Here is a 113,764-nt window from a genome sequence, read left to right on the forward strand (position 1 = left end):
GCACTCGCGCCTGAGCTGCCCACGCTCGCCGAGGCAGGCCTTCCTGGCGCCAATGTCGACTGGTGGCTGGGCGTGCTTGCGCCCACAGGCACACCTGCCGATATCGTGCAGAAACTCAACGCTGAAATCGTTGCACTGTGCAAGCAGCCCGAGTTCAGGGCGCGTCTTGCAGCGCAGGGCATAGATGCCATCGGGTCGACACCGGAAGCTTTTGCAGCGGTGCTGCGCGACGAAATCCCGCGCTGGACGCAGGTCGTCAAAACCGCAGGAATCAAACAGCAATGACATCACCCCATGTTGACCCGGCCATCGCGGCGCAGATCGCCGCGTATGGCAAACAGGTTTTAGGCCTGATTCCCGCCGAGCGCATACGCAAGATAGCCTTTGAGCGGCCGGATCCGGCGGTCATCGCAGGCTTTCGCGAACTGCGCGACCTGACTTCGACGGTGGCAGACATCCTGGACACGCTGGGCTATGACACCGCCATTCCTGCCAGCGAGCTGCCGCCATTGCAGCCGGGCCAGCGCATGGTGGGGCCAGCGGTCACCATACGCCACGTGCCTGCTCGGCTTTCAAGCGGCTTCAACATCGCCTCCGGAAAATCACCACCACAACTCGGCGGGCGCGACCAGGTCAGTTATTGCCAGCGTGGCGATGTGATGGTCATAGAAGCCAACGGCATACGCGACGCTTCCAACTTCGGCGGGCTCATGGCCACGTCTGTGAAAGAGGCCGGCATCGACGGCCTGGTGGTCGACGGTGCGGTGCGCGACGTTGCCAACATGCGCGCCATGAAACTCAACGTCTGGGCACGCGGCATCACGCCACGCACCGGCAAGCACCGCATAGAGCTGGTGGAGTTCAACGGGCCGGTGTCCATTGCGGGCATTCAGGTGCGCCCCGGCGATTTGATGCTGGGCGATTGCGATGGCGTGATCGTCGTCCCGCTGGAAGTTGCAGGCCTGGTTCTTGAAAAAGCACAGGCAGCGACGGCACGCGAGGAAAAACTCGTCAAGGCACTCGAAAGCGGCGCCACGCCCGAAGAAACCGCGCGCATCCTGCCGCCTGAAAAATGGTGACACGATCAACAGGCCCGCAGGAGCCCATTGCCATCATAGGTGCGGGCCAGCTCGGCACCTCGCTGGGCAAAAGCCTGCTGGCGCAGGGCGTGCCCAAAGTGCTGGCCTGCAACCTGCCCTCTGACACGAAGACGCGTGCACGCGCCGAAGCCGCCGGCATGAGCTGGCTGGAGTCACCCGAGGGACTGGGTGAAGCGCGCATCATCTTTTCAGCGGTGACTGCCGACAGCGCGGTTCATGCGGCAAAGGCCTGCGCACCATCCATTCACCCGGATGCGGTGTACATCGACCTCAACTCGATGGGCCCGAACGAAAAAAATGCAGCCGCAGAAGTTGTGACATCCGCCGGGCGAAAGTTTATTGACGGCGCGGTGCTGGGCGCGGCAGCTGACGGCATCAAAATGCCCATCATCGTGTCGGGCGAGAATGCGCAGGCGGTCGCAGAACGCCTGACGCTGCTGGGCATGAACGTGCGTGCGGTCGGCACAAAGTCGGGCGAAGCCGCGGCCATCAAGATCGTGCGCAGCGTGCTGGCCAAGGGTCTGGAGGTGCTGTATGTCGAAGCGCTTCTGTCGGCGCATCGGCTGGGCGTGGACACCGAAGTGCTCAAGACTTTTTGCGACTGGCTGGACATGCGGCCGGCGGCCGCGTCTGCGCAAATCCTGGTCACCACGCATTTGCTGCATGCCGAGCGGCGCATGCATGAACTGGACATGTCGATCGCCGCGGTTCGCGAGACCGGCGTCGAGCCGGTGCTGACACAGGCGATACGCGACCGGCTGGCCATGACCGCCGCCACCGGCATCTCGGCGCAACTGGCGGGTGTGCCGCCCAAAAGCACGGCAGAAGCGCTGGACCTGCTGGAAAAAATCTTCCCGAAGGCATGATGGCGATGACGGCCATGACCGACAGCAACTGGAGCACCAGCGACCTCTGCGATGCGTTTTACCGCGACCCCGGACGCGAAGTGCAGATCTTCGACAACGGCATGCAGAGCTACGGGGGCAAGGCCGCCTACTTTGGGCCCGTGGTCACCATTGGCGCCGACAGCGGAAGCGCGCTCTCCCTGACCGCGACGCTGGAGACGCCCGGCAATGGACAGGTGCTGTTCATCAACGGCAAGGCCGACCCTGCACACGCGCTGGTCGGCGACCGCATTGCGGGGCTCGCGGTCAAGCACGGTTGGGCCGGCATCGTCCTCCATGGTTATGTGCGCGACAGCGCCGAACTGCCGGCTTTTGATGTCGGCATTCATGCCTGGGGTACACGGCCAAACAAGCCTGCGCAGCTTGGCGAACTGGTCAGCGGGCAATCGTTTCAGATGGCGGGCGTGACGGTGCGGCCGGGCCTATGGCTGTATGCAGACCGCGACGGCATCATTTTGATGAACCGGCGCCACGACCAGGCATGAATACGACGGGAAAGGCCAGCCCTAAGGGGTGCGCTCTGCAATAAACGCCACGAACCGGCTTAACACCGGGCTGCAATGACTTCTGGACCAGACCAGGCTGGTTTCACAACCCGGCACCTTCGCATCGGACTTGCCGGCGCGGACGGTTTTGTAGACAACGCCGTGGCGCTGGAACTGGCGCACACTTTCAGGCACCCACGCCAGGCCCAGCCCCGCCGAGACGAGGTTCACGATGGTCTGCATCTGTATCGCCTCCTGCGCCACCTGCGGCGAACGGCCGGCGGCGTGGTACAGCGCAAAAATCGCGTCGTAGAGCGAAGGCACGATGCGGCGGGGAAATATCACCAGCGGCTCTGCCAGCACCTTGCTCCATGGCGGCGATGCCGCAGCCGCAAGCGGGTGCGACTCCGGCATGGCGAGCAGCAGGGGCTCGCTGGCGATCAGCGCGCGCTCCAGGCCCGCCGGTGCAAAGCCGGGCGAATGCAGCATGAAGCCCGCATCAATCTCCCCGCGCTCAAAGGCCTGCAACTGCACATCGCCGGTGGCTTCTATCAGTTCAAGGTCAACGCGCGGGTGCTGTTCACGAAAGACCCGGACCCAGCGCGGCAGCAAGTCAAAGCCCACGGTAGACACAAACGCCAGCCGCAAGCGCCCTGCCTCGCCGTCTGCACTGGCGCGGCCGTAGGCGGGCAGCGCCTGGGCCCTGGCCAGCAGGTCACGCGCCTCGGGCAGCAGCGCGGCACCTGCAGCCGTGAGTTGCACGCTGCGTTTGGTGCGGTCAAACAGCCGGTAGCCGAGTACCGCCTCCATCTGCGCGATGGCCTGTGTCAGCGGCGGCTGGGTCATGTGCAGGCGAATGGCGGCTCTGCCGAAGTGAAGCTCTTCAGCCACCGCGACAAACTGCCGCCACAGGCGAAGCTCTATCCACGGTGCAAGGTTTACAGGTGTGCCACTCATATGCCATGCATATTAATACACCTTTAAAAATGGATTGGAGCAAATGAGTCAAAGCCACCATAATCGCTGCACAAACCACAACTCCCCACAAGAGACACCCCATGGAAACGAAAACCATCACCCTCAACCCGCGCAGCAAAAACATTACCGAGGGCAAATCACGCGCGCCCAACCGTTCGATGTACTACGCCATGGGCTATGAGACCGCCGACTTCAAGAAACCCATGATCGGCGTGGCCAATGGGCACAGCACCATCACCCCCTGCAACAGCGGCCTGCAAAAGCTGGCCGACGCCGCCATTGCCGGCATTGAAGAAGCCGGCGGCAACGCACAGGTCTTTGGCACGCCCACCATTTCAGACGGCATGGCCATGGGCACCGAGGGCATGAAGTATTCGCTGGTCAGCCGCGAAGTCATCAGCGACTGCATAGAGACCTGCGTGCAGGGCCAGTGGATGGACGGCGTGGTGGTGGTCGGCGGCTGCGACAAGAACATGCCCGGCGGCCTGATGGGCATGCTGCGCGCCAACGTGCCGGCCATCTATGTGTATGGCGGCACGATTTTGCCCGGCCACTACAAGGGCAAGGACCTCAACATCGTCAGCGTGTTTGAAGCCGTCGGTGAAAACTCTGCCGGCCGCCTGAGCGACGAAGACCTGGAGCAGATAGAGCGCCGCGCCATCCCCGGCACCGGCAGTTGCGGCGGCATGTACACCGCCAACACCATGTCCAGCTCGTTCGAGGCACTCGGCATTTCGCTGCCCTACTCCAGCACCATGGCCAACCCGCACGACGAGAAGATGAACTCGGCCAAGGAGTCTGCCAAGGTGCTGATCGAAGCCGTCAAGAAAGACATCAAGCCGCGCGACATCGTCACCAAAAAATCAATAGAAAACGCAGTCGCCGTCATCATGGCGACCGGCGGTTCAACCAATGCCGTGCTGCACTTCCTGGCGATTGCACATGCTGCCGGTGTTGAATGGACGATTGACGACTTCGAGCGCGTGCGCGTCAAGACGCCCGTGCTGTGCGACCTGAAACCATCAGGCCAATACCTGGCCGTTGACCTGCACAAGGCTGGCGGCATTCCGCAGGTCATGAAGACGCTGCTGGTGGCCGGCCTGCTGCACGGCGACTGTTTGACCATTAGCGGCCAGACGATTGCTGAAGTACTGAAAGACGTGCCCGATGCACCGCGCGCCGACCAGGACGTGATTCGCCCCATCAACAACCCGATGTACAAGCAGGGCCACCTTGCCATCCTGAAGGGCAACCTGTCGCCGGAAGGCTGCGTCGCCAAGATCACCGGCCTGAAGAACCCCGTCATGACCGGCCCTGCCCGCGTGTTTGACGACGAGCAGTCGGGCCTGGCCGCCATCCTGGCCGGCAAGATCAAGGCTGGCGACGTGATGGTGCTGCGCTACCTCGGCCCCAAGGGCGGCCCCGGCATGCCCGAGATGCTGGCCCCCACGGGCGCACTCATTGGCGCAGGCCTCGGTGAAAGCGTGGGCCTGATCACCGACGGCCGCTTCTCGGGCGGCACCTGGGGCATGGTCGTCGGCCACGTCGCACCAGAAGCGGCAGCAGGCGGCAACATCGCCTTCATCAACGAAGGTGACTCCATCACCATAGACTCACGCCAGATGCTGCTGCAACTGAACATCAGCGACGAAGAACTCGCCAGACGCAAGGTAGGCTGGGTCGCGCCAAAACCGCGCTACACACGCGGCGTGCAGGCCAAGTTTGCGTTCAATGCATCGAGCGCCAGCAAGGGTGCTGTGCTGGATGATTATTCCTGAAGTGATTTGAGCGTTACCCGTTGAGAAACGGGAACAAAAAAGGCACCTCATTGAGGTGCCTTTTTTATGTGCCGGCCAGCACACTCAATGCATTTCCTTGGCGTGGTTGATTGAGTACTTGGGTATCTCGACCGTCACATCAGCCTGCGCAAGAATGGCCTGGCAACTCAGGCGTGAGTTGGGCTCCAGGCCCCAGGCGCGATCAAGCAGGTCTTCTTCTGTTTCGTCAGGCTCGTTGAGCGACTTGAAACCTTCACGCACCACGACATGACAGGTCGTGCAGGCTGCGCTCATGTCGCAGGCGTGCTCTATGTTGATCTTGTTGTCGAGCAGGGCTTCGCAAATGGAGGTACCTGCAGGCGCCTTGATCTCTGCGCCATTCGGGCAGTACTCAGGGTGGGGAAGTATTTTTATGACGGGCATCTTGAGTGCTTGGTTATGTTCAGCTTGCTTCTTAAACCGCTTCGATATTTCTGCCGGCCAGGGCTTTCTGTATGCCCTTGTTCATGCGCTCGGCGGCGAAGGCTTCGGTGCCTTCGGCCAGGGCCTTGGTGGCAGCTTCAATCGCGGCTGCGTCGCCGTTGGCGCGCGTGTCGGCCAGCGCGACCATGAGGCTGTCGATACGGGCGCGTTCATTCGGGCTGAGCAGGTCTGCATCGGCCGCAAGCGCGCTGCCCGTGGCGAGCAGCATGCGGTCGGCATCGACCTGGGCTTCGGCCAGCGCCCTCGCCTGCATGTCCTGCTGGGCTGTTGAAAAACTGTCCTGCAGCATGCGTGCAATTTCGTCGTCGGAGAGGCCATACGAGGGCTTGACGTCTATGGTGGCTTCCACACCGCTGACCTGCTCTTTGGCGTTCACACTGAGCAGGCCGTCTGCATCGACCGTGAAGGTCACGCGTATGCGCGCTGCGCCTGCGGCCATGGGCGGTATGCCGCGCAGCTCGAAGCGTGCGAGGCTGCGGCAGTCAACGACCAGGTCGCGCTCGCCCTGCACCACGTGCAGGGCCAGTGCGGTCTGGCCGTCCTTGTAGGTGGTGAAGTCCTGCGCCATTGCCGTGGGAATGGTCTGGTTGCGCGGCACGATGCGCTCGACCAGGCCGCCCATGGTTTCAATGCCCAGCGACAGCGGGATCACGTCAAGCAAAAGCAGGTCATCGCCGGTGTTGTTGCCGGCCAGCTGGTTGGCTGAAATGGCTGCGCCCAGTGCCACGACTTCATCAGGGTTGAGGTTGGTCAGCGGCTCGCTGCCAAAGAAGTTGGCGGCGGCCTTGCGCACCTGCGGCATGCGGGTTGAACCGCCCACCATCACCACACCCTTGATGTCGTCCTTCGTCAACTTTGCATCGCGCAGCGCCTTGCGCACAGCTGTGAGCGTGCGCTGCGTCAGATGGGCCGTTGCAGTTTCGAAGTCTTCGGCCTTGAGTTCAAAGTTAACCAGCGCCTTGGCCAGCTGGACATTGAACGGCACCGGGCTTGAGACGGACAGCGCCTCCTTGCCGGCGCGTGCAGCGCGCTGCAGGGCGGCCTTGTCGGTGGGTGTGAGTGTGTCGGCTGCGACGCCGGCCTTGGCAAGCACCCAGTCGACCAGCGCGCGGTCATAGTCGTCACCGCCCAGGGCTGAATCGCCGCCGGTGGCCACCACTTCAAATACGCCCTGCGTCAGGCGCAGGATGGAAATATCAAAGGTGCCGCCACCCAGGTCATAAACGGCGTACACGCCTTCGCTGCCGTTGTCGAGACCGTAGGCAATCGCAGCCGCTGTGGGTTCATTGATGAGGCGCAGCACATTGAGCCCGGCCAGCTGCGCGGCATCCTTGGTGGCCTGGCGCTGTGCATCGTCGAAATACGCAGGCACGGTGATGACGGCGCCGTGAATGTCATCATCAAAAGTGTCTTCGGCGCGAAAACGCAGCGTGGCAAGAATTTCTGCACTGATCTCGACCGGGCTTTTTTCACCCGCAACAGTTTGCAGCGTGACCATGCCGGGCTTGTCGTTGAGCTGGTAAGGCAGCTGCGCGCGGCTGGCAATGTCATTGATGCCGCGGCCCATGAGGCGCTTGACGGACGAGATGGTATTGGCCGGGTCATCAACCTGCGCAGCCAGTGCGTCAAAGCCGATCTGGCGGCGCTCTGCATCAAGGTAACGCACCACGCTGGGCAAGATCACGCGGCCCTGGTCATCGGGCAGGCATTCGGCAATGCCATTGCGCACGCTGGCCACCAGCGAGTGTGTGGTGCCAAGGTCTATGCCGACTGCAATGCGCCGCTGGTGCGGGTCTGGCGTCTGGCCGGGTTCGGATATCTGTAGGAGTGCCATGTCTTGTCTGCGTTAACCAGTTATTGTCCCAGTTGATCCATGCGTGCATCGACTTCGGATGAGAAACGCTGCATAAACATAAGGCTTCTCACCTGCTGTGCGGCCGCATTGAAGTCTTTGGCGCTGTCGATGGACTGGCCGATATTTAAAAGCTGTTCGCGCTCGTGTTTATTGACCTGCGCCAGCAGTGCTTCGAGTTGATCCAGCGTGCCGGCCTCATCAAGCTCTTCGCGCCATTCCATCTGCTGCATCAGGAAATCCGTCGGCATGGCGGTGTTGGTCTCGGCGTTGATGGGCGCGCCGTTGAGTTCGCACAGATAGCTGGCGCGCTTGAGTGGATCTTTGAGCCGCCGGTAGGCCTCATTGATACGCACAGACCACTGCATGGCCACACGCTGGGCGGCAGCGCCCTGCGCCGCAAACTTGTCAGGGTGCGCCTCGCGCTGCAGGTCTTTCCACCTGGCGTCGAGCGCGGCGCGGTCCTGCGCGAATTGCGCAGGTACGCCGAAGAGTTCGAAGTCGGTGGATTGGAGGTTCATGGCTTTTGCTCCCCTTTTCGGATTGGGAAGCGTAGCGAGCAGGTGTCAGCGAGGTGCGGCCAGCGCGGAGTAACCGGAGCGTACTGCAGTACGTGAGGATTGCGAGCACTGCCCGCGCCTCGATCACGCCTGCGCAGTAGCTTCACACCCGAAAAGATTCGCCACAGCCGCAGCGGTCGCGCTCATTGGGATTGATGAACTTGAAGCCTTCATTCAGACCTTCGCGCACAAAGTCGAGCTTGGTGCCGTCGATATAAGCCATGCTTTTCGGGTCGACCAGCACCTTGACGCCATTGTCTTCAAACACCACGTCTTCGGGCGCGATTTCGTCTGCGTACTCGAGCTTGTAGGCAAGGCCAGAGCAGCCAGTGGTCTTGACGCCGAGACGGACGCCCACGCCCTTGGCACGCTTGGCGAGGTAGCGGGTCACGTGGCGGGCAGCGGCGTCGGTCAGGGTTACGGACATTTGATTACTCGGAAACTGGAAAGATCAAGCTGCAACTCAGTGCGCGGTCTGCGTGTGCTTTTGTTTGTAGTCGTTCACGGCGGCCTTGATGGCGTCTTCTGCCAGGATGGAGCAGTGAATCTTGACCGGCGGCAAGGCCAGTTCTTCGGCAATCGCGCTGTTCTTGATGCTGGCCGCTTCGTCCAGCGTCTTGCCCTTGACCCATTCGGTCACCAGCGAGCTGGAGGCAATGGCGGAACCGCAACCGTAGGTCTTGAAGCGTGCGTCTTCAATCACGCCCGTCACCGGGTTGACCTTGATCTGCAGCTTCATGACGTCGCCGCAGGCCGGCGCGCCGACCATGCCGGTGCCTACGCTCTCGTCGCCTTTTTCAAAGGAGCCGACGTTGCGGGGATTCTCATAGTGGTCTACGACCTTTTCGCTGTATGCCATGGTGTTACCTCTTTAAGCTTTCACGCTGCGGTCAGTGCGCAGCCCACTGGATGGTGGACAGATCCACACCATCCTTGAACATTTCCCACAAGGGGGAAAGTTCGCGCAGCTTGGCCACATTCTCTTTAATGGTGCCGACTGCGTAGTCAATTTCTTCTTCGGTGCTCCAGCGGCCAATCGTCATGCGCAGGCTGCTGTGGGCAAGTTCATCGCTGCGGCCAAGGGCGCGCAGCACATAGCTGGGTTCCAGGCTGGCAGATGTGCAGGCAGAGCCACTGGACACCGCAAGGCCCTTGATGCCCATGATGAGCGATTCGCCCTCGACAAAATTGAAGCTCATGTTGAGGTTGTGCGGCACGCGTTTTTCAGCGTGTCCGTTCAGGAAAACCTCTTCGACGTCCTTCAGGCCGTTGAGCATGCGCTCATGCAGCGCGCGGATGCGTTTGTTTTCTTCATGCATCTCGGCCTTGGCGATGCGATAAGCCTCGCCCATGCCCACGCACTGGTGCGTGGGCAGTGTGCCGGAACGCATGCCGCGCTCATGCCCGCCACCGTGCATCTGCGCTTCAAGGCGCACACGCGGCTTGCGGCGAACGTACAGCGCACCAATGCCCTTGGGGCCGTAGGTCTTGTGTGAGGTCAGGCTCATCAGGTCAACCGGCAAAGTTGCCAGGTCGATGTCGACACGGCCGGTGGCCTGCGCTGCATCAACGTGGAAGATGATGCCTTTTTCACGGCAGAGGGCACCGATTGCAGGGATGTCCTGGATCACGCCGATTTCGTTGTTCACGAACATGACGCTGACAAGAATCGTGTCGGGGCGGATGGCCGCCTTGAGCACTTCAATATCGAGCAGGCCATCGGCCTGCACGTCGAGGTAGCTGACTTCAAAACCCTGGCGCTCCAGTTCACGCATGGTGTCGAGCACGGCCTTGTGCTCGGTCTTCACCGTGATGAGGTGCTTGCCCTTGGATTTGTAAAAATGAGCCGCGCCCTTGAGGGCGAGGTTGTTGGACTCTGTCGCACCGCTGGTCCAGACGATTTCGCGCGGGTCGGCGCCTATCAGGTCGGCGATCTGGCCGCGCGCTTTTTCAACGGCGGCTTCGGCTTCCCATCCCCAGGCATGGCTGCGCGATGCCGGGTTGCCGAAATGCTCGCGCAACCAGGGAATCATGGCATCAACAACACGTGGGTCACACGGGTTGGTGGCGCTGTAGTCCATGTAGATGGGGAAGTGTGGGGTTTCCATTTGGCTGGCTCTTTTTAATGACGGCTGGCTGGCGTCGGCCCGGAAACCCGGGCCTTCGCGCACATCAGGCTCTGGTCAGGATTTCGAAAACGCGTTGCCCAGTGCGAACACCGAATTGGGCGCGTTGACACGCATGGGTTTTGCAACCGGTGCAGTGAAGATGGCCTTCTTGACCATGGGCGTGTTCTCAACCACGACACCCTTGGCAATCTGGTCTTCAACCAGCTTTTGCAGGGTCACGGAATCCAGAAACTCGACCATGCGGCTGTTGAGCGATGCCCACAGCTCATGGGTCATGCAACGGCCGCCTTCACCGAGGCAGTTTTCCTTGCCGCCACACTGGGTAGCGTCAATCGGCTCATCGACCGAGACAATGATGTCGGCAACGGTGATGTCGGCAGCCTTGCGGCCCAGGGTGTAACCGCCGCCGGGGCCGCGGGTGGACTCGACCAGCTCATGGCGGCGCAGTTTGCCGAACAGCTGTTCAAGGTACGAGAGGGAAATTTGCTGGCGCTGGCTGATGGCTGCGAGCGTGACCGGGCCATTGTTCTGGCGCAATCCGAGGTCAATCATCGCGGTGACCGCAAAGCGGCCTTTGGTTGTGAGGCGCATAACAAGCTCCTTTGGAAATGGCTTGACTGTCAGCAACAAATGTTGCGACCCTGAAGGCATGTGGCCCGCAGGGAACTCTTCCTCCAGCCGCCCAGGCCAGTCAACCATTCATCGCGGGGGCTTTTTGTTATTTACTGTTCCTGACTGAATTCGTCAAGTATAGCACCAACACGGGCTTTTAGCTGGAGGACAGTGACAGAAATCAGGGCAAACCCGCATATTTCAAGGGGTTATTTAAAGCGCCATCGCACCAAAGAGGTGCACCCAAAGCGATGCCTACTTGTGGGTGCCACCCGCAGTTGATATGGGCACGATGTTGTCGGCGCCCGGCGCGCCAAAGGCCTGTTCCTTGAGGATGTGAAGCTGGTCACGCACCCGCGCGGCTTTTTCAAACTCCAGGTTTTTGGCGTGTTCGACCATCTGTTTCTCGAGCCGCTTGATTTCCCTGGCGATGTCTTTCTCGCTCATGTCCTCGACCATGGCCTTCTGCATGCTGAGTTTTTCGGCTTCCTTGCCTGATTTCTCGCTATAGACACCGTCGATCAGATCCTTGATGCGCTTGACCACGCTGCGCGGCGTGATGCCATGCTCCAGGTTGAAGGCAATCTGTTTGTTGCGCCGGCGTTCGGTCTCGCCCATTGCCTTTTTCATCGAATCGGTGATCTTGTCGGCGTACAAAATAGCGCGGCCATTGAGGTTTCGCGCTGCGCGGCCAATGGTCTGTATCAGGCTGCGCTCGGCGCGCAAAAAGCCTTCCTTGTCTGCATCCAGAATCGCGACCAGCGAGACCTCGGGAATGTCCAGCCCCTCGCGCAGCAAGTTGATGCCAACCAACACGTCGAAGGCGCCCAGGCGCAGGTCACGCAGTATTTCAACCCGCTCGACCGTGTCGACATCGCTGTGCAGGTAACGCACTTTCACGCCGTTGTCTGTCAGGTAGTCGGTCAACTGCTCGGCCATGCGTTTGGTCAGCGTGGTGATGAGCACACGTTCGTTCTTGTCGACGCGGATGCGAATCTCCTGCAGCACGTCATCGACCTGGTGCGTTGCGGGCCGCACTTCGACTTCAGGGTCAACCAGCCCCGTGGGCCGCACGACCTGCTCGACCACCTGGCCGGCGTGTTCTTTCTCGTATGCGGCCGGCGTGGCAGATACAAAAATCGCCTGGCGCATCTTGGTTTCAAACTCCTCGAACTTCAGCGGCCTGTTGTCCAGAGCACTCGGCAAGCGAAAGCCATACTCGACCAGCGTTGTCTTGCGCGAGCGGTCGCCGTTGTACATGGCGTTGAGCTGGCCAATCATGACGTGGCTCTCGTCGAGAAACATCACCGCGTCTTTCGGCAGGTAGTCGCACAGGGTTGAGGGCGGCGAGCCCGCAGGCGCGCCGCTCAGGTGGCGTGTGTAGTTCTCGATGCCCTTGCAGTGGCCGATTTCGCTCAGCATTTCAAGGTCAAAGCGGGTGCGCTGTTCGATGCGCTGGGCCTCGACCAGCTTGCCGTCGGCGACGAACTGGCCGACGCGTTCTGTCAGCTCCAGCTTGATGGTTTCCACCGCCATCATGACCTTGTCGCGCGGCGTCACGTAATGGCTTTTCGGGTAGACCACAAAACGTGGGATCTTCTGGCGGATGCGGCCTGTGAGTGGGTCGAACAGGGACAGCGTCTCGATCTCGTCATCAAACAGCTCGATGCGGATGGCGAGCTCCGAATGCTCTGCCGGGAAGACATCGATCACATCGCCGCGCACACGGAAGGTGCCGCGTGCAAAGTCCTGGTCGTTTCTGGAGTACTGCATGCGGATCAGCCGCGCAATCACGTCGCGCTGGCCCATCTTGTCGCCTGTGCGGGCGATAAAACGCATCTGGGTGTAATCCTCAGGAGCGCCAATGCCGTAAATGGCACTGACTGTCGCCACGATGATAGTGTCGCGCCGCTCCAGCACGCTCTTGGTGGCCGACAAACGCATCTGCTCGATGTGCTCGTTGATGGCCGAGTCCTTTTCAATGAAGAGGTCGCGCTGCGGCACGTAGGCCTCGGGCTGGTAGTAATCGTAGTAGCTGACGAAATACTCGACGGCGTTCTTCGGGAAGAACTCGCGGAACTCGCTGTACAGCTGCGCAGCCAGGGTCTTGTTGGGGGCAAAAATAATCGCCGGGCGGCCCAGGCGCGCAATCACGTTGGCCATGGTGAAGGTCTTGCCGGAGCCGGTCACGCCCAGCAGGGTCTGGAAGACTTCGCCGTCGTTCACGCCTTCGACAAGTTTGGCAATGGCCGTGGGCTGGTCGCCTGCCGGCTGGTAGGGCATGAAGAGCTCGAACGGGGAATCGGGAAAGCTGACGAACTCTCCCTTCGGGGGGCTTTCACCAGCCTCTGTTTGAGTAATGACTTCCAACGCTTCTGGCATAGACCTTCCTTCTGGCTCTCGCTCATGCCCGTTAAAATCAGGGCAACCGATCAGCATACGACATTCGGGCAAAAAGCGGAATTGCAAGCGGCAAGCACCCTTTTTTACCTTTGTTGACGCGGCTGCAGGCCGTCCAAAAAACCTTTCTGATTCAACGTTCTTTTTACTTTTTGAGGATTTTTCATGTCTTTGTTCACTGCTGTCGAAATGGCCCCACGCGACCCCATCCTGGGTCTCAACGAGCAGTTCGCCGCCGACACCAACCCCAACAAGGTCAACCTCGGCGTAGGCGTGTACTACGACGACAACGGCAAGCTGCCGCTCCTCAAATGCGTGCAGGCCGCTGAAAAACTCATGGCCGAAACACCCAAGCCACGCGGCTACCTGCCGATTGACGGCATTGCGGCGTACGACGCGGCCGTCAAATCACTCGTCTTTGGCGCTGACAGCGAACCCGTGAAAAGCGGCCGCATCGCCACGGCACAAGGGATTGGCGGCACGGGCGGCCTGAAGATTGGCGCCGACTTTTTGAAGAAGCTGCTGCCCAACGCCAAGGTGCTGATCTCCGACCCCAGCTGGGAAAACCACCGCGCCCTGTTCACCCAGGCCGGTTTTGTCGTTGAAAGCCACCCCTACTACGACGCCGCCAAAAAAGGCATCAACTTTGACGGCATGCTGGCTGCGCTGAACGCCGCCCCCGAAGGCACCATCGTCGTGCTGCACGCCTGCTGCCACAACCCGACCGGCTATGACGTCACCCCGGCCCAGTGGGACCAGGTGATTGCAGCCGTCAAGGCGAAAAAGCTCACGCCCTTCCTCGACATGGCTTACCAGGGCTTTGGCCACGGCATCAAGGAAGACGGCGCCGTTGTCGGCAAGTTCGTCGCTGCCGGCCTGAGCTTTTTTGTCTCGACCTCATTCTCGAAGAGCTTCAGCCTGTACGGCGAGCGCGTCGGCGCGCTGTCGGTGCTGTGCGAGTCAAAAGAGGAAGCCGACCGTGTGCTGTCGCAGCTGAAACTGGTCATCCGCACCAACTACAGCAACCCGCAGATTCACGGCGGCACCGTGGTAGCCACCGTGCTCAACACTCCTGCCCTGCGCGCCCAGTGGGAAGAAGAGCTGACCGAGATGCGCGTTCGCATCAAGGCCATGCGCCAGAAGCTGGTCGACGGCCTGAAAGCCGCCGGCGTGAAGCAGGACATGAGCTTCATCACCACCCAGATCGGCATGTTCAGCTACTCGGGCCTGACCAAGGACCAGATGGTGCGCCTTCGCAGCGAGTTCGGCATCTACGGCACCGACACCGGCCGCATGTGCGTGGCCGCGCTGAACAGCAAGAACATCGACTACGTCTGCGCGGCGATTGCCAAGGTGATCTGAGCGGGCTCTGAAGCGGCTTTGATGCCTTCAACGGAGAGTTGCTCACTATAAATTTAGTAGCAGCTCACGTACGTGTCTATTGGCCTTCAGCCGATTTGATGCCTAAAAATGGCCCTTTTCGGGCCATTTTTCTCGTCAGATTGCGCTCATGGCACCCGCAAAACCCGAAATGTTAATCTGCAAGTTAACATTTGGATTTTTTTAACGCATACGTTAAATTTTTGCCGTGTACATTAAAAATTAGCCCCAGATCGCCGAGCGCATTGAGATCGAGCCCATCTGGTAGCTGGTGTTGAAGAACCTGATGGGCTCACCCGCATCGACCGCGCCGGCAGCGTAGAGCAGCGGCAGGTAGTGCTCATGTGTGGGCTGGGCCATTTTGGCGACCTGGCCGAGCTTTAAAAAGTTCTGCAGCGCATCGAGGTTGCCCTGCTGCATGTAGCCGCCAATCGTCTGGTCAAACTCCAGCGCCCAGTCAAAGGCCTGGTTGCCGGTGGCGCCGCGCTGCATATGGCGCAGGTTGTGCACGATGTTGCCACTGCCGACGATGAGCACGCCGCGGTCGCGCAGGGCCTTGAGCTGTTTGGCCAGCGCGTAATGCTCCTCAGGCGCGCGGCTGTAGTCCATGCTGAGCTGGATCACCGGGATGTCGGCTTCGGGGAACATGGGTTTGAGCACCGCCCAGGTGCCGTGGTCCAGGCCCCACTCGCTCACATCCAGCCCCAGCGGCTGGGAGCCGCGCTGACGCACCAGTTGGCTGATGGCGCGGGCTGCAGCCGGGTCGCCGGGCGCGGGGTATTGCTGGTCGAACAGCTCCTGCGGAAAGCCGCCGAAGTCGTGAATCGTCTTGGGTTTGTCCATCGCGGTCACCCACCAGCCTTCGGTCAGCCAGTGGGCCGAGATGCACAGAATGAGCTGGGGGCGCGGCATTTTGGTGCCGAAATCCTTGCCCAGCGCCTGCCAGCTGCGCAGGTATTCGTTGTCGCCGATGGCGTTCATGGGGCTGCCGTGGCCCAGAAAGAGCACCGGCATGCGCTCTGATTTTTTGAGGGAGGCGACGCTGTCCAGCAGGGCGCTGTCGTTGGAGGAGAGCATGTTGTTCTTGTCCTGAAATGACGGTTGGGTAGGCCGCGCAAAGGGCTCCATATGCCCGGCCGGGTTCAAGCCGTCATGTTAAGCCCGTGCCCGGCGGCCTGCCAGCCGTGAAGAATTGTCCTTTTCAGGCACCGAATTGGTAGTTATCCTCAAAACGGTGCGGCACCAAACTGTTATATTGCACTGCAGCATAACCAGTTGAACACTTGTTTCAACAGACAACACCCAGAGGTTTTACCCATGCTTTACCAGGTCTATGAAACCCAGCGCACGCTGATGGAACCGTTTGTCGACTTCGCGGAAGCCGCCGCCAAGCTCTACAGCAACCCGCTGTCGCCGATGGCGCAAAACCCCTTTGCGCAGCGCGTCGCCGCAGGGTACAGCCTGATCTACCGCCTGGGCAAGGACTACGAAAAGCCGGAATTCAACATCCGGACGATTGACGTCGACGGTACCAACATTGCCATTCATGAGCGGGTCGAGATCGACAAGCCGTTTTGCGAGCTGCGCCGCTTCAAGCGCTTTTCTGACGACACGGCGACGCTGGCCAAGCTCAAGGGCCAACCCGCCGTGCTGATCGTGGCGCCGCTGTCAGGGCACTACGCCACGCTGTTGCGCGACACCGTCAGGACCATGCTGAAAGACCACAAGGTCTACATCACCGACTGGAAGAACGCACGCACCGTGCCGCTGTCCGACGGCTCCTTTCATCTGGACGACTACGTCAACTATGTTGAGGAATTCATAGCCCACCTGCAGGGCATCTATGGCAACTGCCACGTCATCAGCGTCTGCCAGCCCACCGTGCCGGTGTTTGCCGCCATATCGCTGATGGCTTCGCGCGGCCAGAAGACGCCGCTGTCCATGACCATGATGGGCGGCCCTATCGACGCACGCAAATCGCCGACCGCTGTCAACAACCTGGCCATGAACAAGAGCTTCGAGTGGTTTGAAAACAATGTGATTTTCCGCGTGCCGAGCAACTTCCCGGGCGCCGGCCGCCGCGTCTACCCCGGCTTTTTGCAGCACAGCGGTTTTGTGGCCATGAACCCCGACCGCCACGCCAGCAGCCACTTCGACTACTTCAAGGACCTGCTCAAGGGTGACGACGCCAGCGCCGAAGCGCACCGCAAGTTCTACGACGAGTACAACGCCGTGCTCGACATGGACGCCGACTACTACCTCGAGACCATCAGGACGGTGTTCCAGGAATTCAAGCTGGTCAACGGCACCTGGGACGTGACATCGGCCGATGGCAAGATTGAACGCGTCAAGCCGGCGGACATCAAGACCACCGCCGTCATGACGGTGGAAGGCGAGCTGGACGATATCTCCGGTTCGGGCCAGACCAAAGCAGCGCTTGAGATGTGCAGCGGCGTCTCAAGCAGCCAGAAAACGCACTTCGAGGTCAAGGGCGCAGGCCACTACGGCATCTTCAGCGGTCGCCGCTGGCGCGACCAGGTGTATCCGGCCGTCAGGGCGTTCATCCTGGCGCACAACGACGATACGGCACCGAAGCGCCTGGCCAAACCTGCCGCAAAGAAGGTTGTGGCCGCAAAGCCTGCAGGCAAAGCCGCTGCGACACCCGCAGCAAGGCGCGCTCCGGCAAAGACCGCCCGCAGCAAATGATGTGAGGGTCGGGCAGGCGACTGCCCGACAATATGCCGGTGACGCTCACCGCCAACAACCAGCTCGCCCAGCGCATACACGCGGCACTTCCGCAGACGCAGTGCACGCGCTGCGGCTACCCCGATTGCGCCGCTTACGCCGAGGCTATTGCATCAGGGGAAGCAGACATCAACCAGTGCCCGCCCGGCGGTGATGAGGGCATTCAGCGCCTTGCCGCCATCACAGGCCGGCCTGCCCTGCCCCTGAACCCGGTCAATGGTGTTGAAGGCCCGCGCGCACTCGCTGTCATTGACGAAGACTGGTGCATAGGCTGCACACTGTGCCTCAAGGCCTGCCCGACTGACGCCATACTCGGCGCGAACAAGATGATGCACACCGTCATTGAGGCGCATTGCACGGGCTGCGAGCTGTGCGTGCCGGTTTGCCCTGTCGACTGCATCAGCCTTGAGAACGTGACAGGCGATCGCACAGGCTGGGCCGCCTGGTCACGGCCGGAGGCCAATCACGCGCTGCAGCGTTATGAGTTTCACGGCGTGCTGCAAACCCGGCCCGGGCCGCGCAATGCAAGAATGCCAACCACCATTGATGAGACGGCATTTACGGCGCTTGAAGAAGGGTTGGCGCCTGCAGGTGACATGCAAAGTGCGGCAGACAAAAAACGCGCGGTGATTGAAGCGGCCATGGCCCGTGCACGCGCAGCACGCCAGCCAAAACCCTGAGCCTGTTCAGGCGGACAGCTCGGTCAGGCCGGCAGTTCAGTCAGGCCCAGCACTTCAGATTCATACGCATGCAGCGACGGCGCGCCGCCTGTGTGTATGAAAAGCACGTTCTCATTTTTTGCAAAGTAGCCCTTACGCGCCAGCCCGATCAGTCCGGCCATGATCTTGCCGGTGTAAACGGGGTCGAGCAGGATGGCCTCGGTGCGCGCCAGCATCTGCACTGCTTCGACCATCGCCGGGTTGGGCACAGAATATTTGGGCCGCCACCAGTCGCCGTGGCTCACCACCGCTTCGCGCGGCACCGTCATGTTCAGGCCCAGCAAATCGCTCACTGCCTGCGCCTCTTTATGCACCAGCGGGTCCTGGTCCACCGGGTCGCGGCTGACGCCAATACCGATGATGGGAATGTTGATGCGGTTGCCCATAAAGCCCGCCAGCAGGCCGCCATGCGTGCCCGAACTGCCTGAGCCCACCACCACCTTGTCGATCTGCACACCCTGCTCGAAGAACTGCTGCTGCAGCTCCTGTGCACAGGCCACATAACCCAGCCCGCCAATCGCATTCGACCCACCGCCCGGCACGATGTAGCCCTTGCGGCCAACGCCGGCCAGGTCGGCAGCCACCTTCTGCATGGCCTCCAGCATGTTGGTACCCGCAGGCACCACCGTGATGGCTTCAACACCCAGAAGGCGGAACAGAAAGTTGTTGCCGCTGGCGTCTTCACGGTAGCTGTGGGGCACGCGCTCTTCGATCACAAAGCGGCACTTGATGCCTTCCTTGATGGAAGCAGACAGCGTCGCACGGCAATGGTTGGATTGCGGTGCGCCGCAGGTGATCAGGGTGTCAGCGCCCTGCGCCAATGCATCGGCGGCCAGGAACTCCAGCTTGCGCGTCTTGTTGCCGCCGGGCGTGAGGCCCAGCATGTCGTCACGCTTGATCCAGACGTTCGGACCTTCGCCGTCAGGGCAGCTTGCTGCCAGCGCTTTGGTGAAGTGGGGCAAAAACTCAAGCGGGGTCGGGTCTTTGGTGTAGCGGCGGCGGGGGAAACGGCTCAGGTCCATGCAGGCATCCAGTCAGTTGAAATCAGTTCAATTCAGATTCAAGCTGCATTTTGCCGCTACATCAATGACCTCAGCCCGTGGACGCCATTGCTGCAAACGCCTTGATGACTTCGGGAGGTGCCTGCACCATCTCAATCAGCACGCCCTCACCTGCAATCGGGAACTCATCGTTCGCCTTGGGATGCATGAAGCAGATGTCAAAGCCCGCCGCGCCCTTGCGAATGCCGCCGGGCGCAAAACGCACGCCCTGCGCGGTCAGCCACTCAACGGCTTTGGGCAGGTCGTCTATCCACAGGCCCACATGGTTGAGCGGCGTGGTGTGCACCGCCGGTTTTTTATCGATGTCGAGTGGCTGCATCAGGTCAACCTCGACCTTGAAGGGGCCCACGCCCATGGCGCAGATGTCTTCGTCCACATTCTCGCGCTCGCTGACAAAGTTCCCTGTAACCTCGAGGCCCAGCATGTCTACCCACAGCTTGCGCAGGCGGTCTTTGCTGGGTGCGCCTATGGCGATTTGCTGTATGCCCAGCACCTTGAAGGGACGGGTCATGATGCGGCCTTTTCCCTGCGGCCGGAGATATAGCTGGCGCCCGTTGGCCCGGCGCTCTCGAGGTGCGGCGTACCTGCAGGCAGGCGAAATATCTGCCTGGCTGCGTAAGTCGTTGCAACGCCATCAACGGTCAGGGTGAAGTCGCCCCGTGTAATCAGCGCGCAGGCGTCGAAGGTATGGTGATGCTCGCCAAGCGCATAGCCGACCGGCCTTTCCACAACCGCAATCGTGGTGAAGCCTTCAGCCTTGAGTTGTGCTTCAAATTCCTGCTGGTTCATGATGGTCTCCAGACAAGTGAACATCAGGCGAATTCAACAATCGGCTGGTCTACGCTGAGCGATTCACCTTTGGCCGCGAGCACCTTGCCCACCACACCGTCTGCAATCGCAAACAGCACGTTTTCCATTTTCATCGCTTCAATCACCGCCACCCGTTCACCTGCCTGCACCTTCTGGCCGGGCTGTACAGACACCTCGACCAGCAGGCCGGGCATGGGCGACAGCACAAAGCGGCTCATGTCTGGCGGTGCCTTGTAGGGCATGAGCTGGTGCAACTCGGCCGCGCGCGGCGAGAGCACAAGAGCATCCAGCCGCGTGCCGTTGTGGGCGATGCGGAAAGCCAGCGGATTGCGGCCCACACCCCGCTCGACCTGCGCAGCGAAAGGTTTGCCGTTGACAGTGCCGCGTATGCGCGCGCCGCCCAGATGCCAGTTGCTGCAGATTTCATAGCTACCCGCGGCCGTATCAATCGCACTGGAACCGGTGGTAGCCACATAGTCACGAACCGTCACCGCATTCGGTTTGTTCCGGCCATCTGCACCGAGGCCGATAACCACAAACTGTTCACCTACCGTGACGCCATGCCCGGGCATCTGGCCGCTGATGCCCGCTGCACGGCCCAGCTGCCTGCGGTTGACATAAGCTGCCAGCGCCACCAGGAAGTTCGGGTCGTCGTGCGGTACATCTTCGGCATGAAAGCCCTGTCCGTAATTCTCGGCGATGAACCCGGTATTGAAGTCACCCTTGACGAATTTCGGATGCGCCAGCAAGGCCGACTGGAAGGGGATGTTGCTCGATATGCCACGAATCACAAAAGCATTGAGTGCCTCGCGCATTTTGGCAATCGCCTCCAGCCTGTCCTTGCCGTGGACGATGAGCTTGGCAATCATCGAGTCGTAGAACATCGGTATCTCGCCGCCGTCCTGCACGCCGGTATCAACGCGCACGCCATAAAGGTGCGAGGTATCCGACGCGAACATGCTTTCCTTGGGCGGCTGGAAGCGCACCAGGCGGCCGGTGGATGGCAGGAAGTTGCGGAAAGGGTCTTCTGCATTGATGCGGCACTCGATCGCCCAGCCATTGCGCTGCACGTCTTTCTGCTCAAGCGGCAGTTTTTCACCGGCGGCCACACGAATCATCAGCTCGACCAGGTCCAGCCCGGTGATGCATTCAGTCACCGGATGTTCGACCTGAAGGCGGGTGTTCATCTCAAGAAAGTAAAAGCTCTGGTCCTTGCCGACCACAAACTCCACCGTGCCGGCGCTCTGGTACTTCACGGCCTTGGCCAATGCCACGGCCTGCTCGCCCATGGCCTTGCGCGTGGCGTCGCTGATGAAAGGTGATGGTGCTTCTTCAATCACCTTCTGGTGGCGGCGCTGGATGGAGCACTCGCGCTCGTTCAGGTAAATCACATTGCCGTGGCTGTCACCGACAAGCTGGATTTCGATGTGGCGCGGTTCCTCGACAAACTTTTCAATAAAAACACGGTCATCGCCAAAACTGTTGCGTGCCTCGTTGCGGCAGGAGGTAAAACCTTCCAGCGCTTCCTTGTCATTGAACGCCACACGAAGGCCTTTGCCACCGCCGCCTGCGCTGGCCTTGATCATCACCGGGTAGCCAATGCCTTTGGCAATCTCGACAGCTTTCTCTGCAGTTTCAATCGCATCATTGACACCGGGAATGCAGTTCACGCCTGCGGCGCCCGCCAGCTTTTTCGATTCAATCTTGTCGCCCATGGCGGCAATCGAATAATGCTTGGGGCCGATGAAGATGATGCCTTCTTCCTCAACGCGCTTGGAGAAACCCGCGTTCTCGCTAAGAAAGCCATAGCCGGGATGCACTGCCTCCGCCCCAGTCTGCTTGCAGGCCGCGATGATTTTTTCAGCCTGCAGGTAGCTGTCGCGGCTGGGCGCGGGCCCTATGTTTACCGCCTCATCGGCCAGTTCGACATGGCGCGCGTCCTTGTCTGCATCTGAATAAACCGCGACGGTCTTGATGCCCATCTTGCGGGCGGTGAGGATGACGCGGCAGGCGATCTCGCCACGATTTGCTATGAGTATTTTTTTAAACAATTTTCGCTCCTTTGTATTTGATGAGGCGCTGGCCTTACTTGAGGCCCAACTCCGTGCGCATTGCCATGTTTTTCGCCTCGGCCCGCTGATACGCGGGCCTCTCGTCAAGGCACCCGACATAGGCCTTGAAATCAGGCCTGCTCTCGATCTGATTGAAGGCCATCATGAACCGCAAGGTGCCGCCGAAAACGACATCCGCCATCGAGAACTCATCGCCAAGGACAAACCTTTTGCCGGCGATTGCGCTTTCGGCGGCAGCGAGCATTGATGCGTAGTTGCCCCAACCGGCTGAAACTTCCTTGACCTTCCAGTCCTCGCCTTTAGCCATGACTGCAGGCTCAATCACGCTGGGCGCGAAGAATGACCAGCGAAGGTAAGTACCTCGCTTCGGATCGTCAAGAGCGGGAGCCAGCCGGCCTGATGCATAGCGATCAGCCAGATAGAGCGCGATCGCCGAAGCTTCAGTGACGACAACATCACCATCAACCAGGGTGGGGAGCTTGCCCATCGGGTTCTTCGAGATGAGCTCGGCGCTCTTCTGGTCGCCCTTCATGATGTCGATCACCTTGAGGTCATAGGGGACACCCGCCTCCTCCAGCGCCCAAACAGTGCCAGCGGCCCGGGAGTACGGATGGTAATAAAGACTGATGGACATAAAGATGATCCTTCCTCAATGGCAGCGTCGGATGGTTTAAAGCGGGATATTCCCGTGCTTGCGCCACGGGTTTTCAAGCTTCTTGTCGCGCAACATGATGAGCGAGCGGCAGATGCGCTTGCGGGTTTCATGCGGCAGGATGACGTCATCAATGAAACCGCGTGCGCCGGCCACAAAGGGATTGGCAAAACGCGCCTTGTACTCGGCCTCTTTGGCGGCCAGCTTGGCAGGGTCGCCCTTGTCTTCGCGGAAGATGATTTCGACTGCGCCCTTGGCGCCCATCACGGCAATCTCTGCGTTCGGCCAGGCGAAGTTGACGTCACCGCGCAGGTGTTTTGAACTCATCACGTCGTAAGCACCGCCATAGGCCTTGCGTGTGATGACGGTGATCTTTGGCACCGTGCATTCGGCGTAGGCGTAGAGCAGCTTAGCCCCGTGCTTGATGATGCCGCCGTATTCCTGGCTGGAGCCGGGCATGAAGCCGGGCACGTCGACAAAAGTGATGACCGGAATATTGAAGGCGTCGCAAAAACGCACAAAACGTGCGGCCTTGATGGAGCTCTTGATGTCCAGGCAGCCTGCCAGCACCAGCGGCTGGTTGGCGACGATGCCAACCGTCTGGCCTTCCATGCGCGCAAAACCGATGATGATGTTTTTGGCGTACTCGGGCTGGATCTCGAAAAAGTCACCGTCATCAACCGTCTTGACGATGAGCTCTTTCATGTCGTAAGGCTTGTTGGCGTTCTCGGGCACCAGCGTATCAAGGCTCATGTCCATGCGCGCGGCCGGGTCGGCACTGGGGCGAACAGGCGCTTTCTCACGGTTGTTGAGCGGCAGGTAGTTGTAGAGGCGGCGCAACATGAGCAGCGCTTCAACATCGTTTTCAAATGCCAGGTCGGCCACGCCGCTCTTGGTGGTGTGGGTGATGGCGCCGCCCAGTTCTTCGGCGCTGACCTCTTCATGCGTCACGGTCTTGACGACCTCGGGGCCGGTGACAAACATGTAGCTGCTGTCTTTGACCATGAAGATAAAGTCGGTCATGGCAGGTGAGTACACCGCGCCGCCGGCACTCGGGCCCATGATCATGCTGATCTGCGGGATCACGCCGCTGGCCATGACGTTGCGCTGGAACACATCGGCATAACCGCCGAGCGAAGCCACGCCTTCCTGTATGCGTGCACCACCGGAATCGTTGAGGCCGATGACCGGGGCGCCCACCTTCATGGCCTGGTCCATCACCTTGCAAATCTTCTCCGCATGCGCCTCGGACAGCGCACCACCGAAGACGGTGAAGTCCTGGCTGAACACAAACACCAGTCGGCCGTTGATCATGCCGTAGCCGGTGACCACACCGTCACCCGGAATTTTTGTGCTCTCCATGCCGAAATCGGTGCAGCGATGCTCGACAAACATGTCCCACTCTTCAAAAGTACCTTCGTCAAGCAGCACCTCCAGACGCTCGCGCGCCGTGAGCTTGCCCTTGCCGTGCTGTGCATCGATGCGCTTTTGTCCGCCACCCAAACGCGCCGCAGCGCGCTTCTGTTCAAGTTTTTCGAGGATTTCCTGCATGGTCTTGTCTTTCTCTTTACGTCTTTACTTCATTTTTTGATAAGTGACTGGTCTGCGCTGATTGGGCAGCCAGCAAACTTCTGGCTGCTCTGGATGCAGGTATCTCACCCCTGGCAACCTTGGCCGTCATGTCAGGCAACAAGGCGCTCACGGCGGCGTTGTGTTTGAAAGCCTGCTTGAGTCCTGCATCTATGCGTTCCCACATCCATGACAGCGACTGCTGCTGGCGGCGCAAGGCCAGCTTGCCATTGGCACCCTGCAGCGACTGGAACTCCTTCACCGCAGCCCAGAAGGCGTCTACGCCCTTGTTGTGCAATGCACTGAGCTGGATGACTTTGGGGTGCCACTGCCTGTCGTAGTTTGCGGCCTGGTCGTTGCCCATGGCGTTGTTGACCAGCCCGAACAGGCGCATCGCCGAGGTGATCTGCGCTTCTGCGCGCATCGCCGCATCAGCATCAATATCGGACTTGTTGATGATGACCAGGTCCGCCAGCTCCATCACGCCCTTCTTGATCGCCTGGAGGTCGTCACCCGCATTGGGCAACTGCAGGAGCACAAACATGTCGGTCATGTTGGCCACGGCGGTCTCGCTCTGGCCCACACCCACGGTCTCGACAATCACCACGTCGTAGCCCGCAGCTTCGCAGACCAGCATGGACTCGCGGGTTTTCTCGGCGACTCCGCCCAGTGTGCCGCTCGAAGGGCTGGGACGGATGTAGGCCCGCTCATGCACGGACAGGTGCTCCATGCGCGTCTTGTCGCCAAGAATGGAGCCCCCGGACACTGTGGACGAGGGATCAATCGTCAGCACTGCGACACGATGACCCTGACCAATCAGGTACAGGCCCAGCACTTCAATGAATGTGGATTTGCCCACACCCGGTACGCCGCTGATGCCCAGACGAAAGGCTTTGGACGTGTGTGGCAGCAGAGCCGTCAGCAGTTCATCAGCCTGCTCGCGATGGTCGGCGCGTGTGGACTCCAGCAGCGTGATGGCTTTGGCGATGGCACGGCGCTGCGCGGTGGCTTCACCATGCAGCACTGCCTGCTCCAGCTCCTGCGCGCTTGCAGTCACTTCAGCGCAGCCCTGATCTGCTCCAGCACGTCCTTGGCACTGGCAGGTATCGGTGTGCCAGGTCCATACACGCCCTTGACGCCCGCCTCGTACAACATGTCGTAGTCCTGGCGCGGAATCACGCCACCGACAAACACGATGATGTCGTCGGCGCCCTGCTTCTTCAACTCGGCAATGATGGCTGGCACCAGCGTCTTGTGGCCGGCCGCAAGTGTCGAGACACCCACCGCATGCACGTCATTTTCAATCGCCTGGCGGGCGCATTCTTCGGGCGTCTGAAACAGCGGCCCCATATCGACGTCGAAGCCGAGGTCGGCAAATGCAGTGGCGACCACCTTGGCTCCCCGGTCGTGACCGTCCTGGCCCAGCTTGGCGATCATGACGCGCGGGCGGCGGCCCTGCTCTTCGGCGAACTTGTTGATTTCGGTCTTGAGGGTTTCCCAGCCCTCGGCCGAGTCATAGGCAGCAGCGTACACACCGGTCACCTTTTGTGTATCGGCGCGGTGGCGCCCGTAAATTTTCTCAAGTGCATCACTGACCTCACCCACCGTGGCGCGCAGGCGCACGGCCTTGATGCAGAGGTCGAGCAGGTTGCCGTTGTTATTTTCTGCGGCTGCGGTCAGCGCGTCCAGCGCGGCCTGCACGGCGGCGTTGTCGCGTTTGGCCTTGATGGCCTTGAGCCGGGTGATCTGCCCGTCGCGCACGGCGACGTTGTCGATATCGCGTGACTCGATAGCGTCTTCAGTCTTCAGTTTGTACTTGTTGACGCCAACAATCACGTCCTTGCCGCTGTCGATACGGGCCTGCTTGTCTGCCGCCGCAGCTTCAATCTTGAGTTTGGCCCAGCCGCTGTCCACGGCCTTGGTCATGCCGCCCATGGCCTCGACTTCTTCAATGATGGCCCAGGCGGCATCGGCCATGTCCTGGGTCAGCTTTTCCATCATGTAGCTCCCGGCCCAAGGGTCAATCACATTGGTGATGTGGGTCTCTTCCTGGATGATGAGCTGGGTGTTGCGCGCAATGCGGGCCGAGAATTCTGTAGGCAACGCAATCGCTTCATCAAATGAATTGGTGTGCAGGCTTTGGGTGCCGCCGAATACCGCAGCCATCGCCTCGATGGTGGTGCGCACCACGTTGTTGTACGGGTCCTGCTCTGTCAGGCTCCAGCCGCTGGTCTGGCAGTGGGTTCGCAGCATGAGGCTTTTGGGACTTTTGGCGTCAAAGCCTTTCATGATGCGGCACCACAGCAGGCGCGCGGCGCGCATCTTGGCGACTTCGAGGTAGAAGTTCATGCCTATGGCCCAGAAGAAGCTCAGGCGGCCGGCAAACCCGTCGACGTCCAGCCCCTTGGCAATGGCGGTTTTCACATACTCCTTGCCGTCGGCCAGCGTGAAAGCGAGTTCAAGCGCCTGGTTGGCGCCGGCTTCCTGCATGTGGTAGCCCGAGATCGATATCGAGTTGAACTTGGGCATGTTCTGCGCCGTGTACTCGATGATGTCGCCGATGATGCGAATGCTGGGCGCAGGCGGGTAAATATAGGTGTTGCGCACCATGAACTCTTTGAGAATGTCGTTCTGTATGGTGCCGCTGAGCTGGTCCTGAGCCACGCCCTGCTCTTCTGCCGCCACCACATAGCCTGCCAGCACAGGCAGCACGGCGCCATTCATGGTCATGGAGACGCTGACCTTGTCGAGCGGGATCTGGTCGAACAGTATCTTCATGTCCTCGACCGAATCTATCGCCACACCGGCCTTGCCGACGTCGCCTGTCACGCGCGGATGGTCGCTGTCATAGCCACGGTGCGTGGCCAGATCGAATGCTACCGACACGCCCTGCCCGCCAGCGGCCAGCGCCTTGCGGTAAAAAGCGTTGGACTCTTCTGCAGTAGAAAAGCCTGCGTACTGGCGAATCGTCCAGGGGCGAACGGCATACATGGTGGCTTGCGGACCGCGGATAAAAGGCTCAAAGCCCGGCAGGGTGTTGGTATAGGGCAGGTCCTTGATGTCTTCAGCCGTATAAAGCGGCTTCACGCTGATGCCGTCGGGCGTCTGCCAGTTCAGTGCACTGACATCGCCACCCGGGGCGGATTTGGCGGCAGATTTCGCCCAGGCATCAAGGCTGGAGGTGGCGAAACCGTGGTCGATGGCGGTTTTTTTGTCGGTCATGAGAGGCTCAGGTCAAGGCGGGCAACTCGCGGATCACGGGCGTGAAGACCGTTGATACCGCAAACCGCCGTGCAGGTGTTTCAAAAAAATCTCAGGCAAGTTTACATCATTTATAATTATTGATGCAAAATTCAATTTAAGTTATAGTTCGAAACACTGAGCCCAATAACAGCTGTTTCAGTACCGCTTTCACCTGCCCGCATCGCAAACAAAAACATGGCCGTCGTTTCACTCACCCCGCGAGCACTCTATGAAGAAGTGGCTGAACTGCTGCGTCAGCGCATTTTCAGCCGCGAACTCACGCCCGGCAGCTGGATAGACGAGTTGAAGCTGGCAGAGGAATACGGCATCAGCCGCACGCCGCTGCGCGAAGCGCTCAAGGTGCTGGCAACCGAAGGCCTGGTCACCATGAAGGTACGGCGCGGCGCCTATGTGACCGAGGTCAATGAGAAAGACCTGACGGATGTGTATCACCTGCTCAGCCTGCTGGAGAGTGATGCCGCCGGTGTTGTCGCAGCTCATGCCACTGCCCCGCAACTCAAGCAGTTGCAGGACCTGCACAACCAGCTTGAAAAAGCCGCCGGCAACCGGGAAAAATTCTTCCAGATCAATGAAGAGTTCCACATGCGCCTGCTGGAGATCGCCAATAACCGCTGGCGCGACCAGATGGTGGCTGACCTGCGCAAGGTGATGAAGCTCAACCGCCACAACTCGCTTCTCAAGTCGGGCCGCATTGAAGAATCACTGGCCGAACACCGTGCCATCATGCAGGCCCTCACGGCCCATGATGCAGTTGCAGCCATGCAGCGCATGCGTGAGCATTTTTCTAACGGGCTCGAAGCGGCAGCCTGATCAAGCCGGCCATGCCGACGCGCGGGTTTGTGGTGCCCGCCTTGAGGAAGCCCTGCACAGCTTGATCTTCCTCAAGCACCTCGCAGATGCCCGGCCCTTGCGAAAAAACGGGGACTATGATGAAAAGCGGCGCCGTCTGCATGGTCTGCATGAGAACACCATCGAAAATGCAGCGGCCAGATCCGCCAGCCCGGGCAGCCTACTTTTTTGACATTGTTGAACCATGAACTCCCCCATCGACAACATCGGCAACGCCCAGACACTGCCTGAGCTGCTGCTCATGCGCGCCGCATTGACGCCGCAAGCCGAGGCCTATCGCGCATTTGACGGCGCCACCATGCGATGGTCCAGCCTGACCTGGACAGACACCCTGGAGCGCGTCACGCGCTGGCGGCACGCACTGGCTGCCAGCGGCCTGCCCTCAGGTGCCAGGGTGGCCATACTGCTGCCCAATGGCCTTGACGCCATGAGCATGGACCAGGCGACGCTTGCCAACGGCTGCGTGCCTGTGCCCATGCATGCCATCGACACCCCGGGCAGCATTGCCTATATCCTGTCAAATTGCGAAGCCTCGCTGCTCATCGTGGAGCAGGCTGCGCAGTGGGAAAAAATACGCGACACGGGAACCCTTTTCCCGTGCCTGAAAGCGGTGGTGGTTGCCAATCCGGGCGCAGCGCTTCCTGCCGCCTATGGCGAGACAAGGGTACTGCATCTTGCGGACTGGCTGGCCGCAGCGCATGACCAGACGCTTCCCGCGCCGCCAGCAGCACAAGACCTCGCGGCCATCGTCTACACCTCCGGAACGACTGGCAAGCCCAAGGGCGTGATGCTGACTCACCGCAATGTCGTCTCCAATGTGCAGGCCGTAATGGCCCACGTCACCCCCGAGGTGGATGACGTGTTCCTGTCCTTCCTGCCGCTGTCGCACACTTTTGAACGCACGGCCGGGTACTATCTGGCCATCGCCTCCGGGAGCTGCGTGGTTTACGCGCGGTCGGTCAACCAGCTCGCGGAAGACCTGAAAACAGTGAGGCCGACAGTACTCATTTCCGTGCCTCGCATCTACGAGCGCGTCCATGCAAAGCTGCTTGAAAAGCTGGCGCCGTCACCCTGGAAAATGCGTCTGTTCGAGGCTGCCCAACTGGCCGGATGGCGGCGTTTTTGTGCCGCCCAGCGCCTGCCAACACCCGCCTCAACGGCTACAGAAGAAAAAGCTGCAGGGCTGTGGCGCTACCTTCCGTGGCCGCTGCTGCAGCACCTGATAGCAAAACCGCTCCTCGCCCAGTTTGGCGGGCGGGTCCGTATCGCCGTCAGTGGTGGCGCACCCCTGTCGCCTGCGATTGCCCACTGCTTTCTCGGTCTGGGGCTTCCCCTGCTGCAGGGTTACGGAATGACAGAGACATCCCCGGTGGTCGCGGCCAACGGCCCGGACGACAACGACCCGCTCACGGTCGGCCGCGCGTTGAAGGGCATAGAAGTACGCATTGGCGAAAACCGTGAACTGCAGGTGCACGGCCCCTGCGTCATGAAGGGCTACTGGAAACGGCCGGAAGACACGGCGCGCGTCCTGTCCACAGACGGATGGCTGGCATCGGGCGACCAGGCGGAAATCGTGCAGGGCCGCATCCGCATCCTGGGGCGCATCAAGGAAATCATCGTCACCTCCACGGGCGAGAAAGTGCCACCCGGCGACCTGGAGCTCGCGATCATGTCCGACCCGCTTTTTGAACAGGCATTTGTCGTGGGTGAAAACCGGCCTTTCATCGCCTGCGTGGCAGTCGTGCAGCCCGATGAATGGAAGCGCCTGGCGCTGGAACTCGGGCTGGACCCGAACAATGACGCAAGCCTGCGGAACCCGGCCGCAGAAAAAGCTGCGCTGCAACGCATTGAACACCAGGCCTCCAGCTTTGCGCGTTATGCCTTGCCACGCGCCATCCATCTCACACGCGAGCCGTGGACTGTGGAAAACACCTTCATGACGCCCACCCTCAAACTCAAGCGGAACAACCTCATGACCCACTTCGCTGCGGATATTGAGGCGCTGTACAGGAAGCCTGCACCCCGCTGACGGGAGTGAGCTAGATCATGGGTGTGAGCGCCCCATCCATCGCCAGAATCGCACCCGTGATGTAGCTCGCACGTTCAGAGGCGAGAAACAGCACTGCATCGGCAATCTCGCGCGGCTCCGCCAGCCTGCGCAGTGGCTGGCGCTGGTTGACAATGCCCAGTGCTTCATCCATGCTGACGCTCTGAACTTTGGCATCGGCCTTCAGCCCCTCCTGGAGGCGCTCGGTCAAGGTGAGGCCGGGGTTGATTGCGTTCACGCGCACACCCTTGGGGCCGAATGCATTGGCAAGACCCGCACTCACCAGCATCAGCGCTGCATTGGCTGCGCCGCCCGCAAGGTGTGTCGGGCTGGCAACCTTGCCGCCGTTGCCGACCACATTGATGATGACGCCGGCACGGCGCCTGGCCATGCGCTGCACCACGGGATCGATCATGTAGATGTAGCTGAAGTACTTGGCCTGCATGGCGTCATGCCAGGCTTGCGGCGTGAGTTCATCGGGCGGTGTGCGCTTTGCCGCGCCGGCAGAGTTGACGAGGATGTCGACCACTCCGCTGTCAGCCTCCGCCTGATCCAGCGCCTTCACTGCGGCGACCGGGTCAGTCAGGTCTGCAGCAATGGTGGCGATTCGCCCGCCCGCATCCGGGTATGCCGCAAGCAGGGCCTGCCTTGCGGCCGCGAGGTTGTCTGCACCGCGCGACACCAGCGTGACACGGGCACCCTCGTCAAGAAAGCCCTGCGCGCAGGCCAGGCCTATGCCCTTGCTGCCGCCGGTGATGAGGACGTGTTTGTTGTCGAGGTCAAGTTTCATGAATGATGCCGGGGTATGAAGGTATACAAAGCTGGTTATGAGGGTTCAGGAGGCTGCCAAAAATTATTAGAACACTTATAAAAGTATCTTGTTCAAAGACCAGAAATAACGGAGATAAAAACCATGCGTCACCTTTCCCGCAGGCACATGCTGCAGCAAACCCTGATGGCCAGCGTGCTGGCGGCATTTGCAGCCGTCCTGCCCCAATACGCCCTCGCACAGGCGGCCTACCCCAGCAAGCCGATACGACTTGTCGTGCCCTTTGTGCCCGGTGGCGTGACCGACACCAGCGGCAGGCTGATTGCGGAGCAACTCTCCAAACGGCTGGGGCAGCAGGTCATCGTCGACAACCGCCCCGGGGCTTCCGGCAATATTGGTACGCAGCTTGTGGCCGCGTCGCCACCTGACGGCTACACGCTGGTACTGGCTTTTGACGGCACCATGGTCATCAATCCGCATGTGTTCGAAAAGATGTCGTTCGACACCCTCCGCGATTTCGCACCTGTCGGCAAAATAGGCGATGCGGTGCTCATCCTGGTGGCCAACCCTTCACTGCCCGCTAAAACATTGCAGGAAGTCATAGCACTGTCAAAAACGCAGGCCGGGGGTCTCTCTTACGGCACCTCGGGTACTGGCGGAACACCCCACATCGCAGGCGAACAGCTCAAGCTGCGCACAGGCGCCAACCTGACGCATGTGCCCTACAAGGGTGGCGGCCAGGCCATGACAGATGTGCTTGGCGGTCAGATCCCGCTTGTGTATACCGCAGTAGCTGGCGCGCAGGGCCAGGTGAAGGCAGGCAGGCTCAAACCCATCGCCGTGTCCAGCGCCCAGCGTTCCCGATCGCTGCCTGATGTACCCACATTCATGGAAAGCGGTGTACCTGACTTTGAAGTGAATTCATGGGTAGGATTGCTGGCGCCAGCCAAAACGCCCAGGGCCATCATCGACAAACTCAACACCGAGCTGAACGCGGTATTGAATGACCCCGAGACAAGGGACAAACTCAATGTGATGGGTATAGCCGCCACGCCGGGCGCGCCTGAAAAGTTTGGCGACGAGATGAAGCGCGACCTGCAGCGCTACGGCCCGGTGGTGAAAGCTGCGGGAATCAAGGTCGAGTAAGCAGGAAAGGCAGGCGGCGTCACATGAGCGCGGGCTTCAAACCGCCGCGCCTACTTTTTTTTCCTTTTGGCCGACAGCATGCCCATCTGTTCGCGCTGCCTTTCTATACGGTCTGTCCGGCGCTTGTCCATTTTTTCCACTTCAAGGCGCTTGGTGCGACCTGATTTGTCAGACCACCACCACCAGATCACGGCCATGGGAAACGGTGCCATCACGATGTACCAGCTCATGCCTGCAATCGGACCAACCTCAAGGTATTTGAGGGCCAACAGGGCAATTCCGGCAATCAAAAACAACATTTTCAAACTCCTGCTTAAGGGAAAATGCCTGAAAACCAGGCTTGCAACGGAACCAATACCCCGCAAATCGGGTCAACCAGCGTGACTACAATAACGTTAAAAGACTGTAACCCAACAATTACTCCCCACGAGGACTACCCCATGAAGCGCATTTTTCTGGTTATCGCATCCCTCGCAGCAGGCGCTGCTGTGTCCACGCCGGCAATGGCTGACCTGGCCCTGGCAACCGCCAAAAACTGCATGGCCTGCCACGCAGTAGACAAAAAGCTCGTGGGCCCTTCCTACAAGGAAGTCGCCGCCAAGTACGCGGGTCAAAAAGATGCAGCCGACAAACTGGCGGCCAAAGTGATCAAGGGCGGCTCCGGCGCCTGGGGCCCTGTGCCCATGCCTGCCAACCCGCAAGTCACGCCTGATGAAGCCAAGAAGCTGGTCGCCTGGGTTCTGTCTACCAAATAAGCCCGCTCCCAAGCATTAAAAAAGCCCGTCAATGACGGGCTTTTTTTGTTTCGGCTGGTTACTGCTTTTCAGACAGCTGATCGAGGATGGCGGGGTTTTCAAGCGTAGAGGTGTCCTGCGTGATGGCTTCGCCCTTGGCGATGCCGCGCAACAGGCGGCGCATGATCTTGCCGCTGCGGGTCTTGGGCAGGTTGTCGCCAAAGCGGATGTCCTTGGGTTTTGCAATGGGTCCGATCTCTTTACCGACCCAGTCACGCAGTTCCTTCGCAATGGCCTTGGCCTCCTCACCTGTGGGGCGAGAACGCTTGAGCACAACAAAGGCCACGATGGCTTCGCCGGTCAGGTCATCGGGGCGCCCGACGACTGCGGCTTCAGCGACCAGCGTTGAATGCGCCACCAATGCGGATTCAATTTCCATGGTGCCCATGCGGTGGCCAGACACATTGAGCACGTCATCGATACGGCCCGTGATGCGGAAGTAGCCGTTGTCAATGTTACGCACCGCGCCATCACCAGCAAGATAAATCGTGCCGCCCATTTCTTCGGGGAAGTAGCTCTTCTTGAAGCGCTCGGGGTCGTTCCAGATGGTGCGGATCATCGACGGCCATGGGCGCTTGACGACAAGCATGCCGCCTGCGCCGTTGGGCAGGTCCTTGCCGGTTTCGTCAACGATAGCAGCCATGATGCCGGGCAGCGGCAGCGTGCAGCTGCCCGGCACCAGCGGTGTGGCGCCTGGCAACGGGGTGATCATGTGACCACCGGTTTCGGTCTGCCAGAAGGTATCCACGATGGGGCAGCGCTCGCCACCGACGTTTTTGTAGTACCACATCCAGGCTTCGGGGTTGATGGGTTCACCCACCGAGCCGAGGATGCGCAGGCTGCTCAGGTTAGAGCGTGCAGGGTGTACTTTTTCATCACCTTCTGCAGCCTTGATGAGCGAACGAATCGCGGTTGGCGCGGTGTAAAAAATCGTCACCTTGTGCTTTTCGATCATCTGCCAGAAGCGGCCGGCATTCGGGAAGGTGGGAATACCTTCAAAAATGACCTGTGTGCCGCCTGCCGCCAGCGGGCCGTAGGCCACGTAGGTGTGACCGGTGATCCAGCCAATGTCTGCCGTGCACCAGAACACATCAGAAGGCTGTAGGTCAAACGTCCAGTCCATCGTGAGCTTGGCCCACAGCAGGTAACCGCCCGTGCTGTGCTGCACGCCCTTGGGTTTGCCAGTCGAGCCGGAGGTGTAAAGGATGAACAGCGGATGCTCTGCGCCCACGAATTCAGGCTCGCATACGGGTGCGGCTTTGGCGGTGACTTCATGCATCAGGCTGTCGCGGCCGGCGACCATGTTGCAGGCGGTTTGCGTACGCTGGTAGACGATGACGTTCTTGATGGACTCGCAGCCGCCCATGGCGATGCCTTCGTCGACGATGGCTTTCAGCGGCAGTTCCTTGCCACCGCGCAACTGGAAATTGGCCGTGATGACGGCGACGGCACCGGCGTCCTGGATGCGCTCCTGCAGGCTCTTGGCTGAGAATCCCCCGAACACCACCGAGTGCGTGGCGCCTATGCGCGCACAGGCCTGCATGGCGACTACACCTTCCACCGTCATGGGCATGTAAATGATGACGCGGTCACCCTTTTTGATGCCCATGGCCTTGAGTGCGCTGGCGAACTGGCTGACCTTGGCGTGAAGTTCTTTATAGGTAACGTTGGTCACCTTGCCGTCGTCGGCTTCAAAAATGATGGCTTTTTTGTTTTCAACCGGCGTACCGAGATGGCGATCCAGGCAGTTATACGAGGCGTTCAGGTCGCCATCGGCAAACCACTGGTAAAAAGGCGCATTCGACTCGTCGAGTACCCTGGTGAACGGCTTCTTCCAGCTCAGGTTGTCTTTGGCCAGCTTGCCCCAGAAACCTTCAAAATCCTTTTCAGCCGAGGCGCACATGGCGTTGTACGCCTCCATGCCTGAAATACGGGCAGTCTTCACGGCTGCAGCAAGTGGAGGGAACACACGGTTCTCGACCAGCATGGATTCGATATTCGAATTGGGGGTGCTCATTTGTCCTGTCTCCTGTATGTCATGAAACGTCGATAGCTCGCGTGGTAATGTCATGCCCCGCACTTACAAGCCACTGACTGGCTTGAACCTTACAATTTCGCCATTTTCCATATCTTCTCCCATATGTCAGACCACTCCGTCAAACCCCCTCCTCCACCGCTTCGCCCGCTTCCCAACCTGATTTTTGCCAGCCGCTGGCTTCAGTTGCCCCTGTACCTGGGCCTGATCGCTGCGCAAGCGGTCTATGTGCTTCACTTTCTGGTCGAACTCTGGCACCTGATTGAAGCAGCCTTTGGCAGCCAGACCGCGCTGCAGGCGCTGATCACCAGCATTGGCTACAAAACTGCAACGCCCATCGTCACACTGAATGAGACGGTCATCATGCTGGTGGTACTGGCACTGATTGATGTGGTCATGATCTCCAACCTGCTCATCATGGTCATCGTGGGTGGTTATGAAACCTTTGTGAGCCGCATGTACCTCGAAGGCCACCGCGACCAGCCCGAGTGGCTGAGCCATGTGAATGCGTCGGTGCTCAAGGTCAAGCTGGCCACTGCCATCATCGGTATCAGCTCCATCCACCTGCTCAAGACATTCATCAACGCCGACAACTACACAGACCGCGTGCTGATTGCGCAGACGGTGATACACATCACCTTCCTGCTGTCGGCGATTGCGATTGCGTATACCGACAAGATCATGTCGGGCATCGCCTCCTCATCCGGCAAACACTAGACCTTGCGGCTGTTCATTCTGAGCAGCAGAGTACCCAGCACGGCTGAAATGATGGAGCCGCAGAGCACGCCGATTTTCAGTTCGGTTTCATAGTCTGCTGACTGGCCCCTGAAGGCCAGCGCACCTATGAACAGGCTCATGGTGAAGCCCACACCACACAGCACGCATACACCAAAAAACTGCTTAAAGCTGGCGGCAGCGGGCAGCCGTGCACCGGCAAAACGGATCAGCAGCCAGGACGCACCGAAGACACCGCAGGCCTTGCCCACGATCAGGCCAAAGGCGATGCCGAGCGGCACGGTATGCAGCAAACTGGCAGGCGTAAGGCCCTGCAGCGACACCCCGGCATTGGCGAACGCGAACACGGGCAATATGACGAAGGCGACCCATGGGTGCAACGCATGCTCTGCACGCTTCAGGGGTGAGCCCCCCTTGCAGTCAGACAGCGGTACGGCCAGCGCCGTCAGCACACCGGCCACGGTTGCATGGATGCCCGACTTGTAGACAAACAGCCAGACCACCAGCCCCACCGCCACATACGGGCCTATGGCCACGACTTTCGCGCGGTTCATGGCAGCCAGAACGAGCAGTCCCGCTGCAGCCCCCAACGCCGCCTGCAGAGACAGCGAGTCCGTGTAGAAAAAGGCAATGATCACAATGGCGCCGAGGTCGTCGATGATGGCTACAGCCGTCAAAAAGACCTTGAGCGATGCGGGTACACGGTCACCCAGCAGCACAAGGATTCCGAGTGCAAACGCAATGTCTGTAGCAGCCGGAATGGCCCAGCCGCGCAGGGTGACAGGGTTGCCCCAGTTGAAAGCGACATAGATCAATGCGGGCACCATCATGCCGCCCAGCGCAGCACCTGCCGGCAGCATGGCCTGGCTGCGTGATGCGAGCTCGCCCTGCAACAGCTCGCGCTTGATCTCCAGCCCGACCAGGAAGAAGAACACCGCCATCCACAGGTCATTGACCCAGTGCAGCAGCGTTTTCGAAAGCACCAGCCAGTCACCGCCAACGCGCAGTTCACCCGGCCAGTCAATCAGCCGCTGGTATGACGCACCCCATGGCGAGTTGCTGATGACCAACGCAAGCACGGCAGCCACGGCAAGCACGATCCCGCCGAAAGACTGTGAATGGATGAACTCGTTGAGCTTGCGCGGAAGTGACTTGAGCATGGCCTATTGTCCCAGACGCGAAGAACGAAGCGCTTAAATCGGGGACATGGATCCCGGATCAAGTCCGGGATGATAAGTCAAAAGAACGACGCGGCTCCCAGGCAAGCATGGGCCGCGGAACCGGCTTGGCCGGGCCGCAGGCGCAGCCCCCTAGCAGGGGGGAACAGGCTACACGCAGTGAGCCTGGACGGGGGTGAACCTACTTTCCGACCATATTGCCCGGAACGACCCACTGATCAAACTGCTCCGCCGTCACGTGACCCGAAGCAATGGCCGCATCACGCAGGCTGCTGCCTTCCTTGTGCGCTTTCTTGGCGATGTATGCGGCCTTGTCGTAGCCGATGTGGGTGTTGAGCGCGGTTACCAGCATCAGTGAGCGGTCCACAAGTTCGGTGATGCGCTCGCGGTTGGGTTCGATGCCCACCGCGCAGTGGTCGTTAAAACTCACCATGCCATCTGCCAGCAGGCGCACGCTCTGCAAGAAGTTGTGCGCAATCATGGGCCTGAAGACATTGAGCTCGAAATTGCCGGACGAACCACCGATGTTGATGGCGACGTCGTTGCCGAAGACCTGCGCGGCCAGCATGGTGATGGCTTCGCTTTGTGTGGGATTGACCTTGCCCGGCATGATGGACGAGCCTGGTTCGTTCTCGGGAATGCTGAGTTCGCCAATACCGCTGCGTGGCCCACTGGCGAGCCAGCGAACGTCGTTGGCGATTTTCATCATGCTGGCGGCGAGCGTCTTCAGCGCGCCGTGTGCATGGACCAGGCCGTCTGCGGATGCCAGCGCTTCAAACTTGTTGGGCGCCGTCACAAAAGGCATGCCAGTGAGCGTGGCCAGTTCAGCCGCCACCTGCTCCGCATAACCCTTGGGCGCATTCAGGCCCGTACCGACAGCTGTACCGCCCAGCGCCAGTTCACACAGGTGCGGCAAGGCGGCCTTCACATGCGTCGCGCCATGGTCAAGCTGCGCCACGTAGCCCGAAAATTCCTGGCCCAGTGTGAGCGGTGTCGCATCCTGCAAATGGGTACGGCCTATCTTCACGATGCCGTCGAAGTCTTTTGATTTCTGCGCCAGCGTGGCGCGCAGTTTTTCAATCGCCGGCAGCAGCTTTTCAGTGATGGCGACCACGGCAGACACATGCATCGCCGTCGGGAATACATCGTTGGATGACTGGCTGCGGTTCACGTCGTCATTGGGATGGACAAGCCGGCTTTCACCGCGTTCGCCACCCAAAATTTCGCTGGCGCGGTTCGCCAGCACCTCATTGACGTTCATATTGGTCTGTGTGCCCGATCCGGTCTGCCACACCACCAGCGGAAATTCGCCCGGATGTTTGCCCGCAATTACTTCGTCGGCCGCAGCCATGATGGCTTGGGTCTTTTTCTCGTCCTGCAGGCCCAACGCATGGTTGACCTTTGCAGACGCACGCTTGACCTGCGCAAGTGCCTTGATGATTTCACGCGGCTGCTGTTCTCCGGAGATGTCGAAGTTCTGCAGCGAACGCTGGGTCTGCGCACCCCACAGTTTGTCTGCAGGCACCCCAATCGGGCCGAAGGTGTCTTTTTCAATGCGTGTGGCCTGGCTGGCTGTGCTCATGTCGTGGTGCCCCTGTGCAAATAGATGATTCAGTTCACAGTATGAACCCGGGCAGGAAGGTCTCCCATTGACATGGTTTTGCTGCCTTCACATCCTGAAAAGCGTGGTCGGTTCATGAGGGGATAATTGCAGGGTTTGCCCGAAATCATCCCCACAAAACACCCACCATGACCATCATCAAGCAAGCCGACCTGATCGAATCCGTTTCCGCCGCGCTGCAGTACATCAGCTACTACCACCCTGCGGACTACATAGCGCACCTGGCGCGCGCCTATGAGCGCGAGCAGAGCCCGGCGGCGAAAGACGCGATCGCCCAGATCCTGACCAACAGCAAGATGAGCGCCACCGGCCACCGGCCTATCTGCCAGGACACCGGTATCGTCAACGTGTTCCTGAAAGTTGGCATGGACGTGCGCTGGGAAGGCTTCACCGGCAGCATTGACGACGCCGTCAACGAAGGCGTGCGCCAAGGTTACAACCACCCCGATAACACGCTGCGCGCTTCCGTCGTGGCCGACCCGCACTTCGATCGCAAGAACACCAGGGACAACACGCCCGCCGTGATCTTTACAGAACTGGTGCCGGGCAACACGCTGGAAGTGACCGTCGCGGCCAAGGGCGGCGGCAGCGAGAACAAAAGCAAGATGGCGATGCTCAACCCCGGCGACTCCATCGTCGACTGGGTGCTGAAGACTGTGCCGACCATGGGTGCCGGCTGGTGCCCGCCCGGCATGCTGGGCATAGGCATAGGCGGCACCGCTGAAAAAGCCGTGCTGATGGCCAAGGAAAGCCTGATGGACGACCTCGACATGTACGAGCTGCAGGCCAAGTCATCGAGCGGCGCGGCGTTGACGAAAGTCGAGGCCCTGCGCCTTGAGCTGTTTGAAAAGGTCAACGCACTGGGCATTGGTGCACAGGGCCTGGGCGGCCTGACGACCGTGCTCGACGTGAAGATCAAGATGTACCCGACGCACGCGGCCAGCAAACCGGTAGCAATGATTCCGAACTGCGCGGCGACGCGTCATGCCCACTTTGTGATGGACGGCAGCGGCGCGGTTTACCTCGACCCGCCATCGCTGGACCTGTGGCCCAACGTCAACTGGACGCCTGACTACAAAAAGAGCAAGAAGGTCGACCTCAACACCCTTACACCAGCCGAAGTTGCCAGCTGGAAGCCAGGCGACACCCTGCTGCTCAACGGCAAGATGCTGACCGGCCGCGATGCGGCGCACAAACGCATCTCCGACATGCTGCTCAAAGGCGAGAAGCTGCCGGTGGACTTCACCAACCGCGTGATCTATTACGTCGGCCCGGTGGACCCTGTGAAGGGCGAAGCCGTAGGCCCTGCAGGCCCGACCACCGCCACCCGCATGGACGGCTTCACCGAGATGATGCTGGCCCAAACCGGCCTGATCGCCATGATTGGCAAGGCCGAGCGCGGCCCGGTCGCCATCGAGGCCATCAAGAAACACCAGAGCGCCTACCTCATGGCAGTGGGCGGCGCAGCCTACCTGGTCAGCAAGGCCATCAAGCACGCCGAAGTCGTCGGTTTTGCAGACATGGGGATGGAGGCGATTTACGAATTCGACGTGGTCGACATGCCTGTGACCGTGGCCGTGGATGCGGGCGGCACCAGCGCGCACATCACCGGCCCTGCCGAATGGCAAAAGAAGATTGCCAGCGGCGAGTACAAAAAGATTCCTCTCACCGTCGCTTGAAGAAGCCGGTCGGAATCTTTGACAGCGGCATCGGAGGCCTCAGCGTTCTGAAAGCGCTAAGAGCCGAGCTGCCGGGCGAAGACTTCATCTACATCGCCGACAGCGGCCACGCACCCTACGGCGAGCGTGATGATGCACACGTCATTTCCCGCTCGCAAGGCATCACCCGCTGGCTATTGGCGCAGGACATCCAGGCCCTCGTCATCGCCTGCAACACTGCGACTGCGGCGGCTATTCACCTCCTGCGGGCAAAACACCCGGTGCTCCCCATCATCGGCGTTGAGCCGGCGCTGAAACCTGCAGTGCCGCTAAGCAGCACCAGGCGCATAGGGGTGATGGCGACGCGCGGCACGCTGGCAAGCAGCAAGTTCCGGGCGTTGCTGGCATCACAGGCCGGCCAGGCTGACTTTGTCCTGCAGGGCTGTGACGGCCTGGCCGATGCGATTGAACGCAGTGCAGCCAGCGGTGACGACGCACAGGTGCTGGCCGCCTGCAAGCGCCATATCGAAGCCATGGGCCGCTTCGGCGACCAGCCTGACGAGATCGACACGCTGGTGCTGGGCTGCACCCACTACCCGTTTGCCGAAGCGCAGTTGCGGCAACTGCTTGGACCACAAGTGCAGATCATCAGCAACGGCGAGGCGATTGCCCGGCAAACCCGGCGCCAGCTCACGACGCTGGCCGAGGCAGAACACGTCTCCGGATCAATCCGGCTGCTGACGACAGGTGATGCAAGCGCCCTGGGTGCAGCGGCACACCGGTGGCTTGGGCTGCCCGCTTATGACGCTGCTCTGGTAAATCTGTAGCGCCAGAAAGCCTTCAAACACCAAAAGTTAATATACAAGTTAACTTTTGAGTGAAAAGTTAATATGGAGGTTAACTTTTTGACCTTTCACCGGTTTCAGGCAAGAAAAAAGCCCCAAAAACAGCTCTAAACGCTGTTTTTGGGGCCTTTTTTAGGCATAAAAATGGCTGCAGCCCTTTACATACGTACGTGAGCAGCTACCAAATTAATAGCAATTTGCAGCCTAGCGTGACGCGGGTTGTGCTGGCGGGGTGACGGCTTCGTCCTTCCAGCCGCCACCCAGCGTCTTGTACAGCGTGACCTGGCTTTGCAGTTGCGCCAGCCGGGTCTGCACCACGGTTTGCTGCACGGCAAACAGCGAGCGTTGGGCGTCGAGTGCATCGAGCGAGCTCGCCACGCCGTTTTCATAACGCAGGCCTGCCAGCTTATAGCGAACCGTCTCCGCGTTGGCCTGTGCCTGCGCAGCGCGCAGTTGCTCGCCCAGCGTGGCGCGGCCAGCCAGGGCGTCAGCCACTTCGCGGAAGGCGGTCTGGATGGACTTTTCGTACTGCGCCACCGCAATGTCGCGGCCGACGTTGGCCGAATCCAGGTTGGCACTGTTACGGCCAAAGTCAAAAATCGGCAGTATGAGCTGCGGCGCAAAGGTCCAGCCGTAAGAGCCGCTTTTGAAGAGGCCAGACAGGCGGTTGCTGGCGCTGCCAGCCGTGCCGGTCAGCGTGATGCGCGGGAAGAAGTTGGCGCGTGCAGCACCGATGTTGGCATTGGATGCCAGCAGCGTCTGCTCAGCCTGGCGCACATCGGGTCGGCGCGCCAGCAAGTCAGACGGCAGGCCTGCCGGCACATCGGCCATCATGGGCGTATCGGCCAAGCCCTTGCCTGCTGGCAGAGCCACTGCCAGATCGCCAGTCAGCGGCTGGCCCAGCAACAAGGTCAGCAGGTTCTGGTCGAGTGCGCGCTGGCGCACGGTCTGTGCGTAGGCGACGCGCGCTGACTCCAGCAGCGATTCAAACTGGCGGTAGTCCAGCTCTGACGTCACGCCGTTGTCAAAGCGCATCTTGCCCAGGCGCAGGGACTCGACCCGCGTGTCCAGCGTCTGCTGCGTGATGGCCAGCAGTTCTTCATCGGCCAGCAGGCTGAGGTAGGTGTTGGCGACCTGTGCAATCAGCGCGATCTGCGCACTCTTGCGGCCTTCTTCAGTGGCAAGGTACTGGTTGAGCGCCTGTTCTTTCAGACTGGCGACCCGGCCGAAGAAGTCGAGTTCATAGGCCGTCACGGCCAGGCCTGCGCTGTAGACATTGGTGATGCCACCGCCGCCACCAGCAGTGGGCGTGCGCGAGCCGGTGAAAGCCGCATTGAGCGTCGGCAACTGGTCAGCACGGCGAATCTGGTATTGCGCCCTCGCCTGCTCGATGTTGAGCACCGCCACACGCAGGTCGCGGTTGTTGCGCAGCGCCGCGTCGATCTGCAGCCTGAGCTTGGGGTCGCTGAAAAATGTCTGCCACTCGATGTCTGCAGCGGCCACCCCCGTTGCAGCGACGGGCACCGCGAACGAGGTGCCGCCCGCAGCGGCGTTGAGCGCCGGCCAGTCGGATGCGACGGGTGCGGCAGGCCGCTCGTATTTCGGGATCATCGAGCAGCCAGCCAGCACCATGGCAGCGCAGGCTGCAGACAATGCCGTCAGTGACGGATGTTTGAAAGATGCGGTTTTAGCCATGCGTCTTTTCCTCATTTTCATGTCCTTCATCACCAGAACTGATGCCGGCCGCTTTCGCATGCTCGACATACTTCTGGCGTTGCCGTTCGCTGCCCTTGAAGAAGCCGCGAATCACAACAAAAAAGACGGGTACAAAAAATACCGCCAGTGCCGTGCCGGTGATCATGCCGCTGATCACGGCCGTACCGATGGCGCGCTGGCTGGCCGAGCTGGCGCCAGATGCAATCACCAGCGGCAGCACACCCAGCATGAAAGCCAGCGAGGTCATCACGATGGGGCGAAAACGCAGGTGGGCGGCGGCCAGCGCGGATTCGATCACGCTCTTGCCCTGCGCCTGCAGGTCCTTGGCGAACTCGATGATCAGAATCGCGTTCTTCGCCGACAGGCCGATGATGGTGATCAGCCCCACCTGGAAGTACACGTCATTTGAATACCCGCGGAACAGCGTCCCCAGCAACACGCCCATCACGCCCAGCGGCACCACCAGAATGACGGCCAGCGGGATCGACCAGCTTTCATACAGCGCTGCAAGGCACAGGAAGACCGCCAGAATCGCAAAGCCATAAAGAATGGTGGCTTGCGAGCCAGCGAGTTTTTCTTCACGCGACTGGCCCGTCCACTCGTAACCAAAACCTGCAGGCAACTGCTTGGCGAGGTTTTCCATCTCGGTCATGGCGGCACCCGTGCTGTAGCCCGGTGCAGCCGCGCCGCCAATCCGCATCGCGGGGTAGCCGTTGTAACGCACGGTCTGCATGGCGCCGGTGATCCACTTCGTGGTGGCGAATGCAGACATAGGCACGGGCTGGCCCTGCGCGTTGCTGGCGTTGATCTTCAGAAGATCGTCAGGCTGCATGCGGGCTGGCGCATCGGCCTGCACCACCACACGCTGCAGACGACCCTGGTTGGGGAAGTCATTGACGTAGCTGGAACCCAGCGCGGTCGACAGTGCGCTGTTGATGGAGTCGAAGGTCACGCCCAGCGCATTGGCTTTTTCACGGTCAATCACGATCTGCAATTGCGGCGCGTCTTCAAGACCGTCAGGCCGGACCTGCGTCAGTATCTTGCTTTGCCCTGCCATGCCCAGCAACTGGTTACGGGCAGCAAGCAGTGCATCGTGGCCCGCGCCAGAACGGTCCTGCAGGCGGAAGGTAAAGCCGCTGGCATTGCCCAGTTCAGGAATTGGCGGCGGGCTGAGCGGGAAGATGAAGGCATCACGTATGCCAGACAGTGCGCCAAAAGCGCGTCCTGCCAGCGCTTCGGCTGAATGCTCCTTGCCGCTGCGCTCGGACCAGTCTTTCAGCGTCACAAATGCCAGCGCCGCATTCTGGCCCTGGCCAGAGAAGCTGAAGCCCAGCACGCCGACCATACTCTCCACTTCAGGCTGCTTGAGCATGAAGCCTTCAACCTGTTCGATCACCGCACGCGTCCGCTCCTGCGTGGCGCCCGGCGGCAGCTGGATGTTGACCAGCACGCTGCCCTGGTCTTCACCCGGCAGGAAAGACGTTGGCAGGCGCAGATACACAAGAGCAACCACGCCGACAATCACAGCCCAGATCACCATGTAGCGCGTGGCGCGTTTGAGGATTCGCGCCACCAGGCTTTCGTAGCCTTTGGCCGTGCTTGAAAACTTGCGGTTGAACCAGCCGAAGAAACCGGTCTTCGCATGTGCATGGCCTGCCTCAACCGGCTTGAGCAAGGTGGCACACAGCGCAGGCGTGAGCGACAGCGCCAGAAAGGCCGAGAAACCTATGGAGGCCACCATCACGGCAGAAAACTGCCGGTAGATATTGCCGACAGAGCCCGCGAAGAAGGCCAGCGGCACGAACACCGAGATCAGCACCACGGTCACGCCGATGATGGCGCCCGAGATCTGGCCCATGGCCTTGCGGGTGGCTTCAAGTGGCGGAAGGCCCTCTTCACTCATGATGCGTTCGACGTTCTCGACCACCACAATCGCATCATCGACAACGATACCAATCACCAGCACCATGCCGAACATGGTCAGCACATTGATGGAAAAGCCCAGCGCAAGCAGCGTGGCAAACGTGCCCAGCAGCGCCACCGGCACCACAATGGTCGGGATGATGGTGTAGCGGAAGTTCTGCAAAAACAGAAACATCACCAGGAACACCAGCACCACAGCTTCAATCAGGGTCTCGGCCACCTGGCGGATGGACAGGCTGACGAAACGCGAGCTGTCGTACGGAATTTCATACTTGATGCCGGCCGGGAAGTAGGGCTTGAGCTCTTCCATCTTGGCCTTGACGGCCTTGGCCGCAGCCAGCGCATTGCCGCTGGGTGCCAGCTGCACGCCGATACCGACAGCCGCCTTGCCATTAAGGCGCGCCGATGTGGCATAGGCCTGGCCGCCCAGCTCTATGCGGGCAACGTCTTTCAGGCGTACAGCCGAGCCATCGGTATTGGCGCGCAGCACCACATTGCCGAACTGCTCGACGCTGGAAAGCTGGCCGTTGACGATGACAGTAGCCGCAATGCCCTGGCCCGCCACATTGGGCAGGTCGCCGATGGAGCCAGCCGACACCTGCGCGTTCTGCGCGCGTATGGCATTGGTGACGTCAGCAGCAGACAAACGGAAACCCGCCAGCTTGGCCGGGTCTATCCAGATGCGCATGGCACGCTCGCTGCCGAACAGCTGGGCCTGGCCGATACCGCTCAAACGCTGGATTTCAGGCACCACGTTGCGCGAGGCATAGTCGCCCAGCGCCACCGGGTCAATCGCCGGGTTGTCCGAAGACAGCATGGTGAACAGCAGGAAGTTCGAGCGCGACTTGTCGACACGCACACCCTGCTGCGTCACCGCCTGCGGCAGGCGCGGTGAGGCGCGAGACAAGCGGTTCTGCACATCCACCTGCGCCAGCTCGGCATTGGTGCCGGGCTGGAAGCTCAGGGTCAGGTTGCCGGTGCCGTCGGCCTGTGCCACGGCTTCCATGTAGATCAGGCCGGGGGAGCCGTTCATTTCGCGTTCGATCACGCTGATGACGCTGTCCTCAAGCACCTGTGCCGACGCGCCCGGATAGGCCACCGACACCACGATGGCGGGCGGCGCCACCGGCGGGTACTGGGCAATCGGCAACTGCGTGATCGCCACGCCGCCAATGACCAGAATAAAGAGGGCGATCACCCACGCAAAGATGGGGCGATCAATAAAAAACTTTGCCATGTGTCTGGCTCCTTACTTCGAAGCAGCAGAAGCTGGCGCGGCTGGCGCTGAGGCAGCAGATGGGGCGCTCGCGGCAGCACCCGGAGCACCTGCAGGTTTGGCACCAGCTGGCTGCCATGGCACGGGCTTGACGGTCGCACCCGGGCGCAACTTCTGGAAGCCGTCAACCATGACTTTTTCACCCGTCTTCAGACCGCTGGTCACCACCCAGCTCGTGCCCTTGGCAGAGCCAATCTTCACGGGGCGCGGGCTGACCTTGCCGTCTTCACCGACCACCATGACGGTGTCGCCCTGCGAACTGCGCGTGACTGCCTGCTGCGGCAACGTGACGGCATTGCCGGCCTGCGCCTGCTCCAGCCTGACGCGGACATAAAGGCCGGGAAGCAGTTCACCGGTCGGATTGGGCACTTCGGCACGCAGGGTGATCTGGCCGGTGGTGGCATCCACAGTCAGGTCAGAGAACAGCAGGCGGCCTGGTTTTGCGTATTCGGTGCCGTCTTCCATCACGATGCGCACACTGGCGGCAGATGCGCCATCGGCACGCTTGAACTGGCCGCTTTCCATGGCGCTGCGCAGCTTCATCACTTCGCCGGCAGACTGCGTGAAGTTGACGTACATGGGGTTGATCTGCTGCACCACGGCCAGCTGGGTAGCCTCACCCTGCCCGACCAGCGCACCTTCAGTCACCAGTGCACGGCCGATGCGGCCCGCAATCGGTGAGGTCACAGCGGCATAACCCAGATTGATGCCTGCGGTCTGTACATTCGCCTTGGCGACGGCGACATCGGCCTCGGCCTGCTTTTGTGCAGCCACGGCATTGGCGTATTCCTGTTTGCTCACCGCGTTGGCCTCAACCAGGTTTTTGTAGCGTTCAGCAAGTGCCGTGGTTTGCGCGGCATTGGCTTCGGCACGTGCCTGGCCAGCTTTGGCGCTGGCCGCTGCTGCTGCATAAGGTGCCGGGTCAATTGAAAACAGCGGCTGGCCGGCCTTGACGTCACTGCCTTCGCGGAACAAACGCTTTTGCAGGATGCCGGCAGCACGAGCCCTGACCTGCGCAACCCGCGAGGCCTCAAGACGACCCGGCAACTCGGTCACCAGACCCACATCACCCAGGTTGACCGTGACGACACCAACCTCGGCAGGCGGCATGCCACCACCACCGGCACCAGGACCGCCTTCAGCGCCCTTGCCGCAGCTGGCCAGCAATATGGAAGAAGCCAGAGCAACGGCCAGAACCCGCTGGCGGGGCGTGGTTTTGGGCAGGGCTGCGAAATAACGGGAGATCTGCGTTGTAGTGGGCGTAGGCATACTGCGTCCTTGATATGGATTAAAGCGGCGGGCAGAAAAAAGAGGGAAAAAGGAGACTGGAGAAATTCGTATCGGCGGGAAGTGAGAACCTGGCGACAGGCTGGGGCCAAAAACTTCCAAGCCTAGGGTTTTTACCGGCTTTTTATTTTACATACATTAATGAATGTATAGTTAAAAGCCCGAGAAATTAACATCATAGGATAGAAAAAAGTGGTTCGCCGCACCAAAGAAGACGCCCTCGCCACCCGCAGCAGCCTGCTGGATGCGGCGGAATTGCTGTTCCAGGCACAGGGCGTTTCACGCACCTCGCTGGCAGACATTGCGCGCGAAGCCGGCACCACACGCGGCGCCATTTACTGGCATTTCAAGGACAAGGCCGACCTGTTCAACGCCATGATGGAGCGGGTCACCCTGCCGCTGGAACAATCCTTTGAAACAGCAGACCGCGAAAAGCCGGGCCAGGACCCACTCGGACGCATACGCGATGTGCTCAAGTCAGGCTTTGAGCTGATCTCCACCGATGACAGGACACGGCGCGTCTTCGAAGTGGTCACGCACAAAGTGGAATATATCGATGAACTGCAGGCCGTACGGGTACGCCACCTGACCTGCCGCGATGAGTTTTTGGGGCGTATCGAAGACGGCCTGAAGCAGGCCATCAAAAGCCAGGGCCTGGTAGCGCCCGTATCACCCGCCACCGCAGCGCACGGCCTTCATGCCCTGCTCGACGGCTTGCTGCAAAACTGGCTGCTGGACCCTTCAGGCTTCGAGCTTGCCTCGACGGGCGAGCAGGTGATGGACGTGTACCTGCGGGGCCTGGGCCTGAAGCTCGACCTGCACACAAAGGCCCCTGTCAGGAGCATGGCCCCCAAGGACGCTGGCTGACCTAGTGCAGGTGCCTTGGCTTGCGGCCACCGCCGCCATGGCCGGAAGACCCGCCGGGTGATCCGCCCATACCACGCGGCGGCCGGCCAAGTTGCATGGAACTGACCAGTGCATCAAAACGCTGCGCAAAGAGCTTGTCGATGGCGGCGACAACTTCGCCCAGTTCGGAGCCATCAAAGTGGCGCTCCATCAGGCCGATAGTGTCCTGCACCAGCAGGTCGCGCTGGACCTGCATGATGGACGCAGGCGTGGGGCCCACAAAATACATCGCGAAGTCATCGCGTGCCTCTTCATCAGCGCCCTCTTCTTCATCGTCATAGTCAGCATCGTAAAACGTGACTTCAATCGGCGCACCCTCCTGCGCCAAATCATTCAGGCCCATGCACATCTCGTCCAGCGCCTGCCGGAAATCTTCATCGCCCGGCACTGTCCAGCACATCTGCAGAAGGTGCTTCTGAACATCAAAGCGGATGCCCGGCTCTTCCTCGTAGGCGCTCTCGGCAGCAGCTGCCAGCGACCTGGCGCCCGCGTACTTCCACAGGGGTTTGAGCGCCTCCTGCAACTGCTCAAACGTCACTTCTTCGCGCAAAGGCACTTCGCCGTGCACATGAATTTCAAAAGGTGTGTTGTAGCTAGCCATAAAAACATCTTAACCAGTTGTAGAACGCCATGCGCGACTGATAAAAACCACATATTGGTGCCCGAGACCGGAATCGAACCGGTACGCCCGTTATTCACGAAGCGGCGGATTTTAAGTCCGCTGTGTCTACCTGTTTCACCACTCGGGCCCACACATCATCTACGCCATTGTCAAACAAAAAAGCCTCCGTCAACGCGGAGGCTTCGGCCAGGGCCAGCATGGTTAATGGAGGCGCGGGGCGGAGTCGAACCGCCCTAGGCGGATTTGCAATCCGCTACATAACCGCTTTGTTACCGCGCCGTATCCTTCTGCTTCTTCAGGGACTCGCACCCATATCGAAAGGTGCAACGAACCCCAATGAAAAAGGACAGCATTTTGAAGTGCTGCCCTTTAAATTGGAGCGGGAGAAGAGTCTCGAACTCTCGACCTCAACCTTGGCAAGGTTGCGCTCTACCAACTGAGCTACTCCCGCGTTTACAGCCTCGAATTATAGCGTACTTTTTACGCCCCACGCAAGACCGTACAAAAACTTCAATGTTTGACGGTGCCCGAAACATCCGCAGGTGCGGCCACCACAGGTGTGGCCGCTGCAGCTGCAAGCGCGACCTCCTCATCGGTGAGCGGAACCGGCTGGCGCTCCAGCGCAACCTTCAGCACCTGGTCAATCCACTTCACAGGAATGATCTCAAGGCCGTTCTTCACGTTGTCTGGAATCTCCTGCAGGTCCTTGGCATTTTCTTCAGGAATCAGCACCGTCTTGATGCCACCGCGCAAAGCCGCAAGCAGTTTTTCCTTCAGACCGCCTATGGCCGTGACTTCACCACGCAGGGTGATCTCGCCGGTCATCGCCACGTCGCCGCGCACAGGAATGCCCGTCATCGCAGACACAAATGCGGTCGTCATGGCTGCACCGGCACTCGGGCCATCTTTCGGTGTCGCACCATCAGGCACGTGAATGTGGATGTCGCGCTTTTCGAACATCTCGTCCTTGATGCCCAGCATTTTCGAGCGGCTGCGCACCACCGTGCGTGCAGCTTCAACAGACTCCTTCATCACGTCGCCGAGAGAGCCAGTACGGGTGATAACACCCTTGCCGGGCATCATGGCAGCTTCGATGGTGAGCAGGTCACCGCCGACTTCGGTCCACGCCAGGCCAACGACCTGTCCAACCTGGTTTTGCTGCTCAGCGCGGCCGTAGTTGAATTTTCGGACACCCAAAAATTCATTGAGGTTGTCAGGCGTGACTACCACTTGCGGTGTCATCTTCTTGAGCTGTATGCCCTTGATGACCTTGCGGCAGATCTTGGACAGTTCGCGCTCAAGCGAACGCACACCTGCCTCGCGTGTGTAGTAGCGCACGATATCGCGCACAGCCTGCTCCTGCACTTCAAGCTCTTCCGGCTTGACGCCGTTGTTCTTGACCTGCTTGGGCAGCAGGTAGCGCATGGCAATGCTGGTCTTCTCGTCTTCGGTGTAACCCGACAGGCGAATGACTTCCATGCGGTCCAGCAATGCTGGCGGAATGTTCATCGAATTGGAGGTCGCCACAAACATGACGTCGCTCAAATCGAAATCAACTTCGACGTAATGGTCGCCGAAGGTGTGATTCTGCTCGGGGTCAAGAACCTCAAGCAAGGCACTTGAAGGATCGCCGCGGAAGTCAGTACCCAGCTTGTCGATCTCATCAAGCAGGAACAGCGGATTGCGTGTTCCGGCCTTGGCAAGGCTCTGCAGCACCTTGCCGGGCAAGGCGCCGATATAGGTACGGCGATGGCCGCGAATCTCGGCCTCGTCACGCATGCCACCCAGGGCCATGCGCACATATTTGCGACCTGTGGCCTTGGCAATAGACTGCCCCAGCGACGTTTTGCCGACACCGGGAGGGCCGACCAGACACAGGATGGGCGCCTTCAGCTTGTCGACACGCTGCTGCACTGCAAGATATTCAACAATGCGGTCCTTGACCTTCTCCAGGCCGTAGTGGTCTTCATTGAGCACGTTCTCGGCATTAATCAGGTCGTGCTTGATCTTGGTCTTTTTCGCCCATGGCAGTCCGGTCAGCACGTCGATGTAGGTACGCACCACCGTCGCCTCTGCCGACATGGGTGACATGAGCTTGAGTTTTTTCAGCTCGCTCTCTGCCTTCTTGCGGGCTTCCTTGGGCATCTTTGCGGACTTGATCTTCTTCTCGATCTCTTCGATGTCCGCGCCTTCTTCGCCTTCTCCGAGCTCTTTCTGGATGGCCTTGACCTGCTCATTCAAATAGAAGTCGCGCTGGTTCTTTTCCATCTGCCGTTTCACGCGGCCGCGAATCTTCTTGTCAACGTTCAGGATGTCGACTTCACGCTCAAGCTGCTCGTAGAGGTTTTCAAGGCGTTCCTTGACACCAGACAAATCCAGGATGACCTGCTTGGCATCAAGCTTGAGCGGCAGGTGCGCGGCAATGGTGTCGGCCAGCCGGCCTGCATCGTCAATGCTTGAAATGGACGTGAGAATTTCAGGCGGGATTTTTTTGTTCAGTTTGACGTAGTGGTCGAACTGCTGCATCACCGCACGGCGCAAGGCTTCGATTTCGCTGGTCTTGTCTACAGCCACCACGACCGCCTCAATCGGCGTGACATTGGCTGTGAAATGGTTTTCACCATCTTCGATCTTGTTGACGGTCGCGCGCTGCTGGCCTTCGACCAGAACCTTCACGGTACCGTCAGGCAGCTTGAGCAGCTGGAGGATGGTTGCCACGCAACCGACCTCGAACATGTCTTCAACTGAAGGCTCATCCTTTGCGGCGGCTTTTTGCGCGACCAGCATGATGCGGCGCTCGGCTTCCATGGCCGATTCCAGCGCCTTGATGCTCTTGGGGCGTCCCACAAACAGCGGGATCACCATGTGAGGGAACACCACCACATCGCGCAGGGGCAACAGGGGCAAATCGATGGGAGTGGAAGGCAGTGAAGTTTGTCCGGACATATAACCCTTAATAACAAGCCCCAAATCGGGTTTTCAGGGCCAGGCTAAACACAGTAACTTCGAAAATGGGGAGGAATTGCAGCTTTTCAACGGCTGAAATCACCCCTCCCCTACCTTTGCTCAGGCTTTTTTCGCTGCCTCGTGGTACACCAGCAGCGGCGCCTTGTTCTCTTCAATTGTGGACTCGTCCACAACAACCTTGTTCACATTGCTGGCATTGGGCAAATCGAACATGGTGTCTATCAGTGACTGCTCAAGAATGGAGCGCAAGCCGCGGGCCCCGGTCTTGCGGGCCAGGGCCTTGCGGGCAATGGCTTTCAGCGCGGAAGGGCGAATCTCCAGGTCAACACCCTCCATGGCCAGCAGCTTGCTGAATTGTTTGACGACGGCATTTTTGGGTTCGGTCAAGATCTGCACCAAAGCGTCTTCCGTCAGCTCGGCCAGGGTAGCGACCACAGGCATGCGGCCCACCAGCTCGGGGATCAGGCCGAACTTGATCAGGTCTTCCGGCTCCACGTCCTTGAACGACTCGGTCAGGCTGCGCGCTTTCTTGCTCTTTACAGCAGCGCCAAAACCGATACCCGATGCTTCGGTGCGGTTCTCTATGACTTTCTCAAGCCCCGAGAATGCGCCACCGCAGATAAACAGGATGTTGGTGGTATCGACCTGCAAAAAGTCCTGGTTCGGGTGCTTGCGTCCGCCCTGCGGCGGCACAGACGCCATCGTGCCTTCGATCAGCTTGAGCAGCGCCTGCTGCACGCCTTCACCCGACACGTCACGCGTGATCGAAGGGTTGTCTGACTTGCGTGAAATCTTGTCGATCTCGTCAATATAAACAATGCCCTGCTGCGCACGCTCGACTTCATAGTTGCAGCTCTGCAGCAGCTTCTGGATGATGTTTTCAACGTCCTCGCCCACATAACCGGCTTCGGTCAGTGTGGTGGCATCAGCCATCACAAACGGTACATTCAGGGTGCGCGCCAGCGTCTGGGCCAGCAGCGTCTTGCCAGAACCGGTTGGGCCTATCAGCAGGATGTTGCTCTTGGTGAGCTCGACATCATCCTTCTTGGCTTTTTCCTTGTGGCGAAGACGCTTGTAGTGGTTGTAAACAGCCACGGCCAGGGTACGTTTGGCCGGTTCCTGCCCAATGACATAACCGTCAAGTGTGGCCTTGATCTCAAGGGGAGTCGGGAGGTCGGTACGGGTTTCGCGGACGTCTTCGCCGGCGGGCAACTCATCACGGATGATTTCGTTGCAAAGGTCTATACATTCGTCGCAGATAAAGACCGATGGTCCGGCGATCAGCTTTTTGACTTCGTGCTGGCTTTTGCCGCAGAAAGAACAGTACAGTGTCTTTTCACTGGAGGAGCCTTTTTTCTCGGCCATTGCTTGGGTGCCTTTAAAAAGAAAACTGTTCGCTAATGATAACCAAATAAAAAAGGCGCTTTCTGTAACAGAAAACGCCCTTTTCAGGTCAGGGAGCAGCGTTTATGGGCATTTACGGGCGTTTGGAAATCACTTCGTCGACCACACCGTAAGTCTTGGCTTCGTCGGCAAACATGAAGTAGTCACGCTCGGTGTCGCGTTCGATCTTTTCGATCGTCTGGCCGGTGTTGGCCGCCAGGATGCGGTTGAGCTGGTCACGTGTCTTCAGGATGTCTTTGGCATGAATCTCGATATCGCTGGCCTGGCCCTGTGCACCGCCCGATGGCTGGTGAATCATGACCCGCGAATTGGGCAGCGAAAAACGTTTGCCCTTGGTACCTGCTGCAAGCAGGAAGGCACCCATGCTGGCCGCCATGCCGACGCAGAGCGTGGACACGTCGGGCTTGATGAACTTCATGGTGTCGTAAATCGCCATGCCCGCCGTGACGGAGCCGCCGGGGGAGTTGATGTAGAAGGAGATGTCCTTGTCAGGGTTTTCGCTTTCCAGGAATAGCAACTGCGCCACCACGAGGTTGGCAGTCTGGTCATTGACCGGGCCGACCAGGAAAATCACGCGCTCCTTCAGCAGGCGTGAATAAATGTCATACGAACGCTCGCCGCGCCCGGACTGCTCGATCACCATGGGCACCATGCCCAGACCCTGGGTGTCGAGGGCTCCGGCCTGTGCGCCGCCGTAAATACTGTTTCTGACCATTGTTTTCTCCAGAGAAGCTTGGGAATGACTTGGGATTTAAGGGCTACTGTAACCAAAAAGAAATGGGGCTTGTGCGCCGGACTTCAAGCCGTGCACAAACCCCAATTTTTCCGGCGACGGAACTGATCAGTTCTGGGCCATCAGTTCGTCGAAAGACACCGACTTCTCGGTAACCTTCGCTTTGGACAGCACAAAGTCGGTCACGTTGTTCTCAATCACGACGGCCTCGACTTCGGCCATGCGGCGGTTGTCGCTCAGGTACCAGCGCACCACATCCTGCGGTTTTTCGTAGCTGGCGGCCAGCTCTTCGATGTGTGCCTTGAGCTGGTCAGGTTTGGCCTGCAGTTCATTGGAGCGAACCAGTTCTGCCACCACCAGACCCAGGCGCACGCGCTTTTCAGCCTGCGGGCGGAAGATGTCGTCGGGAATCGGCGCCTTGTCGGCATCCTTGACGCCGCGCTGCTTCAGGTCGGCACGGGCGGCTTCGATCATGCGGTCGAGTTCAGCCTGGATGCTGGACTTCGGCAGGTCGAGCTCGGCCTTGGCGACCAGCGCATCCATGACGGCATTCTTGTTGCGGGCCAGCACGCGGAACTTGACTTCACGCTCAAGGTTCTTCTTGATGTCGCTGCGCAGGCCTTCGACGGTCGCGTCGGCGATGCCCAGGGACTTGGCGAGTGCTTCGTTGACTTCAGGCAGGTGCGCTGCTTCGAGCTTCTTGACGGTCACGAGGAAATCAGCCTGCTTGCCGGCCACTTCCTTGCCGTGGTAATCAGCGGGGAAGCTCAGCGGGAAAGTCTTGCTTTCGCCGTTCTTCATGCCGCGCACGGCTTCTTCAAACTCTTTGAGCATCTGGCCATCGCCGATGATGAACTGGAAGTCTTCAGCCTTGCCGCCGGCGAAAGGTTCACCGTCGATCTTGCCTTCGAAGTCGATGGTGGCGCGGTCACCGTCCTGGGCCGGTGCATCGGCGGCACGCTGTGCAAAAGTGCGGCGCTGCTTGCGCAGGATGTCCAGGGTCTTGTCGATGGCGGCATCGCTCACATCGGCAGTCACTTTCTCGACTTCAGCGGTAGCCAAATCGCCGATCTTGACTTCAGGATAAACCTCGAACACGGCGTCGAACTGCAGGTCGCCTTCAGGCGCGCCTTCTTTTTCGCTGATGCGGGGCTGGCCGGCAACGCGAAGCTTGGCTTCATTGGCGGCCGTGGCAAAGGCCTCGCCAACCTTGTCATTCATGACTTCGTAGTGGACCGAATAGCCATAACGCTGGGCCACAACATTCATGGGCACCTTGCCCGGGCGGAAGCCGTCCATCTTGACGGTGCGGGCCAGCTTCTTCAGGCGGGTGTCAACTTCAGACTGGATGGTGCCCACAGGCAGCGTCAGGGTGATCTTGCGTTCCAGCTTTTCGAGGGTTTCAACATTCACGGCCATGGTGGGCTCCTAAAAATCTAATAGTCAATCTAGTCAAACAGAGGCTGCCGAAGATCGGGTTGACATCAACAAGCCTGCAATTTTCAAGGGTGGTGCGCGGGGGGGGACTCGAACCCCCACATCCTTGCGGACGTCAGGACCTAAACCTGGTGCGTCTACCAATTTCGCCACCCGCGCGCCGGAAAACAAAAAACGGGAATGCGGCCTGCCGGAGATTTCTCTCAAAGGCCTGGCCGAACTCCCGCCTGAAATCGGTCAACCGCGTATTTTAGCCTGTAAAGACCGCCCACCCGACGGCTTCTTCCCGCAGGCCCTGGCTTCAGGCTGCGGCAGGTGTTTCACGTTTCACCCGAAACCACGCAGCGTACATCGCCGGCAAAGCCAGCAGGGTCAGGGCTGTCGCCACAATCAGCCCGCCCATGATGGCCACGGCCATGGGGCCCCAGAACACGCTGCGCGACAACGGGATCATGGCCAGCACGGCAGCGGCGGCGGTCAGTACGATGGGCCGCAAGCGGCGCACGGCGGACTCGACGATGGCATCCCAGGCCGGAACCCCACGAGCACGATCCTGCTCGATCTGATCAATCAGGATGACGGAGTTGCGCTGGATCATGCCCATCAGGGCAATCACGCCCAGCAAAGCCACAAACCCGAAAGGCCTGCCCAGCACCAGCAATGCGCCGGCCACACCGGCAATGCCCAGCGGGCCTGTCAGGAACACCAGCATCGCACGGCTGAAACTGTGCAACTGCAGCATGAGCAGCGTGAAGGTGATAAACAGCATGATGGGCACCCCCGCCACAATGGACGCCGAGCCCTTGCTGCTTTCTTCCACCGCACCAGCCACCTGGATGCGGTAGCCGTGAAGGCCGGCGTTATGCCACTTTTTCTCCAGCGCATCGAGTTTGGGCTGGAGTTCACCGGTCACCGTGGCGCCCTGCACGCCTTCAACGATATCGCTTTGTACCGTGATCGCATAGTCACGGTTCTCACGCCACATCACGCCTGGCTCCCAGGTGAAGACAGGTTTGGCAATTTGCGTCAGCGGTATCGACCTGCCCGAGGCCGTTGGCAGGTAAGCGTTGCCGATGTCGGTGATGGCATTGCGCTCGTCCTGCGGCTGGCGCAACACGATGTCTATGAGCTTGTCGCCCTCACGGTACTGCCCGACTGTCGTACCCGACAAAATCGTGCGCGATGCCTGCGCAATCGACTGGCTGGTCACGCCCAAAGCGCGTGCCTTGGACTGGTCCACTTCCAGCCGCAGCACCTTGACCGATTCATTCCAGTTGTCGTTCACGCCACGCGTGTTGGTGTTCTCGCGCATCACCGCCTTGACTTCATCGGCCCGCTCACGCAGTACCACCGGGTCTATGCCCACCACACGGAACTGCACCGGGTAGGGTACAGGTGGGCCATTGGGCAGCAGCTTGATGCGCGCCCGGACTTCAGGGAATTCTGTTGCCATCAGCGCTGGCAGCTTGATGCGCAGCGATTCGCGCAGCTTCAAATCCTTTGGCAGCACGATCATCTGCGAGACATTGGTCTGCGGAAAAACCTGGTCCAGCGGCAAATAAAAGCGCGGCACACCGGAACCTACCCAGGTGCTGACCGAAGTAACGCCATCTTCCTTCATCAGCCGTGCTTCCACACGTTTGGCCACGGCCTCGTTCGCTGCAAAAGAGGTGCCCTCAGGGAACCAGATGTCGAGCATGATCTCGGGCCGGCTTGAATCCGGGAAGAACTGTTGTTGCACCTTGCCCATGCCGACAATGCCCAGCGCGAACATCAACACCGTCGCGCCAATGGTGATCCAGCGGTATTGCACACACCAGTTCACTGCCTTGCGGAAGGTGTTGTAGAAGGGTGAGTCGAACATTTCATGCTCGTCTTCGTGTCCCGGCGTGTGGCCGTCATGCGCTTTTTCGACGACATGGTCGGGCTTTTTCAGCAGCAATGTGCCCAGGTAAGGCACAAAATACACCGACACGATCCAGCTCAGCACCAGCGCGATCACCGTCACCGCAAAAATGGCGTAGGTGTATTCGCCGGTCACCGACTTCGCCAGGCCAATCGGCAAAAAGCCGGCAGCGGTGATCAGCGTTCCGGTCAGCATGGGCATGGCGGTGATTTCATAGGCGAAAGTCGCGGCGCGCACCTTGTCGTAGCCCTCTTCCATCTTGCGCACCATCATCTCGACCGCAATGATGGCGTCATCGACCAGCAGGCCCAGCGCAATGATGAGCGAACCCAGCGATATCTTGTGCAGGCCGATGCCGAAATACATCATCGCCAGGAAGGTCACACTCAGCACCAGCGGAATGGTGATGCCGACCACCAGACCGGGGCGAATGTCGATGTAATAACGCTTCCACCAGGGCAACGGGCCATTCGCGCCTTCTGGCCGTTTGTGGAAACCCAGGCTGATGAAACTGACGGCCAGCACAATCACCACGGCCTCAATGAGCACGCGCACAAACTCGTTGACCGATGAAGACACCGCCGTCGGCTGGTCCTGAATCTGCACCAGTGTCATCCCCGCGGGCAGCGTTTTGCTGATGGTGGCCGATAGCGCCTTCAGCGATTTGCCCAGTGCAATGATGTCGCCGCCCTTGGCCATGGACACACCCAGCGCAATGACTTCCCTGCCCTGGTGGTGCACCTTGATGCCGGGCGGATCGACGTAGCCGCGCTTGATCTCGGCGATGTCACCGAGCTGCAACTGGCTACCCGATGTGCCGCGTATCGGCATGGCGCGCAATTGTTCAACCGCCGTGAACTGCCCGGCCACCCGTACCTGCACGACATCCAGCGGCGTCTGCACCGCACCAGCTGACTCGACCGCGTTCTGCTGGCCGAGTTGCGCCAGCACCTGATTGAAGTCCAGGCCCAGCTGCGCCAGGCGTTTCTGAGAAATCTCTATGAACAGCTTTTCATCCTGCGCACCGAAAAGCTCAACCTTGGCCACGTCCGGCACACGCAGCAATTGCTGCCGTACGTCGTCGGCAAACACCCTGGTTTCCGCGTAGCTGAAACCGTCGGATTCCAGCGCGTAAATCACGCCATACACATCGCCGAATTCATCATTGAAGAACGGGCCCTGAATACCGCCAGGCAGGGTGCCACGCATGTCGCCGATCTTCTTGCGCACGCTGTACCAGACGTTGGGCACATCTGCAGCTTTTGACGAGTCCTTGATCTGGAAAATGATCTGTGACTCGCCGGGCTTGGAGTAGCTGCGGATCTTGTCCGCGTAAGGCACCTCCTGCAGGGTGCGTTCGAGCTTGTCTGTGACCTGTTCTGCCACCTGCTGCGCTGTGGCGCCCGGCCAGTAGGTGCGGACCACCATGGCGCGGAAGGTGAACGGCGGGTCTTCGTCCTGGCCAAGCTGGAAGTAGGACGCAAAACCCAGCAGCATCAGCACCACCATGAGGTAGCGCGTCAGGGCGGGATGATCAAGCGCCCACCGGGAAAGGTTAAAACCTTTTGAAGGCTCTGAAGAACCTGAAGGAGGAGTCTGTGACATGCCAGCCCCTTACTTCGAAGCGGGAGCCTGAGCCGGCGCGGCAAGCCTGACAGCGGCGGCATCGCTGGCTGCGGGGTTCACAGCCGTCTGGGGAGTCGCAGCTGGCGCAGCAGCTTTCTCCTGGTAGAGGGTGACCTTCTGGCCCGGCGACAGCACATGCACGCCGGCACTCACCACCAGTGCGCCGGGTTGCAGGCCTGCGGCGATCACAACATCATTGCCATCAGCCGTGGCGATCTGCACAGTCTGCGACTTGACTGTCATCGTGGCCTTGTCAACTACCCACACTGCGCTGGCCTTGCCGTCCTGCCGCAACGCGCTGGTCGGCAGCTTGATGACCTGCAGGCCTTCCGGCGTTCCGGCCAGACCTTGCGGGATCACATAAACGGTCGCACCCAAAGGCGGCGTGGTGTCTTTCGACTCAAGCGACACCTTGACCGGGTAGGTGCGTGTCAAAGGGTCTGCGCTGGCGCCGACTTCCCTGACCTTCGCTGCAAGCTGGGCGTCCTGCGTCCATCCGCGCACCTTCACCGGCTGGCCGGGCTTGAAAGACACCACCTTGTCTTCAGGCACAGAAAAGACCACGTCGCGCGGGCCATCTGCGGCAATGCGCACCACGGGCGTGCCGGCCGTCACCACCTGGCCAACCTCGGCTTCAACGGCTGTGACCACGCCGGCCACATCAGCCACCAGTGATGCATAACTCGCCTGGTTGCCCTGCACCGCCAGTTGCGACTGGGCCTGCTCGTACTGCGCCTGAGCGGCCTTGAGTGCGGTTTCGCGGCGCTCCAGTTCGGCGCCGCTGATGAAGTTCTGCTCTTTCAACTCTTTATAGCGTTTGAAATCTGCGGCGGCCAGGTCACGGTTGGTGGCGGCGGCCTGCAGTTGCGCACGAGCAGCATCGGCAGCCAGTTTGTAATCCTGCGGGTCAAGCTGCGCCAGCACCTGGCCGGCCTTCACGCGCTGGCCCAACTCGGCCTGGCGCTTGATGATCTTGCCCCCCACGCGAAAGCCCAGCCTGGATTCGACCTGCGCCCGGACTTCACCTGCATACTCGTGGGTGGACGAGAAGGTATTGACCCCTACCGTCAGCACCTTGACAGCACGAATCGGCTCTTCGGGTGGCGCGGCTGGAGAACAGGCTGCCAGCAGGAATGCCGCGCCAGCAAGAAGACCAATAAGGGGAGCGCTCCCAGGCGCAGGTATTGTTTTTTTCATGATTCAGGTAAGGTGAATGGCTACTACTGACTGACTGGTTAGTAATCTATGAGAAAGCTGCGGGCTTGTCAAGCGACAATCTCAGGCATGAATCAAGGCAGTCATTCCGGCAATCCAGAGCGCCCTGTGCACGGCGCGGCCGGGCTTGCGCAGGGAGTCAGCCACTATGAAAACTTCCCGGTAGCGTCTTTTCTTTGCCCACCCAGACTGCGCCCTGCGATTGCGGCCATTTACTGGTTCGCGCGCACGGCAGACGACATTGCAGACGAAGGCGATGCCGACGCCCACACCCGGCTGGCCGATCTTGCCGCCTATCACGACGACCTGCTGGCCTGCGCCGCAAGCCGGCCCGTATCCATGCGCTGGGCCGCGGTTTTTGTCCCCCTGAAGACCGTCATCGCACAGTTCAACCTGCCGGTACACCTGCTTGCCGACCTTCTCAGCGCCTTCGAACAGGACGTGGTCAAGAAGCGTTATTCCAGCCAGTGGGACGTGCTCGACTACTGTCGCCGCTCTGCCAACCCCGTGGGGCGCCTGCTGCTGCATCTTTACGGTGTGAAAGACGAAGCATCACTCAAACGCAGCGACTGTATCTGCACCTCACTGCAACTCATCAATTTCTGGCAAGACCTCAACGTGGATATCCCGAACGGACGCATCTACCTGCCCGCAGACAGCTGGGCCGCACATGGCGTTGACGAAGCGATGCTGCTTTCGCGCGAGATCAACCCGGCCACGACGGCGCTGGTGAAAGCCAATGTCTTATGGGCGAAATCGCTGATGCGTGAGGGCGCACCGCTGGTCAAGGCCGTGCCTGGCCGCGCGGGCTGGGAATTGCGGCTCGTCGTTCAGGGCGGATTGCGCATTGCCGAAAAAATTGAGCGCCTTGACTTCGCAACGCTGCAGACGCGACCCAAACTCAATAAGTGGGACGCAGCAGTTATGGGCTGGCGCGCCCTATGGATGTGAACTCAGAAAGCGAAGCGATGTCTTCGCAAGCAGGGGCCGCAGAACTGGCTTTGCCAGGCTGCAGGCGCAGCGGCCCCCTCGGGGGGGCAGAGAGTTACGCGAAGCGAACAAACGTGGGGGCCACACATGCAACAATTGAAGCGATGACGCCAGAACAATACGTACAGGAAAAAGCCGCCGCTTCAGGCAGCAGTTTTTATTACGCATTCCTGTTCCTTCCCAAAGAACGCCGCGCCGCCATCACCGCCTTTTATGCTTTCTGCCGCGAGATCGACGATGTGGTCGATGAAGTGGTGGACCCTGGCGTGGCCCGCACCAAGCTGGCCTGGTGGCAGACAGAAGTCGCCAAATCATTTGCCGGCCAGCCGACGCACCCGGTGATGAAGGCGTTGATGCCACTCACGGCCGCCTACAGGATCGAAGAGCGGCACCTGCAGGCTGTGATTGAAGGCTGCCAGATGGACCTGGAGCAAAACCGCTACCTCGACTTCATTGCCCTGCAGCGCTACTGCCACCTGGTGGCCGGCATCGTGGGTGAAGTCGCGGCCCGCATCTTCGGCCAGACGCAGGAAGAAACAACGACCTACGCCCACAAGATGGGCCTGGCCTTCCAGCTGACCAACATCATTCGCGACGTGGGTGAAGACGCGATGCGCGGCCGCATTTACCTGCCTGTCAACGAGCTGCAGCAGTTTGACGTGAAGGCGCATGAAATCCTCAAGCGCCAGTATTCAGACCGCTTCACGGCGCTGATGAAGTTCCAGACCGACCGCGCGCTGGCGCTTTACGACGAAGCGATTGCGATGCTGCCCGACGCAGACCGCCGCTCGCAAAAACCCGGCCTGATGATGGCCAGCATTTACCGCACCCTGCTGCGAGAGATTGCTCTTGATAACTACCAGGTGCTGCACCAGCGCGTCAGCCTGACGCCTTTGCGCAAGTTCTGGCTGGCGTGGAAGACCCAGGCATTCGGAAAAATCCAGTGATGCCCCGCCGTTTTTTGGCCGCATGAAAGTCGCAGTCATAGGCGCCGGCTGGGCGGGCTGCGCCGCAGCGGTTGAAGCCACATGGCTTGGCCATCAGGTCACCCTGTTTGAAGCCGCACGCACCGTCGGTGGCCGTGCGCGCAAGGTCGAGCTTGAATATCAGGGCCAAGCGCTGGCACTCGACAACGGCCAGCACATCCTGATCGGTGCCTACACGGACACCCTGCAACTCATGAAGGATGTTGGTGTCGATTCCGGCGCCGGGCTGCTGCGCATGCCGCTCACGCTGCAGTTTCCTGATGGCGATGGACTGAAACTGCCAAACCGGCCCGCCCCGCTGGATGCGGTATGGGGAATCCTCACCGCGCGCGGCTGGTCATGGGGCGAAAAATTCGCGCTGATCAGGGTCGCCACCGGCTGGCGGCTAAAGAACTTCGAATGTGCGCCTGCGTTGTCGGTCGCCGACATCTGCAAGGGACTGCCGCCACGCATCATGGCGACTTTTATCGAGCCGCTCTGTGTGTCTGCGCTCAACACGCCGCCCGAGCGCTCCAGCGGCCAGGTCTTCCTGCGCGTGCTGCACGACTCGCTGTTTTCAGTGAGCGGCGGCTCCAACCTGCTGCTGCCGCGCCTGGACCTAGGCGCGCTGCTGCCCGATGCCGCGTGTCACTGTTTGAAGGCGAACGGTGGACTTGTCAATATCGGCGCGCGCGTGCAGGCCCTCAAGAGAACAAACGCAGGCTGGCAACTGCAGCTTGATGCTGCGGACGCAGACACCGCCCAGGTGTTTGACAAGGTGGTCCTCGCCTGCCAGCCACAGGAAGCCGCGCGGCTGGTGGAGACGACTGCCCTGCCCTGCGACGGCTGGATCGCGAGCGCCCGCGCACTTGAGCATGAAGCGATTGCCACCGTCTATGCCATGGCCCCAGGCGCGCGTTTGGCCTTGCCCATGCTGGCTCTGCGCTCTGGCGAAGAGTTTCCAGCCCAGTTCGTTTTTGACCGCGGCCAGCTGGGCGGCCCGGCCGGGCTGCTGGCTTTTGTCATCAGCGCCAGCCACGGCAGCGCTGCAACGCTGGGTGAGCAGGTACAGAAGCAGGCAGCGGCGCAACTGGGCATTGCCGGCCTCCTGGTGTTGCAGACGATTGTCGAAAAACGCGCCACCTTCGCCTGCACACCCGGCCTGCACCGCCCGGCCATGCATGTTGCGCAGCACCTGCTGGCGTGTGGCGACTATGTGGATGGCCCCTACCCGGCCACGCTGGAAGGTGCGGTGCGCTCGGGGTTGGTGGCTGCACGTGGGTTGTGACGCTTCTTGCTATTAAATCAATAGCTGCTCACGTGCGTATTTATTGGCCTGCAGCCGTTTTAATGCCTTAAAACAGGCCTTTTTTGGCTGTTTTCGCGACTTTGGAAGCCTGCCTGCACTGCCCCGGCATCAAATTTTAACGTACATGTTAATTTTTTAACTTATACGTTAAAAATCTCTTGCGAACCGCCTCAGGCAGCCCTGATCAGGTCACACAACTCGGTCAGGCTTGTGACGGACAAGTGCGGCGTCTCTTCGTGCTTCCAGACATAAGCCGCGCGGTTGACCCAGACCGTCTGCATGCCCACGTTCAGCGCGCCCATCACGTCGAGCATGGTGTCGTCGCCAATATGCAGCACGTTGGCCGGCGATGTGTCCACCGCGCCCGCAGCCGCCACAAAAATCCGCGGGTCGGGTTTGGCCGCACCAAAGGACTGCGCACTGATGCTGGCCTTGAAGAATTTGCCAAGGCCCACACGCTCTATATCGGCATTGCCATTGGACAGCGCCACCAGCGGAAAGCGCTCTGCCAGAAAAGCCAGCGCGTGCGGTGCGTCCTCAAACAGCGTTACCCGGTTGCGTTCGGCAAAAAAGACTTCAAAGCCTTCTTCGGCCAGCAGCGGGTTTTCTTTTGACCGGTACAGCGCCAGGCGTATGGCCTCGCGGCGTATGGCGCTCATGTTGTGCTTGAGCTCGGGCCGGGTGCGCACAATGTGCTCGCGGATCTCGCTGCGCACCTGTGGGTTGGAGAACAATGCCGCCGTCATGGGGGCGCGTTCACTGAGCCAGTTCTCAAGCGCCTTCTCGGCCCTTTCAATCACCGGCCACACGGGCCAGAGGGTGTCGTCAAGGTCCAGCGTAATGGCCTTGACCAGTTTCAGGTCGAGCAGATTAGACATGTTGTAGGCGAGAATAACCCATGTCTTTTGCGACCGAACCCACCTTCAAGCACGGCCAGCCACCCAGGGCCGCATCAGGCACTGCGATCCTGTACTGCAACCTCGGCACACCCGACGAGCCGACCGCGCCGGCGCTGCGGCGCTACCTCGGCGAATTTTTAAGCGACCACCGAGTGGTCGAGATTCCCAAAGCCATCTGGTGGCTGATTCTGCACGGCATCATCCTGCGCGTGCGGCCGAAAAAATCTGCCGCCAAGTACGCCAGCATCTGGATGGAGCAAGGCTCGCCGCTCAAGGTCTGGACACAAAAGCAGGCTGCCCTGCTGGGCGAAAAGCTGGCTGCCCGGGGCCATGCCGTCGAGGTGCGTTACGCCATGCGCTACGGCAACCCGTCCATCGCCTCGCAGCTTGACGCCCTCAAGGCAGACGGCGTGACCCGTATCCTCATTCTTCCCGCCTATCCGCAGTACAGCGGCACCACCACGGCCAGCGTGTGTGATGCGGTCTACAGCTGGGCTGCTAACATCCGACACCTGCCCGAGTTCCGTTTCGTCAACCGCTATCACGACGACCCCGGCTACATCAGCGCGCTGGCCGGCAAAATCCGCGAGCACTGGGCCGCAAACGGCCAGGCCGATCAACTCGTGATGAGCTTTCACGGCGTGCCCGAGCGCACCCTCAAACTCGGCGACCCCTACCACTGCGAGTGCTACAAAACCGCGCGCCTGCTGGCTGAAAATCTGGGCCTCAACAAGCAACAGTACAGACTCACCTTCCAGTCGCGCTTTGGCAAGGCGAAATGGCTGGAGCCGTACACAGAGCCCACGCTGGTACAGATGGCACAGGGCGGCGTGAAAAGCGTCGATGTGGTCTGCCCGGGTTTTACAGGCGACTGCCTGGAGACGCTGGAAGAAATCAACATGGAAGCGCGCCACGCTTTTATCGAAGCCGGCGGCCAGGCCTTCAACTACATCGAATGCCTGAACGACAGCCCGGCGTGGATAAGTGCGCTGGCGGACTTCAGCACAGCTCAGCTGGGCGGCTGGACTACGCAACCCGGTCAGCCAGGGGAGCTGGCTGCATCCCGCGCAGCCGCACTGGCACTGGGCGCAGCGGACTAAGACCTGCTAATAACAGGCCGAACGCTCGGCGCGTTCACTGGCCTCGATAAACGACGATATCTTTTCAAGCTGGCCCAACACATTCAGGGCCGGCGCATGGCCGCAGCCTTCAATCTCTATCACCCGCGCCAGGCCCAGGCTGCCGGGGCCGCGCCGCAGCATCTCGCAGGTCGTCTCGCGCAGCACAAGGTCTGACTCAGCACCGCGCAGGCACAGCACAGGGATGTTGATCGCGTCGTAATGGTCCCAGATCAGGTAGTCGTTCGGGTGGCTGGTGAACTGCTGCACCATGGCCGGGTCGTAATGCGGTGTCACACGGCCGTCGGGCAGGCGGCGGGTGGATGTCTCGGTGAGACGCTGCCACTGCGCATCACTGAGCCAGCCATAGGGTTTGTAGACCACACGAAAGAAGGCTTCAAGCTCGGCCACCGTCGCAAAGGTGGGCGGATTGCCCGCGTAAGCCTTGATGCGGGCGATGGCTTCGTCGGCCAGCTGCGGGGCGTTGTCGTTGAGCGTGAGGCTTTTGATGCGGCCCTTCATGCCCGGCTGGTAAAGGCCGGATGCGCAGACCATGCCAATCGCCCCACCCATCGAGGTACCCACCCAATGCGCTTTTTCGATGTTGAGCTGCTCGAACAGCGAGGCCGCGATGCGTGCATAAAACCTCAGGCAGTACTCATGCGTGGGCCGCGGGCTCCACTGGCTCAGGCCGCGGCCTATGGTGTCGGGGCAGATCACGCGGTAACGCGCACTCAGGTAGTCGGCCAGCTCGTCCATGTCACGGCCGGTACGGGCCAGCCCGTGCCAGGCGATCACCACGTCCTTGTGCTGCGCGCCCCACTCGGTGTAGTGGATTTCGCGTCCTGCGCAGGTCAGGTAATGCGAGGTAAATGACATGGGCGCTGGCTTCCTGTACTTCTGCTTTGGGTTGCGGTTTACTTGAGCAGCTTGCCGGTGCTGCCGATGACGGTCACCTCGACATAGCGCGAGCCGACCCGGTTGCTGGGTGAAAAGCCGACAGTGATGCCACCAGTGTCAAAGCTGCCCATTGATTCGAGCGCCTTGACGACCTTTGCACGTGTCGGGTTGGGGCCAGCGCGGCGCAATGCCTCAACCAGCACCTTGGCGCCGACAAACTCTTCAAAGCTGGTGTAGTTGACCTGCTCTTTTGGCGCGTATTTTTTAAGCAGTGCCTGGTACTCACGCACCACGGGCAGGTTGGCCATGAAAGGGTAAGGCACGACCTGGCTGATGCCCAGGCCGTGGGCGTTCTTCAGGCCCGCCAGCTTGACGAGTTCGGCCGGGTCCACCACCGAGATGTTGTAGAGCTGCGCACCGCCCCCGTTCTCGCGGTACTGCTTCATGAAAGCTGCGGTTGACTTGTTGACCGACACCATGATGATGGCCTGCGCATCCGATGCCTTGATCTTTTTGACGGCGTCATCGACCTTGTCGGTGTTGCGCTCGTAACCCGCAGCCACAGCGAGTTTCAGGTTTCGTTTCGCAAGTGCATTGGTCACGCCCAGCAAACCCGCCTTGCCAAACCCATCGTCCTGGTACATCACTGCAATGCGGTTCATGCCCAGCGTGGTGAGCTGCTGCACCATGTGTTCGGCTTCATCGGCATAACCTGCACGCACGTGAAAGATCCACGGATTGAACGGCGTGCGCAAGGCCTCGCCGCCGGTGTAGGGTGCGACCAGCGCCGCGCCGCCCACATCCAGAATGCCATCATCCAGCAGCTTGGTGACATTGGCCGTACCGGCAAAACCGAAGAGCGCAACGACCTCGGGCCGCGCCAGCATTTCGCGCGTCAGGCGTGAGGTTTCATCAACCTTGTAGGCGTCGTCGACCACCACCTGCCTGATCATGGCGCCGTGAATGCCGCCCTGGTCATTGATGTGGTCGAAATAGATCTTCCCACCCACAACCATCTGCGCCCCGGTGCTGGCCAGCACGCCCGACAGCGGCGCCACCTGGCCAATCACCAGATCAGCCGCGGACGTCAGCCCCGCCCAGCAGCAAATGGCCAGCGCTGCGCCGGCCTGCAAACCCCATTGTTTAAACGTTCTCATTTTTGTCTCCTGTGTTGCCTTTTCAGGCCTTGCCGGTTGTTCCCTGAACCCCTGCGGCCCTGAGCCGCCCCACAACGCCGGTGGGAAAGTAATACACCGAAAGCACAAAAAGAACACCCAGCCAGAGCAGCCAGCGGTCGGGCGACAGCAAGGCGGCAAGCCAGGGAATGGAAGAAGAAGCTTCGCTGCCCAGGCGCAGCAAATCCTGCAGGTAGCTTTGCGCCACCAGGAATGCCGCAGAGCCCAGGGCCGCGCCGTAAATCGTGCCCATGCCGCCGATGACAACGATGAGCAGAACGTCCATCATGATTTCAAACGACAGCGAAGTGTCAGGCCCGTTGTAGCGCAGCCAGATCGCCAGCATGGCGCCTGCGAGGCAGGCAAACAGCGCAGACAGAATGCTGGACAGCGTGCGGTAAACCACCACGCGGTAGCCAATCGCCTCGGCGCGGAATTCGTTTTCACGAATCGCCTGCAGCACGCGGCCGAACGGCGAGTTGACGATACGCAGCATGGCCAGCAGCAGCACAAGCGCCACGACAAACAGCATGTAATAACAAAGGAGCCGGCCGTCAAGCGAGACACCCAGGAAAGGCGTTTCTGAAAACTCAAAACTGGGTGACAGCAATTCAGGCAGCTTGAAGGTCAGGCCATCCTCACCGCCCGTGATGTCCGAGAGTTGCGAAGCCAGCGTCAGAAATGCCGAGGCAACAGCCAGCGTGATCATGGCAAAAAAGATGGCCCGCACGCGCAACGAAAAAAGGCCCACCAGCAGGGCCAGCACAAAAGACAGCAGCAGCGCGCAGGCAATGCCAATACCCAGCGCCGTCCAGGTCGGTCCCATGCGTGTGGTGGCAATTGCTACGCCATAAGCACCGATGCCAAAAAACATGGTGTGCGCAAAACTGACGATGCCGGTGTAACCGAGCAGCAAATCAAAACTGGCGACCAGCACCACAAAGATCAGCACCTTGGCAGCAACATTGAGCGCCTTGATGCCGGGAAAGATAAAGGGGGCAGCGGCAAGTGCTACGAGCAGCAGCACCAGCATCACGGCCAGCACACGGCTGCGCGGGAAGTCGTCGGAGAGGAGTCTTTTGAGCATTTTGTGTCCGTGAGTCAACGACGGCCGCCGCGCCGGGCCGCCCCAAGCAAGGCCAGCCCCCTCGGGGGGCAGCGCATTACACGAAGTGAAAAGCGTGGGGGCATCATCTGTTCGCCACCGGATAAACACCCTGGGGACGCCAAAGAAGAATTGCCATCATCAAAGCAATGTTCGAAAACAGCGCCACCTTGGGCAACAAAAAGCCGGTGTAGTTGGCCATCAGGCCGACCAGCAAAGCACCTATCAGCGCACCGCCCGTAGATCCCAGCCCACCGATGATGATGACAATGAAGATCAGCACATTGACCTGAGCGCCCATCTGCGGCGTCACGTTCTGCTGGTACAGGCCCCACATCACGCCACCCAGGCCGGCCAGTGCGCTGCCGACCACGAACACGCCAACAAACAGTCGCCGGATGCGGTAGCCGAGCGACTCGACCATCTCGCGGTCCTGCACTCCGGCGCGAATCAGGAGACCTATCTTGGTTCGTCCTAAAGTCCAGGCCAGCAGTGCAAATACCAGCAGCCCGACGAGCACCGCGAGCAGCCGGTATTTTTCAATCGCCGCATCGCCCAGCAAGAGCGAGCCGCGCAGGGCTTCGGGCAAAGGCAAGGGAATCTGCTGAGGGCCCCAGATGACCTTGATGAGCTCTTCACCAATGATCATGCCGCCCATGGTGATGAGAATCTGCTTCAGGTGCTGGCCGTACACAGGCCGCACGATAAAACGCTCAAACGCGAGGCCCAGCGCACCCGAGACAGCCATCGCCACCAGCATGGCGGGGAACACCGCGACCAGGTTGCGCCACAACTCTTGCGAGCCGGTCCAGTCGCTCATCAGGCCGAGCACAGTCGTTGCCACAAAGGCGCCCAGTGCGATGAACACACCGTGGCCGAAGTTGAGAACGTCCATCAGCCCAAACACCAGCGTCAGACCGGAGGCGATGATGAAGATGATCATGCCCATGGCAAGACCCGCGACGGTCAGGGTGATCCAGGTCGAGGTTGAACCGATAAATGGCAAAACCAATACGGCCAGCAAAGGTACAAGAAGTAAAGGCTTCCAGTCAAAGTCGAGCTTCATAGGGCCCCCACGCTTGTCATTTCATGTACTGCGCTGCCCCCCGAGGGGGCGCGAACTTGCTTGGGAGCGGCCCGGCGCTGCGTTCGTTTCATATCGCCAACCCCAGCAACGATTTCTGCAGTTCTTCATCTTCAGCCAGCGCCTGCATCGTTCCGGCATGCACCACGCGGCCGTTGTCCATCACCGCAACCTGATCGCCCAGGCGCTTCGCGAAATTGATGTTCTGCTCGACCAGCAGGATCGTGGTGCCCGTCGCCTTGAGCTGCGCGAAGGCGTCGATCATGTTGTTGATGATGGCGGGCGCCAGGCCCTTGCTCGGCTCGTCGACGATGAGCAGTTCGCGTGGCTCGACAATGGCACGGGCCACGGCCAGCATCTGCTTCTGCCCACCCGACAACTTCCCGGCGGGATGGTTCCAGAATTTCTCGACCGCAGGGAAGAGTGAAAAAATCCATTTCAAACGGGCGTCATCCATCTGCTTTGCATTGCCTGCCTTGCGTGCGGCCAGCAACATGTTTTCTTTGACTGTCAGGTCGGCGAAGATGCCCATGTTCTCGGGCACGTAGGCGATATTCAGGCCCGCGATGCGCGGCGTTTCCATCGCGGTGATGTCTTTGCCGTCAAAGTTGACCTTGCCCTGCGAGGCCTGCCACAAACCCATGATGGTTCGCAGCGTGGTGGTCTTGCCCGCGCCGTTGCGGCCCAACAGCATGGTGAGCTGGCCGCGTGCGACAGAAAGGTCTACACCGTGGAGGATGTGGTACGCCCCGATGTGGGTATGAACGCCCGCTAGAGTTAGAAGATTCGCATTCATGGTGTCTCACTCCTTCCACCTTGAGGGGGAAGGCCGGGATGGGGGGGAGCGTCAGCTTGCGCCAAAGCGTCCTTGGGGTTCACCCCAAGGTAAGCTTCCTGCACCACCGGCGAAGCAATGACTTCTGAAGGCTCGCCATCAGCCACCAGCGAGCCGTTGTGCAGCACGATGATGCGGTCTGCAAGTTCGCGTACCACGTCCATTTTGTGCTCGACCAGCAAAATGGTTTTGCGTTTGTCGTTCTTGAGCTTGCGGATCAGGTTGAGGATCACGGGCGCTTCGTCGGCGCTCATGCCGGCCGTGGGCTCATCAAACATGAACACATCCGGCTCAAGCGCCATCAGCAAGGCGACTTCGAGCTTGCGCTGGTCGCCATGCGGCAGGCTGGCCACTGTGGTGTGGCGCTTGCCCGCCATGCTCACGGCCTCCAGCACTTCCTCAGCCAGCTGCGTCAGAGCCTTGTGGTCGCTCCAGATGCTCCAGAGATTCAACCCGCGCAAATGTTTGCCCGCACGTGCGGCCTGCACGGCGAGGCGCACATTCTCAAGCACCGACAGGTTGGGGAAAAGATTCGTAAGCTGAAATGCACGACCCAGGCCGGCACGCGTCCTGGCCGAAGGGCTCAGGCCAGCCAGGCTGTTGCCATTGAGGAAAGCATCACCGCTGCTCGCCCGGATCTGCCCCGAGATCAGGTTGAAGTAGGTGGTTTTTCCCGCACCGTTGGGGCCAACGATGGCGGTCAAGGTGCCCGGCTGGAAAGTACAGCTGACAGCATTCACCGCCACGTGCCCGCCGAAGCGAACCGTGAGATCTTTTGTTTGAAGCATTTTTTGGTTTGGCTAGCTGCCGACCCCGGCTGTCATCCCGGACCTGATCCGGGATCCATGCCCAAAGAACGCGGGGATGGATTGCGGGTCAAGCCCGCAATGACAGTTGAAGCAGACCGCGCTTAACGTTTGTTCCTGATAGGAACTGTCATCTCTTCAGCTTTTATCTCACGCACCAGCTCAGGCACGCCCCATGCAAACGCCGGGTCGACCTTGATCTTGAAGTGGTACATGCTCTGCATGGCCTGGTGATCTTCCTTGCGGAAGGTCATCTTGCCTTTTGGCGTGTCGAAGCTCATGCCTTCCATGGTCTTGATCAGCGTATTGGCCGACGTATCGCCCTTGCTGTTTTTCAGCGCAGTGACCACGGCCATCGCGGCAGAGAAACCACCGGCGGTGAAGAAGTCAGGCGGCGTCTTGAACTGTTTGTAGTGCTGGGCCACCATGGCTTCATTGACCGGGTTCTTCGGGATGCCGAAGTAATAGTAGGTCGCGCCTTCCATGCCGGGCAGGTTTTTATAGCTGGCCATGGCCGGCAAAATGTTGCCGCCGGTGGCGATCTCGATGCCGTAGCGCTTCAGGTCAATGTCGGCAATCTTGAAGGGGTTGCCGGCGCCGGCCCAGACGATCCAGATGATCTTGCGGCCTGGCTGGTCTTTCAGCTTGTCGATCAGGCGCTGCGCACCAGCGGTGAAATCGGTGGTGGCTGCAGGCAGGTATTCGTCATGCGCAAACTTCGCCTTCTTGATGGACTCCTTGAAAGCCTTCACGCCATCGCGGCCAAAAGCGTTGTCCTGAGCCAGCGTGGCGACAGTAACACCGGCCTTGTCGATGGCGACGGCGTTCGAGATCGCGTCCTGGCTGCTGTTGCGGCCGGTGCGGAAGATGTACTTGTTCCATTTGTCGCCGGTGATCGAATCAGCCACTGCAGGTTCGACCAGCAAAATCTTTTTGTACTCTTCGGCAACCGGCAGCATGGCCAGTGCAACACCTGAAGACGTAGGGCCGACAGCCATGTCGGCCTTGTCGTCAGAGTAGGCAGCTGAGAGCAGCGACTTGCCCAGGTCAGGCTTGCCCTGGTCGTCTTTCTCAATCACGACCAGCTTTTTGCCGGCCACCATCATGGTGCCGCCGGTGGCGTAGTCGAGACCCATCATGAAGCCGACGGCGGTCTGTTTGCCATAGGCTTCCAGCGGGCCGGTCTTGCTGTAGATGTGGGCGATCTTGATTTCACCGGACTGGCTCATGGCCAGGGGCGAGACGAGGGAGGCGGCGATCGCGGCAAGCGCGATGAGGGTACGACGGTACATGGATGTCTCCTGTTATGACTGCAAGTAGCTATGCACCACGGTTGCACATGGCGTGCCAGCTTCAAACCCTTGATTTATATAGGCATTTTTTAAGTCACTGGATTATTGACTGAAATAAATACAATTAATTTGTTCGATTATCAGACAAATGTATTATTTTCGATCAGGGTTATCCAGACGTTCATAGAGCTTGGCGCGTGAAATTCCCAGCATGCGCGAGGCCGCCAGCTTGTTGCCGCCGGTGGCCTCCATCGCGGCGGCAATGGCGCGGCGTTCAAGCTCTGCGACCTGCTCCGCAAGTGGTCGCAGGGGGTCTGAGGGAAGGGCTGCCGCATCAGTCACAGCCAGTGCAGGCGCAATGCGTTCAATACCAGACTCCTTCAGCACCTCTTCAACCTGCGCACGGCCAATGCTGGCCGAATCGCTGCGCATGGCCGATTGCTCGAGCACGTTGCGCAACTCTCGGATGTTGCCGCGCCAGGTCTGCGCGGACAGCAATGCCAGGGCATCGGGTGAAAGTTCAGGTTGCCGGTCACCGCTGCGCGACGCCATCTCTTCGCCCAGCACTTCAAGCAGCGCGGGGATGTCGGACCGGCGCTCACGCAGCGGAGGCACGCGCACCGGCAAGACATTCAGCCGATAAAAAAGATCCTCACGAAATTTGCCTTCGCGCACCAGCAGCGCCAGGTCGCGTGAGGTTGCAGCAATCACGCGTGCATCGAATGGAATCAGCTTGTTCGAGCCCAGCGGTTCAATCTCGCCTTCCTGCAAGGCCCGTAAAAGCTTGGCCTGCAGCGCCTGCGGCATGTCGCCGATCTCATCCAGAAAAAGCGTGCCGCCATCGGCCAGGCTGAACTTGCCTTCGCGCCCCTTGCGGTCTGCGCCGGTATACGCGCCCGGAGCCACACCGAAAAACTCGGCTTCCAGCAAGGTGTCGGGCACCGCCGCGATGTTGACGCTGATAAAGGGCCCGCGCGCCCTCGCGGAGGCCGCATGAATCGCGTGGGCCAGCAACTCCTTGCCGGTACCGGTTTCACCAAGCAGCAACACAGGGCTGGATGTCTGTGCCGCGCGGCGTGCCTGGCGTTTGACTTCCACCGCCGCCGGGCTTGTGCCAATAAAACTCGCAAACGTATGCTTTGATTGCCGCTGTCCGCCGGTGTGCCGCAAGCGCTGGCTGGCGAGTTCGCGGCGTGCGTCGTCCAGGTCGCGGTGCAGCAATGCAAACTTGCTGATCAGCGGCTGCAGCGTGGTTTCAGGGTGATCAAACAGCACAATGCCAATAGCGCCAATCACGTCTCCACCGCTCTCATCACGCAGCGGTATGCGGCTGACCACAAAGGTGCCGGCGCGATTGGTCAGCAGGTCGATCAGGAAGGCTTCCCCCGTCTCCAGCACACGGCGCATCTGCGTGTTCGGTATGACATCTTCGACCATGTGGCCGACAAACTCATCAACAGACGAGAAACCAAGCGCCGGCAGAAAGCGTTTGTAGCCGTCGTTCAGCCAGACGATACGGCCGGTGATATCGACCAGGAACATGCCCTGGCTGATGTTGGAGAACAAATGGAACATGGACCGCGCCGCCAGCTCCAGAATGCTCTGGGCATCGCGCGGCAGGCCTTGCGGCGTGGTGACGGAGGGTTGCATGGAGGGATGGTAACGCCGCCTTCACTTCGGACACCGGCGCTTTTGAAATACCGCCCCTCCCACCCTGTGATGTATTTTGGGCTTGAATCAATCGGCAAAAGGCAGGATCTCAGGGTCGCCAGAAGGTCTGTCCACCAAAGCTTTCCTCGAAAACCTCCTGACCGGGAACCGTTGACGGCTCCAGGTCCCTGCGGGTGTAGTAATCAGCATAGAGCTGGTATCTGTCGTATACCCTTCTCAATTCATCGATCGCCTTGTCGTGCAAATCTACGCGAAGGTTGATCTTTGGGTAGTCCTGATTGCTCATCACGATCAACGCAGCCGACCTTTCAGGCATGCGGCGCGTACCGTTGCTCTGGCCACCCGCGTCCCGCCCCAGTTCAAGCGCATTCAGCAACCTGTCTTCAAGATGGTCTGAAGGCCGGGCCTCAAAGCCATCGACCATTGCATCCACGACCTGAGGACCTAAAAGCACATTCCCCATGGCGACCAGTCCAGGGCGGACACGATGGCCTTTCCAGTCGCGGGCATCGGTACCGGTATGGCAGGCCGCCTGCCCATGACGGTCGATGACGGCTATTTGCCGGAATGAGGGGAAACGGTCATTGACCACAAGGGTTTGCAGCACATGGTCGGCACTCAATCCCTGGGCGATCAACCGCAATCCAATTCCGTTGTTGACCTGCCGCACAGATGCCTGGCTCATGGTCGCGCCAACCTGTGACAGCAAGCCATCACAGTACTGACCGACGGCCAGTGTGTAGGTTGCAATGGCGATGCCGACGTTACCCGTACGCGGGCACCTGGCGATGATGCTGTATGTCATAAATCCTCGATAAAAGAGATCGACACCCGCCCGCCAGCCTCGGTCCAGCCTGCAAGGTGCCGGAAAGCCGTCAAAACTACTTCTCAACACCCATGACGAGATCCGGAAGGATGGTCACGATGGCAGGAAAGATGGTGATCAACGCGATGCACACCACCAGGCAAACAAAGAATGGAATGGCCGCTTTTGCAATGACATTGCCATCTTTGCCCGTCATGTTCTGCAGCACAAACAGATTGAATCCGACCGGAGGGGTAACCTCCGCGATCTCAACGAGCAAAATGATGAAAATCCCGAACCAGATCAGGTCAAAACCTGCCTTCTGGATCATGGGGAGCACGACGGCACTGGTAAGCACGATCATGGAAATGCCGTCCAGAGCGGTTCCAAGAATCAGATAGACAAATACCAGCGCCCCAATCAACGCATACGGCGACAAATGCATGTTGTTGACCCATTCCGCCAGTTCACGCGGTACGCCCGTGAACGCCATGGTTTTCGTCAGAAATGCCGCGCCCGCGAGGATGAACATGATCATGCAACTGGTGCGAGTGGCGCCCATGAGGCCATCGACAAAGTTTGACCAGGTCAGCGAACGCCCCCAGGCGGCGATTGCAAGCGAGCCCGCAACACCATAGGCAGCACATTCAGTGGCGGTGGCGTAGCCCGCGACCAGCACCCAGACGATAAAAACAATCAGCGCAGCACACGGAATCAAGTTTCCGCTTTTCTTCAATTTCTCCAGGAACGACGTCGAAGGATCGGCCGCCGGTACCTTGTCGGGATTGCGGTATGACCACCAGCCGATATAGCCCATGAACAGGCCCATGAGAAGGAAGCCAGGCAGAAAGCCGGCCAGAAAAATACGGATGATGGATGCATCTGCCGCAACCGCATAAACCACCATCGTGATGGAGGGAGGAATGAGAATACCCAAAGTACCGCCCGTGGCCAAAGCTCCCAGCGCCAGGTTTTCATCGTAGCCGCGCTTCTTTAATTCCGGCAAAGCCACCTTCGAGATCGTTGCACATGTCGCTGCAGACGAACCACTGACAGACCCAAAAATTCCGCAACCGAGGATGGTGGTATGCATGAGCCGCCCCGGAATCCGGTTGAGCCACGGCCCCAAGCCCTCGAACATTTCTTCACTGAGTTTGGTCCTGAAGAGGATTTCGCCCATCCAGATAAACAGGGGAAGTGCGGCCAGCTCCCAGGAAGCATTGCTGTCCCAAAAGGCCGAGAAGAGATTTTTTCCGGGCTGGGTAGTTGTAAAAAAAGCCTGCCCCACCCAACCGCAAATCGCCAGGGTCATAGCAATCCATAGCCCACTGGACAGCAACGCCAGCATGATGGCCAGAAGCAAAAGGCCGATATAAAGAATTTCCATATGAATCTTTTTACAGGTTAGACGTCAGATGAAAAATCGCCCTTGGCGTGACGCTCACGCACGGCAACCACGTACGTTGGTTCGCTACCGCCCATGACCAGAAACATCTCATCCACCACGGCAAGCAGAAGCATCCACGCGCCCACTACAAAAGACAGTTGCGGAATCCAGAGTGGAATGACCACCATGCCATTGGCGATCTCATTGAACTGCCAACTCTCATATGTAAATTTGCTAGCCCACCATGTGAGGTAACCAACCGCCACGCTGGCGAGCGACAGGGACAGCAGTTCAAGGCGGCGGCGGGTCCTGTCAGAAACTTTCTCAGACAACAACGTCACCCGGACAAAATCACCGTGCTTGAAGGCATGGGCCATGGACAGGAAAGCTGCCGCAGCGCACAACCATGCCACCAGGTCGTTCGTGCCTGCTGTTTTAAAACCAAACTCACGCGCCAGACTCTGGAAAATCATCAGGGCACAAATCAGGAACACGCTGACAGCCGCAAGTACGCCACCAAGCATGTACACACGATCAAGAACCCGCCTCACTTGAGACCTGCCTTGTCCGACGCGGGTCGCTTGCCCGCATCCGCGCTCACGGATGCAACAAAGGGGATGGGTGCCGCCGTTTGACGTTTGAGATAGTCGGCAATGATGATTTCTCCCTCCGGGCCGGCCTTCTTTTTCCATTCCTGAATCATGGTTGCCCCCAGCTGTTTGGTATCCGCATAGAGTTTGGGGGTTGCAGTGGTGACCGTCATCCCCTTCTGAACCAATGTTTTCTTCGATGTCTCGTCCCAGTACTGACTAAGCTTCCACCCGCGCTCTTCTGCGGATGCCGCGGCCTTCATGACAGCAGCCTGCTGGGTTGCATCCAGCGCGTTAAACGCCTTGACGCCCACGATCACGGCATTTTTTGAAAGTGACGCACGAAGGTCATAAAAATACTTGACCTGTTCATAAACGCGGCTGTCGACCCCCGTCTGGCTGGATGTCATGAAAGCCTCGACAACACCCGTTGCCAGGGCCTGGCTCAGTTCCGCCGCCTGGACAGACACCGGTTGAGCCGCCATCAACTCACCCATCTTTGTGGTTGCAGGCGAATACGCACGCCATTTGACGCCCCGCATATCTGCAAGCGATTCAATGGGCCGCTTTGTATAAATACCTGCAGCAGGCCATGGAACGCAATACAGGAGCACGAGCCCCTGCTTTTGCAGGTACTTCTGCAGTACTGGTTTTTGCGCCGCATACAAATTTCGGGCGCTGGCGTAGTTTGTGGCAAGGAAAGGCACGCCATCGACCCCAAGGAGGGGGCTTTCGTTTTCATTGGCTGTCATCAATATCTCGCCAGCCTGAACCTGCCCGCCCTGAACGGAGCGCTTGATCTCATTGGCCTTGAACAGCGTTGAGTTCGAGTGCACGGTGATCTTGAGCTGCCCCGCCGTGGCCTTATCAACCTCGCCCGCAAACTGGACCAGGTTTTCAACATGGAAGTTGGAAGGAACAAACGCAGATGCAAGGTCCCATTTGGTCTGCGCGAAGGAAGATGTGCTCAAGGCCAGACTTGCAATAAGCGTCAATATTCGGGTTTTCATGGTGAATCCTTTAGGGGCGGGGTTAAGCGGTGTACCTGTCGACGGAAAGGGCCTGTCCAAGGATGGGCATTTCTTTCGGCGAGAGGCCGTACGTGAGAATCCGGAAACCGTCTTCAGTAACAAGCACAAGGTCTTCGGTGTGGTACAGGTTGCCGTCCGGGTCTTTTGTCATCGGTTCAATGTTGATGACCATGCCAGGCCGGAGCGGCGTTTTTTCGCCGGGGCGAATCATGGGGCTCTCGTGCGCCTCGATGCCAAAAGAGTGCCCAATATGCGGCAGGGTGCAGGGGAGACCGCTCCGGGAGAATGCCTCCCTGCAAAGAAAGTACAGATCTTCTGCCAGCACACCGGGACGCATCGCACCGATCGTGGTTTCCTGAACGTCGCAGAGCGTCCGATATACCTCACGATGCACTGCTGAAGGACTGCCGGTTGAATATGTCCGGGCCAGGTCACTGGCAAAAGGCCCGTATGTCCCGCCAACATCCAGCCTCAGAATCTCGCCATCACACGTTGGATCATCTGATGGATGGTTGTGGACAAAGGGCGTACGCTTTCCGGATGCGAGGTGCAAATGCTGCACACCATTGGCGCCCAGGTCGAACATCTGCTTGATGATCCGGTTGGCAATCAACCTGTCTGTGTCGCCAATCCTGCTTTGCGCCAATCCATCGACCACTGCCCTGTGCGTCTGTCTGGTGGTCTTTTCAAGAACGGAAATTTCGTCGCTGCTCTTGATGGCCCTTATGGCGGCTACCAGTTCAGTGGTGTCAATGAGTTGTAGTTGCGGCAACAACGCGGTCAGCTGAGCGAGGGAGGCCGCGGGTACGTACCCCATGTCGAAACCGACAACCCCTGCCGACAGACCCATCCGCTTGAGCGCATCGGCCAGAATGACAACCGGGTCGTCACGAAATTCGATATAGGCGTGCAGGTCTTCAATCCAGCCCTCACTGCGCACCAGGGACTCTTCAATAGCGCAAACAATGACATGTGCATCGCCGCCTTTTGTCAACACCGTGTAGGCGTGACGGGGACGGATGGTCTTGATGGTTGTGATGTAGGCACCCGCAACATAGGTGAAGTTCTCGGGACTCATGCAAATCAGGGCATCCAGTTTTTTGTCGTTAATCAGCGACTGGAGAGCTGGCAGGTTGGGGCGAAATTTCATGCTTTGGTTAGTTGATTTTCTGGATCGGAATTGATCGAAGCCTGCGCATTATTTGGGTTATGTAGCGCTTCCACAATTCGATTTTTCAGGCTGCTGCTTTCGGAAAAACCATATTGGTGTAAGCATGGTCGCGCCAGTCGACGGTCATGGCGTTTAACCCCACACAGGCCCGAAATTTGCGTGGTACGGTCAAGGGTGGGACGCAGGCAGTACGGGATTCTTCGTTCAATTTCCATACAGGTGGGCATATGGTCCGATTTGATATTTCAGATCTCAGGGTTTTTGTGAATGTTGTCCAGGCAGGGAGCATCACGCGCGGAGCCGAGCGCTCACACCGCGCTGTTGCATCCATAAGTGCACGCATCAAGGAAATGGAAACGGAGATGGGAGCCCGCCTGCTTGAACGCGGACGCGGGGGCGTTGTCCCCACGGATGCTGGCCGCAAGTTGCTGGGCCACAGTTACCGGCTGCTGAATGAAGTTCAGCGCATGAACGATGATCTTTCGGAATACGGGAGTCGTGGCAAAAGTTTCGTCAAGCTTTGCAGCAACACAACAGCCCTTTACGAATACCTTCAGCAGCCGTTGTCGGATTTTTTGAAGGAAACTCCGGGAACGACCCTGACCATAGAGGAAATGGTCAACGACCAGATTCCCCAGGCCGTGCTGGATGGACGGGCGGACATTGGCGTTGTAGCCGAGCCGGTTGATACAAGAGGGCTTGAGACGATTCCGCTTGTGACCGACCGGTACGTGATCGTCGCGCGCCCTTCATGGACGTCGGTCACCGGGAAACGGGCTTGCTTTTCAGATTTTCTGGACTACGAATTTGTTGGTCCGGGACGCGGGACATGGATGCACACCATGCTGCAACAGCATGCCACCGAACATGGCAAGCCCCTGAAAAATTGCGTGCAACTGCGGAGCTTTTCCATGGCCTGTGAGCTGGTAGCCAACGGCGTGGGCATCGGAATTGTTCCTGGCTCCTCTGCGCGTCGCATGCAAAAACTGGTCGGAATCAAAATCATTGAGCTGGAGGATGCATGGGCCGCACTGCCGCTCAAGCTTTGTGTACGCAGGGAAGCGGAACTGGCCCAGCATCCAGCAGCTTTACTGAAATATCTGATGGCAGGATCCGCGCAGGAACAACACAATCCGGCAGATGATATGACCCCAAAAGACTGAGCCGGCCGCAAAATATTGCGGCCGGCTCGTGTCTTTAAGGGATTACAAACGGATCACTGGGGCGGGGCCAGCTTTATCTGCTTTGCGATCTTGGCCCACTCAAGGGTTTCCGTGCGAAAGGCAAGATCTGTTTGCTCGGGTGTGGCCGTGGTTACATTCAAACCAAGATCCGTGAGTTGTTTCCTGATGGCCGGTTCATTCAGCACCTGGGTCGTGTCCTCCTGTATTTTCCGGAGAATGCCAGGTGGGGTGCCCTTTGGTGCGATAAAGGCGAAGTAAGGCGTGATTTCCACCCCGGGAAAGAGCTCGTTCACCGCAGGCGTCTGATCAAACCCCGGGATTCGTTTGGGTCCGAAAGACGCAATCATTTTCATCCGATGGCCCTTCACAAACTGGACGCTGGAGTCGTGCGGATTGATCACCAGGTCCAACCGTCCGCCCATGAGTTCAGACAATGCCTGGGACCACCCCGGGAAATTCACGTGAACCATGTCAATATCGGCTGCAAACATGAATTGCCTGAAGCCTGCGTAAGTCGCCCCCAGCCCACCCGTCCCCCAGTTCAGCTTGCCAGGATTCTTCCTGGCGTAAGCCACCAGTTCCGCGAGCGTATTGAAGGGCGCATCATTTCGTGCAACGAGTGCCATTTCCAGATTGACCAGGCGCGTAATGCCGCTGAAATCATCATAGGTATAGGGGATCGACTTGTAAAAAAGCGGATTGTTTGCGACCGTGGCGCCAGTAACGCCAATCGTATAACCATCAGGCTTTGACTTGACGATGAACTCCGTGGCAACAATGTTGCTGGCACCCGGTTTGTAGTCAATCACCACCGGCTGCTTCCATTTTTCGGAAAGCCGGGGAGCGATGATGCGAAAAACCTGGTCACCTCCACCTGGCGTGAACGGCAGGACGATCTTCACCGGTGACTTGGGCCAGTCCTGCGCTGCCGCCGGTGAAGGGAACAATATCGCAGTGCACAGAATAAGACTGCCGCACAGCGCCAGCAGATTTTTTAATTTGATCATTTCAAAAATTCCTCAAGTTGTTGGTCTGTCAGATTCTTTTTTTCCCACGCTACCTGGGACAGGCAAATGCTCGGATCGTCGTCACGGTCGTTGTAGTACGGCTGGTAGTTGGCGAAGACCTCGTAAATGCGCCGTAACTCTTCAACTGCCGTCCTGTGCAGGTCTACCCGCAGATCCCAATCGGCGTAATTCTTTTTGTCCATGACCACGAGGCAGGCGGATCTTTCAGGAAGTTTCGGAATGTTGTACCCCTGGCCTCCCGCATCCCTGCCATGCTCAAGCGAACGGAGAAGGCGCTCCACGAGAGGCAGACTCACATCCTCGCCAAAACCGCGCGCCATGGCATCAATAACGTGTTCTCCAGCAAGTACATTTCCGAATACCAGATAGTCAGGTCCGGTCTTCTCCCCTGCCCACCCCTGCACAAGTGCACCTGTATGAACAGCCGAGTCACCACTTCGCGTCATGACGCCGATCTGCCGCAAGGCCTCATGATCATCATCCTCTATGAGCGCGCCCAGGACACTTTTTCCGGACAGGCCCTGGCTTAGAAGGTTTGCAGCGAGGGGCGCATTTCCTTTGCGGACGTTAGCCTGTGTCATCACCACACCAAACGCATTCTGCGCACCCTGAGTAAACGATCCGCAGGCCAATGAATATGTGGCGACCCCAATTCCGATTTGATTAGTCCTTTGGCAGCGGCCAATTACCGTGTAAGTCATGATCTGTGTAATGCTTTTCTGTTTTATCTAAAAATCGCGCATTCAAAACCAAACGCGCAAACCGAGTTTGCTAAAACAGGGCCTTTCACGCAATTTGATTATTTGCCGCCAGCTTTCGAGTTTTCCGAAGGTCAGGTCTGCATGCTGGCTTGCCCTGCGGGCGAAGCGATATACAGCGCCCACTTTTGCGCCATCCCCGGAGGCGTGATGAAATTCATTCACGGCATCATTTGCCATCAAAGATATAGTCGCAGGATTCTCCAGCTAAGCCCCATGAAGAACCTCCGCTCAATCGACCTCAACCTCCTGGTGGTGTTTGACGCGCTTGTTGAAGAGCGCGGGGTGCGACGCGCGGGTGAGCGCATCGGCCTGAGCCAGTCGGCGACCAGTCATGCGCTGGACCGCCTGCGCAAATTGCTCGACGACGAGATCCTGATCCGCACCAACAGCGGCATGGAGCCCACACCGCGCGCCATCAGCCTGGCAGGCCCGGTGCGGCTCGCGCTGCAGGACATACAGACCGCGCTGACGCCAGACCGTTTTGTACCGCTGGAAGCGGAGGGTGACTTCAATATTGCGGTTGAATCGCACGAAACCATCGCCGCCCTGCCCCAACTGGTTGATGACGTCAGCCTAGAAGCGCCATCACTGGTGCTGACGGTCCGGTCGGGTTCGGTCAAGGAAATTCTTGACGATATCGACAACGGCCGAACCGATCTCGGACTTGGCTTTTTCAGGGGCCTGCCCGACCGTTTCATGACCTGCAGGTTGATGGCAGACCGCCATGTCTGCGTGATGCGGCGCGACCACCCGCTGGCTGCAAAAACACTGACGATGGAAGAATACCTGAAAGCTCCACATCTGCTGGTCAGCATGAGCGGCGCGCCTGAGGACCTGATTGACTCGGTACTTGCCGACATGGATTTGCGGCGGCGTATTGCCATGCGCCTTCCGCAGGGCCTGGCCGCGGTGATTGCGCTGGAACGCTCTGACATGATCACGACAACCACGCGCGGTGCGGCGCGTGTTTTCACGCGCTCGTCGTCACTTGTGGCGGTGGAGCTTCCATTCGAATCACCGCGTGTCGAGTTCCGCATCATCTGGAACAAGCGCATGCAGAACAGCCCGGCCAACCGATGGATACGGCAGAAGTTTGTGGCCATAGGCGCGCGGGCCGAGGCACTGAGCAAACTTGAGCAGGACTCGCTCATCTCGAAGCAATAAAGAATCCCCCCAGAGGGGAAATCCATAGCCTGCATATCGCAAGTGCAGACTTTGCATTGGTAATTCTGGCGCTTGCCGCGTACATTTTTTACCCAGAAGCCAGTCAGTGTTGCTGACCGGACAAGGAGACAAAAATGAACACGGTAACCATCAATCCGCAAGAGGTCGACCTTGCTTACCGCGCTGCCATGCGCCGTTTTGCATCAACGGTCACCATCATCACTGCCGCCGACCACGAACGTCACCACGGCATGACCGCCACGGCTGTCACCTCGCTGTCAATGAACCCGCCTTCGCTGCTGATCTGCCTGAACCAGAAAACGCTGCTTCACGACATCATGTACCGCGCCCGTCGTTTTTGCGTGAACGTGCTGCACCGCGACCAGGTGGCCCTGTCGGCGGCCTTCAGCGGCGGCGCGGGTTCTGCAGAACGGTTTGAAATGGGCGAATGGTCTTTTACGGAAGAAGGCGGGCCTTATCTGGCAGACGCGCAGGCCAACCTGTTCTGCAAAAAGGGCGCCGCCATTCCCTATGGCACACACACCATTTTTGTTGGCGAGGTCGAACAGGTCGGCCTTCGCGATGCCATCTCGCCGCTGGTTTACCAGGACGGCGCCTATTGCGTTGCCAGTCCTGCGGCATAGATTGCCCCAGGTTTCAATCATCCACACCCAAGGCCCCCATGTCCCATACCGCTACTCTTGAAAATCCGCAGACAGCCATCCAGCACACCGAGGTGCGGCCCACGCCGGCCGAACTGCTGGCCACCATGCGCGCCCTGCTCCCCCAAATAAAAGCCAGGGCCGCAGAGGCCGAAAAGCTGGGCCGCATACCCGCCGAGAACCTGCGTGCATTGCGCGATGCAGGTCTGTATCGCATCGTCAAGCCGGCAAAGTTCGGCGGCTATGAATATGACTTCGACATGCTGGTCGAGCTTGTGATGGAGCTTGCCCAGGCCTGCGCTTCGACCGCCTGGGTATATGGCCTGTACGCTGCCCATCAATGGTTGCTCGCCAGTTTTGACGAGAGGGTGCAGCGCGATGTGTGGGACGAAGACACCGACCCCGCAGTTTGCGGCTCTTACGCACCGGCGGGCAAGGCCACTGCTGCCGCTGGCGGATATGTGCTCAATGGCAGATGGTCTTTTGCCAGCGGATGCGACGGCGCGCAGTGGGCCGTGTGCGCCTCGGTGATGCCTGCTGATGAAGCCGGGCATGCACCCGGCCCCGCGTTCTTCCTGGTCCCTGCCAGCGACTACGTGATTCACGGTGACTGGGATGTGGTGGGCCTGGCGGGCACGGGCAGCAAAACCCTGGTGCTCGAAAACGTATTTGTGCCGTCCCACCGCCTGCTGGCATTCTCGGCCACCATCAGCGGCAACACGCCAGGCAGCAAAGTACACGCCAACCCCGGCTTTCGCATTCCCATGCTGTCGAATGTGCCCTCATGCCTGGCAGCAGCGGGCGTGGGCGCCGCTATCGGTGCGCTGGCAGATTATGTGGAGGCCACCGGCAAGCGCGTCACACGCGGTGCTGTGGCTGGCGGCAACAACCGCATGGCGGAGTTCCCCACCATACAACTGCGGGTGGCAGACGCAGCAGCCAGCACCGATGCCGCAAAGGAAATCCTGCTCCGCGATGTACGCGCGCGGGCTGTGACTATCCGGTCGGGTCAACCCATCAGCACCGGGGACCGCATCCTGAGCCGCCGCGGCCAGGCTTTCGCCGTCTCGCTGGCAATTCGTGCAGCCGAAGCACTGAATGCATCCACCGGCGGCTACGGCCTGGCCATGTCCAACCCCGTGCAGCGCGCCTGGCGCGATGCCAACGCGGCGGGCCGCCATATCAGCCTGAATTGGGACGCCGTCGGCACCATGAGCGGGCAGATGGCCCTTGGCCTTGAACCTAAAGGCCAATACTGATTTTTTGCTTTGGGCCAAAGGGCAAGTACCGGGTTTTTTACAGCAGTTGCGCTGCACCCACAGCGCGAATTTTTCAAAACAAAGGATAAGAGACATGCAAGGCAAGATTGGCCTCGAAGAGCACTTCGCGCTCGAAGAAACATTGAAGGATTCGGCCGGATACCTTCCGGAAAAAGTCTGGACCGAACTGGGCAGCAGGCTGCTCGACATCCAGGACAGGCGCATTCGCGAGATGGACGCGAACGGCGTGGAGATGATGCTGCTTTCGCTGAATGCGCCTACGGTGCAGGCCATACCCGACCCGAAGATGGCAAACGCCTTGTCCCGCCGCGCCAACGACTACCTGGCCGAGCAGATTGCGAAACGCCCGGGCCGCCTCCAGGGGCTGGCAGCATTGCCCATGCAGGACCCGGATCTCGCCTCACGCGAACTCGAACGCTGTGTCACACAACTGGGTTTCAAGGGCGCGCTGGTCAACGGCTTCTCGGAAATCAGCGGGTCGCCATCCGGCGTGTACTACGACCTGCCGCAATACTGGCCTTTCTGGGGTGTTGTCGAGTCACTCGGTGTGCCCTTCTACCTGCACCCGCGCAACCCCCTGCCCAAGGACTCGGCCATCTATGAAGGCCACCCGTGGTTGATGGGGCCTACCTGGGCTTTCGGGCAGGAGACCGCCGTGCATGCGCTGCGCCTCATGGCCAGCGGCCTGTTCGACAAATACCCCCAACTGGCTGTTGTTCTGGGGCACATGGGCGAGGGCCTGCCCTACAGCATGTGGCGCATAGACAATCGCAACGGGTGGACCAAGGCACCGCCGGCGTATCCCGCCAAACGTCCGCTGGGGGAGTACTTCCAGGAGAACTTCTACCTCACCACGTCCGGCAACTTCCGCACGCAGACCCTCATAGATGCCATTCTTGAAATCGGAGCCGATCGCATCCTCTTTTCAACCGACTGGCCTTTTGAAAACGTCGACCACGCAGCCAACTGGTTTGATGTGGCCAGCATCAGCGAACACGACCGTATCAAGATAGGCCGCACGAATGCCGTGAAGCTGTTCAGGCTCGGCATCTGATTTCATTGGCAATATGCCCAGGCAACAACAAAAGGAGACAACCATGAACACACCCCGTCGAAAACAACTTGCACTCGCAGCGTGCGCAGCCCTGCTCGGCCTGGCCGCAACCGTGAACCCGGCCATGGCGCAAAGCTGGCCCAACAAACCCGTGCGCATGATCGTGCCCTTCCCCGCAGGAGCAGCGCCTGACGTAATTGCCCGCCTGATGGCCGAGCGCCTTCGCGTCGTCTGGGGCCAGACGGTGATCGTTGACAACAAGCCGGGCGCGGGTGGCATTCCAGGCATGAGTGCGCTGGTCCGCTCGCCCAATGATGGCTACACCATTGGCTTCATACCCGCTGCAGTGTTGACGCTGACACCCGAGCTCTACAAAAACCCGCAGTTCAATGCAGATGCCGACATCATTCCCGTTGCCGCGATCGGTACCGCACCCATGGCCATCGTGGTCCCTGCGTCTTCAGACATCAAAACCCTGCCAGACCTCGCAAAAGCCGCAAAAGCCCAGCCCGGCCGCATCACCTTTGCCGCACCGCAGCTCAACTCAGTTCCGCACCTGACAGGCGAAGTGCTGGGCCAGGCCATGGGTGCGCCGCTGATGACCGTTCCCTACACCGGATCACCACAGGCCATCACGGCTTTGCTCTCCAATGAGGCCGCTGTTGGTATTGACGGTTTGTCAGTGCTCATGCCCAACGTCAGGGCCGGCAAGTTCCGCGCGCTGGCCGTGATGTCAAGAGAGCGTCTGCCCGGTTTTGAGAACATCCCTTTGGCGTCTGATACCTACAAAGGCCTTGAATCGGGGGGCTGGTTCGCCATCTACGCACCGACCGGAACACCCGCAGCCATCGTGGAACAGATCAACCGCGACGTGAACAAGATTGTTCTTGAGCCTGAAGTGGTCGCGCGTTTTGCCGAACTCGGCACTTACCCAAAGACCGGCACGCCGAAGCAGCTGGGGGACTATGTCGCGGAACAACGCGCCGCCTGGAAAAAAGTGGTCGTGGGCCTCAAGCTGCAACCGCAATAAACCCGCGCCCGGATCAGAAACCACCATGATTGAGCTTTACCATTTCTGGAGTTCGGTTTGTTCAGTCCGCGTGCGCATGGCGCTTGAAGAAAAAGGCGTGGCCTGGCAAAGCCGTTACATCGACCTGTTCAAATTCGATCAGCTGAAACCGGAATACCTGGCCATCAACCCGGCGGGCATGGTGCCGGCGCTGGTACATGACGGTGAGGTGATTTGCGAGTCGGCCGTGATCAACGAATACATCGCAGCAGCCTTCCCCGGCATTGACCTGGTTCCGCGCAATCCGCTCAAAGCGGCCCGTATGCGGGAGTTCACCAAGGCCTGCGATGACGGCTTTGATGCCATCGCCAAGCTGACCATGGTCAGGTACATCCTGCCCAAGCTCAGGAAGCGCTGGGGCGACGAGGTATTGCGTGAACAGGCCAGGCATCGACCCAACAGGTTTCTGCAGGACCTGCACTCGCGCGCCGTGCGCGGTGAAATTCATGAGGACGAACTGCAGGAAGCAAGGGCGTCCATCGAAGCCCTGCTTGACCGGCTTGAAATCACCCTGAAGCCCGGCCCCTGGATCGTAGGCGACTTCTCGCTGGCCGACATCTCGATTGCGCCCTTCATGTTCCGCCTGTCTGCGCTGGGTCAGGACGGGTTCTGGTCCGCGACGAAGCGCCCCCGTGTACATGCCTGGTATGCGGCCATTTCAAAACGGCCTGCTTTCCAGGTCGCAGTTTCGTGGCCAGACGAGAGCGGCGGTGGCTACGAAGAGGTGGGCCTGAAAACCACGCCGGTACTTGAGGCTACAGCGGCAGGCTAGCGTCAATGCGCTGCCCGGCCGGGCGCTCAGGCCGCGACGCGGCTCGCGCGCTCGGCGCCTTCCTTCAGGGCAGCCAGTTTCATCCACGTCACAACAGGGTCGATCTTGCCGTAGTTGGCAAAGGTGCCGAAACCGCAATCGGTACTGGCGACCACGCGATCAGGACCCATGAAGGCGGTGTAGCGTTCTATGCGCTGGCGTATCAGTTCAGGGTGCTCGACGTAGTTCGAGCAGCTGTCGATCAGGCCGGGTGCCAGTATCTTGTCGTCGGCGAGGCCGGCGCCCTGCCATATTTCCCACTCGTGCTCATGCCGCGGGTTTGCCGCCTCGAACAGGATGGTGGATGGCCGTGCGGCGAGGATGGGATCAATCACCTTCTCAAGGGCGATGTCGCAATGGTGCGGGCCTTCGTAGTTGCCCCAGCAGATATGCATGCGCAGTTTCTCGCGCGGAATATTGCTCGTGGCCGCGTTCAGCGCTTCGACGTTCTGCCAGGCGCGCTTGACGAACTCCTCTTCGCTGAGGTGCTGGAAGCCGGTATGCGCCGCCATGGCGAGGTCGGGGCAGTCAAGTTGCAGATCGAAACCTGCCGCCACAATCGCCTCGTATTCAGGGCGCATCGCATCGACGAGTGCGGCCAGGTAAGCCTCATGCGAGGGGTAATGTTTGTTGGGCTGAAAAGCCGTGATGAGGCCTGGCGAGGCAGCATTCATGAAGCCCCGCGCGCCGCCGCCATGGCGCTCCATCGCCGACTTGAAGCGGCGGATGTCGGCGTGGCAGGGCTCCAGAGTCCGCAGTTTCACCGGCCCTATGCAGGCGGCACGCACGAACTCCTGTGCGCCCATGATGGCGGCCAGCTTCTTGCGCAGGTCCGGCAGGTCCGCAAGGTCCTTGGCGGGCGTGCGGTCAACGTGCCCGCCAAAGCCTTCCAGCCGCTCGGTGATGTAGGTCGCGTAGCCGACCTTGCCCAGTTCGCCGTCACTCATGATGCCGACGCCTGCTTCGGCCTGCTTTTGCACCGCGTGGTCTATGGCGGTCTGCACGACCTGCTCGAAGTGCGCGTCATCCACAGCCTCGCCATGGTCGCGTTTCAGAAGCAGGCCCGCGAGCTCGTCGCCGCGTGGAAGGCTGCCCACGTGGGTGGTCAGAATGGTCATGGGATAGTCCTTTGATGGGAAGTGTCGGCGCCGGTATGGAACCCGATGCGTAGGTTTGAGTTGCACAATCTTAGCGGGAAACAGCAGGCCGGCCTCCATGAATGAGGCCCCGACCTGAACATCCGGGCATCTAATTACCGGGCAACATCAGCCAACCTTGGCCCGCCTCGCCGACACCACCTTCGCCACTCGCGGCAAGACCAGCACAGCCATCACAATGATCACCAGCACGATGGACATGGGCCGCTGGAAGAACACTGCCGGGCTGCCCTCGCCTATCGACATCGCGTTACGCAGCTGCGCTTCTGCGAGCGGGCCGAGGATCATGCCGACGACGACGGGCGCGGTCGGAAAATCAAAGCGCCGCATCACCACGCCTAGCAGGCCGATGGCGTAAAGAAGGAAGAGGTCGAACGCGCTCTGCCGCATGCCATAGGCGCCGACGGTTGCAAAAATCAGTATGCCCGCGTAGAGCTGGGGCTTGGGGATCTTCAGCAGCTTGACCCACAAACCCACCATGGGCAGGTTGAGCACCAGCAGCATGAGGTTGCCGATGTAGAGCGAGGCGATCAACGCCCAGACCAGCGATGCCGATGTGGTGAACAGTTGGGGGCCGGGCTGTATGCCGTAGTTCTGGAATGCGCCCAGCAAAATCGCCGTGGTGTTGGAGGTCGGAATGCCGAGCGTGAGCAGCGGAATCAATGCGGCCGTCACACTGGCATTGTTGGCTGCTTCAGGGCCTGCGACGCCTTCGATAGCACCAGCGGTCCCGAACTCGGCCTTGTCTTGCGGGTTCTTGATGAGCTTCCTTTCGGTCGCATAGCTGAGAAAGGTGGGTATCTCCGTGCCGCCCGCAGGAATGCAGCCGAAGGGTGCGCCTATGGCCGTGCCGCGAAGCCAGGCAGGGATGGAGCGTTTCCAGTCGCGTCTGGTCATGTAGACGCGGCTGAGCTTGTTCTGCTCCTCCTTCACGCGGCCTTCGTAGAGCGCGGCATACAGCACCTCGGCCACCGCGAACAGGCCAACAGCCACCAGCACGATCTCGATGCCATCCAGCAGTTCAGGCACACCGGCGGTGTAACGGCCCTGGCCGGAAATCTGGTCAAGCCCCACGCAACCGGCAGCCAGACCAATGAACAGCGCGGTCATGCCGCGCAGGGTGCTCTGGCCCAGCACGGCACTCACGGTGGTGAAGGCCAGCAGCATCAGCAGGAAATACTCGGGCGGGCCGAGCTTGACGGCAAAGTCCGCAACGTAGGGAGCGAACAGTGTGACGATGACCGTGGCGATGGTGCCCGCGACAAACGAACCAATGGCCGCAGTAGCCAGAGCAGCGCCTGCGCGCCCGCTCTTGGCCATCTTGTTGCCCTCCATCGCGGTGACCATGCTGGCCGTCTCCCCCGGTGTGTTGAGCAGGATGGACGTCGTCGAGCCGCCGTACATGGCGCCGTAATAAATGCCAGAAAAGAAGATCATGGAGGCCGTGACTTCGACCTTGGATGTGATGGGCAGCAACATGGCGACCGCGACAGCGGGGCCAATACCAGGCAGCACGCCGACGGCTGTGCCAAGGGCGCAGCCGACCAGGCACCAGATCAGGTTGGCTGGTGTGATGGCGGTGGCAAAGCCCGCCATAAGGGCGTTGAAAATGTCCATGCTAGATCCACCCGCTTGCAGTTAAACCAGGCAGATTGATCGCCAGGAATTTTGTGAACATCCAGTACACCGGCGCAGAAATCACCAGCCCGCTGACGATATCGGTCACCCACACGCGCACGGAGCCCGCAGGCTGGCCGCCGGCGCGGCGCAGGCCCTGCACCGCCAGCAGATAACACAGTGCGCAACTGAAGATGAAGCCTATCGTGGTGATGAGCACGGCATTGAGCAGCAAGCCTGCAGACACCCAGACAAAACCCGGCCAGTAGCCGCGCGCCGCGCCCGACGGTGCACCCAGTTCACGATAACCGCCGGTGCGCGCTTCCCGGATGATGAAAATGCCGCACACCGTCAGCCCGGCGGACACCAGCCAGGGCAGGAAGTTGGGGCCTACGCCGCCGTAACCCGCCGTGGATGAAATGCCAATGGCGCCAAACGCCAGCGCCAGACCGGTCAGCAACACGCCGACGCCGACCAGGGTTTGGGGCAGGACCGAAGTGGGCTTTTCGGGCTGGTCGGAAAACGAATGTGATGTCATCATCTTTTTGATTCGGTTATTGGCTGTCATCCCGGACTTGATCCGGGATCCATCACTGACCACTGAATACAGCGTCATGGATTGCGGGTCACGCCCGGAATGACATTCGAACGCTGACAGATCAGAGAAATCAGACCATGCCGGCCTTGACCATGGTCGCGCGCAGGCTGGCGAAGTCATCGTCGACAAACTTTGCAAACGCATCGCCGGTCAACACGGCAGGCGTCCAGTCATTTTTCTTGACGGCCTCAGCCCATGCGGATGTTTTCATGGCAGCCAGCACCATGTCGGTCAGGGCCTTGCGCTGCTCGGGCGTGATGCCGGGCGCGCCGTACACGCCGCGCCAGTTGCCAATCTCCACATCAATGCCCTGCTCCTTCAGCGTGGGTATAGCCACACCGTCAAGACGCTTGCCGGATGTGACTGCAAGCGCCTTCATCTTGCCGGCCTTGATGTATTCCCCAAACTCGCTGTAGCCGCTGCCGCCCACAGTCACGTTGCCGCCCAGGATGGCCGCCGTGGCCTCACCGCCGCCGCGGAAGGCGACGTAGTTGATCTTCGAGGGATCGACGCCGACCTTTTGCGCAATCATCGCCGCGGCGATGTGCTCGGTAGAGCCGCGCGAACCGCCGCCCCACTTCACGCTGCCGGGGTCTTTCTTGAGCTGGGCCACCACATCGGCCATGCTCTTCATGGGCGAGTTGGCCGGCAGCACGAAGACGTTGTATTCGCTGGACAGGCGCGCAATCGGTGTGGCCGACGACAGGCTGACCGGCGGCTTGCCGGTGATCAGGCCACCCAGCATGACGGCGCCCATGACCATCAGCGCATTCGGGTCACCTTTTGAACCGTTGACGAACTGGGCCAGGCCCAGCGCCCCTGCGGCACCGCCCTTGTTGTCATAGGTCACGGTATCTGCCACCTTGGCGTCGGTCAGCGCCTTGCCCAGGGCGCGGCCGGTGGTGTCCCAGCCGCCGCCGGGGTTGGCGGGAATCATCATCTTGACGTTGCTCGCCGCATGGGCGGAAAACGGGAAGGCGCCGGTAGCGGCCAGGGCTGCAAGGGTTTTGAGGAAGGTGTCGCGACGCATGAGGGTCTCCTTGTGAATCAGGTACAGCCGTCAATGATGCGCGCGCTTCCTGTCAAACGGCTGTCTGGGGGCACTAGGGAAAGTGCCTAGAGCCTGTTTATGCTCTTTATGGGGTCGCGTTGGGGTGTAATCGGGATGAGTGTGGTGTCCGGGCATGCCGCATGGGCTCATGCCCATGGAAGGGCCTGGGCGGCGCAATCGCCCGATTTCACCCCAACCCGGCGGGCAAGCACCTTCTCGGGCGGTCTGCTGCGTTGCGCTGCTTACCAATAGCCAGCTATTGGCTGCGCACCGCGCCTTGCAGCCCATCCCGACAAGGTGCTTGCGCGACCCCTTAAAGAACATAAACAGGCTCCGGTCCGACATCGCCCGCTGATACACAGTTGCCACCTTTCGCCCAGCCCTTCCCGATGAAATTACTGTTAGTAGAAGATGACTCGTCCATGCAGACGGCCCTGCAGCGCGCGCTGAGCCGGCGCGGCATTGACGTAACAGGCTGCACTGACGGCTCGGTGGCGCTGGATGCATGGACCGCGTTGCAACCCGATGTCGTCGTGCTGGACCTGAGCCTGCCCGGCATGGACGGCCTGCAGGTACTGGATGCGGCGCGCAGGCAGGGCCTGAAAACACCGGTGCTGATACTCACCGCACGCGGCACGGTAGGCGACCGCGTGATGGGCCTGAACCTGGGCGCCGACGACTACCTGCCCAAGCCTTTTGACCTGGATGAACTCGAAGCTCGTTTACGTGCGCTGGCCCGCCGCCAGTTAGAGACGGAAAGGGCCGGCCGCGCCGCCAGCGCTGCACCCGAGCCCGGCAACATGATGGTCGGCTCACTGCGTTATGAAAAAGACAGCGGCGCGATTTACCACGAAGGCCTGGTGATGGAGCTCACCCCGCGCGAGCTCGCCTTGCTTCAGGCGCTAATGGTGAAACCAGGCCATGCCGTATCAAAAGAAAAGCTCTTTGAGCTGGTCTTTCCTGGCGAGGCCGATGTGCAGTACGAGGCCGTCGAGGTCGTCGTCTACCGCCTGCGCAAGAAGCTGGCCGGCACCGGCGTCACGCTGATGACCTTGCGCGGGCTCGGCTACCTGCTGAAGGTCGAGGCGTGAGCGCAAGAGCCATCTCGCTCAGACGCTACCTTTTACTGGGCATTCTGGGCCCGGTCTGCCTGCTCGTCGTCATCAACACCATCAGCCTCTACAACCAGGCCCTCAGCGCCGTCAACACCGCCTATGACCGCACGCTGCTGGCATCGGCCAAATCGATTGGTGAGCAACTTGATGTCACGGGTTACGACGAGCAGTCGGAACTGCGCGTCACCGTGCCCTACGCGGCGCTGGAAGCATTTGAAGCCGACAACCAGAGCCGGCTGTTCTACCGCGTCTCAACCCAGGGCGGCGAGATGATCTCGGGCTTTGCGCAACTGGCTTTCTGGCGCGGCACCATACCCGCCAAACCGCCCTACTCTGCGCTGGTTGATTTTTATGACGATGTCTTCCGCGGCGAAGACGTGCGTGTGGCCGTTCTGTTACAGCCAGTGGCCAGTGCGAAGGGCCGGGGCATGGCCGTGGTGCAGGTGGCCGAGACGCTGGAGCTGCGGCACACGCTGGCACGCAAGATTCTTTTTGACACCGTCTGGCACCAGGCGCTGCTGGTGGCGGTGATTGCGCTGGTCGTGGTCATCGTGGTGCAGCGTGCCACCCGGCCGGTGCGTGACCTGAGTGCGCAGCTGCGGTCCCGGCCCGAGGGTGACCTGACGCCGATTGCCGCCACCGGCGCACCGCGCGAGCTGCTGCCGCTGGTTGATGCCACCAACGCCGTCATGGGCCGCCTGCAGTTGCTGCTGGACCACCAGAAACGCTTTGTGCGCGACACAGCCCACCAGTTGCGCACGCCGCTGGCCGTGCTCAAGGTGCAGGTGCAGTCTGCACTACACGGCGACATGGGTGCGCAGGAGGCGCTGGGTGAAATAGGGCTGACCGTTGACCGCGCCACCACGCTCGCCAACCAGATGCTGTCGCTGGCCAAGGTCGAGCAGCTGCGCCAGCAACCAGAATTACGGCCCATGGACCTCGCTCAAGCCGTACGTTCGGTTGCGCTTGACCTGTCACCGCTGCTGGCTGAAAAGGACATCGCCTTTGACATTGAAACCGTGCCGGCCACCGTGCTGGCACATGAATGGATGCTGGGCGAACTCACGCGCAACCTGCTGCATAACGCCATCAAGCACACGCCTGTTGGCGGCACGCTGGCCGTGCGTATCGCCCGCGACGCCACCTGGGCGGCGTTGATCATCAGCGACAGCGGGCCGGGCATCAGCGATGAACTGGCCGCACGCCTGTACCAGCCGTTTTCAGCCGGCAATGTGCGACAGGGTTCGGGCCTGGGCCTGGCGATCTGCCGCGAGATCACGGAGGCGCTGGGCGGCAGCCTGTCGCTGGACAACCGCATTGCGCACGGCCGCATCGCCGGGCTGGACGCCACCGCCCGCCTGCCCCTGTCTGGCAGCGAGGTGTAAAAGATGTCTGCAGCCTGCTTGAAAGTCATGTTGATGGCTCAAAATGGCAGGTAATGGATAAATTGCGCATAGACAAGTGGCTCTGGGCCGCGCGTTTTTACAAGACCCGATCGCTGGCCGTGGAACAAATCGACAAGGGCCGTGTCCGTATTAACGACCTTGAGGCCAAGCCGGCGCGTGAAGTAAAGCCCGGCGACACGGTCTCGATTCGCCAGGGGCCGTCGACCCGCACCATCGTCGTCCGTGGCATCAGCAACCAGCGCGGCGCAGCGCCTGTTGCCCAGCAGCTTTATGAAGAAACCGAAGAAAGCCTGCGCCTGCAGGCTGTAGCGGCCGAACAGCGCTGCATGGGCCAGGACCCGGCCCACACGCTGGAACACGGCCGCCCGACCAAACGCGACCGCCGCGATATCCAGAAAGTGAAAGACGGCGCCTGGGGCGACCGCTGGAGCGCCTCGGCGGACTGAAGGCTGCATCTGCTGCCGCCGATTTTGCTATCTATTTAGTAGCTGCTCACGCATATATCTATTGGCCTGGAGGCTGATTTGGCGTCTGAAAATGGCATTTTTCATGTCTTTTTTAACCAATTCAGCTTTCAAAATTTCCGCTTATTCAGCATATGCCTCGGCATATGCTGAATCATAGGCCCGTGAAGCCAGCGTTCGCGCCAGCAGTGCTGCAGGGTCGACCAGCTCCAGCCCAACCAGACCGGGCACAGAACTGAGCGCCAGCGGGATTTCCGTGCAGCCCAGGATCAGCGTATTCAGCCCGTGCCGCCGCGCCAGCGCGTCAGCCACCTGCGTGAAGCACCCGCGGGCCAGTACAAGGTCACCGCCCTTCACCCCTTCGTAAATGCCGCGCATGAGCTGCGCCTTTTCGAATGCATCGGGCACATGGCACAGCAACCCGACCCGCAACAGCGCCTCGTCATACAGGCCAGCAGCGTAAGTGCCCTCTGTCGCCAGCAGGCCCACGCGCACGCCGCGCCCGGCAAGTGTGCGCGCCACCTCGCGGGCAACGTGCAGCACCTCGATGTGCGGAAAGCGCTGCTGGAGTTCGCCATGCCAGGCATGCGCGGTGTTGCAGGCCACCGCCACAGTCTGCGCGCCCAGCGCAGCGAGCTTGCCCATGGCCTGCAGCATGGGTTCCAGCGGCTGGTGGCCGCCAAAACCCGGGTGGCCCAGTGCGGCGCTGCGGTCGGGCACGGGCACCTGCGCGAGCCAGTGCTCGGGGAAGGCCTGGTCAGACACAGGCACGCCGCTGCGCTGCATGTGCTCTGTGCAGGCGGCGACAAACAGCCGCGCAAAGTCGGCGCCTGCCGCCGGGCCCATGCCACCCAGGATGCCGACCACCCTTGTTCCGTTCATCTTGTGCCGTCCTTTCAGAAAGCGTTGCGCAGGCTCGCGCCCGCACGGGGCGCGGCGTGAGTTTTTACGCGGGGTTAGAGAAGCGTTGCGCGGCCTTGCGTCAGGCCAGCGCAGTTGGCGGGCAGGCTGCGGCGCGATGCATCACGCCACTGCTGCCTGCCTTCAGATCACATCGCCGGCTTGTCGCTCAGCGCCTTCAGGTTGTCCTTGAGCTGCTGGCTCATGGGCAGGCCGAGGTTCACGCCTTTTGGCGGGATCGGTGACTCAAACCACTTGGTGTACAGCTTCGTGAACTCGCCGGACTTCATCATGCGGGTGATGGTGCCGTCGACCAGCTTCTTGAACTCGGGGTCGTCCTTGCGGATCATGCAGCCGTAGGGCTCGACCTGCAGCGAATCGCCCACCACCTGCAGCGACGCCGGGTTCTTGGAGTTGGCCATCAGGCCGAACAGCAGAATGTCGTCCATCGCAAACGCCACGGCGCGGTCGTTTTCAACCAGCAGCAGCGAATCATCGTGGTCTTTACCCAGGATGAGCTGCATGTTCAGGTTCTTGTCGGCGCTGTATTTGCGGATTACCTGGGCGTTGGTGGTACCCGTGGTGCTGGAAACCGTCTTGCCGGCCAGGTCGGCGTAGTTCTTGATGCCCGATGTCTTTTTGGTCAGCAGGCGCGTGCCGGTGAAGAAATGGCTGATGGCGAACTGCACATCCTTGCCGCGTGCCGAGTTGTTGGTGGTCGAGCCGCACTCGATGTCATAGGTGCCGTTGACCAGCAGCGGAATGCGGTTTTGCGAAGTCACTGGCATGTAAGCCACTTCGAGGTTGGGCTTTTTGATCTTCTTGCGCACATCGTCAACGATGGCTTCGGTCAGCTCGACTGAAAAGCCGACCGCCTTGGTCGAACCGATCAGGTAGCTGAAAGGCACTGACGCTTCGCGGTAGGACACCGTGATCTTGTTGGCGTCAGCCACTTTTTTCAGCGTCTGCGCACTGGCGCCAGAGGCCACAGCGGCCAGGCCGGCGCACAGCAATACGGCATTCGTGAGTGTCGAGATCTTCATAAAAATCCTCTTGAAAAAAGTGATAGGTCAGTGGTTGGGAAAAAACTTGCACGGCCAGTGTAGAAACAAGCAAGCCACAGCGTCATTCATTTTGCTGACAAAGCCATGACTAAAACTCATGGATTACCCCGCCATAACTTCAGGTCATGGCCCACCCTGCATTCGGCATTGTTCAAAAACCGCGGCATTGCCTACAGTTTCAGCTTTACATGAAGGGGTTGTGATGCGTGTGTGTGTGCTGGGTGCAGGCATAGTCGGGCTGGCAACCGCATGGGCGCTGAACCGTGCGGGCCACGAGGTGACTGTCATTGACCGCGCACGACCCGGCAGCGGCGCCAGCGGTGGCAACGGCGCGCAGCTGAGTTATAGCTATGTGCAGCCGCTGGCGGACCCGGGCATCTGGGCGCAGCTACCCAAACTGCTGCTGTCACCGACCTCGCCGCTGAAGATCAGGCCGCAGCTTGATGTTCACCAGTGGCTGTGGGGCCTGAAGTTTCTGGCGGCCTGCAATACCCACACCTCACGCAACACCACCGCTGCCCTGCTGCAACTGGCCGCTGAAAGCCGCATGGCTTTCGACACCATGCGCCAGCAGGAAAACATTGCCTGCGACTTCAGCAGTACCGGCAAGCTGGTGCTCTACCCGGATGCCGCCTCGTTCGCAGGCGCGCGGCGGCAGATGCTGCTGCAGCGCGAACTGGGCAGCGTGCAGGAAGCCGTCACCGCCAACCGATGCGTGGAGCTCGAGCCGGCGCTAGCGCAACGTCACGCCCACATCGCCGGTGCGATTTACACCCCGGGCGAATGTGCGGCCGATTGCCAGAAAACCTGCGATGCCCTGCTCGCCGCACTGCGCGCCAAAGGCGTGAAGTTTTTGCTCGATACACCGGTCAACAAGCTGGTGCTGCGAGGCAAGCAGGTCGTAGCCATCAGTACACCCGAGGGCGAGATAGAGGCAGACCGCTACGTCATGGCGCTGGGCTCGGCCTCGGCCACCATGGCACGCAGCCTGGGCGTCTACCTGCCCATCTACCCGCTCAAGGGTTACAGCATCACGGTAGACCTGGACGGGCCGGCGCAGGCCGCGCCCACCATCAGCATCACAGACACAGCACGCAAGGTGGTGTTTGCCCGCCTGGGCTCACGGCTGCGCGTGGCCGGAATGGCCGAGCTGGCGGGTTACGACACCCGCATCGCCCACAAGCAGATCGCCTCGCTGCAGGCGTCAACGCAGCAGATGTTTCCGGGCTGCAGCGGGTTTGCAGATGTTCATCCCTGGGCGGGCCTTCGCCCGGCGACACCGACCGGCCTGCCCGTCATCGGCAAGCACCCGAAAGGACCGGACAACCTGCTGTTCAACACCGGGCATGGCGCCCTGGGTTTCACCCTGGCCTTCGGGTCGGCGCAGCGCATCACCCGGATGCTGGAGGCGACGCAGCTTCAGCCTACCCGGCCTTGGCCGCATAAGCCACGGCCTGCTGGAAGCAGCGCACAAACGCCCTGACAGCCACTGAAGCCGGTTTACCCGCGGGCATCAGCGCCTTGATGGGCACCTCGATCAGCGGCTCAAGGCCCAGCACGTCGACACGCGCGGTGTCGGCGGATGCTGCCGTGCAGCTGTCAACCAGCGCGACACCCAGGCCATGGTGCGCGAGGGCCAGCGCAGAGTGATAGGTCTGCACTGTGATGGCGAAGTTCAGGCCGACATCGGCCTCGCGGCAGGCCTGGTTCAGGCTACGGCCCACCGGGTCGTGCACGTCCAGGCCGATCACAGGTACTTTGGTCAGGTCAGCCAGCGTGACGTTGCCGCGCTTGAGCAGGCGCGCAGACAACAAGCCCTTGGGCGCAATACACACCATGCGGCCATCGGCCAGGTGCTCCTGCGCCAGCGCGGAATGGCTGACCGGGCTGAACATGAAACCGACATCGGCCTCCTGCAGCGCCAGCGCCGAGACGATCTGCGGCGAATGCAGCGCTCGCACGCTGATGGGTACATCGGGGTGCTTGACACGAAACAGCTTGATGGCGTGCGGCAGGATTTCATAACTCAGCGCCAGCACGGTGAGGATGCGCAGCTCACGCACGCCGTCACCAGACTTGAGGTTGGCCGCCAGGCGCTGCACCTCGTCAAGCTGGGCAAACAGGCGCTCGATGTGCGGGTACAGCGTCAGCGCTTCGGGCGTAGGGGTGAGGCGCCCCTTGCTGCGCTGAAAAAGCGCGAAGCCCAGTTGCAGCTCGGCATGCTGCAGGATGCGACTGACCGCCGGCTGGGTGACATTGATGAGGCGTGCCGCGCCGCTCACACTGCCGGTGAGCATGACGGCGTTGAAGACTTCTATGTGGCGAAGGCGCATGGCCTATTCTCATACAAGCCGGGCCGACAGGACAAAGCGTGTGCTAGAGCCTGTTCACGGACGACCTGCCCGAGAGCATTTCCCGCGCAATGATCATGCGCTGCATCTCAGACGAACCCTCGGTGATGAGGCGGCTACGGGCATCGCGGAATATCAGCTCCAGCGGCAACTCACGCGACAGGCCCATACCGCCGTGGATTTGCAGCGCACGGTCCGCAACCCGCATCAGCATTTCGTCGGCACACAACTTGACCTGTGATGCCTCGATATGAAAATCCATGCCCTGGTCGGCCTTCCATGCCGCATGCATCGTCATCAATCTGGCAGCATTCAGCTCAACCGCCGAATCGGCCACCATCCACTGAATGGCCTGGCGATTTGCCAGCGGTTCGCCAAAGGTCTTGCGTTCATTGGCGTAAGCCATCGCCAGTTCCAGCACACGCTCGGCCCGGCCTATGGCCTTGGGACCATGGATAAGGCGCCCCACGTCAAGAAACTCACGCGCCAGTTCCCACCCCCTGCCGGGCTCGCCCACCATTTGTGACGCAGGCACAAACACGTTGTCGAACACCACTTCCCACGGGCGGTCCGGCGACATCAACTCAAAGCTCTGGCCCAGCCGCATGCCGTCGGTGTCGCGATCTATGAGGAAACATGAAACGCCTTCAGGGGTGCGCGCAAACAGCTGCACAAAGTCGGCCTTGTCTGCGCCGGTGATGAATATCTTGGTGCCATTGATACGGTAACCATCACCCTCGCGGACTGCTGTGGTCAGCATTTGCGAAGGATCAGAACCGCCATTGGGTTCGGTCAATGCAAAGCAGGTGCGCTTGTCTCCGTTGATCACCGGATAAAGATACTTTTGCTGCTGCTCCGGCGTGCAGCGAAACAGTACCGGCCCAAGGTATGGCGTGAACACCGTGGGCGCACGAAATGACGGCACGTTGCAGCGGGCCAACTCTTCACACACCAGGCACATGCCAACATAACCAACGCCGCCTCCACCGCAAGCCTCGGGCAAATCGAAAATCCAGAAACCCAGCTCTTTGGCTTTGGCCTGCAGGCGTGCGCGCACGTCATCGGGAATGTCAGCCTCGTTGGCATAGAGCGGCTCCAGCGGCAGCAACTCCTGCTGTACAAACCGGCGTGCAGAGTCACGCAGCATGCGCAGCTCTTCAGGAATACTGAAGTCCATCAGATGACCCCTTCATCGGCCAGTTTTTTGATATCTGAAGGACTCAGGCCTGCCTGCGCCAGAACTTCCCGCGTGTGTTCGCCCAGCGCAGGCGGTGGCAAAAAGTTGCTGTGGTTGTCACCGTCATAACGCACCGGCCTGTGCGCCGCACTGACCTTGCCGTACTGCGGATGCGTCATGTCGTAAAACACATCGAGGTGTTTGACCTGCGGGTCTTCGCGCAGCTCTTCCAGCCTGCGCTCGGGTGCAAAGGGCACGTCGTTCTGTTCAAGCAGCGGCAACCAGTAGTCACGCGGCTTCGTTGCAAATACGGCCGCCAGATCGACAGCCAGTTCGTCATAACGCTGTACACGCGAGGCACGGTCCGGGTATTTCTGCGCCAGTTCTTCTTGCGAAATGGCCTTGAGCAAACCACGCCAGAACTTTTCCGGCGACGACAGGTGCAGGCCGATGCGGTTACCGTCGCCGCATGTCACGATAAAGGACTGCGATGAGGCCGCACGCGAGTAGTGCGGCACCGGTATGCCGTTGGCAAACAGCTTGCCGAGCGGCTCCGTCGCAAAGGCAATGGTGGCCTCCAGCATGCTGACCTCGACCTTGCGGCCCTTGCCGGTGTTGCCACGCTCGACCAGTGCGCCCAGGATGCCCATGGCTGCATACAGACCCGTCAGCGCATCCGACACCGCAGGCCCGGCAACACGGGCATCCGTGCCTTCATGAAACATCGACAGCCAGCCCGACAGCGCCTGGCCGACATTGTCATAGGCCGGCCTGTCTGCATAGGGGCCGGTCGCGCCGTAACCGGTGATGGCACAGTACACCAGACGGGGGTTGAGGGCATTCAACCTCTCGTAGCCAACGCCCAGTTTTTCTTGAACGCCGGGCCGTACATTGACCAGCACGACATCGGCATCGGCCACCAGTTTGTCGAGGGCGGCCGCGCCTGACGCTTTGGTGTAGTCCAGCGCCAGGCTGCGCTTGTTGCGGTTGTGCGCCTGGAAATGCGAGCTGTACAGGCCGCTGCCGAATGCGCGAAAAGGATCGCCAGTGACAGGTTTTTCAACCTTGACAACGTCAGCACCCATTTCGGCCAGAAGCATGGCCGCATAAGGCGCGGTGATAAAACTGCCGAGATCGAGAACCCGTATACCTGGAAGCACCTGTGCCATGCTAGTTTCCTGCCTGCATCATTCGGCCTTCACACCGGTGACCTTGACGATCCTGTCCAGCTTCTGCGCCTCGGTCCTGATAAAGGCGCCGAAAGCTTCAGGCGTCGAAGGCGCGCCCACGACCCCCAGGCCGCCCAGCTTGTCCTTCACGTCTGGCTGGTTGAGCGCGGCGGCGATTTCCTGATTGAGGCGCATCACGATGTTGCGCGGCGTACCGGCAGGGAGTACGGTGCCATACCAGGTCATGAAGTCAAACTCGGGCAAGCCTGCCTCGGCCACCGGGGGCGTATCGGGAAACGCCGGCTGGCGCTTGGCGCTGGACACCGCCAGCGCATGGAGTCGGCCGGCTTTGACATAGGGGCTGGCCGATGACGTACCGGTAAACATCACATCCACCTGCCCCGCCACGAGATCTGTGAGCGCCGGTGCCACGCCTTTGTACGGTATGTGCGTCATGCTGATGCCGGCCATGGACTTGAACCACTCCATGGACAGATGATGCGGCGTACCGTTGCCAATCGAGGCGTAATTGATTTTTCCGGGTTTGGCCTTTGCGGCGGCGATCAGTTCTGGCACCGTCTTCACATTCAGCGACGGGTTGGCCACCAGCACCAGTGGCACAAACACCAGCTGTGTCAGGGGCTCGAAATCCCTGAAGCTGTCGTAGGGCAGTTTTGGGAAGAAGGTCGGGTTGATCGCGTGCGAATCGGTCACCAGGCCAAAGGTATAGCCATCTGCCGGCGCCTTGGCCACCATGTCGGTACCGATGACCGTGCTGGCGCCCGGCTTGTTGTCGACCACCACAGGCTGCCCCATGCTGATCGTCATTTTCGCGGCCACCAGGCGGGCCACGATGTCAGTCCCGCCGCCAGCCGGATAAGGCACGATGAAACGTATGGGCTTTGCGGGGTAACTTTGGGCCTGCACAGCGGGTGCAAAGCCGCCAGCCAGAGCTGCTACCACAGCAGCCATGGCGGTGAGCTGCGCTTTCCTGCGCGTGATGACGATGGGTTGGGTCATGGGGCGCCTCCTGCTCAGTCCAGCTTGACGTTGACGTTCTTCACGCTCTGCGCGTAGGCCGCACGGTCTTTGGCCAGAAAGTCTGCAAATTTCTGCGGGCCCTGGTTGAGCAGCTCAAGCCCGACCCCACTGATGAATTTCTCCTGGAAGTCCGGTCGGCTGATGACCTTTGCGACATCAGCGGCGATCTTCTCGACCACCGCCCTTGGCGTGGCCGCAGGAGCGATCAGCCCAAACCAGGCGCTGGATTCAAAGTTGGGCACACCTGCCTCCGACATGGTGGGCACATCTGGCAGCAATTTGAAGCGTTGCGGCGCCGCAATGGCAAGCGCGCGCACCTTGCCACCCTTGACCATGGTGATTGACGGCGGCATGCCCGAAAACGACATGTCGATCTGGCCACTGATCAGAGCGCCCATCACATCGGCAACACCCTTGTAGGGAATGTGGTTGAGCTTCACGCCTGCTGCGCGCGCGAAGTCCTCCGCATCCAGGTGAGCCTTGCTGCCCGGGCCGTAGCTGCCGTAGGTGATCTGGCCGGGTCTTGCTTTTGCCTGCGCAATCAGGTCCGCCACCGTGCGCCCCTTGAAGGCCTCGCTGACCACCAGGACCTCCTGGGTTGCCGCAATATTGATGACGGGCGTGAAGTCTTTCACCGGGTCGTAGGGCAGCTTGTTGTAGAGGTACTGGTTGGACGACACCGTCGGATCGTTGGCGAGCAGCAGCGTGTAACCATCGGGTGCGGCGCGGGCCGTAAACTCCGCAGCGATGATGGTGTTGGCACCAGGCCTGTTTTCGACCACCACAGGTTGAGGCCAGGTTTTCGAGAGCTCGTTGGCCAGCCCGCGCGCCAGCACATCGGCCAGACCACCTGCCGTGAAGGGCACGACGATGCGCACCGGCTTGTCGGGGAAGGTTTGCGCAAAAGCGCTGCCGTTGATCAGGCCGGCGGTTGCAAGCAACATCGCTGCGAGAGTCTTGAGTTTCAGTTTCATGGTTTTGTCTCCTGTTTATAAAAATTGGTGAACGCGTTCGCAGAGCGTCAGCCCACCTGCCGGTCACTGCCGGCCCAGAACGGCTCCCTGAGCGCGCGCTTGTCTATCTTGTTGGTGCTGACCACGCGCGGCATGACCTCAATCACTTTCACGAATTTGGGTTTCTTGTAGCTGGCGAGCGACTTCTTGCAGTGTTCGACAGCCTCTTCTTCCGTGACATTCATGCCGCTTTTGAGCACCACGAAGGCCATCACGGACTCACCCCATTTGGGATCGGGCACGCCGATCACCGCCGCTTCTGCAATCGCCGGATGCTGCAGCAGCACTTCCTCGACCTCACGTGAATATATGTTTTCACCGCCGGAGACGACCATGTCTTTTTTGCGGTCCACGATGAAGAGAAACCCTTCGTCATCAAAGTAGCCCATATCGCCGGTGCGAAGAAAGCCGTCAGCAGGCAGGGCTTCACGCGTCTGTTCGGGCCGGTTCCAGTAACCCTGCATCAGCGCCTTGGAGCGCATGAGCAGGTCGCCGGTCTCACCCACCGCGCAGGGCTTACCGTCCTTGCCGACGATCTTCATGTCGGTGCCAAGATACGGCTGGCCTGCAGAAGCCAGGCGCTTGACCTGTGCGGGCGTGCCATCGGGGATGTGCTGGTGCTTGAGCAGCACGCTGCCCAGGCCCAGTTCAGACATGCCGTAAATCTGCATGAACACCGGGCCGAAGGCAGCCCGTGCGCGTTTCGACAGCGTCACCGACATGGGTGCAGAGGCATAGACGATGGTGTGCAGCCTGGACAGGTCGTGTGGCGTTTTCTCCTGTACCTCCAGGACCATCTGGATCATGGTGGGCGCCAGGTGCGCGGCAGTCACGCCGCTGTCCTGCATGCTCTGCAAAATCGCGTGCGCCTCGAAGGTGCGGTGCAGCACGATGGTCGAGCCAGTGACCAGATAGGTCAGCAGCTCGGTCGGCCCGCCTATGTGATAGAAGGGCATGACGATGAGCATGCGGTCGGTCTGGGCAGCGCAATGCGAGATGGCCTGCGCCCTCGCCTGCTCCAGCTGCCCTTCGTTACCCAGCATCACGCCCTTGGGCTTGCCCGTGGTTCCACTGGTGTAGATGAGGAACAGCGTGTCATCGGCCTCGGCACGTATCGACGGCTCACCCTCATGGCTGCCCGCCATCACATCCTCATACGACAGGGCCCAGCTGCTGGCGGCGCCGAAACAGATATACCGCGTCGCGGGCGGCAGCATGGCGCGCAACTCATCCACCCTCGCCGCATATTCGGGCTCATACAGCAACACTTCGGGTGCGGCATCCATCAGGATGTCGGCCTGCTCGGGCGCGGACAACCTGTAGTTGACCCCAACGCCGATAAAGCCGCCCAGCGCAGCAGCGCCATAGACCTCCAGGTATTCGGGGCAATTGCGCGACAGCACGGCAATACGGTCCTGCCTTTTGCAGCCCATGGCGGTCAGTGCATTGATGAGGCGGCGGACGCGCCCGGCAAACCCGCCGTGCGTGATGGTACGGCCCTCAAACAGCAGTGCGGGGTGTGCGCCAAAACAGCGCTCGTTGCGTTCAATGACTTCGCCAAGGATCATGACGCAACTCCCGCAGCCGCCATCATGGTGGCAATGCCCTCCTGTACCGTCACATCCTCGTGGTTGACGAGTCTGATGCGACGCTCAATCACACCACGCTTGCCGTCGGAGGTCAGGCGTTTGCCGTGAATCTCGACCTCGACATGCACGGTATCGCCAGGCACCACAGGGGCCAGGAATTTCCATTCCCTGAAACCGAGCGCGCCAATGACGGCGGGGCCGAGATCAGGAAAGTGCGAAGCCATGGCAATGGCCACATGCAGGCAGTAGGTACCCTGAAAAATACGCGCACCCCCGACCGATGATTTGGCATACTGCGCGTCGGCATGAATCGGGTGCCAGTCGCCGCTGGTCATGCAGGCCAGCGTCAACTCCGCCTCTGTTAGCGTACGCCCGGTGCTGCGCCAGCTGTCGCCGACCTTGATCTCTTCAAAAGAAACGCTCACGTCAGATCCTTTGCGCATTCAGGGATGCGGACAAAAAGGCAAGCGCCTTCTGGTGTGCGTCCGCCACCGTGTCCGCTTCACCACGTGTATAGAAGCCGTGATCGGCTTGCGGGTAGACCACCACTTCCGCCTTGCCCCTGACAGCGGACGCAATATCCCTGCGTGCCCCTTCAGTCACATACTTGTCGATACCGCCGAAGAACATCAGCGTCGGGCTTGTGATGCCTTTGGCTTCGTCCAGATGTTTCTCAATGCCAACGCCGTAAAAGGCAATGGCGGCATCCAGCTTCATGCGCGCGGCGGCAAGATAGGTCAGTTTGCCGCCCAGGCACATGCCTGTAACGGCAACACGTCCCCTGAAACCAGGCAATGCCTTGATGTGCGCCAGCGTGGCCTGGATGTCCTGCATCGCGCTGTCGTCACTGAAGTTGCCCAGGATGGAAAAGGCCCGCGCCATGTCTTCTTTCGAATGCGACAGCGACAGGCCCGGCTCTACGCGCCAGAACAGGTCTGGCGCAACAGCCAGATACCCTGCTTCAGCAAAACGGTCTGACACCTTGCGCACTGGTGGGGTCACACCGAAAATCTCCTGCAGGACGATGACGGCATGGCCGTTTGGGTTTTCGGGGACGCTTACATAAGCGTCGAAATGCTGGCCGCTTGCAGCGCTGCCCGCACGGATGGAGTCTGTTCTTGAAGTCATGTCCTGTACTTTCTAAAACTCGTAGCGGCCCGAGAGGATTTCTCTGGCGATGGAACTGCGGTGAATCTCCACCGTGCCGTAACCGATGGACATGCCGCGCACATCGCGGAAGTAGCGTTCATACGGATACTCTTCCGACAGGCCGTAAGCGCCCGCCAATTGCATGGCTTCATTGGTGACGCGCACCGACATCTGGTTGACGTAGGCCTTGGTGATCGAGGTGTCGACAATGCTGGGCTTGCCTTCATCCACACGGGCGGCAGCGCGGTACAGCAAGGCACGTGCGGCCTCAATGTCGATGGCCATGTCGGCCAGCTTCCACTGCAGGCCCTGGTTGTCGGCAAGGGGCTTGCCGAACTGGTGCCGGTCTTTGAGGTGCTGCACCACGTTTTCAAACGCAGCCTGTGCAATGCCGAGGCAAACTGGCGGGTTGCCGCTGATACGGTCAGCATCCAGCACAGCCAGCAGTTCGCGCATGCGGCCTGCTGGCAGCAACAGATTCGCCTTGGGTACGCGACAGTTTTCAAATACCAGCTCGGCCATACCCGTGCCGCGCAGGCCGAGCAGGTCCAGGTGTTTGCCGACGGTAAAGCCTGGCGTATCGCGCTCCACCAGCATGGCGCCCACGCCTTTCATTCCGGGAGACGAATCCAGCCGCACCAGCACCAGGAACAACTCCGACACCTGTGCTGCCGTGCACCAGAGCTTGCTGCCGTTGATCAGATAGTCGTCGCCATCAAGCACCGCCCTGGTCTGCACATTGCCAACGTCGGAGCCCGCGTTGGGCTCGGACATGCTCCAGGCTGTGAGCAGTTCACCACTTACCAGCCGCGGCAGATAGCGCTGTTTCTGCTCTTCGGTGCCCACGCCCAGCAGCGCGCGCGGCGTGGCCCCGTCGGTGCATGAAAACAGCATGGCGGTGTTGGCGCAGTAACGGGCTATTTGTTCTACGACCAGTACGTTTTCCATCAGGCCCAGGCCGGCACCACCATAGTCTTCTGGCATGAACATGCCCGTAAAGCCATGCCCGGCCAGCACCTTCAGGTTATCAACCGGCGGCTTACATTGCCGGTCGGCCGCAGCGGCTCCGGGATAAAAATGCTCTTTCGCGAGACCCTTGACGGTGTCGCGTATGAGGCGCTGCTCTTCGGTCAGGCCGAAATCCTTCATTGATCAATCCTTGGTGTTTGCATTTTTTTAACGGGGCAGCGGTGTCAGCCTGCTCCAGTCGACAAGCGAGGCGCTGCCTGCGATGTCTGGCAGAACGGCCATTCCGTCCCGAACCTCAATGGCGTGGGTGATGCATTGCTGCGTCATGGCCAGAAACCATGTCACTTCGGCGGGCAGTGCATCGTTGGTCAGGGTTGATGCGAGGCTGAGCGCAGGCAGCGTGCCGAGTGCACTTTCGCCAAACATGCCCACCACAACCTTGCAGCCGGCCTGGGATGACAGCCGTGCCATTTCTCGCGTATCGGTCAGGCCGAAGCGTCCTGGCTTGAGGCTGAAGGCTTTTGCCCCACGCTCAAGAAACAACTGGGCATCCCGCAGCGATTCGCACCCGAAATCCACCAGCACAGGTACAGGCGTGGCAGCCTGAAGCCGGGTAAAAGCTGCGTCGGGGCGCAGGCCGCAAGGGTCTTCGACCACTTCTGCACCGGCATCGGCCATCGCCGCAACATAGCCCATGGCCTGGTCAAACGCATAAGCACCGTTGGCGTCCACATAGAGACGCACGCTGTCCCCAAGAGCCGCCCTCAGTTCGTGCATGGCGCGCACGTCGGTCTCCAGCCCCTGGCCACCCTTGACCTTGATCGAATCGAAACCGTACTTCGCCCTGACAGCGATGGCCTCGGCAGCCATCAATGCAGGTGCCTGCCGGGTAAGCACCCAAGTCAACGGGACCGTGCTCCTGCCGTTCCAAGCACGCCAAAGCGCCCGCCCTGACGCGGCGGCCTGCAGATCCCACAGCGCGTTGTCGAGCAACGCCCTGGCCGCCAGATTGCCTGGATAGGCATCCATCGCGCGGCGAACAGCCGTGAGGTCATCGACCACATTCCTTGCAACCAGCGGAAGCAGCAAGTCTTCGAGTGCAGCCACCAGGCCGCGCCGCGATGCGCCCGTCCATGTCGGTTTGAGCGTCATCTCCGCCACACCTGTATGACCAGTGTCTGACTCGACTTTGATCAGCAGGAATTCAGCCGCATCTTCAACGACATCGCTCCACTGCACCGGCCGTTCGTACGGCAGGCGGCAGGTGTGAAATGACCATTTAACCAGGCGCATATGACTCAGCTCGCGACGATGTTGGCGTCCTTGATGACCTTGCCCCACTTCGCGGACTCTTTGGCCATGTAGCTGATGAAGTCCGGGCCTTTTTTAAAATTGGGTTCCATGCCAAGCGACATCAGCTTGTCTTTTGTGGCGGGCTGCTGAAGGAGTTTGTCGATTTCGGATGCAAGCTTTGCAACGATGGGCGCAGGCACGCCCGCTGGTGCCGACATGCAATACCAGGCCAGCACTTCAAAGTCCCTGTAGCCGGCCTGTGTCACGGTAGGCAATTCGGGCACCAGCGCGCTGCGCGCCGCACTTGTCACGGCAATGGCTTTGATCCGACCGTCCTTGACGAGTGCCAGCGTGCCTGGAATGGCGACAAATGCAAACGCCACCTCGCCGCGAATCACGGCCGTGATGGCATCAGCCTGGCCTTTGTAAGGGACATGCATGACGTCGATCCTTGCCTGGCTGCGCAGCAGTTCACCTGCGAGGTGACCGCTGGTGCCATTGCCCGCTGACGAAAAGCTGATCTGGCCGGGCTTGCTGCGTGCAAGCTTGACGAGGTCCTCAACGGAACCCAGCCCCAGACCAGGATTGACCACCAGCAGGTTGGGCGCAGAAGCGATCAATGCCACCTGGCTCAGGTCCTTTACCGGGTTGTATGAGAGGTTTTTATAAAGGTAGGGATTGATGACATGCGTCGGGCTGCCGGCGATGAGAAGTGTGTAGCCGTCACCGCCGGCACGGACTACCATCTCGGTGCCGATGTTGCCGCCGGCGCCCGGCCGGTTGTCGATCAGGAATGTCTGACCCAGTTCTGCGCCCAGCTTTTCGCCCAGAAAGCGCGACAGCAAATCCACCGCGCCCGCCGGCGCAAAAGGCACGATGACCCGAATCGGCTTGCTGGGCCATTTACCGGTTTGTGAGAACGCATTCAGGCTGGTGCCCAAGGTGGCGGATGCAGCCACGGCAAGTGTTTGACGTCGATTGATCATGATGTCTCCTCCAATAAAAAATCAGGACTGGCGGACGTGGGACGAGGCTTCTTCTTCAGTGCGCTCCCACACCTCACGGCCCAGGGGATTGCGCATCTCTTCTGCGAGATGGCCGACGATGCCTATGGTCCGGCCTATGACGGCCAGGCCACGGCAAAGCCGCCACGGAATGTCAAGTTCTGAAGAAAGCGCACCCAATGCACCCGTCGCATTGACCGGAAGCTGGCCGGGTTTGTTCAGGGCACGCTCGGCGGCACTGGCCACCAGCTTCATCAGCTCGACATGTTTGCCGCTCAGACCGTTTTCTTCAGCCAGCTGAAACAGGCGCGGCGTGCGGGGGTCTATCGGCTTGTGCAACGGGTGACCTATGCCGGGGATGGAGGTTCTGGAAGCCACATGTCTGGCGACGATCTGCTCGGCAAGACCCGGCAGGTCTGCCTGTGTCGTGTCTTTGGTGATGGCCTCCTGCAGGAGGCGTGCGGAGCCTTCCGCAGTGCCGGCAAAGGTGGTGCCCATGCCCAGGATGCCGGCAGCGACCGCCCCCTGAAGCGACTCCGGCGCGCCCAGGTAAGTCAGGCGTGCGGCAATCACCATGGGCGTCATGCCGTGTTCGACCAGCGTGGCCAGCATGGCGTTAAAAACGATCGATTCACCGGGCGTGGGTTTGCGCCCCTTGATTTCAAGAAAGGCGAAGTCGCCCAGATTCAGCTTGCCGAGGATATCCCCCGGAAGGTCAAGGCCCTGGACAGTGATGCTGGCTTCATTGCTCCAGCCCATGTCCGATTGCAGCCGTTTACGTTTGCGTTCCATCGGCTTGTCTCCGTGTATTTTTTAAAGCTGCGCAAAGGTATCACCGCGCGTCAATCAATACAATCGATGGACTGAATTGGCTGCATTAGAAATCCTGATAATTAACCCATCGGCTTGAGGGCCCCTGCATCAAAGGCACTTTTTATGGATATCCGCAAGATGGATCTCAACCTGCTGCTGGCGTTTGACGCCCTGATGCAGGACGGCAACCTGACCCGTGCCGGCTTCCGTCTGGGGTTGTCGCAGCCCTCCATGAGCCACGCACTTTCAAGGCTGCGCGCGCTATCGGGCGACCCGCTGTTTGTACGCGTGCCGACGGGCATGGAGCCCACCGCGTTTGCCAAACAGATCGCCGGTACAGTGAAAGACGGCCTGGCCATGCTGCAGGGAGCGCTCGAAGGGGCGTCTGTTTTTGACCCCGCGACATGCGACCGAACCTTCCAGCTGCTGATGAGCGATATTGGCGAGCTGGTGTATCTGCCGCGCCTCATCACCAGGTTGAATACCGTGGCGCCCGGCGTCAACCTGCGTGTGCTGCAGTTGCCGCGCGAGTCGTATCACACGGCATTTACTTCAGGCGAAGCTGATCTGGCGCTGGGTTTTTTACCGGCCTTGAAAGCAGGCTTCTACCAGCAGCGACTATTTGTGGACTCGTATGTCTGCCTCGCCAGGACCGACCACCCACGCGTCGGCGGCAGCCTGACACTCAAGCAGTTTTCAGAGGAGTCGCACATCCTGATTGAGCCAGCGGGTTCACGCTACAGCAATATTTCGCTACAGTCATCGACCACCACCTTCATCGAGCGTTATCTTGCCAACAAGGGCCTGAGCCGCCGCATTGCCTTGCGCGTGCCTCATTTCATGGTGGTGCCCGAGATCGTGCAGCAAACAGACCTGCTTGCGACCGTGCCAAGCTACGTCATGGCGTTCATACCTGCGATGCCCAGGATCAAGATGTTGCGCCTCCCGGTGGAAACGCCGCGCTTTGAGATCAAGCAGTTCTGGCATCAGCGCAGTCACAACGATGTGGCCAACAAATGGCTGCGCGGCGTGATTGCAGAACTGTTTGTGTCCCGAAAGCCGGGCCTGCCTGCGGACGTTCCGCCGACCGGTAAAGCCGGAGCCCGAAAACCCGCAGCCCGCAAGCCTGCACCACCCTGAACCGGGGAAAAAGTTCAGGCTTGGCGGTCGAACACGCCGACGACGGGTCCATCCCAACGGTCCATGCGCAGGTGATGCGCAAAGTCCTTGCGCTGCTCTGCGAATTTGGCGGCCAGTTGCCCATTTGCCTTGTAGCGTTTGAAGTGCTCCTCCGATTCAAGCGCATAAATCATAAGGTAGGCCTCGCAACCGTCCGCATCTTTCTCTCGCAGGTCCACCTGCCGGCACCACAAAAAACCGGGCTGGCTGACGACCTCGGCCACATGACCGGTGTCCAGCCAGTTCATCAACGCCGCCTTGCCCGCGGGCGCGATCCAGAATTTTGAAACGTAGAAATAGGCGGCTTCCTGCATGGTGGTCCTTGGGCATGTGTGTATCGTTGAATATTACCCAGACGCCCCCTGATGAGGCAATCGGGGAAGACGCGCAGCACGCAACTGTTCAGGCGCACAATCAGCCAACATGCATGAACGACCTTAAAACCCCCGAGTACATGGGGCTCACGCTGCCCAGCCCTGCCTGGATTTTTGGCGCACTGCTCTTTGGCCTCATTGCTTATGCAGCATTCAGGCGCGGCCGCAAGAGCGAACGCCCGGTGCTGACCTGGTCGGGCGTTGCCATGATGATCTATCCGTATGCCACACCCCAGACCTGGCTTCTTTGGGCTGTCGGGGTTGCGTTTTGCGGCTGGCTCTACCTGAAGTGGGATTGAACGCGGACAAATCCGACAGGAAACAAAAAAGCCACCCGAGGGTGGCTTTTTGTATTGGCGGAAACGGAGGGATTCGAACCCTCGATGAGGCTCTACACCCCATACTCCCTTAGCAGGGGAGCACCTTCGGCCACTCGGTCACGTTTCCAATAAAACGATTATCTCACGACTCGCCGGCCTTTTGGCTGTCGTACGCCTGCCGTTTTCAGGCGGCGGGCTGGTCCAGGTCGAAAGCCTTGTGCAGCGCGCGAACGGCCAGCTCCATGTATTTCTCATCGATGACGACCGAGGTCTTGATTTCACTGGTCGAAATCATCTGGATGTTGATGCCCTCTTCGCTCAGCACGCGGAACATCCGGCTGGCCACACCAACGTGGCTGCGCATGCCGATACCGACGATGCTGACCTTGCAGATCTTGGCGTCGCCGGTGATCTCATGCGCGCCGAGTTTTGGCAGCACCTGGGCCTTGAGCAAATCCATGGCCTTGGCGTAGTCGTTGCGGTGAACGGTGAAGCTGAAGTCGGTCTTGCCGTCCTTGCTGATGTTCTGGATGATCACATCGACTTCGATGTTGGC

General features: G+C 60.1%; 104 protein-coding genes and 5 tRNA genes (2 of these 109 only partly in view). 33 read left to right on the top strand and 76 right to left on the bottom strand.

What is annotated here, in order from left to right:
- The 4 genes in view from HYX42_RS21780 to rraA are tightly spaced (at most 14 nt apart) and all read left to right on the top strand, a layout consistent with a single transcriptional unit that may run on beyond the window.
- Positions 1-285: the end of a tripartite tricarboxylate transporter substrate binding protein gene (locus HYX42_RS21780; RefSeq protein ID WP_293407194.1), read on the top strand. Its footprint begins 723 nt before the window's first position; 285 of the gene's 1,008 nt are visible here — the last part of the coding sequence; its start codon lies beyond the left edge, outside the window; the stop codon is at positions 283-285.
- Positions 282-1,079: an RraA family protein gene (locus tag HYX42_RS21785; RefSeq protein WP_293407196.1), complete on the top strand. Its 798-nt coding sequence runs from the start codon at positions 282-284 to the stop codon at positions 1,077-1,079. Before HYX42_RS21780 ends, HYX42_RS21785 begins: the two co-directional genes overlap by 4 nt.
- A complete protein-coding gene (locus HYX42_RS21790) occupies positions 1,076-1,966 on the top strand; it encodes an NAD(P)-binding domain-containing protein (RefSeq protein ID WP_293407198.1) in 891 nt (296 codons plus the stop codon). The genes HYX42_RS21785 and HYX42_RS21790 overlap by 4 nt, the downstream gene beginning before the upstream one ends.
- A gap of 14 nt (positions 1,967-1,980) precedes the next feature.
- Positions 1,981-2,490 carry a ribonuclease E activity regulator RraA gene (rraA, locus tag HYX42_RS21795; RefSeq protein WP_293407200.1) on the top strand — a complete coding sequence of 170 codons (510 nt, stop codon included), beginning with the start codon at positions 1,981-1,983 and terminating at the stop codon, positions 2,488-2,490.
- A 21-nt stretch (positions 2,491-2,511) separates the two neighbouring features.
- Here the strand turns inward: rraA and HYX42_RS21800 are convergent, their stop codons facing one another.
- Entirely contained in the window at positions 2,512-3,447 is a 936-nt protein-coding gene (locus tag HYX42_RS21800; protein WP_293407202.1) for a LysR family transcriptional regulator, read from the bottom strand.
- Between the two features lie 101 nt (positions 3,448-3,548).
- Here HYX42_RS21800 and ilvD point away from each other — a divergent pair, with 101 nt between their 5' ends.
- Positions 3,549-5,246, top strand: a complete 1,698-nt coding sequence (gene ilvD / locus HYX42_RS21805; RefSeq protein ID WP_293407204.1) for a dihydroxy-acid dehydratase — start codon at positions 3,549-3,551, stop codon at positions 5,244-5,246.
- Between the two features lie 84 nt (positions 5,247-5,330).
- Here the strand turns inward: ilvD and fdx are convergent, their stop codons facing one another.
- From fdx to uvrB, 8 genes are all read right to left on the bottom strand, one after another.
- Positions 5,331-5,669: an ISC system 2Fe-2S type ferredoxin gene (gene fdx, locus HYX42_RS21810; protein WP_293407206.1), complete on the bottom strand. Its 339-nt coding sequence runs from the start codon at positions 5,667-5,669 to the stop codon at positions 5,331-5,333.
- Between the two features lie 31 nt (positions 5,670-5,700).
- A complete protein-coding gene (hscA, locus tag HYX42_RS21815; RefSeq protein ID WP_293407208.1) occupies positions 5,701-7,563 on the bottom strand; it encodes a Fe-S protein assembly chaperone HscA in 1,863 nt (620 codons plus the stop codon).
- A 20-nt stretch (positions 7,564-7,583) separates the two neighbouring features.
- Positions 7,584-8,102 (bottom strand): Fe-S protein assembly co-chaperone HscB, encoded by a 519-nt coding sequence (gene hscB / locus HYX42_RS21820; RefSeq protein WP_293407210.1) that lies wholly within the window; start codon positions 8,100-8,102, stop codon positions 7,584-7,586.
- A gap of 142 nt (positions 8,103-8,244) precedes the next feature.
- Positions 8,245-8,568: an iron-sulfur cluster assembly protein IscA gene (gene iscA, locus HYX42_RS21825; RefSeq protein ID WP_293407212.1), complete on the bottom strand. Its 324-nt coding sequence runs from the start codon at positions 8,566-8,568 to the stop codon at positions 8,245-8,247.
- A gap of 36 nt (positions 8,569-8,604) precedes the next feature.
- Positions 8,605-9,000: a Fe-S cluster assembly scaffold IscU gene (gene iscU, locus HYX42_RS21830; protein ID WP_293407214.1), complete on the bottom strand. Its 396-nt coding sequence runs from the start codon at positions 8,998-9,000 to the stop codon at positions 8,605-8,607.
- Between the two features lie 31 nt (positions 9,001-9,031).
- A complete protein-coding gene (locus tag HYX42_RS21835; protein ID WP_293407216.1) occupies positions 9,032-10,249 on the bottom strand; it encodes an IscS subfamily cysteine desulfurase in 1,218 nt (405 codons plus the stop codon).
- 75 nt (positions 10,250-10,324) lie between these two features.
- Entirely contained in the window at positions 10,325-10,861 is a 537-nt protein-coding gene (gene iscR / locus HYX42_RS21840; RefSeq protein ID WP_293407218.1) for a Fe-S cluster assembly transcriptional regulator IscR, read from the bottom strand.
- A gap of 276 nt (positions 10,862-11,137) precedes the next feature.
- Positions 11,138-13,264 carry an excinuclease ABC subunit UvrB gene (gene uvrB / locus HYX42_RS21845; protein WP_293407221.1) on the bottom strand — a complete coding sequence of 709 codons (2,127 nt, stop codon included), beginning with the start codon at positions 13,262-13,264 and terminating at the stop codon, positions 11,138-11,140.
- A 183-nt stretch (positions 13,265-13,447) separates the two neighbouring features.
- Here uvrB and HYX42_RS21850 point away from each other — a divergent pair, with 183 nt between their 5' ends.
- Complete coding sequence (locus tag HYX42_RS21850) at positions 13,448-14,644, top strand: amino acid aminotransferase (RefSeq protein ID WP_293407224.1); 1,197 nt, start codon at positions 13,448-13,450, stop codon at positions 14,642-14,644.
- Positions 14,645-14,884: 240 nt separating this feature from the next.
- On the opposite strand, the gene ygiD is transcribed toward HYX42_RS21850, so the two are convergent.
- Positions 14,885-15,739: a 4,5-DOPA dioxygenase extradiol gene (gene ygiD / locus HYX42_RS21855; RefSeq protein ID WP_293407226.1), complete on the bottom strand. Its 855-nt coding sequence runs from the start codon at positions 15,737-15,739 to the stop codon at positions 14,885-14,887.
- Positions 15,740-15,979: 240 nt separating this feature from the next.
- Between ygiD and phaZ the strand changes: the two genes are divergently transcribed.
- Positions 15,980-17,368, top strand: a complete 1,389-nt coding sequence (gene phaZ / locus HYX42_RS21860) for a polyhydroxyalkanoate depolymerase (RefSeq protein ID WP_293407228.1) — start codon at positions 15,980-15,982, stop codon at positions 17,366-17,368.
- Between the two features lie 32 nt (positions 17,369-17,400).
- A complete protein-coding gene (gene rsxB / locus HYX42_RS21865) occupies positions 17,401-18,087 on the top strand; it encodes an electron transport complex subunit RsxB (protein WP_293407230.1) in 687 nt (228 codons plus the stop codon).
- A gap of 23 nt (positions 18,088-18,110) precedes the next feature.
- On the opposite strand, the gene HYX42_RS21870 is transcribed toward rsxB, so the two are convergent.
- The 8 genes from HYX42_RS21870 to scpA form a co-directional block, all read right to left on the bottom strand.
- On the bottom strand, positions 18,111-19,148 hold the full coding sequence (locus tag HYX42_RS21870; protein ID WP_293407232.1) for a D-cysteine desulfhydrase: 1,038 nt from the start codon (positions 19,146-19,148) through the stop codon (positions 18,111-18,113).
- Between the two features lie 70 nt (positions 19,149-19,218).
- Positions 19,219-19,698, bottom strand: a complete 480-nt coding sequence (locus tag HYX42_RS21875) for a VOC family protein (RefSeq protein WP_293407234.1) — start codon at positions 19,696-19,698, stop codon at positions 19,219-19,221.
- Positions 19,695-19,976 (bottom strand): cupin domain-containing protein, encoded by a 282-nt coding sequence (locus HYX42_RS21880; RefSeq protein ID WP_293407235.1) that lies wholly within the window; start codon positions 19,974-19,976, stop codon positions 19,695-19,697. The genes HYX42_RS21875 and HYX42_RS21880 overlap by 4 nt, the downstream gene beginning before the upstream one ends.
- A gap of 23 nt (positions 19,977-19,999) precedes the next feature.
- Complete coding sequence (locus HYX42_RS21885) at positions 20,000-22,048, bottom strand: acetyl/propionyl/methylcrotonyl-CoA carboxylase subunit alpha (RefSeq protein WP_293407236.1); 2,049 nt, start codon at positions 22,046-22,048, stop codon at positions 20,000-20,002.
- A 34-nt stretch (positions 22,049-22,082) separates the two neighbouring features.
- Positions 22,083-22,703, bottom strand: a complete 621-nt coding sequence (locus tag HYX42_RS21890) for a glutathione S-transferase family protein (protein WP_293407238.1) — start codon at positions 22,701-22,703, stop codon at positions 22,083-22,085.
- Between the two features lie 36 nt (positions 22,704-22,739).
- Positions 22,740-24,272: an acyl-CoA carboxylase subunit beta gene (locus HYX42_RS21895; protein WP_293407239.1), complete on the bottom strand. Its 1,533-nt coding sequence runs from the start codon at positions 24,270-24,272 to the stop codon at positions 22,740-22,742.
- Positions 24,273-24,288: 16 nt separating this feature from the next.
- Entirely contained in the window at positions 24,289-25,347 is a 1,059-nt protein-coding gene (meaB, locus tag HYX42_RS21900; protein WP_293407240.1) for a methylmalonyl Co-A mutase-associated GTPase MeaB, read from the bottom strand.
- Positions 25,344-27,512 carry a methylmalonyl-CoA mutase gene (gene scpA / locus HYX42_RS21905; protein WP_293407241.1) on the bottom strand — a complete coding sequence of 723 codons (2,169 nt, stop codon included), beginning with the start codon at positions 27,510-27,512 and terminating at the stop codon, positions 25,344-25,346. The genes meaB and scpA overlap by 4 nt, the downstream gene beginning before the upstream one ends.
- Positions 27,513-27,728: 216 nt before the next feature.
- Here scpA and HYX42_RS21910 point away from each other — a divergent pair, with 216 nt between their 5' ends.
- Positions 27,729-28,364, top strand: coding sequence for a GntR family transcriptional regulator (locus tag HYX42_RS21910; protein WP_293407242.1), 636 nt, complete (start codon positions 27,729-27,731; stop codon positions 28,362-28,364).
- On the opposite strand, the gene HYX42_RS21915 is transcribed toward HYX42_RS21910, so the two are convergent.
- On the bottom strand, positions 28,339-28,515 hold the full coding sequence (locus HYX42_RS21915) for a hypothetical protein (RefSeq protein ID WP_293407243.1): 177 nt from the start codon (positions 28,513-28,515) through the stop codon (positions 28,339-28,341). The two genes, HYX42_RS21910 and HYX42_RS21915, sit on opposite strands and share 26 nt — an antisense overlap.
- 72 nt (positions 28,516-28,587) lie before the next feature.
- On the opposite strand from HYX42_RS21915, the gene HYX42_RS21920 reads away from it, so the two are divergent.
- A complete protein-coding gene (locus HYX42_RS21920; protein WP_293407244.1) occupies positions 28,588-30,432 on the top strand; it encodes an AMP-binding protein in 1,845 nt (614 codons plus the stop codon).
- 10 nt (positions 30,433-30,442) lie between these two features.
- On the opposite strand, the gene HYX42_RS21925 is transcribed toward HYX42_RS21920, so the two are convergent.
- Entirely contained in the window at positions 30,443-31,240 is a 798-nt protein-coding gene (locus HYX42_RS21925; protein ID WP_293407245.1) for an SDR family oxidoreductase, read from the bottom strand.
- Between the two features lie 165 nt (positions 31,241-31,405).
- Between HYX42_RS21925 and HYX42_RS21930 the strand changes: the two genes are divergently transcribed.
- The gene (locus HYX42_RS21930; protein ID WP_293407742.1) at positions 31,406-32,365 is read left to right on the top strand and encodes a tripartite tricarboxylate transporter substrate binding protein; all 960 of its coding nucleotides are present in this window, start codon (positions 31,406-31,408) and stop codon (positions 32,363-32,365) included.
- A gap of 50 nt (positions 32,366-32,415) precedes the next feature.
- Here HYX42_RS21930 and HYX42_RS21935 read toward each other — a convergent pair whose 3' ends face one another.
- Positions 32,416-32,664, bottom strand: a complete 249-nt coding sequence (locus tag HYX42_RS21935; protein ID WP_293407246.1) for a TIGR04438 family Trp-rich protein — start codon at positions 32,662-32,664, stop codon at positions 32,416-32,418.
- 141 nt (positions 32,665-32,805) lie between these two features.
- Here HYX42_RS21935 and HYX42_RS21940 point away from each other — a divergent pair, with 141 nt between their 5' ends.
- The gene (locus HYX42_RS21940) at positions 32,806-33,120 is read left to right on the top strand and encodes a c-type cytochrome (RefSeq protein ID WP_293407248.1); all 315 of its coding nucleotides are present in this window, start codon (positions 32,806-32,808) and stop codon (positions 33,118-33,120) included.
- A gap of 58 nt (positions 33,121-33,178) precedes the next feature.
- Here HYX42_RS21940 and acs read toward each other — a convergent pair whose 3' ends face one another.
- On the bottom strand, positions 33,179-35,176 hold the full coding sequence (acs, locus tag HYX42_RS21945; protein WP_293407250.1) for an acetate--CoA ligase: 1,998 nt from the start codon (positions 35,174-35,176) through the stop codon (positions 33,179-33,181).
- A 123-nt stretch (positions 35,177-35,299) separates the two neighbouring features.
- Here acs and HYX42_RS21950 point away from each other — a divergent pair, with 123 nt between their 5' ends.
- The gene (locus HYX42_RS21950; protein WP_293407252.1) at positions 35,300-35,911 is read left to right on the top strand and encodes a YqhA family protein; all 612 of its coding nucleotides are present in this window, start codon (positions 35,300-35,302) and stop codon (positions 35,909-35,911) included.
- On the opposite strand, the gene nhaA is transcribed toward HYX42_RS21950, so the two are convergent.
- Entirely contained in the window at positions 35,908-37,089 is a 1,182-nt protein-coding gene (nhaA, locus tag HYX42_RS21955) for a Na+/H+ antiporter NhaA (protein WP_293407254.1), read from the bottom strand. The two genes, HYX42_RS21950 and nhaA, sit on opposite strands and share 4 nt — an antisense overlap.
- A gap of 199 nt (positions 37,090-37,288) precedes the next feature.
- The gene (gene fumC, locus HYX42_RS21960) at positions 37,289-38,689 is read right to left on the bottom strand and encodes a class II fumarate hydratase (RefSeq protein ID WP_293407257.1); all 1,401 of its coding nucleotides are present in this window, start codon (positions 38,687-38,689) and stop codon (positions 37,289-37,291) included.
- A gap of 167 nt (positions 38,690-38,856) precedes the next feature.
- On the opposite strand from fumC, the gene HYX42_RS21965 reads away from it, so the two are divergent.
- Positions 38,857-40,407, top strand: a complete 1,551-nt coding sequence (locus HYX42_RS21965) for a fumarate hydratase (protein ID WP_293407259.1) — start codon at positions 38,857-38,859, stop codon at positions 40,405-40,407.
- Positions 40,404-41,213 carry a glutamate racemase gene (gene murI, locus HYX42_RS21970; protein WP_293407261.1) on the top strand — a complete coding sequence of 270 codons (810 nt, stop codon included), beginning with the start codon at positions 40,404-40,406 and terminating at the stop codon, positions 41,211-41,213. Before HYX42_RS21965 ends, murI begins: the two co-directional genes overlap by 4 nt.
- 222 nt (positions 41,214-41,435) lie before the next feature.
- On the opposite strand, the gene HYX42_RS21975 is transcribed toward murI, so the two are convergent.
- From HYX42_RS21975 to HYX42_RS21985, 3 genes are read right to left on the bottom strand one after another with little or no spacing between them, the layout of a single operon-like run.
- The gene (locus tag HYX42_RS21975; RefSeq protein WP_293407263.1) at positions 41,436-42,926 is read right to left on the bottom strand and encodes an efflux transporter outer membrane subunit; all 1,491 of its coding nucleotides are present in this window, start codon (positions 42,924-42,926) and stop codon (positions 41,436-41,438) included.
- Positions 42,919-46,107, bottom strand: a complete 3,189-nt coding sequence (locus tag HYX42_RS21980) for an efflux RND transporter permease subunit (RefSeq protein ID WP_293407265.1) — start codon at positions 46,105-46,107, stop codon at positions 42,919-42,921. Before HYX42_RS21980 ends, HYX42_RS21975 begins: the two co-directional genes overlap by 8 nt.
- A 12-nt stretch (positions 46,108-46,119) precedes the next feature.
- Complete coding sequence (locus HYX42_RS21985; protein WP_293407267.1) at positions 46,120-47,415, bottom strand: efflux RND transporter periplasmic adaptor subunit; 1,296 nt, start codon at positions 47,413-47,415, stop codon at positions 46,120-46,122.
- A gap of 210 nt (positions 47,416-47,625) precedes the next feature.
- On the opposite strand from HYX42_RS21985, the gene HYX42_RS21990 reads away from it, so the two are divergent.
- A complete protein-coding gene (locus HYX42_RS21990; protein ID WP_293407269.1) occupies positions 47,626-48,300 on the top strand; it encodes a TetR family transcriptional regulator in 675 nt (224 codons plus the stop codon).
- A gap of 1 nt (position 48,301) precedes the next feature.
- Here HYX42_RS21990 and HYX42_RS21995 read toward each other — a convergent pair whose 3' ends face one another.
- From HYX42_RS21995 to HYX42_RS22045, 11 genes are all read right to left on the bottom strand, one after another.
- A complete protein-coding gene (locus HYX42_RS21995) occupies positions 48,302-48,940 on the bottom strand; it encodes a DUF6806 family protein (protein WP_293407271.1) in 639 nt (212 codons plus the stop codon).
- A gap of 55 nt (positions 48,941-48,995) precedes the next feature.
- Positions 48,996-49,088, bottom strand: a tRNA-Leu gene (locus tag HYX42_RS22000).
- Positions 49,089-49,166: 78 nt separating this feature from the next.
- A tRNA-Cys gene (locus HYX42_RS22005) sits at positions 49,167-49,240 on the bottom strand.
- A gap of 96 nt (positions 49,241-49,336) precedes the next feature.
- Positions 49,337-49,412 (bottom strand) — tRNA-Gly (locus tag HYX42_RS22010).
- A gap of 59 nt (positions 49,413-49,471) precedes the next feature.
- A complete protein-coding gene (gene lon / locus HYX42_RS22015) occupies positions 49,472-51,907 on the bottom strand; it encodes an endopeptidase La (protein ID WP_293407273.1) in 2,436 nt (811 codons plus the stop codon).
- A gap of 120 nt (positions 51,908-52,027) precedes the next feature.
- Entirely contained in the window at positions 52,028-53,293 is a 1,266-nt protein-coding gene (clpX, locus tag HYX42_RS22020) for an ATP-dependent Clp protease ATP-binding subunit ClpX (RefSeq protein ID WP_293407275.1), read from the bottom strand.
- 112 nt (positions 53,294-53,405) lie between these two features.
- Positions 53,406-54,047 carry an ATP-dependent Clp endopeptidase proteolytic subunit ClpP gene (clpP, locus tag HYX42_RS22025; RefSeq protein WP_293407277.1) on the bottom strand — a complete coding sequence of 214 codons (642 nt, stop codon included), beginning with the start codon at positions 54,045-54,047 and terminating at the stop codon, positions 53,406-53,408.
- Positions 54,048-54,173: 126 nt separating this feature from the next.
- Positions 54,174-55,484 (bottom strand): trigger factor, encoded by a 1,311-nt coding sequence (gene tig / locus HYX42_RS22030; RefSeq protein ID WP_293407279.1) that lies wholly within the window; start codon positions 55,482-55,484, stop codon positions 54,174-54,176.
- A 90-nt stretch (positions 55,485-55,574) separates the two neighbouring features.
- Positions 55,575-55,661: transfer RNA gene (locus HYX42_RS22035), tRNA-Leu, on the bottom strand.
- Positions 55,662-55,803: 142 nt separating this feature from the next.
- On the bottom strand, positions 55,804-59,013 hold the full coding sequence (locus HYX42_RS22040) for an efflux RND transporter permease subunit (RefSeq protein ID WP_293407282.1): 3,210 nt from the start codon (positions 59,011-59,013) through the stop codon (positions 55,804-55,806).
- Between the two features lie 9 nt (positions 59,014-59,022).
- Complete coding sequence (locus tag HYX42_RS22045; RefSeq protein WP_293407284.1) at positions 59,023-60,231, bottom strand: efflux RND transporter periplasmic adaptor subunit; 1,209 nt, start codon at positions 60,229-60,231, stop codon at positions 59,023-59,025.
- 87 nt (positions 60,232-60,318) lie between these two features.
- Between HYX42_RS22045 and hpnC the strand changes: the two genes are divergently transcribed.
- From hpnC to hpnE, 3 genes are all read left to right on the top strand, one after another.
- Entirely contained in the window at positions 60,319-61,200 is an 882-nt protein-coding gene (gene hpnC / locus HYX42_RS22050) for a squalene synthase HpnC (protein WP_293407286.1), read from the top strand.
- A gap of 143 nt (positions 61,201-61,343) precedes the next feature.
- A complete protein-coding gene (gene hpnD / locus HYX42_RS22055; RefSeq protein ID WP_293407288.1) occupies positions 61,344-62,186 on the top strand; it encodes a presqualene diphosphate synthase HpnD in 843 nt (280 codons plus the stop codon).
- Positions 62,187-62,208: 22 nt separating this feature from the next.
- The gene (hpnE, locus tag HYX42_RS22060; protein WP_293407291.1) at positions 62,209-63,492 is read left to right on the top strand and encodes a hydroxysqualene dehydroxylase HpnE; all 1,284 of its coding nucleotides are present in this window, start codon (positions 62,209-62,211) and stop codon (positions 63,490-63,492) included.
- Between the two features lie 191 nt (positions 63,493-63,683).
- Here hpnE and HYX42_RS22065 read toward each other — a convergent pair whose 3' ends face one another.
- A complete protein-coding gene (locus HYX42_RS22065; protein WP_293407744.1) occupies positions 63,684-64,382 on the bottom strand; it encodes an HAD-IA family hydrolase in 699 nt (232 codons plus the stop codon).
- Between the two features lie 29 nt (positions 64,383-64,411).
- Here HYX42_RS22065 and hemH point away from each other — a divergent pair, with 29 nt between their 5' ends.
- Positions 64,412-65,512 carry a ferrochelatase gene (gene hemH, locus HYX42_RS22070; RefSeq protein WP_293407293.1) on the top strand — a complete coding sequence of 367 codons (1,101 nt, stop codon included), beginning with the start codon at positions 64,412-64,414 and terminating at the stop codon, positions 65,510-65,512.
- A 6-nt stretch (positions 65,513-65,518) separates the two neighbouring features.
- Here the strand turns inward: hemH and HYX42_RS22075 are convergent, their stop codons facing one another.
- The 14 genes from HYX42_RS22075 to HYX42_RS22140 all read right to left on the bottom strand — a co-directional run bounded on the left by HYX42_RS22075 (position 65,519) and on the right by HYX42_RS22140 (position 79,597).
- Positions 65,519-66,409, bottom strand: coding sequence for an alpha/beta hydrolase (locus HYX42_RS22075; RefSeq protein WP_293407295.1), 891 nt, complete (start codon positions 66,407-66,409; stop codon positions 65,519-65,521).
- A 38-nt stretch (positions 66,410-66,447) separates the two neighbouring features.
- Positions 66,448-67,587: an ABC transporter substrate-binding protein gene (locus HYX42_RS22080; protein ID WP_293407297.1), complete on the bottom strand. Its 1,140-nt coding sequence runs from the start codon at positions 67,585-67,587 to the stop codon at positions 66,448-66,450.
- 22 nt (positions 67,588-67,609) lie between these two features.
- Entirely contained in the window at positions 67,610-68,692 is a 1,083-nt protein-coding gene (locus HYX42_RS22085; protein ID WP_293407299.1) for a branched-chain amino acid ABC transporter permease, read from the bottom strand.
- A gap of 103 nt (positions 68,693-68,795) precedes the next feature.
- Positions 68,796-69,776, bottom strand: coding sequence for a branched-chain amino acid ABC transporter permease (locus tag HYX42_RS22090; RefSeq protein ID WP_293407301.1), 981 nt, complete (start codon positions 69,774-69,776; stop codon positions 68,796-68,798).
- Between the two features lie 88 nt (positions 69,777-69,864).
- Positions 69,865-70,590, bottom strand: a complete 726-nt coding sequence (locus tag HYX42_RS22095) for an ABC transporter ATP-binding protein (protein WP_293407303.1) — start codon at positions 70,588-70,590, stop codon at positions 69,865-69,867.
- Positions 70,587-71,417: an ABC transporter ATP-binding protein gene (locus HYX42_RS22100; protein ID WP_293407305.1), complete on the bottom strand. Its 831-nt coding sequence runs from the start codon at positions 71,415-71,417 to the stop codon at positions 70,587-70,589. Before HYX42_RS22100 ends, HYX42_RS22095 begins: the two co-directional genes overlap by 4 nt.
- A 122-nt stretch (positions 71,418-71,539) precedes the next feature.
- Entirely contained in the window at positions 71,540-72,727 is a 1,188-nt protein-coding gene (locus tag HYX42_RS22105) for a substrate-binding domain-containing protein (protein WP_293407307.1), read from the bottom strand.
- 153 nt (positions 72,728-72,880) lie between these two features.
- On the bottom strand, positions 72,881-74,377 hold the full coding sequence (locus HYX42_RS22110) for a sigma 54-interacting transcriptional regulator (RefSeq protein ID WP_293407309.1): 1,497 nt from the start codon (positions 74,375-74,377) through the stop codon (positions 72,881-72,883).
- A gap of 109 nt (positions 74,378-74,486) precedes the next feature.
- Positions 74,487-75,203, bottom strand: coding sequence for a DUF1028 domain-containing protein (locus HYX42_RS22115; RefSeq protein WP_293407311.1), 717 nt, complete (start codon positions 75,201-75,203; stop codon positions 74,487-74,489).
- Between the two features lie 76 nt (positions 75,204-75,279).
- Positions 75,280-76,590, bottom strand: a complete 1,311-nt coding sequence (locus tag HYX42_RS22120) for a TRAP transporter large permease subunit (RefSeq protein ID WP_293407313.1) — start codon at positions 76,588-76,590, stop codon at positions 75,280-75,282.
- Between the two features lie 17 nt (positions 76,591-76,607).
- Positions 76,608-77,141, bottom strand: a complete 534-nt coding sequence (locus tag HYX42_RS22125) for a TRAP transporter small permease subunit (protein ID WP_293407315.1) — start codon at positions 77,139-77,141, stop codon at positions 76,608-76,610.
- Complete coding sequence (locus HYX42_RS22130) at positions 77,138-78,190, bottom strand: TRAP transporter substrate-binding protein (protein ID WP_293407318.1); 1,053 nt, start codon at positions 78,188-78,190, stop codon at positions 77,138-77,140. The genes HYX42_RS22125 and HYX42_RS22130 overlap by 4 nt, the downstream gene beginning before the upstream one ends.
- Before the next feature lie 22 nt (positions 78,191-78,212).
- Positions 78,213-79,361 (bottom strand): Xaa-Pro peptidase family protein, encoded by a 1,149-nt coding sequence (locus HYX42_RS22135; RefSeq protein WP_293407320.1) that lies wholly within the window; start codon positions 79,359-79,361, stop codon positions 78,213-78,215.
- The gene (locus tag HYX42_RS22140) at positions 79,358-79,597 is read right to left on the bottom strand and encodes a hypothetical protein (RefSeq protein ID WP_293407322.1); all 240 of its coding nucleotides are present in this window, start codon (positions 79,595-79,597) and stop codon (positions 79,358-79,360) included. Before HYX42_RS22140 ends, HYX42_RS22135 begins: the two co-directional genes overlap by 4 nt.
- Before the next feature lie 12 nt (positions 79,598-79,609).
- On the opposite strand from HYX42_RS22140, the gene HYX42_RS22145 reads away from it, so the two are divergent.
- On the top strand, positions 79,610-80,545 hold the full coding sequence (locus HYX42_RS22145) for a LysR substrate-binding domain-containing protein (RefSeq protein ID WP_293407324.1): 936 nt from the start codon (positions 79,610-79,612) through the stop codon (positions 80,543-80,545).
- 53 nt (positions 80,546-80,598) lie between these two features.
- Here the strand turns inward: HYX42_RS22145 and HYX42_RS22150 are convergent, their stop codons facing one another.
- Complete coding sequence (locus HYX42_RS22150) at positions 80,599-81,573, bottom strand: tripartite tricarboxylate transporter substrate binding protein (protein WP_293407325.1); 975 nt, start codon at positions 81,571-81,573, stop codon at positions 80,599-80,601.
- Positions 81,570-82,295: a DUF1028 domain-containing protein gene (locus HYX42_RS22155; protein WP_293407327.1), complete on the bottom strand. Its 726-nt coding sequence runs from the start codon at positions 82,293-82,295 to the stop codon at positions 81,570-81,572. Before HYX42_RS22155 ends, HYX42_RS22150 begins: the two co-directional genes overlap by 4 nt.
- A 273-nt stretch (positions 82,296-82,568) precedes the next feature.
- Between HYX42_RS22155 and HYX42_RS22160 the strand changes: the two genes are divergently transcribed.
- From HYX42_RS22160 to HYX42_RS22185, 6 genes are all read left to right on the top strand, one after another.
- Entirely contained in the window at positions 82,569-83,519 is a 951-nt protein-coding gene (locus tag HYX42_RS22160) for a LysR family transcriptional regulator (RefSeq protein ID WP_293407329.1), read from the top strand.
- Between the two features lie 134 nt (positions 83,520-83,653).
- Positions 83,654-84,163 (top strand): flavin reductase family protein, encoded by a 510-nt coding sequence (locus HYX42_RS22165; protein WP_293407331.1) that lies wholly within the window; start codon positions 83,654-83,656, stop codon positions 84,161-84,163.
- 38 nt (positions 84,164-84,201) lie between these two features.
- Entirely contained in the window at positions 84,202-85,440 is a 1,239-nt protein-coding gene (locus tag HYX42_RS22170; protein WP_293407333.1) for an acyl-CoA dehydrogenase family protein, read from the top strand.
- 94 nt (positions 85,441-85,534) lie between these two features.
- Positions 85,535-86,515: an amidohydrolase family protein gene (locus tag HYX42_RS22175; protein WP_293407335.1), complete on the top strand. Its 981-nt coding sequence runs from the start codon at positions 85,535-85,537 to the stop codon at positions 86,513-86,515.
- Positions 86,516-86,558: 43 nt separating this feature from the next.
- Entirely contained in the window at positions 86,559-87,545 is a 987-nt protein-coding gene (locus HYX42_RS22180) for a tripartite tricarboxylate transporter substrate binding protein (RefSeq protein ID WP_293407337.1), read from the top strand.
- A gap of 25 nt (positions 87,546-87,570) precedes the next feature.
- Positions 87,571-88,356, top strand: a complete 786-nt coding sequence (locus tag HYX42_RS22185; RefSeq protein WP_293407339.1) for a glutathione S-transferase family protein — start codon at positions 87,571-87,573, stop codon at positions 88,354-88,356.
- A gap of 26 nt (positions 88,357-88,382) precedes the next feature.
- Here HYX42_RS22185 and HYX42_RS22190 read toward each other — a convergent pair whose 3' ends face one another.
- The 4 genes from HYX42_RS22190 to HYX42_RS22205 form a co-directional block, all read right to left on the bottom strand.
- Positions 88,383-89,513: a cobalamin-independent methionine synthase II family protein gene (locus tag HYX42_RS22190; protein WP_293407341.1), complete on the bottom strand. Its 1,131-nt coding sequence runs from the start codon at positions 89,511-89,513 to the stop codon at positions 88,383-88,385.
- A 147-nt stretch (positions 89,514-89,660) separates the two neighbouring features.
- A complete protein-coding gene (locus HYX42_RS22195; protein WP_293407343.1) occupies positions 89,661-91,169 on the bottom strand; it encodes a tripartite tricarboxylate transporter permease in 1,509 nt (502 codons plus the stop codon).
- A 1-nt stretch (position 91,170) separates the two neighbouring features.
- Positions 91,171-91,710 (bottom strand): tripartite tricarboxylate transporter TctB family protein, encoded by a 540-nt coding sequence (locus HYX42_RS22200; protein ID WP_293407345.1) that lies wholly within the window; start codon positions 91,708-91,710, stop codon positions 91,171-91,173.
- Between the two features lie 127 nt (positions 91,711-91,837).
- Complete coding sequence (locus tag HYX42_RS22205; RefSeq protein WP_293407347.1) at positions 91,838-92,797, bottom strand: tripartite tricarboxylate transporter substrate-binding protein; 960 nt, start codon at positions 92,795-92,797, stop codon at positions 91,838-91,840.
- A 410-nt stretch (positions 92,798-93,207) separates the two neighbouring features.
- Between HYX42_RS22205 and HYX42_RS22210 the strand changes: the two genes are divergently transcribed.
- Genes HYX42_RS22210 through HYX42_RS22220 form a run of 3 tightly spaced genes read left to right on the top strand, consistent with a single transcriptional unit; the run spans position 93,208 to position 95,785 of the window.
- The gene (locus tag HYX42_RS22210; RefSeq protein WP_293407349.1) at positions 93,208-93,909 is read left to right on the top strand and encodes a response regulator transcription factor; all 702 of its coding nucleotides are present in this window, start codon (positions 93,208-93,210) and stop codon (positions 93,907-93,909) included.
- Complete coding sequence (locus HYX42_RS22215) at positions 93,906-95,318, top strand: sensor histidine kinase (RefSeq protein ID WP_293407352.1); 1,413 nt, start codon at positions 93,906-93,908, stop codon at positions 95,316-95,318. Before HYX42_RS22210 ends, HYX42_RS22215 begins: the two co-directional genes overlap by 4 nt.
- A gap of 53 nt (positions 95,319-95,371) precedes the next feature.
- Positions 95,372-95,785 carry a S4 domain-containing protein gene (locus tag HYX42_RS22220; protein WP_293407354.1) on the top strand — a complete coding sequence of 138 codons (414 nt, stop codon included), beginning with the start codon at positions 95,372-95,374 and terminating at the stop codon, positions 95,783-95,785.
- A gap of 141 nt (positions 95,786-95,926) precedes the next feature.
- Here HYX42_RS22220 and HYX42_RS22225 read toward each other — a convergent pair whose 3' ends face one another.
- Positions 95,927-96,685, bottom strand: coding sequence for an amino acid racemase (locus HYX42_RS22225; protein ID WP_293407355.1), 759 nt, complete (start codon positions 96,683-96,685; stop codon positions 95,927-95,929).
- Positions 96,686-96,852: 167 nt separating this feature from the next.
- The gene (locus HYX42_RS22230; RefSeq protein WP_293407356.1) at positions 96,853-97,746 is read right to left on the bottom strand and encodes a transporter substrate-binding domain-containing protein; all 894 of its coding nucleotides are present in this window, start codon (positions 97,744-97,746) and stop codon (positions 96,853-96,855) included.
- A gap of 223 nt (positions 97,747-97,969) precedes the next feature.
- Between HYX42_RS22230 and HYX42_RS22235 the strand changes: the two genes are divergently transcribed.
- Positions 97,970-99,250, top strand: a complete 1,281-nt coding sequence (locus HYX42_RS22235; RefSeq protein ID WP_293407746.1) for a D-amino acid dehydrogenase — start codon at positions 97,970-97,972, stop codon at positions 99,248-99,250.
- On the opposite strand, the gene HYX42_RS22240 is transcribed toward HYX42_RS22235, so the two are convergent.
- From HYX42_RS22240 to HYX42_RS22295, 12 genes are read right to left on the bottom strand one after another with little or no spacing between them, the layout of a single operon-like run.
- Positions 99,192-100,100 carry a LysR family transcriptional regulator gene (locus HYX42_RS22240; RefSeq protein ID WP_293407358.1) on the bottom strand — a complete coding sequence of 303 codons (909 nt, stop codon included), beginning with the start codon at positions 100,098-100,100 and terminating at the stop codon, positions 99,192-99,194. The two genes, HYX42_RS22235 and HYX42_RS22240, sit on opposite strands and share 59 nt — an antisense overlap.
- 43 nt (positions 100,101-100,143) lie before the next feature.
- Entirely contained in the window at positions 100,144-101,295 is a 1,152-nt protein-coding gene (locus tag HYX42_RS22245; protein ID WP_293407360.1) for an acyl-CoA dehydrogenase family protein, read from the bottom strand.
- The gene (locus HYX42_RS22250) at positions 101,295-102,464 is read right to left on the bottom strand and encodes a CoA transferase (protein WP_293407362.1); all 1,170 of its coding nucleotides are present in this window, start codon (positions 102,462-102,464) and stop codon (positions 101,295-101,297) included. The genes HYX42_RS22245 and HYX42_RS22250 overlap by 1 nt, the downstream gene beginning before the upstream one ends.
- An 18-nt stretch (positions 102,465-102,482) precedes the next feature.
- Complete coding sequence (locus HYX42_RS22255) at positions 102,483-103,484, bottom strand: tripartite tricarboxylate transporter substrate binding protein (protein ID WP_293407364.1); 1,002 nt, start codon at positions 103,482-103,484, stop codon at positions 102,483-102,485.
- Between the two features lie 14 nt (positions 103,485-103,498).
- Positions 103,499-104,479, bottom strand: coding sequence for a tripartite tricarboxylate transporter substrate binding protein (locus tag HYX42_RS22260; protein ID WP_293407366.1), 981 nt, complete (start codon positions 104,477-104,479; stop codon positions 103,499-103,501).
- Between the two features lie 47 nt (positions 104,480-104,526).
- Positions 104,527-106,086: an AMP-binding protein gene (locus tag HYX42_RS22265; RefSeq protein ID WP_293407369.1), complete on the bottom strand. Its 1,560-nt coding sequence runs from the start codon at positions 106,084-106,086 to the stop codon at positions 104,527-104,529.
- Positions 106,083-106,532, bottom strand: a complete 450-nt coding sequence (locus tag HYX42_RS22270; protein ID WP_293407371.1) for a MaoC/PaaZ C-terminal domain-containing protein — start codon at positions 106,530-106,532, stop codon at positions 106,083-106,085. Before HYX42_RS22270 ends, HYX42_RS22265 begins: the two co-directional genes overlap by 4 nt.
- A gap of 1 nt (position 106,533) precedes the next feature.
- Complete coding sequence (locus tag HYX42_RS22275; RefSeq protein ID WP_293407373.1) at positions 106,534-107,235, bottom strand: dienelactone hydrolase family protein; 702 nt, start codon at positions 107,233-107,235, stop codon at positions 106,534-106,536.
- A gap of 12 nt (positions 107,236-107,247) precedes the next feature.
- Positions 107,248-108,405 carry an acyl-CoA dehydrogenase family protein gene (locus HYX42_RS22280; RefSeq protein ID WP_293407376.1) on the bottom strand — a complete coding sequence of 386 codons (1,158 nt, stop codon included), beginning with the start codon at positions 108,403-108,405 and terminating at the stop codon, positions 107,248-107,250.
- A gap of 27 nt (positions 108,406-108,432) precedes the next feature.
- Positions 108,433-109,518, bottom strand: a complete 1,086-nt coding sequence (locus tag HYX42_RS22285; protein ID WP_293407378.1) for an enolase C-terminal domain-like protein — start codon at positions 109,516-109,518, stop codon at positions 108,433-108,435.
- Between the two features lie 5 nt (positions 109,519-109,523).
- Positions 109,524-110,504, bottom strand: coding sequence for a tripartite tricarboxylate transporter substrate binding protein (locus HYX42_RS22290; protein WP_293407380.1), 981 nt, complete (start codon positions 110,502-110,504; stop codon positions 109,524-109,526).
- A gap of 21 nt (positions 110,505-110,525) precedes the next feature.
- Positions 110,526-111,314, bottom strand: coding sequence for a citryl-CoA lyase (locus tag HYX42_RS22295; protein WP_293407383.1), 789 nt, complete (start codon positions 111,312-111,314; stop codon positions 110,526-110,528).
- A gap of 144 nt (positions 111,315-111,458) precedes the next feature.
- Here HYX42_RS22295 and HYX42_RS22300 point away from each other — a divergent pair, with 144 nt between their 5' ends.
- On the top strand, positions 111,459-112,475 hold the full coding sequence (locus HYX42_RS22300) for a LysR family transcriptional regulator (RefSeq protein ID WP_293407385.1): 1,017 nt from the start codon (positions 111,459-111,461) through the stop codon (positions 112,473-112,475).
- 14 nt (positions 112,476-112,489) lie between these two features.
- Here the strand turns inward: HYX42_RS22300 and HYX42_RS22305 are convergent, their stop codons facing one another.
- On the bottom strand, positions 112,490-112,828 hold the full coding sequence (locus tag HYX42_RS22305; RefSeq protein WP_293407387.1) for a DUF4286 family protein: 339 nt from the start codon (positions 112,826-112,828) through the stop codon (positions 112,490-112,492).
- A 113-nt stretch (positions 112,829-112,941) separates the two neighbouring features.
- Between HYX42_RS22305 and HYX42_RS22310 the strand changes: the two genes are divergently transcribed.
- The gene (locus HYX42_RS22310) at positions 112,942-113,187 is read left to right on the top strand and encodes a hypothetical protein (RefSeq protein WP_293407389.1); all 246 of its coding nucleotides are present in this window, start codon (positions 112,942-112,944) and stop codon (positions 113,185-113,187) included.
- A 55-nt stretch (positions 113,188-113,242) separates the two neighbouring features.
- On the opposite strand, the gene HYX42_RS22315 is transcribed toward HYX42_RS22310, so the two are convergent.
- Together HYX42_RS22315 and HYX42_RS22320 are read right to left on the bottom strand one after the other, a co-directional pair.
- Positions 113,243-113,335 (bottom strand) — tRNA-Ser (locus tag HYX42_RS22315).
- Positions 113,336-113,392: 57 nt separating this feature from the next.
- Positions 113,393-113,764, bottom strand: partial view of an aspartate kinase gene (locus HYX42_RS22320; protein WP_293407391.1) — the 3' portion only. The gene runs 897 nt beyond the window's last position; only the last 372 of its 1,269 coding nucleotides appear in the window; the start codon falls outside the window, past its right edge; the stop codon is at positions 113,393-113,395.

Origin of the sequence: Polaromonas sp. (assembly GCF_016185115.1) — a bacterium.
Lineage (GTDB): Bacteria > Pseudomonadota > Gammaproteobacteria > Burkholderiales > Burkholderiaceae_C > Polaromonas.

Bases quoted from the DNA above. Each gene is read 5' to 3' on its own strand.
- HYX42_RS21785 (WP_293407196.1), top strand. From the start codon at position 282: ATGACATCACCCCATGTTGACCCGGCCATCGCGGCGCAGATCGCCGCG.
- rraA (WP_293407200.1), top strand. From the start codon at position 1,981: ATGACCGACAGCAACTGGAGCACCAGCGACCTCTGCGATGCGTTTTAC.
- HYX42_RS21800 (WP_293407202.1), bottom strand. From the start codon at position 3,447: ATGAGTGGCACACCTGTAAACCTTGCACCGTGGATAGAGCTTCGCCTG.
- ilvD (WP_293407204.1), top strand. From the start codon at position 3,549: ATGGAAACGAAAACCATCACCCTCAACCCGCGCAGCAAAAACATTACC.
- fdx (WP_293407206.1), bottom strand. From the start codon at position 5,669: ATGCCCGTCATAAAAATACTTCCCCACCCTGAGTACTGCCCGAATGGC.
- hscA (WP_293407208.1), bottom strand. From the start codon at position 7,563: ATGGCACTCCTACAGATATCCGAACCCGGCCAGACGCCAGACCCGCAC.
- hscB (WP_293407210.1), bottom strand. From the start codon at position 8,102: ATGAACCTCCAATCCACCGACTTCGAACTCTTCGGCGTACCTGCGCAA.
- iscA (WP_293407212.1), bottom strand. From the start codon at position 8,568: ATGTCCGTAACCCTGACCGACGCCGCTGCCCGCCACGTGACCCGCTAC.
- iscU (WP_293407214.1), bottom strand. From the start codon at position 9,000: ATGGCATACAGCGAAAAGGTCGTAGACCACTATGAGAATCCCCGCAAC.
- HYX42_RS21835 (WP_293407216.1), bottom strand. From the start codon at position 10,249: ATGGAAACCCCACACTTCCCCATCTACATGGACTACAGCGCCACCAAC.
- iscR (WP_293407218.1), bottom strand. From the start codon at position 10,861: ATGCGCCTCACAACCAAAGGCCGCTTTGCGGTCACCGCGATGATTGAC.
- uvrB (WP_293407221.1), bottom strand. From the start codon at position 13,264: ATGCCAGAAGCGTTGGAAGTCATTACTCAAACAGAGGCTGGTGAAAGC.
- HYX42_RS21850 (WP_293407224.1), top strand. From the start codon at position 13,448: ATGTCTTTGTTCACTGCTGTCGAAATGGCCCCACGCGACCCCATCCTG.
- ygiD (WP_293407226.1), bottom strand. From the start codon at position 15,739: ATGCTCTCCTCCAACGACAGCGCCCTGCTGGACAGCGTCGCCTCCCTC.
- phaZ (WP_293407228.1), top strand. From the start codon at position 15,980: ATGCTTTACCAGGTCTATGAAACCCAGCGCACGCTGATGGAACCGTTT.
- rsxB (WP_293407230.1), top strand. From the start codon at position 17,401: ATGCCGGTGACGCTCACCGCCAACAACCAGCTCGCCCAGCGCATACAC.
- HYX42_RS21870 (WP_293407232.1), bottom strand. From the start codon at position 19,148: ATGGACCTGAGCCGTTTCCCCCGCCGCCGCTACACCAAAGACCCGACC.
- HYX42_RS21875 (WP_293407234.1), bottom strand. From the start codon at position 19,698: ATGACCCGTCCCTTCAAGGTGCTGGGCATACAGCAAATCGCCATAGGC.
- HYX42_RS21880 (WP_293407235.1), bottom strand. From the start codon at position 19,976: ATGAACCAGCAGGAATTTGAAGCACAACTCAAGGCTGAAGGCTTCACC.
- HYX42_RS21890 (WP_293407238.1), bottom strand. From the start codon at position 22,703: ATGTCCATCAGTCTTTATTACCATCCGTACTCCCGGGCCGCTGGCACT.
- HYX42_RS21895 (WP_293407239.1), bottom strand. From the start codon at position 24,272: ATGCAGGAAATCCTCGAAAAACTTGAACAGAAGCGCGCTGCGGCGCGT.
- scpA (WP_293407241.1), bottom strand. From the start codon at position 27,512: ATGACCGACAAAAAAACCGCCATCGACCACGGTTTCGCCACCTCCAGC.
- HYX42_RS21910 (WP_293407242.1), top strand. From the start codon at position 27,729: ATGGCCGTCGTTTCACTCACCCCGCGAGCACTCTATGAAGAAGTGGCT.
- HYX42_RS21915 (WP_293407243.1), bottom strand. From the start codon at position 28,515: ATGCAGACCATGCAGACGGCGCCGCTTTTCATCATAGTCCCCGTTTTT.
- HYX42_RS21920 (WP_293407244.1), top strand. From the start codon at position 28,588: ATGAACTCCCCCATCGACAACATCGGCAACGCCCAGACACTGCCTGAG.
- HYX42_RS21925 (WP_293407245.1), bottom strand. From the start codon at position 31,240: ATGAAACTTGACCTCGACAACAAACACGTCCTCATCACCGGCGGCAGC.
- HYX42_RS21930 (WP_293407742.1), top strand. From the start codon at position 31,406: ATGGCCAGCGTGCTGGCGGCATTTGCAGCCGTCCTGCCCCAATACGCC.
- HYX42_RS21935 (WP_293407246.1), bottom strand. From the start codon at position 32,664: ATGTTGTTTTTGATTGCCGGAATTGCCCTGTTGGCCCTCAAATACCTT.
- HYX42_RS21940 (WP_293407248.1), top strand. From the start codon at position 32,806: ATGAAGCGCATTTTTCTGGTTATCGCATCCCTCGCAGCAGGCGCTGCT.
- acs (WP_293407250.1), bottom strand. From the start codon at position 35,176: ATGAGCACCCCCAATTCGAATATCGAATCCATGCTGGTCGAGAACCGT.
- HYX42_RS21950 (WP_293407252.1), top strand. From the start codon at position 35,300: ATGTCAGACCACTCCGTCAAACCCCCTCCTCCACCGCTTCGCCCGCTT.
- nhaA (WP_293407254.1), bottom strand. From the start codon at position 37,089: ATGCTCAAGTCACTTCCGCGCAAGCTCAACGAGTTCATCCATTCACAG.
- fumC (WP_293407257.1), bottom strand. From the start codon at position 38,689: ATGAGCACAGCCAGCCAGGCCACACGCATTGAAAAAGACACCTTCGGC.
- HYX42_RS21965 (WP_293407259.1), top strand. From the start codon at position 38,857: ATGACCATCATCAAGCAAGCCGACCTGATCGAATCCGTTTCCGCCGCG.
- HYX42_RS21975 (WP_293407263.1), bottom strand. From the start codon at position 42,926: ATGGCTAAAACCGCATCTTTCAAACATCCGTCACTGACGGCATTGTCT.
- HYX42_RS21980 (WP_293407265.1), bottom strand. From the start codon at position 46,107: ATGGCAAAGTTTTTTATTGATCGCCCCATCTTTGCGTGGGTGATCGCC.
- HYX42_RS21985 (WP_293407267.1), bottom strand. From the start codon at position 47,415: ATGCCTACGCCCACTACAACGCAGATCTCCCGTTATTTCGCAGCCCTG.
- HYX42_RS21995 (WP_293407271.1), bottom strand. From the start codon at position 48,940: ATGGCTAGCTACAACACACCTTTTGAAATTCATGTGCACGGCGAAGTG.
- lon (WP_293407273.1), bottom strand. From the start codon at position 51,907: ATGTCCGGACAAACTTCACTGCCTTCCACTCCCATCGATTTGCCCCTG.
- clpX (WP_293407275.1), bottom strand. From the start codon at position 53,293: ATGGCCGAGAAAAAAGGCTCCTCCAGTGAAAAGACACTGTACTGTTCT.
- clpP (WP_293407277.1), bottom strand. From the start codon at position 54,047: ATGGTCAGAAACAGTATTTACGGCGGCGCACAGGCCGGAGCCCTCGAC.
- tig (WP_293407279.1), bottom strand. From the start codon at position 55,484: ATGGCCGTGAATGTTGAAACCCTCGAAAAGCTGGAACGCAAGATCACC.
- HYX42_RS22040 (WP_293407282.1), bottom strand. From the start codon at position 59,013: ATGTCACAGACTCCTCCTTCAGGTTCTTCAGAGCCTTCAAAAGGTTTT.
- HYX42_RS22045 (WP_293407284.1), bottom strand. From the start codon at position 60,231: ATGAAAAAAACAATACCTGCGCCTGGGAGCGCTCCCCTTATTGGTCTT.
- hpnC (WP_293407286.1), top strand. From the start codon at position 60,319: ATGAATCAAGGCAGTCATTCCGGCAATCCAGAGCGCCCTGTGCACGGC.
- hpnD (WP_293407288.1), top strand. From the start codon at position 61,344: ATGACGCCAGAACAATACGTACAGGAAAAAGCCGCCGCTTCAGGCAGC.
- hpnE (WP_293407291.1), top strand. From the start codon at position 62,209: ATGAAAGTCGCAGTCATAGGCGCCGGCTGGGCGGGCTGCGCCGCAGCG.
- hemH (WP_293407293.1), top strand. From the start codon at position 64,412: ATGTCTTTTGCGACCGAACCCACCTTCAAGCACGGCCAGCCACCCAGG.
- HYX42_RS22075 (WP_293407295.1), bottom strand. From the start codon at position 66,409: ATGTCATTTACCTCGCATTACCTGACCTGCGCAGGACGCGAAATCCAC.
- HYX42_RS22080 (WP_293407297.1), bottom strand. From the start codon at position 67,587: ATGAGAACGTTTAAACAATGGGGTTTGCAGGCCGGCGCAGCGCTGGCC.
- HYX42_RS22085 (WP_293407299.1), bottom strand. From the start codon at position 68,692: ATGCTCAAAAGACTCCTCTCCGACGACTTCCCGCGCAGCCGTGTGCTG.
- HYX42_RS22090 (WP_293407301.1), bottom strand. From the start codon at position 69,776: ATGAAGCTCGACTTTGACTGGAAGCCTTTACTTCTTGTACCTTTGCTG.
- HYX42_RS22095 (WP_293407303.1), bottom strand. From the start codon at position 70,590: ATGAATGCGAATCTTCTAACTCTAGCGGGCGTTCATACCCACATCGGG.
- HYX42_RS22100 (WP_293407305.1), bottom strand. From the start codon at position 71,417: ATGCTTCAAACAAAAGATCTCACGGTTCGCTTCGGCGGGCACGTGGCG.
- HYX42_RS22105 (WP_293407307.1), bottom strand. From the start codon at position 72,727: ATGTACCGTCGTACCCTCATCGCGCTTGCCGCGATCGCCGCCTCCCTC.
- HYX42_RS22110 (WP_293407309.1), bottom strand. From the start codon at position 74,377: ATGCAACCCTCCGTCACCACGCCGCAAGGCCTGCCGCGCGATGCCCAG.
- HYX42_RS22115 (WP_293407311.1), bottom strand. From the start codon at position 75,203: ATGACATACAGCATCATCGCCAGGTGCCCGCGTACGGGTAACGTCGGC.
- HYX42_RS22120 (WP_293407313.1), bottom strand. From the start codon at position 76,590: ATGGAAATTCTTTATATCGGCCTTTTGCTTCTGGCCATCATGCTGGCG.
- HYX42_RS22130 (WP_293407318.1), bottom strand. From the start codon at position 78,190: ATGAAAACCCGAATATTGACGCTTATTGCAAGTCTGGCCTTGAGCACA.
- HYX42_RS22135 (WP_293407320.1), bottom strand. From the start codon at position 79,361: ATGAAATTTCGCCCCAACCTGCCAGCTCTCCAGTCGCTGATTAACGAC.
- HYX42_RS22140 (WP_293407322.1), bottom strand. From the start codon at position 79,597: ATGGAAATTGAACGAAGAATCCCGTACTGCCTGCGTCCCACCCTTGAC.
- HYX42_RS22145 (WP_293407324.1), top strand. From the start codon at position 79,610: ATGGTCCGATTTGATATTTCAGATCTCAGGGTTTTTGTGAATGTTGTC.
- HYX42_RS22150 (WP_293407325.1), bottom strand. From the start codon at position 81,573: ATGATCAAATTAAAAAATCTGCTGGCGCTGTGCGGCAGTCTTATTCTG.
- HYX42_RS22155 (WP_293407327.1), bottom strand. From the start codon at position 82,295: ATGACTTACACGGTAATTGGCCGCTGCCAAAGGACTAATCAAATCGGA.
- HYX42_RS22160 (WP_293407329.1), top strand. From the start codon at position 82,569: ATGAAGAACCTCCGCTCAATCGACCTCAACCTCCTGGTGGTGTTTGAC.
- HYX42_RS22165 (WP_293407331.1), top strand. From the start codon at position 83,654: ATGAACACGGTAACCATCAATCCGCAAGAGGTCGACCTTGCTTACCGC.
- HYX42_RS22170 (WP_293407333.1), top strand. From the start codon at position 84,202: ATGTCCCATACCGCTACTCTTGAAAATCCGCAGACAGCCATCCAGCAC.
- HYX42_RS22175 (WP_293407335.1), top strand. From the start codon at position 85,535: ATGCAAGGCAAGATTGGCCTCGAAGAGCACTTCGCGCTCGAAGAAACA.
- HYX42_RS22180 (WP_293407337.1), top strand. From the start codon at position 86,559: ATGAACACACCCCGTCGAAAACAACTTGCACTCGCAGCGTGCGCAGCC.
- HYX42_RS22185 (WP_293407339.1), top strand. From the start codon at position 87,571: ATGATTGAGCTTTACCATTTCTGGAGTTCGGTTTGTTCAGTCCGCGTG.
- HYX42_RS22190 (WP_293407341.1), bottom strand. From the start codon at position 89,513: ATGACCATTCTGACCACCCACGTGGGCAGCCTTCCACGCGGCGACGAG.
- HYX42_RS22195 (WP_293407343.1), bottom strand. From the start codon at position 91,169: ATGGACATTTTCAACGCCCTTATGGCGGGCTTTGCCACCGCCATCACA.
- HYX42_RS22200 (WP_293407345.1), bottom strand. From the start codon at position 91,710: ATGATGACATCACATTCGTTTTCCGACCAGCCCGAAAAGCCCACTTCG.
- HYX42_RS22205 (WP_293407347.1), bottom strand. From the start codon at position 92,797: ATGCGTCGCGACACCTTCCTCAAAACCCTTGCAGCCCTGGCCGCTACC.
- HYX42_RS22210 (WP_293407349.1), top strand. From the start codon at position 93,208: ATGAAATTACTGTTAGTAGAAGATGACTCGTCCATGCAGACGGCCCTG.
- HYX42_RS22220 (WP_293407354.1), top strand. From the start codon at position 95,372: ATGGATAAATTGCGCATAGACAAGTGGCTCTGGGCCGCGCGTTTTTAC.
- HYX42_RS22225 (WP_293407355.1), bottom strand. From the start codon at position 96,685: ATGAACGGAACAAGGGTGGTCGGCATCCTGGGTGGCATGGGCCCGGCG.
- HYX42_RS22230 (WP_293407356.1), bottom strand. From the start codon at position 97,746: ATGAAGATCTCGACACTCACGAATGCCGTATTGCTGTGCGCCGGCCTG.
- HYX42_RS22235 (WP_293407746.1), top strand. From the start codon at position 97,970: ATGCGTGTGTGTGTGCTGGGTGCAGGCATAGTCGGGCTGGCAACCGCA.
- HYX42_RS22240 (WP_293407358.1), bottom strand. From the start codon at position 100,100: ATGCGCCTTCGCCACATAGAAGTCTTCAACGCCGTCATGCTCACCGGC.
- HYX42_RS22245 (WP_293407360.1), bottom strand. From the start codon at position 101,295: ATGGACTTCAGTATTCCTGAAGAGCTGCGCATGCTGCGTGACTCTGCA.
- HYX42_RS22250 (WP_293407362.1), bottom strand. From the start codon at position 102,464: ATGGCACAGGTGCTTCCAGGTATACGGGTTCTCGATCTCGGCAGTTTT.
- HYX42_RS22255 (WP_293407364.1), bottom strand. From the start codon at position 103,484: ATGACCCAACCCATCGTCATCACGCGCAGGAAAGCGCAGCTCACCGCC.
- HYX42_RS22260 (WP_293407366.1), bottom strand. From the start codon at position 104,479: ATGAAACTGAAACTCAAGACTCTCGCAGCGATGTTGCTTGCAACCGCC.
- HYX42_RS22265 (WP_293407369.1), bottom strand. From the start codon at position 106,086: ATGATCCTTGGCGAAGTCATTGAACGCAACGAGCGCTGTTTTGGCGCA.
- HYX42_RS22275 (WP_293407373.1), bottom strand. From the start codon at position 107,235: ATGACTTCAAGAACAGACTCCATCCGTGCGGGCAGCGCTGCAAGCGGC.
- HYX42_RS22280 (WP_293407376.1), bottom strand. From the start codon at position 108,405: ATGAAGGATTTCGGCCTGACCGAAGAGCAGCGCCTCATACGCGACACC.
- HYX42_RS22285 (WP_293407378.1), bottom strand. From the start codon at position 109,518: ATGCGCCTGGTTAAATGGTCATTTCACACCTGCCGCCTGCCGTACGAA.
- HYX42_RS22290 (WP_293407380.1), bottom strand. From the start codon at position 110,504: ATGATCAATCGACGTCAAACACTTGCCGTGGCTGCATCCGCCACCTTG.
- HYX42_RS22295 (WP_293407383.1), bottom strand. From the start codon at position 111,314: ATGGAACGCAAACGTAAACGGCTGCAATCGGACATGGGCTGGAGCAAT.
- HYX42_RS22300 (WP_293407385.1), top strand. From the start codon at position 111,459: ATGGATATCCGCAAGATGGATCTCAACCTGCTGCTGGCGTTTGACGCC.
- HYX42_RS22305 (WP_293407387.1), bottom strand. From the start codon at position 112,828: ATGCAGGAAGCCGCCTATTTCTACGTTTCAAAATTCTGGATCGCGCCC.
- HYX42_RS22310 (WP_293407389.1), top strand. From the start codon at position 112,942: ATGAACGACCTTAAAACCCCCGAGTACATGGGGCTCACGCTGCCCAGC.